This is a genomic window from Parabacteroides sp. CAG:2 (genome assembly GCF_000436315.1).
Lineage (GTDB): Bacteria > Bacteroidota > Bacteroidia > Bacteroidales > Tannerellaceae > Parabacteroides > Parabacteroides distasonis.
In genome coordinates this window covers 1-98,189 of record NZ_FR885254.1, presented here as the reverse complement: position 1 = coordinate 98,189, position 98,189 = coordinate 1, and the positions used below count along the sequence as shown (strand labels likewise).

At 43.9% G+C, this 98,189-nt stretch carries 86 protein-coding genes, 1 tRNA gene and 1 riboswitch; of the genes, 62 read left to right on the top strand and 25 right to left on the bottom strand.

Features of this window, described 5'->3' with window-relative positions; genetic code table 11:
- The 26 genes from rplB to rplQ all read left to right on the top strand — a co-directional run.
- Window positions 1-606: 50S ribosomal protein L2 (rplB, locus tag QVP94_RS01065; RefSeq protein ID WP_288213138.1), on the top strand; the 606-nt coding region annotated here is incomplete at its 5' end.
- Between the two features lie 20 nt (window positions 607-626).
- Window positions 627-896 (top strand): 30S ribosomal protein S19, encoded by a 270-nt coding sequence (gene rpsS / locus QVP94_RS01060; protein WP_005634738.1) that lies wholly within the window; start codon window positions 627-629, stop codon window positions 894-896.
- 52 nt (window positions 897-948) lie between these two features.
- Window positions 949-1,359 (top strand): 50S ribosomal protein L22, encoded by a 411-nt coding sequence (gene rplV / locus QVP94_RS01055; protein ID WP_005853972.1) that lies wholly within the window; start codon window positions 949-951, stop codon window positions 1,357-1,359.
- A 7-nt stretch (window positions 1,360-1,366) separates the two neighbouring features.
- The gene (gene rpsC / locus QVP94_RS01050; protein WP_005853974.1) at window positions 1,367-2,101 is read left to right on the top strand and encodes a 30S ribosomal protein S3; all 735 of its coding nucleotides are present in this window, start codon (window positions 1,367-1,369) and stop codon (window positions 2,099-2,101) included.
- 20 nt (window positions 2,102-2,121) lie between these two features.
- Complete coding sequence (gene rplP / locus QVP94_RS01045; protein ID WP_005853976.1) at window positions 2,122-2,556, top strand: 50S ribosomal protein L16; 435 nt, start codon at window positions 2,122-2,124, stop codon at window positions 2,554-2,556.
- Between the two features lie 5 nt (window positions 2,557-2,561).
- The gene (gene rpmC / locus QVP94_RS01040; RefSeq protein ID WP_005853979.1) at window positions 2,562-2,759 is read left to right on the top strand and encodes a 50S ribosomal protein L29; all 198 of its coding nucleotides are present in this window, start codon (window positions 2,562-2,564) and stop codon (window positions 2,757-2,759) included.
- A gap of 9 nt (window positions 2,760-2,768) precedes the next feature.
- Complete coding sequence (gene rpsQ / locus QVP94_RS01035) at window positions 2,769-3,026, top strand: 30S ribosomal protein S17 (protein ID WP_005853980.1); 258 nt, start codon at window positions 2,769-2,771, stop codon at window positions 3,024-3,026.
- 1 nt (window position 3,027) lies between these two features.
- Window positions 3,028-3,393 carry a 50S ribosomal protein L14 gene (gene rplN / locus QVP94_RS01030; protein WP_005853982.1) on the top strand — a complete coding sequence of 122 codons (366 nt, stop codon included), beginning with the start codon at window positions 3,028-3,030 and terminating at the stop codon, window positions 3,391-3,393.
- Window positions 3,394-3,412: 19 nt separating this feature from the next.
- On the top strand, window positions 3,413-3,733 hold the full coding sequence (gene rplX / locus QVP94_RS01025; RefSeq protein ID WP_005853984.1) for a 50S ribosomal protein L24: 321 nt from the start codon (window positions 3,413-3,415) through the stop codon (window positions 3,731-3,733).
- Complete coding sequence (rplE, locus tag QVP94_RS01020) at window positions 3,733-4,290, top strand: 50S ribosomal protein L5 (RefSeq protein WP_005853986.1); 558 nt, start codon at window positions 3,733-3,735, stop codon at window positions 4,288-4,290. The genes rplX and rplE overlap by 1 nt, the downstream gene beginning before the upstream one ends.
- Window positions 4,291-4,296: 6 nt before the next feature.
- On the top strand, window positions 4,297-4,566 hold the full coding sequence (rpsN, locus tag QVP94_RS01015) for a 30S ribosomal protein S14 (protein WP_005853988.1): 270 nt from the start codon (window positions 4,297-4,299) through the stop codon (window positions 4,564-4,566).
- Between the two features lie 58 nt (window positions 4,567-4,624).
- Entirely contained in the window at window positions 4,625-5,020 is a 396-nt protein-coding gene (gene rpsH, locus QVP94_RS01010; protein ID WP_005634758.1) for a 30S ribosomal protein S8, read from the top strand.
- Between the two features lie 16 nt (window positions 5,021-5,036).
- Window positions 5,037-5,588, top strand: a complete 552-nt coding sequence (rplF, locus tag QVP94_RS01005) for a 50S ribosomal protein L6 (RefSeq protein WP_005853990.1) — start codon at window positions 5,037-5,039, stop codon at window positions 5,586-5,588.
- A 21-nt stretch (window positions 5,589-5,609) separates the two neighbouring features.
- Entirely contained in the window at window positions 5,610-5,954 is a 345-nt protein-coding gene (gene rplR, locus QVP94_RS01000) for a 50S ribosomal protein L18 (RefSeq protein ID WP_005853992.1), read from the top strand.
- On the top strand, window positions 5,954-6,472 hold the full coding sequence (rpsE, locus tag QVP94_RS00995; RefSeq protein WP_008773758.1) for a 30S ribosomal protein S5: 519 nt from the start codon (window positions 5,954-5,956) through the stop codon (window positions 6,470-6,472). Before rplR ends, rpsE begins: the two co-directional genes overlap by 1 nt.
- Before the next feature lie 18 nt (window positions 6,473-6,490).
- On the top strand, window positions 6,491-6,667 hold the full coding sequence (rpmD, locus tag QVP94_RS00990) for a 50S ribosomal protein L30 (protein ID WP_005853996.1): 177 nt from the start codon (window positions 6,491-6,493) through the stop codon (window positions 6,665-6,667).
- Between the two features lie 29 nt (window positions 6,668-6,696).
- A complete protein-coding gene (gene rplO, locus QVP94_RS00985; RefSeq protein ID WP_005853999.1) occupies window positions 6,697-7,143 on the top strand; it encodes a 50S ribosomal protein L15 in 447 nt (148 codons plus the stop codon).
- Window positions 7,144-7,146: 3 nt separating this feature from the next.
- Entirely contained in the window at window positions 7,147-8,487 is a 1,341-nt protein-coding gene (gene secY, locus QVP94_RS00980) for a preprotein translocase subunit SecY (protein ID WP_022191771.1), read from the top strand.
- A gap of 4 nt (window positions 8,488-8,491) precedes the next feature.
- Window positions 8,492-9,277: a type I methionyl aminopeptidase gene (gene map / locus QVP94_RS00975; RefSeq protein WP_005867121.1), complete on the top strand. Its 786-nt coding sequence runs from the start codon at window positions 8,492-8,494 to the stop codon at window positions 9,275-9,277.
- Between the two features lie 10 nt (window positions 9,278-9,287).
- Window positions 9,288-9,506 carry a translation initiation factor IF-1 gene (infA, locus tag QVP94_RS00970; protein WP_005854007.1) on the top strand — a complete coding sequence of 73 codons (219 nt, stop codon included), beginning with the start codon at window positions 9,288-9,290 and terminating at the stop codon, window positions 9,504-9,506.
- Window positions 9,507-9,519: 13 nt separating this feature from the next.
- Entirely contained in the window at window positions 9,520-9,636 is a 117-nt protein-coding gene (ykgO, locus tag QVP94_RS00965; RefSeq protein ID WP_005645768.1) for a type B 50S ribosomal protein L36, read from the top strand.
- 35 nt (window positions 9,637-9,671) lie between these two features.
- A complete protein-coding gene (gene rpsM / locus QVP94_RS00960; RefSeq protein WP_008779937.1) occupies window positions 9,672-10,052 on the top strand; it encodes a 30S ribosomal protein S13 in 381 nt (126 codons plus the stop codon).
- 11 nt (window positions 10,053-10,063) lie between these two features.
- Entirely contained in the window at window positions 10,064-10,453 is a 390-nt protein-coding gene (rpsK, locus tag QVP94_RS00955; protein WP_005634781.1) for a 30S ribosomal protein S11, read from the top strand.
- 123 nt (window positions 10,454-10,576) lie between these two features.
- On the top strand, window positions 10,577-11,182 hold the full coding sequence (rpsD, locus tag QVP94_RS00950; RefSeq protein ID WP_005854012.1) for a 30S ribosomal protein S4: 606 nt from the start codon (window positions 10,577-10,579) through the stop codon (window positions 11,180-11,182).
- A 12-nt stretch (window positions 11,183-11,194) separates the two neighbouring features.
- The gene (locus QVP94_RS00945; RefSeq protein ID WP_005854014.1) at window positions 11,195-12,187 is read left to right on the top strand and encodes a DNA-directed RNA polymerase subunit alpha; all 993 of its coding nucleotides are present in this window, start codon (window positions 11,195-11,197) and stop codon (window positions 12,185-12,187) included.
- A 7-nt stretch (window positions 12,188-12,194) separates the two neighbouring features.
- Window positions 12,195-12,680 (top strand): 50S ribosomal protein L17, encoded by a 486-nt coding sequence (rplQ, locus tag QVP94_RS00940; RefSeq protein WP_005854016.1) that lies wholly within the window; start codon window positions 12,195-12,197, stop codon window positions 12,678-12,680.
- 166 nt (window positions 12,681-12,846) lie between these two features.
- Here rplQ and QVP94_RS00935 read toward each other — a convergent pair whose 3' ends face one another.
- Complete coding sequence (locus tag QVP94_RS00935; protein ID WP_005854018.1) at window positions 12,847-13,329, bottom strand: hypothetical protein; 483 nt, start codon at window positions 13,327-13,329, stop codon at window positions 12,847-12,849.
- A gap of 215 nt (window positions 13,330-13,544) precedes the next feature.
- Here QVP94_RS00935 and eno point away from each other — a divergent pair, with 215 nt between their 5' ends.
- Window positions 13,545-14,828, top strand: coding sequence for a phosphopyruvate hydratase (gene eno / locus QVP94_RS00930; protein WP_005854019.1), 1,284 nt, complete (start codon window positions 13,545-13,547; stop codon window positions 14,826-14,828).
- 132 nt (window positions 14,829-14,960) lie between these two features.
- On the opposite strand, the gene QVP94_RS00925 is transcribed toward eno, so the two are convergent.
- Together QVP94_RS00925 and QVP94_RS00920 are read right to left on the bottom strand one after the other, a co-directional pair.
- Window positions 14,961-15,314 carry a DUF4907 domain-containing protein gene (locus tag QVP94_RS00925; RefSeq protein WP_008779938.1) on the bottom strand — a complete coding sequence of 118 codons (354 nt, stop codon included), beginning with the start codon at window positions 15,312-15,314 and terminating at the stop codon, window positions 14,961-14,963.
- The gene (locus QVP94_RS00920) at window positions 15,301-16,302 is read right to left on the bottom strand and encodes a Kelch repeat-containing protein (RefSeq protein WP_005854023.1); all 1,002 of its coding nucleotides are present in this window, start codon (window positions 16,300-16,302) and stop codon (window positions 15,301-15,303) included. Before QVP94_RS00920 ends, QVP94_RS00925 begins: the two co-directional genes overlap by 14 nt.
- A gap of 271 nt (window positions 16,303-16,573) precedes the next feature.
- On the opposite strand from QVP94_RS00920, the gene QVP94_RS00915 reads away from it, so the two are divergent.
- Complete coding sequence (locus QVP94_RS00915; protein WP_005854025.1) at window positions 16,574-17,890, top strand: DUF4270 family protein; 1,317 nt, start codon at window positions 16,574-16,576, stop codon at window positions 17,888-17,890.
- Entirely contained in the window at window positions 17,877-19,082 is a 1,206-nt protein-coding gene (bamG, locus tag QVP94_RS00910) for a BamG family beta-barrel-assembly machinery protein (RefSeq protein WP_022191769.1), read from the top strand. The genes QVP94_RS00915 and bamG overlap by 14 nt, the downstream gene beginning before the upstream one ends.
- Window positions 19,083-19,171: 89 nt before the next feature.
- Here the strand turns inward: bamG and QVP94_RS00905 are convergent, their stop codons facing one another.
- The 3 genes from QVP94_RS00905 to QVP94_RS00895 form a co-directional block, all read right to left on the bottom strand.
- On the bottom strand, window positions 19,172-19,609 hold the full coding sequence (locus tag QVP94_RS00905; protein ID WP_005854029.1) for a LytR/AlgR family response regulator transcription factor: 438 nt from the start codon (window positions 19,607-19,609) through the stop codon (window positions 19,172-19,174).
- A gap of 123 nt (window positions 19,610-19,732) precedes the next feature.
- A complete protein-coding gene (locus QVP94_RS00900; RefSeq protein ID WP_005854031.1) occupies window positions 19,733-20,494 on the bottom strand; it encodes a LytR/AlgR family response regulator transcription factor in 762 nt (253 codons plus the stop codon).
- Window positions 20,491-21,672, bottom strand: coding sequence for a sensor histidine kinase (locus QVP94_RS00895; protein ID WP_005854033.1), 1,182 nt, complete (start codon window positions 21,670-21,672; stop codon window positions 20,491-20,493). The genes QVP94_RS00900 and QVP94_RS00895 overlap by 4 nt, the downstream gene beginning before the upstream one ends.
- A 117-nt stretch (window positions 21,673-21,789) precedes the next feature.
- Between QVP94_RS00895 and QVP94_RS00890 the strand changes: the two genes are divergently transcribed.
- Both QVP94_RS00890 and QVP94_RS00885 read left to right on the top strand, forming a co-directional pair.
- The gene (locus tag QVP94_RS00890) at window positions 21,790-23,478 is read left to right on the top strand and encodes a helix-turn-helix transcriptional regulator (protein WP_229055208.1); all 1,689 of its coding nucleotides are present in this window, start codon (window positions 21,790-21,792) and stop codon (window positions 23,476-23,478) included.
- Window positions 23,479-23,603: 125 nt separating this feature from the next.
- Complete coding sequence (locus tag QVP94_RS00885) at window positions 23,604-25,673, top strand: porin family protein (RefSeq protein ID WP_022191767.1); 2,070 nt, start codon at window positions 23,604-23,606, stop codon at window positions 25,671-25,673.
- On the opposite strand, the gene QVP94_RS00880 is transcribed toward QVP94_RS00885, so the two are convergent.
- The 4 genes from QVP94_RS00880 to QVP94_RS00865 all read right to left on the bottom strand — a co-directional run bounded on the left by QVP94_RS00880 (window position 25,580) and on the right by QVP94_RS00865 (window position 30,468).
- Window positions 25,580-25,885: a DUF3791 domain-containing protein gene (locus QVP94_RS00880; RefSeq protein ID WP_005854039.1), complete on the bottom strand. Its 306-nt coding sequence runs from the start codon at window positions 25,883-25,885 to the stop codon at window positions 25,580-25,582. The two genes, QVP94_RS00885 and QVP94_RS00880, sit on opposite strands and share 94 nt — an antisense overlap.
- 439 nt (window positions 25,886-26,324) lie before the next feature.
- Window positions 26,325-26,672 carry a 50S ribosomal protein L19 gene (rplS, locus tag QVP94_RS00875; protein WP_005854040.1) on the bottom strand — a complete coding sequence of 116 codons (348 nt, stop codon included), beginning with the start codon at window positions 26,670-26,672 and terminating at the stop codon, window positions 26,325-26,327.
- Window positions 26,673-26,809: 137 nt separating this feature from the next.
- Window positions 26,810-27,826, bottom strand: coding sequence for a DUF4249 domain-containing protein (locus QVP94_RS00870; RefSeq protein ID WP_011966826.1), 1,017 nt, complete (start codon window positions 27,824-27,826; stop codon window positions 26,810-26,812).
- Window positions 27,827-27,831: 5 nt separating this feature from the next.
- Window positions 27,832-30,468, bottom strand: coding sequence for a TonB-dependent receptor domain-containing protein (locus tag QVP94_RS00865; RefSeq protein ID WP_022191766.1), 2,637 nt, complete (start codon window positions 30,466-30,468; stop codon window positions 27,832-27,834).
- Between the two features lie 114 nt (window positions 30,469-30,582).
- Here QVP94_RS00865 and QVP94_RS00860 point away from each other — a divergent pair, with 114 nt between their 5' ends.
- The gene (locus tag QVP94_RS00860) at window positions 30,583-33,582 is read left to right on the top strand and encodes a serine hydrolase domain-containing protein (protein ID WP_022191765.1); all 3,000 of its coding nucleotides are present in this window, start codon (window positions 30,583-30,585) and stop codon (window positions 33,580-33,582) included.
- Window positions 33,583-33,629: 47 nt separating this feature from the next.
- Window positions 33,630-34,658: a pyridoxal phosphate-dependent aminotransferase gene (locus QVP94_RS00855; protein WP_022191764.1), complete on the top strand. Its 1,029-nt coding sequence runs from the start codon at window positions 33,630-33,632 to the stop codon at window positions 34,656-34,658.
- A 34-nt stretch (window positions 34,659-34,692) separates the two neighbouring features.
- On the opposite strand, the gene QVP94_RS00850 is transcribed toward QVP94_RS00855, so the two are convergent.
- Window positions 34,693-35,277, bottom strand: coding sequence for an RNA polymerase sigma-70 factor (locus tag QVP94_RS00850; RefSeq protein WP_008773734.1), 585 nt, complete (start codon window positions 35,275-35,277; stop codon window positions 34,693-34,695).
- A 107-nt stretch (window positions 35,278-35,384) separates the two neighbouring features.
- Here QVP94_RS00850 and QVP94_RS00845 point away from each other — a divergent pair, with 107 nt between their 5' ends.
- From QVP94_RS00845 to QVP94_RS00830, 4 genes are all read left to right on the top strand, one after another.
- Complete coding sequence (locus QVP94_RS00845) at window positions 35,385-36,329, top strand: FecR family protein (RefSeq protein WP_022191762.1); 945 nt, start codon at window positions 35,385-35,387, stop codon at window positions 36,327-36,329.
- Between the two features lie 42 nt (window positions 36,330-36,371).
- Window positions 36,372-39,821 (top strand): TonB-dependent receptor, encoded by a 3,450-nt coding sequence (locus tag QVP94_RS00840; protein ID WP_130882430.1) that lies wholly within the window; start codon window positions 36,372-36,374, stop codon window positions 39,819-39,821.
- An 18-nt stretch (window positions 39,822-39,839) separates the two neighbouring features.
- Window positions 39,840-41,474, top strand: a complete 1,635-nt coding sequence (locus QVP94_RS00835; RefSeq protein WP_022191760.1) for a RagB/SusD family nutrient uptake outer membrane protein — start codon at window positions 39,840-39,842, stop codon at window positions 41,472-41,474.
- A 71-nt stretch (window positions 41,475-41,545) separates the two neighbouring features.
- Window positions 41,546-44,305 carry a glycoside hydrolase domain-containing protein gene (locus QVP94_RS00830; RefSeq protein WP_288213137.1) on the top strand — a complete coding sequence of 920 codons (2,760 nt, stop codon included), beginning with the start codon at window positions 41,546-41,548 and terminating at the stop codon, window positions 44,303-44,305.
- A gap of 104 nt (window positions 44,306-44,409) precedes the next feature.
- On the opposite strand, the gene QVP94_RS00825 is transcribed toward QVP94_RS00830, so the two are convergent.
- Complete coding sequence (locus tag QVP94_RS00825; protein ID WP_005854067.1) at window positions 44,410-44,580, bottom strand: hypothetical protein; 171 nt, start codon at window positions 44,578-44,580, stop codon at window positions 44,410-44,412.
- Between the two features lie 137 nt (window positions 44,581-44,717).
- Here QVP94_RS00825 and QVP94_RS00820 point away from each other — a divergent pair, with 137 nt between their 5' ends.
- Window positions 44,718-45,455 carry a lysophospholipid acyltransferase family protein gene (locus QVP94_RS00820; RefSeq protein ID WP_005854069.1) on the top strand — a complete coding sequence of 246 codons (738 nt, stop codon included), beginning with the start codon at window positions 44,718-44,720 and terminating at the stop codon, window positions 45,453-45,455.
- 9 nt (window positions 45,456-45,464) lie between these two features.
- Here the strand turns inward: QVP94_RS00820 and QVP94_RS00815 are convergent, their stop codons facing one another.
- Window positions 45,465-46,952 (bottom strand): capsule assembly Wzi family protein, encoded by a 1,488-nt coding sequence (locus tag QVP94_RS00815; RefSeq protein ID WP_009017986.1) that lies wholly within the window; start codon window positions 46,950-46,952, stop codon window positions 45,465-45,467.
- Window positions 46,953-47,011: 59 nt separating this feature from the next.
- Window positions 47,012-48,013 carry an alpha/beta hydrolase gene (locus QVP94_RS00810; RefSeq protein WP_022191758.1) on the bottom strand — a complete coding sequence of 334 codons (1,002 nt, stop codon included), beginning with the start codon at window positions 48,011-48,013 and terminating at the stop codon, window positions 47,012-47,014.
- A 222-nt stretch (window positions 48,014-48,235) separates the two neighbouring features.
- Here QVP94_RS00810 and QVP94_RS00805 point away from each other — a divergent pair, with 222 nt between their 5' ends.
- Window positions 48,236-48,997, top strand: a complete 762-nt coding sequence (locus QVP94_RS00805; protein ID WP_022191757.1) for a LytR/AlgR family response regulator transcription factor — start codon at window positions 48,236-48,238, stop codon at window positions 48,995-48,997.
- Window positions 48,998-49,297: 300 nt separating this feature from the next.
- Here the strand turns inward: QVP94_RS00805 and QVP94_RS00800 are convergent, their stop codons facing one another.
- Window positions 49,298-50,437, bottom strand: coding sequence for an AAA family ATPase (locus tag QVP94_RS00800; RefSeq protein ID WP_011966820.1), 1,140 nt, complete (start codon window positions 50,435-50,437; stop codon window positions 49,298-49,300).
- 228 nt (window positions 50,438-50,665) lie between these two features.
- On the opposite strand from QVP94_RS00800, the gene QVP94_RS00795 reads away from it, so the two are divergent.
- The 14 genes from QVP94_RS00795 to QVP94_RS00730 all read left to right on the top strand — a co-directional run bounded on the left by QVP94_RS00795 (window position 50,666) and on the right by QVP94_RS00730 (window position 72,412).
- Window positions 50,666-51,310, top strand: coding sequence for an HD domain-containing protein (locus tag QVP94_RS00795; protein WP_005854080.1), 645 nt, complete (start codon window positions 50,666-50,668; stop codon window positions 51,308-51,310).
- 9 nt (window positions 51,311-51,319) lie between these two features.
- A complete protein-coding gene (locus tag QVP94_RS00790) occupies window positions 51,320-51,913 on the top strand; it encodes an RNA polymerase sigma factor (RefSeq protein ID WP_005854082.1) in 594 nt (197 codons plus the stop codon).
- A gap of 35 nt (window positions 51,914-51,948) precedes the next feature.
- Window positions 51,949-52,938 carry a FecR family protein gene (locus QVP94_RS00785; RefSeq protein WP_005854084.1) on the top strand — a complete coding sequence of 330 codons (990 nt, stop codon included), beginning with the start codon at window positions 51,949-51,951 and terminating at the stop codon, window positions 52,936-52,938.
- A 213-nt stretch (window positions 52,939-53,151) separates the two neighbouring features.
- A complete protein-coding gene (locus QVP94_RS00780) occupies window positions 53,152-56,529 on the top strand; it encodes a TonB-dependent receptor (protein WP_022191756.1) in 3,378 nt (1,125 codons plus the stop codon).
- Window positions 56,530-56,533: 4 nt separating this feature from the next.
- Window positions 56,534-58,093: a RagB/SusD family nutrient uptake outer membrane protein gene (locus QVP94_RS00775; RefSeq protein ID WP_008779962.1), complete on the top strand. Its 1,560-nt coding sequence runs from the start codon at window positions 56,534-56,536 to the stop codon at window positions 58,091-58,093.
- Window positions 58,094-58,116: 23 nt separating this feature from the next.
- Window positions 58,117-59,523: a sulfatase family protein gene (locus QVP94_RS00770; protein WP_022191755.1), complete on the top strand. Its 1,407-nt coding sequence runs from the start codon at window positions 58,117-58,119 to the stop codon at window positions 59,521-59,523.
- Between the two features lie 12 nt (window positions 59,524-59,535).
- The gene (locus QVP94_RS00765) at window positions 59,536-60,915 is read left to right on the top strand and encodes a sulfatase family protein (RefSeq protein WP_005854092.1); all 1,380 of its coding nucleotides are present in this window, start codon (window positions 59,536-59,538) and stop codon (window positions 60,913-60,915) included.
- Between the two features lie 24 nt (window positions 60,916-60,939).
- Window positions 60,940-62,298, top strand: coding sequence for a sulfatase family protein (locus QVP94_RS00760; protein WP_005854094.1), 1,359 nt, complete (start codon window positions 60,940-60,942; stop codon window positions 62,296-62,298).
- A 149-nt stretch (window positions 62,299-62,447) separates the two neighbouring features.
- Window positions 62,448-63,041, top strand: a complete 594-nt coding sequence (locus QVP94_RS00755; protein ID WP_049762389.1) for an RNA polymerase sigma factor — start codon at window positions 62,448-62,450, stop codon at window positions 63,039-63,041.
- A 468-nt stretch (window positions 63,042-63,509) separates the two neighbouring features.
- Complete coding sequence (locus tag QVP94_RS00750) at window positions 63,510-64,589, top strand: FecR family protein (RefSeq protein ID WP_022191753.1); 1,080 nt, start codon at window positions 63,510-63,512, stop codon at window positions 64,587-64,589.
- 150 nt (window positions 64,590-64,739) lie between these two features.
- Window positions 64,740-68,126, top strand: a complete 3,387-nt coding sequence (locus QVP94_RS00745) for a TonB-dependent receptor (protein WP_022191752.1) — start codon at window positions 64,740-64,742, stop codon at window positions 68,124-68,126.
- Between the two features lie 4 nt (window positions 68,127-68,130).
- Window positions 68,131-69,690 (top strand): RagB/SusD family nutrient uptake outer membrane protein, encoded by a 1,560-nt coding sequence (locus QVP94_RS00740; protein WP_022191751.1) that lies wholly within the window; start codon window positions 68,131-68,133, stop codon window positions 69,688-69,690.
- Window positions 69,691-69,728: 38 nt separating this feature from the next.
- Window positions 69,729-71,180: a sulfatase-like hydrolase/transferase gene (locus QVP94_RS00735; protein ID WP_005854102.1), complete on the top strand. Its 1,452-nt coding sequence runs from the start codon at window positions 69,729-69,731 to the stop codon at window positions 71,178-71,180.
- Between the two features lie 188 nt (window positions 71,181-71,368).
- Window positions 71,369-72,412, top strand: a complete 1,044-nt coding sequence (locus tag QVP94_RS00730) for an HU domain-containing protein (protein WP_011966813.1) — start codon at window positions 71,369-71,371, stop codon at window positions 72,410-72,412.
- A 32-nt stretch (window positions 72,413-72,444) separates the two neighbouring features.
- Here QVP94_RS00730 and QVP94_RS00725 read toward each other — a convergent pair whose 3' ends face one another.
- Together QVP94_RS00725 and QVP94_RS00720 are read right to left on the bottom strand one after the other, a co-directional pair.
- Window positions 72,445-72,645 (bottom strand): type II toxin-antitoxin system antitoxin, encoded by a 201-nt coding sequence (locus QVP94_RS00725; RefSeq protein WP_005854106.1) that lies wholly within the window; start codon window positions 72,643-72,645, stop codon window positions 72,445-72,447.
- Between the two features lie 28 nt (window positions 72,646-72,673).
- Window positions 72,674-73,624 carry an SPFH domain-containing protein gene (locus tag QVP94_RS00720; RefSeq protein ID WP_022191750.1) on the bottom strand — a complete coding sequence of 317 codons (951 nt, stop codon included), beginning with the start codon at window positions 73,622-73,624 and terminating at the stop codon, window positions 72,674-72,676.
- A 135-nt stretch (window positions 73,625-73,759) separates the two neighbouring features.
- Between QVP94_RS00720 and QVP94_RS00715 the strand changes: the two genes are divergently transcribed.
- Complete coding sequence (locus QVP94_RS00715) at window positions 73,760-75,763, top strand: tetratricopeptide repeat protein (RefSeq protein WP_022191749.1); 2,004 nt, start codon at window positions 73,760-73,762, stop codon at window positions 75,761-75,763.
- A 60-nt stretch (window positions 75,764-75,823) separates the two neighbouring features.
- Here the strand turns inward: QVP94_RS00715 and QVP94_RS00710 are convergent, their stop codons facing one another.
- On the bottom strand, window positions 75,824-79,114 hold the full coding sequence (locus tag QVP94_RS00710) for a TonB-dependent receptor (RefSeq protein ID WP_008779970.1): 3,291 nt from the start codon (window positions 79,112-79,114) through the stop codon (window positions 75,824-75,826).
- Between the two features lie 436 nt (window positions 79,115-79,550).
- Here QVP94_RS00710 and QVP94_RS00705 point away from each other — a divergent pair, with 436 nt between their 5' ends.
- Window positions 79,551-82,904, top strand: coding sequence for a TonB-dependent receptor (locus QVP94_RS00705; RefSeq protein WP_009275592.1), 3,354 nt, complete (start codon window positions 79,551-79,553; stop codon window positions 82,902-82,904).
- Between the two features lie 79 nt (window positions 82,905-82,983).
- Entirely contained in the window at window positions 82,984-84,189 is a 1,206-nt protein-coding gene (locus tag QVP94_RS00700; RefSeq protein WP_008779972.1) for an alkaline phosphatase family protein, read from the top strand.
- A gap of 85 nt (window positions 84,190-84,274) precedes the next feature.
- Here the strand turns inward: QVP94_RS00700 and QVP94_RS00695 are convergent, their stop codons facing one another.
- The 4 genes from QVP94_RS00695 to QVP94_RS00680 all read right to left on the bottom strand — a co-directional run bounded on the left by QVP94_RS00695 (window position 84,275) and on the right by QVP94_RS00680 (window position 87,230).
- Window positions 84,275-85,123 (bottom strand): sugar phosphate isomerase/epimerase family protein, encoded by an 849-nt coding sequence (locus QVP94_RS00695; RefSeq protein ID WP_011966810.1) that lies wholly within the window; start codon window positions 85,121-85,123, stop codon window positions 84,275-84,277.
- Between the two features lie 104 nt (window positions 85,124-85,227).
- Window positions 85,228-85,443 carry a winged helix-turn-helix domain-containing protein gene (locus QVP94_RS00690; RefSeq protein ID WP_005854120.1) on the bottom strand — a complete coding sequence of 72 codons (216 nt, stop codon included), beginning with the start codon at window positions 85,441-85,443 and terminating at the stop codon, window positions 85,228-85,230.
- 126 nt (window positions 85,444-85,569) lie between these two features.
- A complete protein-coding gene (locus QVP94_RS00685) occupies window positions 85,570-87,063 on the bottom strand; it encodes an NAD-dependent epimerase/dehydratase family protein (protein WP_022191748.1) in 1,494 nt (497 codons plus the stop codon).
- Window positions 87,064-87,158: 95 nt separating this feature from the next.
- A tRNA-Glu gene (locus QVP94_RS00680) sits at window positions 87,159-87,230 on the bottom strand.
- Window positions 87,231-87,501: 271 nt separating this feature from the next.
- On the opposite strand from QVP94_RS00680, the gene mutA reads away from it, so the two are divergent.
- The 6 genes from mutA (at window position 87,502) to QVP94_RS00650 (ending at window position 96,716) form a co-directional block, all read left to right on the top strand.
- Entirely contained in the window at window positions 87,502-89,361 is a 1,860-nt protein-coding gene (gene mutA / locus QVP94_RS00675; RefSeq protein WP_011966808.1) for a methylmalonyl-CoA mutase small subunit, read from the top strand.
- Window positions 89,362-89,373: 12 nt separating this feature from the next.
- Complete coding sequence (gene scpA / locus QVP94_RS00670) at window positions 89,374-91,521, top strand: methylmalonyl-CoA mutase (RefSeq protein WP_005854126.1); 2,148 nt, start codon at window positions 89,374-89,376, stop codon at window positions 91,519-91,521.
- Between the two features lie 129 nt (window positions 91,522-91,650).
- Complete coding sequence (coaW, locus tag QVP94_RS00665) at window positions 91,651-92,505, top strand: type II pantothenate kinase (RefSeq protein ID WP_022191747.1); 855 nt, start codon at window positions 91,651-91,653, stop codon at window positions 92,503-92,505.
- Window positions 92,506-92,524: 19 nt separating this feature from the next.
- A riboswitch (cobalamin riboswitch) is annotated at window positions 92,525-92,727 on the top strand.
- A gap of 292 nt (window positions 92,728-93,019) precedes the next feature.
- Window positions 93,020-93,628: a porin family protein gene (locus tag QVP94_RS00660; RefSeq protein WP_005867222.1), complete on the top strand. Its 609-nt coding sequence runs from the start codon at window positions 93,020-93,022 to the stop codon at window positions 93,626-93,628.
- Between the two features lie 87 nt (window positions 93,629-93,715).
- Window positions 93,716-96,178, top strand: a complete 2,463-nt coding sequence (priA, locus tag QVP94_RS00655; protein WP_022191746.1) for a replication restart helicase PriA — start codon at window positions 93,716-93,718, stop codon at window positions 96,176-96,178.
- A gap of 34 nt (window positions 96,179-96,212) precedes the next feature.
- Window positions 96,213-96,716, top strand: a complete 504-nt coding sequence (locus QVP94_RS00650) for a low molecular weight protein-tyrosine-phosphatase (protein ID WP_370453748.1) — start codon at window positions 96,213-96,215, stop codon at window positions 96,714-96,716.
- Between the two features lie 39 nt (window positions 96,717-96,755).
- Here the strand turns inward: QVP94_RS00650 and QVP94_RS00645 are convergent, their stop codons facing one another.
- From QVP94_RS00645 to QVP94_RS00635, 3 genes are all read right to left on the bottom strand, one after another.
- The gene (locus QVP94_RS00645) at window positions 96,756-97,094 is read right to left on the bottom strand and encodes a type II toxin-antitoxin system RelE/ParE family toxin (protein WP_009275597.1); all 339 of its coding nucleotides are present in this window, start codon (window positions 97,092-97,094) and stop codon (window positions 96,756-96,758) included.
- The gene (locus QVP94_RS00640; protein WP_009275598.1) at window positions 97,084-97,338 is read right to left on the bottom strand and encodes a hypothetical protein; all 255 of its coding nucleotides are present in this window, start codon (window positions 97,336-97,338) and stop codon (window positions 97,084-97,086) included. The genes QVP94_RS00645 and QVP94_RS00640 overlap by 11 nt, the downstream gene beginning before the upstream one ends.
- 296 nt (window positions 97,339-97,634) lie before the next feature.
- The coding region (locus QVP94_RS00635; protein ID WP_288213136.1) for a T9SS type A sorting domain-containing protein at window positions 97,635-98,189 on the bottom strand (555 nt) is incomplete at its 5' end.

The window sequence follows — 98,189 nt, the reverse complement described above, 5'->3', positions numbered from 1 at the left end:
ATTCCTGCGACAGTAAAGTCTATCGAGTATGATCCTAACCGTTCATCTCGTATCGCTTTGTTGTATTATGCGGACGGAGCAAAGAGCTATATCATCGCTCCGAACGGATTGGAAGTTGGCCAAACAGTGGTTTCAGGTAGCGACGCTGCTCCTGAGGTAGGTAATACTTTGCCTATGGCAAATATTCCCGTTGGTACTATTATTCACAATATTGAGCTTCGTCCTGGACAGGGTGCCAAAATGGTACGTTCCGCAGGTGCATTCGCTCAGCTGACTTCAAAGGAAGGCGCTTATGCGATTATTAAGATGCCTTCTGGTGAAACTAGAAAGATTCTTGCGGCTTGTAAGGCTACAATTGGCGCAGTTGGCAATTCAGACCATGCTCTTGAAAAATCAGGTAAGGCCGGTCGCTCTAGATGGTTAGGTCGTCGTCCTCGCAACCGTGGTGTTGTTATGAACCCGGTTGATCACCCAATGGGTGGTGGTGAAGGTCGTTCTTCCGGAGGTCATCCTAGATCCCGTAATGGCTTATATGCTAAGGGCTTGAAGACTAGAGCTCCTAAGAAGCATTCTTCAAAGTATATTATTGAAAGAAGAAAGAAATAATCTGATTAATTAAGTAAACTATGAGTCGTTCGCTAAAAAAAGGCCCGTATATTAATGTAAAGCTTGAGAAGAAAGTTCTGGCAATGAATGAGTCAGGAAAGAAAGCCGTAGTTAAGACATGGGCAAGAGCTTCAATGATTTCGCCTGATTTCGTAGGCCATACTATTGCAGTTCATAATGGAAATAAATTTATTCCTGTTTTCGTAACCGAGAATATGGTAGGCCACAAGTTGGGAGAGTTCTCACCGACACGTACTTTCCGCGGTCACGCCGGTAACAAGAAGAAATAATATCGGTAGTAACAGGAATTCAGGAATCTGAAAATAAAAAGAATCGAATAAAATGGGTGCTAGAAAAAGAATATCAGCTGAAGCAAGAAAAGAAGCCCAAAAGACCATGTATTTCGCGAAGTTGAACAATGTTCCTACCTCTCCTCGTAAGATGCGTTTGGTAGCAGACATGATTCGCGGTATGGAAGTATTCCGTGCGCTTGGTGTTTTGAAGTTTTCTAACAAGGAAGCTGCAGCAAGAGTAGAAAAATTGCTTCGTTCAGCAATCGCAAACTGGGAACAGAAAAATGAACGTAAAGCAGAAGCAGGAGAGTTATGCGTATCTTCAATCAGCGTTGATTGCGCTACTACGTTGAAGAGAATGCGTCCGGCTCCTCAAGGAAGAGGTTACAGAATTCGTAAACGCTCGAACCACGTAACTCTGTTTGTTGATACACTTAGTAAAAACGATAGTCAAAATTAATTTGTAGATGGGACAAAAGGTTAATCCGATTAGTAATCGTTTAGGAATTATCCGTGGTTGGGATTCCAATTGGTATGGCGGTAAGAATTACGGGGATACTTTGCTGGAAGATAGCAAAATCCGTAAATATTTGAATGCCCGTCTTGCAAAAGCTAGTGTATCTCGTATCGTTATTGAACGTACGCTTAAGTTGATCACGATCACTGTTTGTACGTCACGTCCGGGTATCATCATCGGTAAAGGTGGTCAGGAAGTTGATAAGTTGAAGGAAGAGTTGAAGAAGATCACTGATAAAGAAGTGCAGATCAACATCTTCGAGGTGAAGAGACCTGAATTGGACGCTGTTATCGTAGCAAACAACATCGCACGTCAGCTTGAAGGTAAAATCGCATATCGTCGTGCGGTAAAGATGGCTATCGCCTCTACCATGAGAATGGGCGCCGAAGGTATAAAGATTCAAATCTCTGGTCGTTTGAATGGCGCTGAAATGGCTCGTTCGGAAATGTATAAGGAAGGAAGAACTCCGTTGCACACTCTTAGAGCAGATATCGACTATGCTTTGGCTGAGGCCTTGACAAAAGTTGGTTTGCTGGGTGTTAAGGTTTGGATCTGCCGTGGTGAGGTTTATGGCAAGCGCGATCTTGCTCCTTCTTTCACTGCTGCCAAGGAGACAGGCCGTAGAAACGACAATGCCGGTGGCAACAGAGACAAGAACTTCAAGAGAAAAAGAGCTAATCGTTAAACGTTAGAATTTAAGTAGAGATGTTACAACCAAAGAAAACCAAGTTCAGAAGACAGCAGAAAGGTCGCATGAAGGGCGAAGCTCAACGTGGCAACCAGCTGGCCTTCGGTTCTTTTGGAATAAAGTCATTAGAGAATAAATGGATTACCGGTCGTCAGATCGAGGCTGCCCGTATCGCCGTTACACGTTATATGCAACGTCAGGGGCAGGTTTGGGTTCGTATCTTCCCGGATAAGCCAATCACGAAGAAGCCTGCAGAGGTTCGTATGGGTAAAGGTAAAGGTAATCCTGAGGGATTTGTTGCGCCTGTTACTCCGGGTCGTCTGATTTTCGAGATCGAAGGTGTTCCCTTTGATATCGCTAAGGAAGCGTTGCGCCTTGCCGCACAAAAACTTCCGGTTACAACCAAGTTTGTTGTGAGACGTGATTATGACATGCAAAATCAAAATGCGTAATTGTTATGAAGATTGCAGAAATTAGAGAACTAAGCACGAAAGAGTTGCTAGAGAGAGTAGATGCAGAGGTTGCGGCCTATGATCAGAAGAAGATTAACCATAGCATCTCGCCTATGGATAATCCTTCTCAGATTAAACAGCAACGCAGATTGATTGCGCGCATGAAAACAGAATTGCGCCAGAGAGAACTTAACAACAAATAATTGAGCCTGATGGAAACTAGAAATTTAAGAAAAGAAAGAACGGGCGTGGTAACGAGCAACAAGATGGATAAAAGCATCACGGTTGCCATTAAATGGAAGGAAAAACACCCCATTTATGGAAAGTTCGTTAATAAGACGAAGAAATATCATGCTCACGACGAAAATAACGAATGCAACATTGGCGATACCGTAAAGATTATGGAGACTCGTCCTTTGAGCAAGACTAAAAGATGGAGATTAGTTCAAATAATCGAAAGGGCTAAGTAAGATGATACAACAAGAATCAAGACTAGTAGTAGCAGATAACAGTGGAGCTAAGGAAGCTTTGTGTATCCGTGTTTTGGGCGGAACGAGAAAGCGTTATGCCACTGTAGGTGATGTGATCGTAGTAGCAATCAAAAGCGTAATCCCAGCTAGCGACGTTAAGAAGGGTGCTGTTTCTAAGGCTATCATCGTTCGTACTAAGAAAGAGATCCGCCGTCCGGATGGTTCTTATATCCGTTTCGATGATAACGCTTGCGTATTATTGAATGCCGGTGGCGATATCCGTGGTAGCCGTATCTTCGGTCCGGTTGCCAGAGAGCTTCGTGCAACAAACATGAAAATTGTATCACTTGCACCTGAAGTGCTTTAATCTCGTAAAATTTAAAGTAATGAGTAAATTACATATCAAAAAAGGCGATATAGTATTTGTTAATGCCGGCGAGGACAAAGGTAAGACAGGTCGTGTTTTACAGGTACTTGTAAAAGATAATCGTGCGATTGTCGAAGGTATTAATGTGGTATCAAAGCATACCAAGCCTAATGCGAAGAATCCTCAAGGAGGAATCGAAAAGAAGGAAGCTCCTATTCATCTTTCTAACCTTAACGTGGTTGACCCGAAATCTGGTAAAGCTACACGTATCGGCCGTAAGTTGAATGAGAAGGGTGCTTTAGTGCGTTATTCTAAAAAATCAGGGGAGGAAATTAAGTAATGAGCAATACTGCCAGTCTTAAGAAAGAATACCAAGACAGAATTGTTCCTGCCTTAACGAAGGAGTTCGGTTACAAATCCGTGATGCAGGTACCTGTTTTGAAGAAAATCGTGATTAATCAGGGATTAGGTATGGCTACGGCTGACAAGAAGATCATCGATATCGCTATCAGCGAGTTGTCTACGATTACCGGTCAAAAAGCTGTCGCTACCGTATCTAAAAAGGATATCTCTAACTTTAAGTTGCGTAAGAAGATGCCGATCGGTGTGATGGTGACATTACGTCGTGAGCAGATGTACGAGTTCTTGGAGAGACTTGTTCGTGTCGCTCTTCCTCGTATCCGCGACTTCAAGGGAATTGAGAGTAAGTTAGACGGAAGAGGCAATTATACACTCGGTATTCAGGAACAAATCATTTTTCCTGAAATAAATATCGATAATATTACCAAAATATTGGGAATGAATATTACCTTTGTGACCTCTGCGAAAACAGACGAAGAAGGTTATGCTCTTTTGAGAGAATTTGGATTGCCTTTTAAAAACGGAAAAAAAGACTAAGTAGTTATGGCTAAGGAATCAATGAAGGCCCGTGAGGTTAAAAGAGCAAAGCTTGTTGCTAAGTATGCCGCTAAAAGAGCTCAGCTTAAGGCAGAAGGTAACTATGAGGCTTTGCAGGCTTTACCTAAAAATGCTTCTCCTGTACGTTTGCACAACCGTTGCAAGATTACAGGACGTCCGAAAGGGTATGTACGCCAGTTCGGTATTTCTCGTATCCAATTGCGTGAAATGGCATCTAATGGTTTAATCCCGGGTGTAAAGAAAGCAAGTTGGTAAGAGTTTTTTTAGTTTAAATATTGTCCGGGTGGCCGGATCAATTTAATTAATTATTTATATGACAGATCCTATTGCAGATTATTTGACAAGATTGCGTAACGCAATCAAAGCGAAGCACAGAGTTGTTGAGGTGCCGGCGTCAAATTTAAAGAAAGAGATCACTAAGATCCTTTTCGACAAGGGCTACATTCTTAATTTTAAGTTTGTAGAGGATGGTCCTCAAGGTACGATCAAGATCGCCTTGAAGTATGACCTAGTAAACAAAGTTAATGCGATTAAGAAACTTGAGAGAGTTTCTACGCCCGGTTTGCGTAAGTACACTGGTTACAAAGAAATGCCGAGAGTATTGAATGGTTTAGGTATTGCTGTTCTTTCTACTTCTAAAGGTGTGATGACTGACAAAGAGGCCCGCGATCTGAAGATCGGTGGCGAGGTATTATGTTACGTTTATTAATTAGGAGGGAAGAAGAATGTCAAGAATAGGAAAATTACCAATTCATGTACCGGCTGGTGTTACAGTTACAATTAAGGATAATGTAGTAACAGTTAAAGGCCCTAAAGGTGAACTTGTACAGGAAGTGAATCCTGATATTAACGTTACTTTGGAAGACGGAGTTATCCATTTAACAAGACCTACTGATGATAAGAATCATCGTGCGTTACACGGTTTGTATCGTTCTTTGATCAACAACATGGTTGTTGGCTGCTCAGAGGGATATAAGAAGGAGCTTGAGTTAGTAGGTGTTGGTTACCGTGTTTCAAATACAGGTCAGTTATTGGATCTTTCTTTAGGTTATACTCACAATATCTATTTGCAGTTGCCGAAGGAAGTGAAAGTTGAGACGAAGTCTGAGAGAAATAAGAACCCTCTTATTATCCTTGAATCGGCTGACAAACAATTATTAGGTCAGATTTGTGCGAAGATCCGTTCATTCAGAATGCCTGAACCGTATAAAGGTAAGGGTATTAAGTTCGTGGGTGAAGAGATTCGCAGAAAGTCTGGTAAGTCAGCAGGTAAGTAATCTACGTAAACTGAAATTATCATGACAACGAAGCTAGAAAGAAGATTAAAAATAAAAGCAGGCGTACGCGGCAAAATCTCAGGAACTACTGAGCGTCCGCGCCTGACTGTGTTTAGAAGCAACAAGCAAATCTACGCACAGGTGATAGATGATACTACAGGCAAGACTTTAGCCGCTGCTTCATCTTTGAAATTAGATGTTAAGGCTCCGAAAAAGGAGATCGCTGCTAAGGTTGGTGAATTAATCGCTAAAGGCGCTCAGGAAGCTGGCGTTCAGACAGTGGTTTTCGACCGTAATGGTTACCTGTATCACGGGAGAATTAAAGAATTAGCAGATGCTGCACGTAACGGCGGCCTTAAATTTTAATGAAGATGGCAAATAATAGAGTTAAATCGACCAACGACTTAGAGTTGAAGGACAGACTGGTTGCAATCAACCGTGTAACTAAGGTTACAAAAGGTGGACGTACATTCAGTTTTGCTGCTATCGTTGTAGTAGGAAACGAGGATGGTATCGTTGGCTGGGGATTAGGTAAAGCCGGTGAGGTAACGACAGCTATCGCTAAAGGTGTAGAAGCTGCTAAGAAGAACTTGATCAAGGTTCCGGTACACAAAGGTACGATCCCTCACGAACAATTAGCTAAATTCGGTGGTGCTCAAGTGCTGATTAGACCGGCATCTCACGGTACCGGTGTTAAGGCTGGTGGTGCTATGCGTGCCGTATTGGAGAGCGTAGGTATTACAGACGTTTTGGCAAAATCTAAAGGTTCTTCCAACCCTCATAACTTGGTGAAAGCTACTATCGCTGCGCTAGGTGAGTTGAGAAGCCCGTTCGATGTTGCTCAGAACAGAGGTGTTGCTGTTGAAAAAGTATTTAGAGGTTAATTAGGGGGGGATAAGTTTATGGCGACTATTAAAGTAAAGCAAGTTAAAAGTAGAATTAAATGCCCGAAAGACCAAAAGAGAACGCTTGACGCACTAGGGCTGAGAAAGATGAACCAGATTGTAGAGCATGAAGCTAATCCGGCGATCTTAGGTATGGTTGAGAAAGTGAAACATTTGGTTTCTGTAGAAAAGTAATAATTGGTTGAAAAAATAAATTATACGATATGAATTTATCAAATTTAAAACCGGCTGAAGGATCTACCAAGACCAGAAAAAGAATCGGACGTGGTCCGGGTTCAGGATTAGGCGGAACTTCAACAAGAGGTCATAAAGGTGCCAAGTCTAGATCTGGCTACAAGAACAAGATTGGTTTCGAAGGTGGTCAGATGCCTATTCAAAGACGTTTGCCTAAATTCGGTTTCAAGAATATTAACCGTGTAGAATATAAAGCTATTAATATCGATACTTTGCAACAAATGGCAGAGGCTAAGCAATTGACTAAGATTGGTATTAATGAATTGATGGAGGCTGGTTTCATCTCTTCTTCTCAAGTGGTTAAAATTCTTGGTAACGGTAGCTTGACCGCTAAGTTAGAGGTTGAGGCTCACGCTTTCTCTAAGAGCGCAGAGGCAGCTATCCAAGCCGCAGGTGGAACAGTCGTTAAACTCTAAGTCATGAGAGCTGTTGAAACAATCAAGAATATCTGGAAGATTGAGGATCTGAGAAATCGGATCCTCACCACTCTTTTATTGGTGGCTATATACCGTTTTGGTACGTATGTAGTGCTTCCGGGTATCGATCCCAAAGCGTTAACCGCTTTACAGGAGCAGACAAGAGGCGGATTGCTTGCACTGTTGGATATGTTCTCAGGTGGAGCCTTTTCTAACGCATCTATTTTTGCGTTGGGAATCATGCCATATATCTCCGCTTCAATTGTTATGCAGTTGTTAGCCATCGCAGTTCCTTCTTTCCAAAAATTGCAGAGAGAGGGTGAGAGTGGCCGTAGAAAAATCAATCAGTGGACTCGTTACTTGACGATAGCGATCTTGTTATTCCAAGGTCCTACTTACTTGGTGAATTTAAGCGTTCAGCTTAAGGCTGCCGGCGCTGCTTTACCGGGTGGTATTTGGTTCACGATCTCATCTACGATCATCTTGGCTGCGGGAAGTATGTTTATCTTATGGCTAGGTGAAAGAATTACAGATAAAGGTGTTGGAAATGGTATTTCATTTATCATTTTAGTTGGTATTATAGCCCGTCTGCCGCACTCTTTGTTCCAAGAATTCGTTTCTAGAACAAGTGAGAAAACCGGTGGTCTGGTTATGTTCTTATTTGAGATGTTGTTCCTTTTGCTTGTTATCGCTGGTGCGATCTTATTGGTACAAGGTACTCGTAAGGTCCCCGTGCAATATGCGAAAAGAATTATCGGTAATAAACAATATGGTGGTGCGCGTCAGTATATCCCTCTGAAGGTGAATGCCGCTAACGTAATGCCTATCATCTTCGCTCAGGCGATCATGTTTATTCCTATCTCAATTGTAGGTTTCTCTAGTACGGGAGAGCAGAGCGGTTTTTGGACTGCTTTCATGGATAATACGGGATTTTGGTACAACTTCGTGTTTGCGGTGTTGATTATCCTGTTTACGTATTTCTATACGGCTATTACGATCAATCCGACCCAGATGTCAGATGATTTGAAGAGAAACAATGGTTTTATTCCGGGTGTGAAACCGGGTAAGAATACCAAAGACTATCTGGATACCATTATGGACCGTATTACTTTGCCGGGTGCTTTTTTCCTTGCGTTGGTTGCTATCATGCCCGCTTTCGCTAGAATTGCCGGTGTAAGTATGGAGTTCTCCCAATTCTTTGGTGGTACATCTTTGTTGATTTTGGTTGGTGTGGTGTTGGATACATTGCAGCAAGTTGAAAGTCATTTGCTAATGCGTCATTATGACGGTTTGTTGAAGTCAGGAAGAATTAAAGGCCGTACAGGCTCTGTTGCCGCTTATTAATAGAATGATCTATTTAAAGACAGATGAAGAGATTGAGTTGATGCGTGAGGCTAATCAACTGGTAGGTAAGACACTTGGCGAGGTAGCTAAGCATATTGTCCCCGGAGTCTCCACACTTCAACTTGATAAGATTGCGGAAGAGTTCATTAGAGATAATGGTGCTGTTCCGGCTTTTTTGGGATATGGTGGTTTCCCTAATTCAATATGTGCCTCAGTGAATGATCAGGTGGTGCATGGTATTCCTTCTTCTAAGATGATCTTGAAAGAGGGTGACGTGATCTCTGTGGATTGTGGGACGATATTGAATGGTTTTGTCGGTGACTCCGCTTACACTTTCTGTGTAGGTGAGGTTGCGCCGGAAGTGAAGAAATTGTTGAAAGCGACGAAGGATTCACTTTATTTAGGTATCCAATGTGCTGTTGAAGGTCACCGTTTGGGTGATATCAGTAATGCGATTCAGACTTATTGCGAGTCTCAAGGTTACTCTGTCGTAAGAGAGCTGGTGGGACATGGTATAGGTCGGAAAATGCATGAGGAACCGGAAGTGCCTAATTATGGCAGACGTGGATGCGGACCGTTATTGCGTAACGGAATGTGTATCTGCATCGAGCCGATGATCAACATGGGAAGCAAGAACGTTGCATTTGAGAAAGACGGATGGACGGTTCGCACAAAGGACAGAAAGCCTTCTGCTCATTTCGAGCATTGTATCGCTATACGTCCGGATGGTCCCCAGATCTTATCTTCATTTAAGTTTTTAGAGGAAGTTCTAGGAGAAAACGCAATTTAATTGGATTTATATGGCTAAACAATCAGCAATAGAGAAAGATGGAGTAATTGTAGAAGCATTGTCAAACGCGATGTTTCGTGTAGAATTGGAGAACGGACATGAAATTACCGCTCATATCTCAGGAAAGATGCGTATGCATTACATTAAGATCCTTCCGGGGGATAAGGTAAGAGTAGAAATGTCTCCGTATGATCTATCGAAAGGTAGAATTGCTTTTAGATACAAATAAAATTAAACACGATATGAAAGTAAGAGCATCTTTAAAGAAGCGTACACCTGAGTGCAAGATAGTAAGAAGAAAGGGTCGCTTATACGTAATTAACAAGAAAAATCCTAAGTATAAACAACGTCAAGGATAATTTATTATTTTTGCAAAATAATCTAAGTAAGTAATATGGCTATAAGAATAGTTGGTGTAGACTTGCCACAAAATAAAAGAGGAGAAATCGCTTTGACTTATATCTATGGTATTGGTCGTAGCGCTGCAAAATCCGTATTAGATAAGGCTGGGGTTGATCGTGATATCAAAGTTAAGGATTGGACAGACGATCAAGCCGCAAAAGTTCGTGAAGTCATTGGCGCTGAGTACAAGGTTGAAGGTGACCTTCGTTCAGAAGTTCAGTTGAACATCAAGCGTCTGATGGATATTGGTTGCTACAGAGGTGTTCGTCACCGTGTTGGTCTGCCTTTGAGAGGCCAAAGCACAAAGAACAACGCTCGTACTCGTAAGGGTAAGAAGAAAACTGTTGCAAATAAGAAAAAAGCTACTAAATAATAAGAGTTAATATGGCAAAGAAAACAGTCGCAGCAAAGAAGAGAAACGTAAAAGTTGACGCTTACGGTCAAGCTCATATTCATTCTTCTTTTAACAACATTATTGTGTCTTTAGCGAATAGCGAAGGACAAGTAATCAGCTGGTCTTCCGCTGGTAAGATGGGATTCAGAAGCTCTAAGAAGAATACTCCTTATGCAGCTCAGATGGCAGCACAGGATTGCGCTAAAGTAGCTTATGATCTTGGTTTAAGAAAGGTGAAAGTATTCGTTAAGGGTCCGGGTAACGGTCGTGAGTCCGCTATCAGAACGATCCATGGCGCAGGTATCGAGGTAACAGAAATCGTTGATGTTACACCGCTTCCTCATAACGGGTGTCGTCCTCCGAAAAAGAGAAGAGTATAATTAATTATAGTTTCTTAAACATTGAATCCGGAATTGTGAATAGATTGCATATTGACCTTATCCTCTCTGTAATCGCGGCTGCACGGTTCCAGATTCAAACAGAACATTTAAAAAAATAAAAAAATGGCAAGATATACTGGACCAAGAACAAGAATTGCCCGTAAGTTTGGTGAGGCAATATTCGGTGCGGATAAAGTTCTTTCTAAGAAGAACTATCCTCCTGGACAACATGGTAACTCCAGAAAAAGAAAGACTTCTGAATACGGTATCCAGCTTCGTGAGAAGCAAAAAGCAAAATACACTTATGGCGTATTGGAGAAGCAATTTAGAAACTTATTCGAAAAAGCTTCACGCTCTAAAGGTATTACCGGTGAGGTGCTTCTTCAATTGTTAGAAGGCCGTCTTGACAATGTGGTTTATCGTTTGGGTATAGCCCCGACAAGAGCCGCAGCTCGTCAGTTGGTTTCTCATCGTCACATTACAGTAGACGGAAGTGTTGTAAACATTCCTTCTTACTCTGTAAAACCCGGTCAGGTTATTGGTGTTAGAGAAAAATCTAAATCCATGGAGGTTATTGCCGACGCATTGTCAGGTTTCAATCACAGCAAATATCCTTGGATTGAGTGGGATCAGTCCTCAATGAGCGGAAAATTACTGCATCTGCCGGAAAGAGCTGACATTCCTGAAAACATTAAAGAGCAGTTGATCGTAGAATTGTATTCTAAATAATAATTGATTTCCATGGCGATATTAGCATTTCAAAAACCCGATAAAGTATTAATGTTGGAAGCGGACAATTTCTTCGGAAAGTTTGAATTTCGTCCGTTGGAACCCGGCTATGGTATTACAATAGGTAATGCTTTACGTCGTATTCTCCTGTCGTCACTTGAAGGTTTTGCTATTACATCCATTAAGATCGACGGGGTTGACCATGAATTTGGTACAATCCCGGGTGTTATCGAGGATGTGACAAACATTATCTTGAATCTGAAGCAAGTTCGTTTCAAGCATATCGTAGACGACATCGAGAATGAAAAAGTGAGTATTACTGTTTCGGGTTCGGAAGTGTTCAAAGCCGGTGATATTGGTAAGCAACTGACTGGATTCGAGATATTGAATCCTGATTTGGTTATTTGCCGCTTGGATCCGACCGCAAGTTTCCAGATTGAATTGACTATTAATAAAGGTCGCGGTTATGTACCCGCAGATGAGAACAGAGACCCGAACGCAGATATACATGTGATCGCTATCGACTCTATCTTCACTCCGATACGTAACGTAAAATATTCAATCGAGAACTTCCGTGTTGAACAGAAGACGGACTACGAGAAGTTGGTTCTTGAAATAGCCACAGATGGTTCTATTCATCCGAAGGAAGCGTTGAAGGAAGCAGCGAAGATTCTGATTCATCATTTCATGTTGTTCTCAGATGAAAAGATTGCGATCGAGACAGCGGATACTGAAGGCAATGAAGAGTTCGATGAAGAAGTACTTCATATGCGTCAGTTGCTTAAGAGCAAGCTGGCTGATATGGACCTTTCCGTTCGTGCATTGAATTGCTTAAAGGCCGCAGATGTTGAAACACTAGGTGAGTTGGTTAAGTTCAATAAGAATGATTTGTTGAAATTCCGTAACTTCGGTAAAAAGTCGCTCACTGAACTTGATGAACTGCTTGAGAGCTTGAACCTTTCATTCGGTATGGATATCACAAAATATAAATTAGATAAAGAGTAAGTAAACGATGAGACATAATAAGAAATTCAATCATTTAGGTCGTACAAATACTCACCGTGACGCAATGCTTTCGAATATGGCTTGTTCTTTGATCAAGCATAAGAGAATCTTTACTACGACAGCAAAGGCAAAAGCGCTACGTAAGTATGTAGAACCACTTATCACGAAGTCTAAGGAGGATACAACTCACTCTAGACGTGTGGTATTTAGCAATTTGCAAGACAAATTTGCTGTAACAGAGTTGTTCAAGGAAATTGCTCAGAAGATCGGTGATCGTCCGGGTGGTTATACCAGAATTATCAAGACTGGTAACCGTTTAGGTGACAACGCAGCTATGTGCTTTATTGAGTTAGTAGACTATAACGAAAATATGTTGAAGGATACAGCCGCTAAGAAAGCTCCTAAAACAAGACGTTCTCGTAAAAAAGCAACAGCATCGGTTGCAGAAGCTCCTACAGCTGAAGCAGCTAGCGAGGAAAAAGCAGCTGAATAAGCAAGTTTTTTATAATCATATAAGAAAAGCGATTCGTACACACGGATCGCTTTTTTTGTTGAGGTATAGTGCAAATATAGCAGTGTAAAGAAATATGAAGTTTATAATTGTTTTTATTGTATGCTTTGAAGAGCCTCCTGCGCTACCTTATTAGAAGGATCGATCTCTAAGACCTTATTCCAGTATATTTTTGAATTGTCCAGATCTTTTTGAGGTAATAGAAATAGCCCAGATAACGATAGTATTCGGCTAGTTTCACTGCTTTTGAGAGATTCTCTAAAGATGGTTCATATTGCTGAGTCGCATTTAATAAGCGGTCTTGGTATAAATAATCTTGCCAAATGAACTTTCCATTAGGCGTGTTGAAAAATCCAGAGGTTTGTTGTATGCCATTATCATAATCTTTCGTCTCGAAAGCGTTGTACAAATTCAGACGTTGCGGTAAGAAATTATCCGGTTCAGTGGAAAGCCCTTTTGCGATGACTTCTCCATCCTCTTGATCAAAAGAGTATCCGGTATGGTGATTATCATCAATATGATCTTCACAAGAAGAGCACAGGCAAGCTTTATATTCCGGAGGGACAGATGCGGTATCCGCATAAATGAACTCCCCTTTGCCAAACAGCAGGAATAAATCTAGAAGAGTCAATAGTGGTAAGTACCTTTTTCATCTTAGTATGAGTATATTCTTTCATAAACAACAAAAGCTTTTTTTGAAAGGTTTAGGCAAATAGTAAAAATCATCTATTAAAAGATTGAAAAACTCGATAGGCTTCCGCAAACATTCCTTGCTTGGCTATTGTTATATTTGTGAAAAAGAAAAGTAAGACATCATTGAACAACTAATAAAACAAATATAGTAATATGGAAATTGTAAAAGTAGTAGGTAGAGAGATACTTGATTCACGTGGTAACCCGACAGTAGAAGTAGACGTACATTTGGCTTCCGGCGCATTCGGTCGTGCGGCTGTACCTTCTGGCGCCTCTACCGGTGAGAACGAGGCTATCGAGTTACGCGATGGCGATAAGAATCGCTACGGTGGCAAAGGCGTTCTCCGTGCCGTGGATAATGTAAATAAGGTAATCGCTCCCGCCATTTTAGGAATGAGCGCCTTGAATCAAAGAGAGATAGACCATAAGTTGCTGGATTTGGATGGTACAAAGACAAAATCAAATCTAGGAGCTAACGCTATGTTAGGTGTATCGCTTGCCGTAGCGAAGGCAGCGGCTAATTATCTGGATCTGCCTTTATATCGTTATATCGGTGGAACAAATACCTACGTGTTGCCGGTTCCTATGATGAACATTATCAATGGAGGTTCTCACTCCGACGCTCCGATCGCTTTTCAGGAATTCATGATTCGTCCGGTAGGTGCGAAGAGTTTCCGTGAGGGGCTTCGTATGGGCGCAGAGGTTTTCCATGCGTTGAAGAAAGTATTGCACGATCGTGGCTTGAGCACGGCTGTAGGTGATGAGGGCGGTTTCGCTCCGGCATTGGATGGTACGGAAGATGCCTTGAATTCTATTATGGCCGCTATCAAAGCCGCTGGATATGAGCCGGGCAAGGATGTGACGATAGCCATGGATTGCGCTGCTTCCGAGTTTTATCACGATGGTGTGTATGATTATACGAAATTCGAGGGTGAGAAAGGCGCTAAGCGTAACGCCCAGCAACAAGTCGCTTATCTGAGTGAGTTGGTGAACAAATACCCGATTGATTCTATCGAGGATGGTATGGACGAGAATGACTGGGCCGGTTGGCAAATGCTAACCTCCACGCTAGGCGGAAAATGCCAGTTGGTAGGTGATGACCTATTCGTTACAAACGTAGAGTTCTTGAAGAAAGGTATCGAGAAGGGTTGCGCGAACTCCATCTTGATCAAGGTAAACCAGATCGGTACATTGAGCGAGACATTAGACGCTATCGAGATGGCCCACCGTAATGGCTATACATCCGTGACTTCCCACCGTTCCGGTGAGACAGAGGATGCTACGATCGCCGATATCGCCGTAGCTACCAACAGCGGACAAATCAAGACCGGCTCCTTAAGCCGTTCCGATCGTATGGCGAAATACAACCAGTTGCTTCGTATCGAGGAGGAATTGGGTTCCTTGGCTGTTTATGGTTATAAGACTTATAAGAAGTAATTTTCATTATTTGCTTGAGAAATGGGGGAGTTCACCTATCAAGGTGGACTCCCTTTTTCTTTTTAGTGGAAAAAACGAAGCAAACCTACTAATCAATAGCCAGCCTGCTCCAAACATTTAATGATTATAAATCTATTGCCCTAAATAAGAGAGTGAATGTTGTATCTCTTCTCTAGAGACCGAGAAGTTCCTGTTCCCGGCCAATTTATTTAATACGAGTGTGCCTATGTTTTCTGCGCTTTCCTTATCCGGGAACGCAATTACCGTATCAATAGAGGGAATGGTGGGTTGGTAAATCAACACCTTTCCGTTCATCCTAATCTGGTACCCCCAGCCATCCCCCGATTGAAATGTTTGCAACTCCAGTTGCCGCCCGGGAGAAGACCCCATTTCTTCACCCCGGAAAAAAGATAAATAAAACAGTAATACCGGCAGTACCACTAGGCCCGGTACGAACCAAGCCCGTCCTTTCTTAGTATTCATCATCGTCATATTCATTCGGGTGAAATTCCCAAATATCATCAAATTGAGTGGTACCACTTTTGCCGGATACTACGAATCCTTTCTCGCCAGAGGAGAAAGATGCTGTCGCCGTACGGGCAGTTCCCTTGAATTTAGCCACGTTTTCCCATAGATCGGTGGCCGGATAATATTTCCAAGTGTCGCTACGTAGGCTTCCGCTCTCACCGCAAGTCAGATAAGCGGCTCCATCAATCACGAAAGCAACCCCGTTCGTACGTGTGATCGTATAATCATCGTCATAATCCTCGTCCGAGGAATCCGATATATCCCTAAGTTGGGTCCATGATTCCGTGCTGGGATCGAATTTCCAGAAATCGTCTACATATTCGCCGTTATTTTGTCCGCAACATACATAAGCGATTCCATTTATCACGAAGCTGGTAGCGCCCTGACGCTTTGTCCCGCCGATACTGATCGTTTGCGTCCAGCTATTTGCCACCGGATTAAAGGCATAAAAGTCTTTTAGGTAATTCCCGTCGTATCCGCATCCGATATACGCTTTACCGTTTACCCCGAAGGCCACAGCTCCATATCGGCCCGAGCCGGGGAAATCCGCTTTCTGTGCCCACGTATTGGTGGTCGGGTTAAATTCCCAGAAGTCATTCAAGTAATTGGTACCGTCGTATCCGGTTCCCAGATATCCCTTTTCATCTACCGCCATAGCTACGGCCGAATTGCGGGCGGTTCCGGGAAAGTCCGCCTTTTGCGTCCAAGTATCTCGTTCCATATCATATTCCCAACAATCCGATAAACGATTTTTTCCGTCGTTTCCGCAAATCAGATATCCTTTGTTACCGATCGTGAAAGAGGAGGCGTAATTTCGCGCCAATCCGTCCATGTCAGAGACACGGTACCACTTACCGATCAAATCATCGTCATCGTCATCACTGCAAGCGCTGATGATGACAGGAAGAAAAGCGATCAAGAATACAAGAATCCTTTTGTGTATCATTCTAACTACGTATTTTGTTTTTACGGAAGCAAAAGAACGAGGGTTTTACGAGACCCACAAATTAAATCGGTAAACATACGGTTTTTATCGGTGAATAAGCCGGATTGATAGGTTAGGGCCTCGAATGGTTTTGAAATCGGTTTCATCTTCAGTATCGGGCCGTTTACAGAGGAAACCGGTGGGTTCATGGGTTTATCTTGCCGGGTTTTGCACTAAATACGTTCTTTGCCATCGGATTGATAAAAGATTATTTGCTTATTAAATAAGAAGTATGGTTAGAACATTCTTTGCTTTGGGGTGCTTGATGCTCTGTCTGGGACTGTTTTCCTGTTATGACGAGAACGGTACGTATGGCAGCGATCTGGTGGACTCCGCTTTCCGTAACGTTCGTATAGATACCAGCACGGTCGTAGTGACCTCGGTATTGATCGACTCGTTGGAGACATCCGGTAAGAACGTCGCTTTGGTAGGCCGGTACAAACATTCATTATGGGGAGTCGTCTCGTCGCATAGCTTTATCGCTTATGAGAGACCGAGCTATGGGACTGATCCGGACGAGACGGTCGTACTGGACTCGCTAGTCCTGTCTCTCGCTTTCGATGGTCGCTTTGTAGGAGACACGACCCTCCAACAAACCCTCTCGATTTATCAGCTAACGGAGAAGATTGTCTTAAACGATAACGGGTACTTATATAATAATAGCAGTGTCTCTTACGCTCCCGAGGCTTTGGCGGTCTGCTCATTTAAACCGAAGCCGAAGGGCGGGGAGAAACTGGAAGTCCGTCTTCCCGATGCGCTAGGGCAAGACCTCTTGTCCCGTTTTCATGCGCAGGATCAAGCGGTGTCCGAGGATCGCTTTGAGGACTATTTCAAGGGGGTGGCGATCGTGCCGGACTTGGCGGGAAGCGAGTCTCTGCTGACTTTCACGGTAGCCGATTCCTCCGCCGCTTTAGTCCTGCATTATCATTTATCCGATGAGCTTTCCACGGAGAAGGAATTATGGTTCTTCCCGAATACGGATACCCAGTTCAATCATATTGACCATGACCGTAGTGGAACGGATATGGCAGGATATCCGATGAAAGGAGTGGAGATACCTTCGGCCGAGCTTGGTAACCGGGGCGTATTATTCGGAGGCTTGGGTTGGTATACCCGTCTGGAATTCCCGTATTTGAATAATCTGATGCAACAAGGCACGCAAGTGGAGATTGAGAGCGCTTTACTTAAGATTTATCCCGAGCAAGGCACTTATTCGGATTACAATACCTTGCCGGACAGCCTCTACCTATATATCGCCGATGAGAATAATGTGGTGACGGATGCCGTGACCGATTATCTCGGTTCCGAGGTTCAACGAGGTACGCTATCGGAAGACAATACGTTTAACGAGAACACCTATTATTATTTCGACGTGACTCAATTCATGCAAGAGGAGCTAGGTGCCTTTGGCATGTATAAGCATAATCTTCAGTTGGTTTTTAATAGTGATGATTACACCGGCACGTTCAAGAACTTGACGTTTAACGATCAGGGAGGACGTAACCCGGTCACCCTACAACTCATTTATAAGGTCTATGAAAGTTACTAGATACCTTCTTTACCCTTGCCTCTTGATGGCGGCAAGCGCATCCGCGCAGAATACGATGACTTCCTCGCCTTACTCGATGTTTGGACTGGGTGAGATGGCTTCCGGTTTATATGGTCAAAATACCTCGATGGCGGGTGTCACTGTCGGCATGCGGGAAGGGATGCTGATGAATATAGAGAATCCTGCCGGATTGACAGCGTTGGATAGTTGTAAGTTGTTCGCTGAGGCATCTGCCTTCGTGAAGAATGAACGATACCGCTCAGACGGGAGCTCTAGCAGCGCATTCACCGGGAATTTCTCCGCTTTCTCATTGGGAGGGCGTATCATGCGACGGTGGTATATGTCCGTCGGGGTAACTCCTTATAGTTTCGTTGGGTATTATTTTAAGTCCTCGCAAGAGTTGGAAGGATCTCCCGGAACCTTTGTAACCAGTACGTTTTCGGGGACAGGCGGGCTTTCCAAGGCTTTCCTTTCCCAGGGATTTTTATTGACCAAGCATCTATCAGTCGGTATGAATCTTAATTTTATCTTCGGAAATATGACACTGAATGAGATACAAAGTGCGATGACAGTGTCAAGGGAGATGTCCGGCCGCTCTTTTTACGCCGATTTCGGTTTACAATATCATCGTCCGATCGCCCGGGAAACCTTTCTAACGGTCGGCGCCATTTACGGTTATAAGCAACGGATCTCATTGAAAAATACGGTGACGGTGACGGGAAGCAGCACGGAAACCCCCTATAACCAGAAAAGGGTGACACAATATCTACCTCAATATATAGGCATCGGTAGCTCATTGGCGCATAAAAAATGGACGTATGCGTTGGACTATCTATTCCGGCAATACGGGGTATTGAACTCGAGCGATAGCCGGGTAAAGTTCCGGGATTCGCATGAGCTACGCTTGGGCGTATGCTATATCCCGAATGGATTTAGCTCCAGCAGTTATTGGAAACGGATGTCTTATAAAGCGGGTGTTTCTGTTTCCACGCCTTACCTGCGGTTGAAAGGACAATCCGGCGGGGCGTATCGGGTAAGCGTTGGCTTGGGATTACCCGTCCTGAATGGCCGTATCAATACGGCGTTTTATTACGATCGTCTCCAATTGCAAGGGAATGCGTTGCGAAGAGATATCATGGGCTTTACGGTGACCTATACATTAAGCGAGAAGTTCTACCAAGTGAAGCTTTAGTTTTCTGCCTATGAAACTAAAGTTTCTTCACTAGGAAACAAAAGTTTTGTCACGGAGAAACAAAAGTTTCTTCCGCATGAAACTCTTGGTTACTCTTGGAGAGCCAGATTATTCATCAAGGCGGGCAGGTACGAATCGCTGATAGGGATCAGTTCCTCCCCGATACGTATCCGCTTGCGCTCGATATAATTAATGTGGGAGAGGGATACGATGTAAGAACGATGTACCCGGCAAAAACGATTCCTGTCCAGAAACTCCTCGAACCGCTTCAAGCTGACTTGCGTGAGCAGGGGCTTGCCATTGATACGGTGTACCTTTACATAATCGCCGTATCCCTCGAGGAAAAGGATCTCTTCCCGGCGAAGGCGAATGATCTTGCTGCCCTCCCGGACGAAGATGGGGCGTTCTGTTTGCTCCTTGCTCAGCACTTGGTGGACATCGGCCAAAGCCTTGTCCAGTTTCTCGAGATATCCCATGAGCGTGTTCAGGGTCGAGGCGTCTCCGTCGAAAGTGATACATTTCAGCATAGTGTTTTTACCTTTATTTGTTGTACCGCGAAATAACAGGAAAGTTCGGTAAAGAAAGGTTAAGCGCCGATTAGTGGTATAATCGGGTCGGTGAATCGCCTTACGGGAGGGGGTGAAAAGACATTATTCCTCTTCCCTCAGAATCCATTTCTTGAAGATCGGGGTCTTGGTCTTGCTGATGATGATACGTTCGGGAACCGGCAAGGTGAGGTTGACGGACAGGCGGCTCCCGAACCAAAGATCTATATCCTTGATGGCGTTGCGTGAAATGATGAATTGACGGTTGGCCCGGAAGAAAAGCCTCTCGTCCAGTTGCTCTCCCAACGCGTCGAGGGTACGGTCTACGGGATGTTGCTTCCCGTCGGAGGTATAGGCGGTAACCTTCTCGTTGGCCGTATAGAAATAAAGGATCTCCTCAACCGCCAACGGATAGAATTTATCGGCCAGCATGATCAACAGGCTCTTGATCGTGTGGCGACTCTGGATCGTACGGTTCGTTTGCCGGATATGCGCCAGCCTTTCCTCGGTATCGAACAGCCGTAATTTATTCAAGGCCCTTTCCAGCGAGGCCAGCGTGACAGGCTTCAGTAGATAATCGATACTGCTTACTTGAAAAGCCTGTAACGCATACTCATCGTAGGCGGTCGTGAAGACTACTGGGGCATCTATCTCCACCTGCTCGAATATCTTGAACGCCGATCCGTCCGCTAAATGGATATCCATGAAGATGATATCCGGATGAGGCGATGTCCGGAAGAAATCCACGCTCTCCTCGATACTCTCCAACTCGGCGATCACTTCGATCTGAGTAACCGTATTTTGCGCCAAGATCGCCTTTAGGCTATTAACGGCGGTAGTCTCATCTTCTATAATAACTGCTTTCATGAGTGAATGGGTTTATTAAGTAAAGGAAGCGTGACCTTGAAATATTCCTTGCGGTTGGAGATCTGGATGTCCTTTCCGGTAAGCATCCGGTAGCGCCCCCATAGGTTCTTCAATCCGATACCGCTACCTTTGCTATCTTCCGACTTAGGATGTATTTTATTGGATATGATTAGTTTGTCCTCATGGGTGGTATAGATATCGATCTGTAGTGGGTATTGCTTGCTGATAACGTTGTGCTTTACGGCGTTCTCGATCAGGGGGAGTACGCTCAATATCGGCAGATACCAAAGCAAGTAAGGGGTATCCGCTTGGATGGAGAAGAATAGCTTTCCCTCGTAGCGCACGCTTAGCAGATAGGTGTACGCCTTTACGAATTGAAGTTCTTCCGCTAGCGTAACCAGCTCTTTCTTGTTGCTTTGCAAGATATACCGGAAGACGTTGGATAGCTCATCCAGATAAGCCAGCGTCTGTTGTTTCTCTCCGCTCTGTATCAAGGCGTTCAATCCATTTAAGGAGTTGAAGAAGAAATGCGGGTTGATTTGTCCCATCAAGGCGTTATAGGAATTCTGTAACTTCTCGGTCTTCAATTGCTCATATTCCAGTTTCATTTGCTGCTTGCTGCCCAGCAGCCGGATCAGTATGGAGCTTAGCATGACCGTGAGGAAGACGAAAAGATGCTCCGTCATGAAAGAGTTAGGGACCGTGAAAGGATTGGGCGGTACCGGTATGTCCCGATGCTCGGCAGGCCTGATGGTTTGCGTAGCCATCCTGTCCCGGTTGATGCGGATCATGATATCCCGGGTAGCTGGCTGAGGTCCGTCTTCTCCCAGCCATTCTACAACAATGGCCGTGTACAAAACCGGCGACAGATGAAACATGCCGTAGGCGATGCTGATACAAGTTACGCAAACCACCAATACCCTTTTATACTCTTTCCTGCGGAAAAGCTTGTCCCCGAACTTATACATCAAGCTGTTGACAATAAATAAGATGAAGGAGAACACGAAGAACCAGATTAGCAAATAATACATGGTGCGATCCGGAGGCTGGATACCCATGCTCGGGTTTCCGGTCTCGAACTCATATTTACGCATCAGAAGGGCGAAGTTCACGAAAATACTAAGCAAGACGGATATCGTGAAGCCGATCAATAAGTCATTTCTTTTTAATTGTAACATAGATAAACCCTTTGTCTGCTTACAAAGATAGGGCTTCCTTATCCGAGCGGGAAAAGGAATCGACGAAACGGATAAAAATATCGGTGAATCGCCCGGGCTTCCGAAAATAATGTACCTTTGCCGGAAATTAGGATCTCTGTCGCTATGACGAAATGGTTTGCCTACATATTGCTGGCCAGTGTCTGCCTGTTGCTTTCCTGTGGAGGTAAATCCGTACGGGAGAAATTTGCGGAAGCGGACCGGTTGGTAAACGAGAATAACTTAGATAGCGCCGCTTGGCTGCTGGAGGAGCAAATAACGCTTTCCGCTCTTTCGGATAGCGATAAGGCAGAGTATGGACGGAGGCTCGCTTGGCTTCATCTCTTGCAGGGGCGCAGCTTGGTGAACGACTCGCTCATCGACTACTCCGTGGATTATTATAAGGAGCATGCCTCGGAGCCTTTACTTTCCGCTTATTTCGTAAAGGCTATTTACATGGGTGATTCCCGGAAGGGGTTGGAACAAAGACGTGCCTTGTACCGAGAGGCGATAGATTCCGCTTATTCCCGTTCGGATTCGACCTACCTTGTACGTTTTTATGACCGATTGACTTCCTTGAGTTTTGGTGAGGGGTTGTATCGGGAAACGATCGCAGAGTCGAAGGAATGGGAAGCCTCGCCAAAAGCTGGATTTAAGGAGATGGCCTATTATATGGCCGGGTTGAGTTATAGCCGCTTGCGAATGAGGGACTCGGCGGATTATTATCTTCGTTTGGCTGCGGACTCGGCCTTGGCTAAGAATATCGAATGGTATGCCCATCATTTTGCCCGTAATTATGCGGATTTCTTGTATGACTTTAATCCCAAGGCTTCTATCAGCTATTTACGTTTGTTGGAAGAACGATATCCGGAGCGAGAGACCCCGGGATCCTATGTTATGCCTTGGATCAATCTAGGGGAATTGGATTCTGCCCGGAAGTATATCGAGAAGAATACGTTAGGCTTGGAACTTAGTCACAGTGATGATATAGCCTCGCATGCGCTGAATTATGCCTATCAATTTATATTGGGCGTAAAGGAAAATAAACCGGTGGATATTTCCCGGTTAGGGCAATATTGCGATTCTTTGTATACCGTGAAATCCCAAACGGAGAAGGCTGAGCGGGAACGATTGGTCGATCAAAATCGTTTACGCCGAGAAAATCTTCGCTTGGAGATGAGCCGGCAGCGTACGTTCTCTATCTTAGTGATCGTTTCCTTGCTTTCCATATTGGTAGCTGGTGGAGTTTCCTTATATATCCGTAACCGAAGGAACCGTTTGATTGATATGGAGGAGCGTTTGGAAGCCTTGCGTCAGCTCTTGAACGAGTCCAAGCAATCCGTAGCGGAGGAGGAGAAACCCGATAGTGCCTTTTTCCGTAAGGTCTTGTTGCAGCAATTGGGTGTTATCCGCTTGATGGCGACTACTCCCACGCAACAAAATAAGGAATTGCTCCAGCAAATGACTCGTATCACGAATGAGGATGTCCCGGTAGATACGCTTTTGGTATGGGATGACCTGTATCCGATTATCGATGCGGTCTATGATAATTTCCATACGCATCTGGTCCGATTGTCTGATGGGCGTTTGCTGGAAAAAGAGATCCAGCTTTGTTGCTTGCTATGCGCCGGCTTCTCTACCAAGGAAATCAGTGTGGTTACCCAGCAAAGCGTCCGTACGATCTATCAGCGCAAGACGGACATCCGCCATAAGCTGGATATGGATGAGAAAGAGGATATCATCGGCAATATAAGTGCTCAAACGGCAAATATAAACTTTTCTCTCTAAGTCGTTCGCTAATGCTTTGTAAATCAGTATATGAGCGTAATGCCTTGCACTTTAGTTTCTTGCCTGTATAAATCGATTTTAGCTGTTTCCCTCCTTACATTTGTCTCGAATCAAATTTGAATTTTATGAGAAGACAAGTATTATTTGTGGGATTGATTTGCGTTGCCTTTTTGGTAAATGCGCAAGAGGAGAAAACGATCGATTTGGATGAGGTTACCATTCAAGCCTCTTCGATTATAAGGAAGAAAGACCGTCAACTTATATTCCCCTCCAAAGACCAAGTGCGGCGCTCGATGGATGGCTTGGATTTGACAAGGCGGATGTCTTTACCTCGCCTATGGGTAGATCCGAATACGAAAAGTATCTCTATGGCGAATGGAAACGTTCAGTTGCGTATAAATGGCGTGTTGGCTTCTTCCTTAGAAGTCGCCGCCCTCTCGCCGGAGGATATCAAACGGGTGGAATATCACGATAACCCCGGCTTGCGATATGGGGAAGGAATCGATATCGTCTTGGATTATATAACGATCAAGCGGACTTCCGGAGGAAATCTCGGCGTGGATTTAAGCCATCAATTAAACACGTTTTGGATGGCAGATTATATATATGGTAAGTATAACCGGGGACGTTCGGAATTCTCTTTATCCAGCTTTGCGAACGGACACCGGTATAAAGAGGCATGGCAAGACCGGACGGAAATCTTTCATACCCCAGACGGTACCTTCCAGCGAACACAGGAAGGAATCCCCGGGAGGGATTATGAGATGTATTGGACTACGACGGCGAATTATAACTACACGAAGGATGATGATTATTTCTTGAACGCTAAGTTGAACTTTTATTATTACGACTATCCGCATAACTATAGCGACGCCCTTTTAAGAAATAGCGAGAGTATGGCTACGACCCATCTTATCGATAATAATAAATCCTTGAATACCCGTCCCTCGCTCGACTTGTATTATTTCCGGAAATTACCCCGTAAACAATCATTGGCCGTCAATGTCGTGGGAACTTATTCGAATACCGATAGCCGTCATACCTACCGGGAAGAACTGGAAAGTATTCCTTTGACAGATATTTATACGAAAGTAGATGGAAAGCGCTATTCGGTAATCGGAGAGGGTATCTACGAGAAAGAGCTGGAGACCGGCCGAATTTCCGCTGGTTTGAAACATACGCAAGCCTATACGGATAACGTGTATTCCGGCTCCGGTGATTATACGACCCATATGACAGAGTCCGAGTCGTATATGTATGCGCAATACGTAGGAACTTGGAAGAAGTTGGTTTATAATGTGGGTTTGGGTGCCTCCCGTAATTATCTATCGCAAGAAAATGTGGACTCCTACAATCGGTGGTACTTCCGCCCGCAGGTGACGCTTACTTATACTATCAATGAGGTATTATCCGCCCGTTACCGGTATAACCTGCGCAATGTAAACCCATCCTTGTCTGAGTTTAGTAACGTGGAGCAATGGATTGATTCCTTACAGGTTCGTAGAGGTAATCCGGGTCTATCCCCTTTCTTATATCATAACAACGCCGTGGAATTTCATGTGAATACGGCAAAGGTCAAGGCCGGCTTTACTTTCTCTTACCAATACCAGCCCCGCATGGTCATGGAAGAGACCCTGTATGACGCTAGCCGGGGACTTTTTATCCGCACCTACGATAACCAACGGAGTTTCCATCGCTTTACGCCGGAACTCTATTTGAATTATTCACCCTTCGGCGATTATCTGCGCATGAATATCTCCGGAGGCTTGAACCATTTCCAATCGAATGGAAATAGCTATTCGCATACATATACGGATCCCTTCTATGTGATCTCTTTGAATAGCGATGTGAAGAACTTTAATTTTAATCTGTTGATTTATAAGAGAAGCTATAGCTTTTCGGGTGAGACCAGTCGTGAGGCCGATCGTTTTAATAGGTTGGGTATCGGTTATAGGATCGGGAAGGTTCAGTTAAGCGCTTCTTTCTCTACCCAATTTACCTCATCCGCCCGTTACCGGAGTAAGAACCTTTCAGCGATCGCTCCCTATGTGACCGATCAGCGTTTTGGTGATATTTATCCGGGCTTCGAGATCGGATTCTCTTACCACTTAGATTTCGGTCGCAAATACAAATCCGTGGATCGTAAGTTGTATAATTCAGATAATGAATCGGGTATATTGAATAGTCGGAAGTAAGTTACATCTATATTGTCGATTACGTGTTCGCGGCTTTCAGTATGCAATATATTATAATTGGGTAGGATATAGTTCTCTATCATTCCTACCCGTTTCATGCGTGCGAACACCTCTTGGTAAGGCTGCCCCAATTTGCGTGCGGTTCCTTCTATACAAAAGGAAGCGAACGCTAGCTCTATTTCTGTTTGCGATAGTTCGATTTGTTTATCCATTTTTCCATGTCGCTTAGGTGGATTTGCTTCAAATGTACGTAAAAAGCGGCTCATGCGATAAAATCCGTGGATGAAATTATCTATAAATGGGAATTCCGTAGAGGTAGTACTTACTTTACCGATGAAGTATATCTCCTGTGGAACTTGAAGTATATCTCTTATAGGGAAGGGAGTGGTATCTCGTGAAAATGACTTTTGATGAACCCTTGTTTTAGAGCATATCCAAATTATCTGTCAGCGATATTCATTCATGAATCGTGGGCGACTTGGATATATGATTTCTTTCAATGCCCATTCTAAGGTTCTTATAATGCCCATCGTAAGCTCCTTTGAATGGGCATTGTTAGATGCTTACGATAGGCATTGTAAGAAACGATAAACAAAAAGCCATCCGGCATTCCGCTGGATGGCTTTTCGTATGGCAATAGAATCGGAGAGATTAGACTCTCTTTTCTTTGATTCTTGCTTTCTTACCGGTAAGGGCACGCAAGTAGTACAATTTAGCACGACGTACTTTACCGACTTTGTTAACCGTGATGCTTTCGATAAACGGAGATTCGATCGGGAAAATTCTCTCTACACCTACGTTCTCAGACATCTTACGAACTGTGAAACGTTTTTTGTCGCCGTGACCGGAGATACGGATAACAACACCGCGATACTGCTGGATACGCTCTTTGTTACCCTCTTTGATACGGTAAGCTACCGTGATCGTATCACCACTCTTGAATGAAGGAAGTTCCTTCTTCGTAGCGAACGCTTCTTCTGCAATCTTAATTAAATCCATTGTTTATAGCTTTTTAATTGTAATTTATAATGAAACGCAATTTAACGGGCTACATTTCCCGACAGAGATTACGTAAAGCGGGTGCAAAGTAACGAAATAAATATTTGATTCGCAATAGATAGATGCTTTTTTGCTCGCTATTTGATTAAATCTTTTATGTCTACCAAGGATTCAAACCATTGACATCCACCAGCGATTCCCGTTCCTCCTTCCACATTGCTGTAGATTCGGACAGGCTCGGCCAGACCTACATTCGTAAGTCCGCCCATGATACCTTCATTCTTGATGTTTTGTAAAGATAGCAGATATTGGTAATAGGGTTCGGACAGGGAATATAAACGAATATGGCGTTTGGTATAATATTTAGTATCGGACCTAAGTTGTTCTTTTACTTGCAACGTGTATTCCTTCCCGTCGAACAGCTCGTCGGAAAATACCCGTCCCCGCCAATTTACCATCGAAGAGCCGAAAACCTCATCCAAGATACCTTGTTGTTGTGTGAATACGGGATCTACGGAGAAGTCCAACAGGACACCAAGATGGTCGTCATCTCCCCATATCTGTAGAGAATAGTAATTTGATTTACCCGGGGTATCTTGGAAAGTGATTTGATAGATAAGCACATCGTTTTCTTCTATGTAGGAGATATTCCCATCTCCATCGACAAGGGTACCGCCGTTGCCGGTAGCTTCTTTACGGGGAATTATGCGCAGGCCTTTGATTTCTGTCTTGGAAGGAATCTTATCTTCCGCCGAGGCTGTTCCATATTCCGGGGTGGAAGCTACAATCTTTACGGTTTGTCCGGGCTGTGGAACCGTATTCGATATATAAAGCGTATCTGTTACCCATCCACCTCGATCCTCTCCGAGCCAACGAGAAGATTTCCAATAGGAATATTCTTTCCAAGGCATCTCCTCCTTGAAGATCCCGTCTATGTATAATTCCACCTTGGCGTTTCGAATCGTCACGTCCGGCTTGCTCTCTGAGTGAAACCATGTGCGGGATATGCTGGCCATTACGACTGTATCCGGCGAGAAGGCCGAGTTGATCACCATTTTTGGTGTAGTACGATATTCCTCTAGGTCAAACTTCCTGTAGCAGGAGGTTAGGAGCAGGCTGGATAATAAGATTGATAAATAGAATATAGGTTTCATGTTCTTTAGAATTTATAAGTATATGATATAGACGGAATGATCGGTAAGAGCGATAACGTCTCGAAATAATGGCTATAGTTTATCCAAGACCGCTTATGGATAGTTATCGGGTTCATCTGGCAATAAGCGTTATATACGCTGATATTCCAGATACCGAGATGGCCGTTCTTTTTAGGTCGATAAATATTAATCCCCAGATCTAAGCGGTGGTAAGCGGGGAGACGTACGTTATTACGCTCCGTGAAATAGTCCAAGCCTCCTTCCGGTAAGAGCGGAGGGACAGGAGTGAGGCCCAAATCCTCGTAATTCTCGAATGCCACCGTAACCCGGTTTCCGGTCATGAAAGTCCAGCTTCCTGTTAGTTCCAATTTCTCGTTGATCTTCCAGTTTGCGACGATATTCAGCTTATGGCGGTTATCGTATTTCGCGGGGAAACGTTTGCCATTATTAATCTCGTCGAACTGCCGGTCGCTCCACATTAGTCCGTATCCGATCCATCCTGTTATACGCCCCGTCTCTTTCCGGGCGATAAACTCCGCTCCATAGGCCCACCCCTTACCGGCGGCCAGTTTCTCCTCCCAACCGACGAACGAGGGTAAGAAGTTGTAACCATCTTTATAATCCAGTAGGTGATTCATCCATTTATGATAACCTTCCACCGAGAAGGAATAGTCTTTGTGTAAATTGTAATAAGCGCCGACGGATACTTGATCACTCTCCAATGGCTTCAGCTTCTTGCTGACCGGCATCCACATATCGGTAGGGAGACTCATATAACTTTCGCTGATCTGATGTACGTATTGATTCATCCGGGCGTATGAGGCCTTAAGGCTTAGATTCCTCGTGAGCAGGAAGCGTACGGATAAACGAGGGTCTAAGGAGACATATGTCTTCTTTTGTATATTATACATGTTCAGGCGTAATCCGGCGTTAGCCCGGACAATGGGAGATATCGCCCAGTCATCTTCGGCGAAAACAGCCAACTCATTCGCTGAAAGGCGCTCGTCTCCGGTAGTTCGTTTGGTCGGAGACAAATTCTCGGAGGTCTTTTCCTCGATATATTCCGGGCTGAAACGATGGTAAAGATAGTCGGTGCCATAACGGATATGATGTGCCGGGGTAGGAATATAGTCGAAGTTCGCATGGACTCCGAAATCATTGATACCGTTTCGGGTTGAGGTCTCGATAAACCGTGAAGAATAATCTTTGTCACCCTCGGTTCCGTAGTATTGTGAAGTCTCTTGTTTTAGTTTGGATTGATAATGGGAATAAGCCAAGGTGACGGTACCGAACATCTTGTTGTTAAACACATACGACCAGCCGGAAGACAATGCGATGTTACCCCAGCGCATCTTTCCAAAGTCCTTGTTCTCGAAAGGAGTTATATCATCACCTACGGAGAACTCAGAACTTCCTCCTTTTAGGAAATCCTGTCCGAAATAGAAATTAACGTAAGCTTGGCTCCGGTCATTGATATGGTGGTTCACTTTTAGGTTCAGATCCGTAAAAGCATAGCGTGCGCTGAATTTCTCCCCCTTCTTTTTCTGAATTTTATTGTAGATCGCCAAACCCGGTGCGGACAAGGCATCCAGCCAAGAGCGACGGAAGGAGGCGTTGAACGAAGTCCGGTCTTTAATGATCGGCCCTTCGAAATTTAAGTTACAGGAGGTCAATCCCAGCATGGCGCTACCATGGTACTCTTTCATATTGCCATCTTTAGTATGCACATCCACTACGCTGGAAAGCCTTCCCCCATAGCGGGCGGGGAAAGCGGATTTATAAAAATCCACATCTTTCAAAGCCTCGGCATTGAAAGCGGAGAAAAGTCCTCCGAGATGATTGACCAGATACAGTTGGATTCCGTCTATCATATACAGGTTCTCGTCTCCATTCCCCCCACGGACATACATCCCGGCTAATCCTTCCGTTCCGGCTGATACGCCGGGTTGGGTTTGCAGGGCTTTGATCACATCAGCCTCACCGAATAAGGTCGGGATGGTCTTGATCATCTTCCGGGTTATTTTAATCGTTCCCATCTGAGGGGCTTGTATCGGGTTTTGTGTGTCATTACTACCGGTAACGACAACTTCGGCCAATGCCTCACCGCTTTCCAGCAGAATTTCCATCACGGTATCCCGTTCGAGCGGTTGGAATGTATGTGAGAAACGTCCGTATCCGATGTAGGAAGTCTCCAGACGGACTACCCCGACCGGTAAGGTTAGACTGAAGAAACCGTGGTTATTGGTAGCCGTACCCCTTTGTGTGCGAGAGTCATAAACGGAGGCCCCGATTAGATACTCCGTAGTCGCTTTATCCCGTACGAATCCGCTGATGGTTACTGAGCGGGGGCGTTTCTTCAAGATGATGTGGGTACCGTTTATCTGATAAGACAGAGGGAGCTTTAGGAATAGCCGGGTAAGGCATTCCGATATGGATTGGTTATTAGATTTGAATGTAATCCGGGAAATGCCTTTGAGAATAGAAGGATCGTAGGAGAATGTCATGCCTGTTTGATGCTCTATTTTTTTCATGATTTCTTGGATCGGCTCTTGTTTAGCCTCGATACTGAGAGTCGGCGCTTGTCCCCAAGCGCTTGATTGAAAGCCGAAGATAATCAAGATTATGAGTAGTATTAGCTTCATGAAGTACTTCATTTTTTATTACGAGACAGGAAAGATAGTAAAAACCCCTATCACAATTCACGTTACTATTGCGATATTTTCTTATTTTTGGAGAGTAATAATGATAATGTTGTGATGAGACAGATTGGTATCTTGCTTTTGTGTTGTATTTCCCTTTTATCGAGTGGGGCGCAAACAGTCCCGAACCTTTATCGTGAGGTGGATCAGGAAAAGATGAATCATTGGGTTGATTCCGTGTTTGACGCTATGAGTTATGATGAACGGATCGGGCAGTTATTTATGGTTATAGCGAATCCTAAATCCGATAACCGGAATATGCAACGGCTCATGCGTTACGTGAACGAGATCAAGATCGGGGGTATCTTGTTCCATAAAGGGGATCCGGTGACGCAGGCAGAGGTGACCAATCGTTTGCAAAAGGCTTCCCGGATTCCGATGTTGGTCTCTTTGGATGGGGAGTGGGGACTTTCCATGCGATTAAGCGGAACCACCCGTTTCCCGAAAAACATGATGCTAGGCGCTATCGAGGACAATGCCTTGATCGAGGAATATGGAAAAGAGGTGGGACGGCAGTGCCGGGAAATGGGAATTCATATAAATTTCGCTCCGGATATGGACGTGAATAGCAATGTGGATAATCCCGTGATCGGCCTGCGTTCGTTTGGCGAGAATCCGGAGGCTGTGGCGGAGAAAGGTATTGCTTACGCAAGAGGATTGGAAAGTACGGGCATCTTGTCTGTCTCCAAACATTTCCCCGGACATGGAGATACTTCCGAGGACTCGCACGAGACATTACCCGTCGTGCGCCATAACCGGGCCCGCTTGGATAGCGTGGAACTTCTTCCTTTTAAACGTTATATATATGATGGGTTCGCTGGGATAATGACGGGACATCTTTATGTTCCGGCATTGGACAAAAGTCATGAGCCGGCTTCTTTCTCTAAGGCGGTAGTGACGGATCTATTACAGAAAGAACTCGGTTTTCAAGGTCTGTGCTTTACGGATGCTTTAGCGATGAAAGGGGCTTCCACAAAGAAAACGGATAATCCTTCGGTGAAGGCTTTGCTTGCGGGGAATGATATCTTGCTCGCTCCGGCCGCTCCAATCAATGATTTTACGGCCGTGAAAGAGGCTATCGAGGAAGGGGTATTGGATCTGGAAGCGATCGAGGCCAAGTGCTTGAAAATATTAAGGTACAAATATATCGCTGGATTGAATGCCTATAAGCCGGTCGAAACAAAAGGCTTATCGAAACGTTTGAACTCTCCGCATGCGGCATGGATGGCGGCGAAGTTGAATTCGGAGGCTATTACCGTTTTGAAGAATGAGGATACGATCTTACCTCTTAAACAGTTGAATAAGAAAAAGATCGCGGCGCTCTCGATTGGAGACGGGGTTGGTAATGAATTCCAGAAAATGCTGGGCGAATATGATTCGATCGCTTGCTTTAGCATCGGACGGCGTTCTACGGCTGCCCAAGTCCAGCAGGTTTATAATAAATTGCAAAAATACGACGTGATCATTTGTGGCGTACATACGATTCGCATTCCCGAGAGTTTAGCGTTGAGGCAGTTGGCTGCGAAGAAAGAGTTGGTCTATGCTTTCTTTACCTTGCCATATGCTTGTAAGGAATATAAGAAGTCGATCGAGAAGGCGAAGGCGGTCGTGTTGGCTTACGAGGGCACTCCCTTAGCGCAGGAATATGCGGCCCAAGTGATATTCGGTGGTATTGCGGCGAAAGGGAAACTTCCGGTTTCGATTCCGGGATTGTATTATGCGGGTACCGGTGTTTTTACGGAGAAGACTCGTTTGGGGTATCACCAGCCGGAAGAGGTGGGAGCGAATCCGGACCGTCTGGATGTAATTGAGTCGATCGTTAAAGAGGGATTGGATGAGAAGGCTTATCCTGGATGCCAAGTGCTGGTGGCGAAGGACGGCGTGATTATCTATAATAAATCGTTCGGTTATTTTGATTACGAAAGTAGGCAGCCGGTCACGGAGTCATCGGTCTATGACTTGGCCTCGGCGTCGAAGGCGGCGGGAACTTTATTGGCGGTCATGAAAGCGTATGATGAGAAGAAATTCACCTTGAACAATAAGATCTCCGATTTTATACCGGAGTTGAAGGAGTCTAATAAAAAGGATTTATCGATAAAAGAGTTACTATACCATCAATCGGGAGTGACTCCAACTATTAATTTCTATCTGGATGCCATTGATAAGGATAGTTATAAAGGCAGTTTATATAGTTCGGCGAAGAACGCTACGCATCCGGTTCGTTTTGACGCTAAAACGTATGTCCGGAATGATTTTAAATATCTTCCGGATATAGTATCAGATACACGGAAACCCGGATTTACGACTGAGGTAGCCCGTAATTTCTATGTGAGTGATTCCTTTAAAGATACGATCCTTCAAGATATCAAGAAATCCCGTTTGGGTACGAGAGGTAGGTACGTATATAGTTGCGTGAATTTCATTATGCTGAAAATGATGGTGGAAAATCTGATGAAATCTCCGATGGACCAGCTTCTTCGGGATGATTTCTACAGCGGGTTAGGGGCTTGGCATACCACTTATAATCCGTTGAAGCGAATGGATACCTTGCAAATTGTACCTACGGAGCAAGATGGATTTGTCCGCCGTCAATTGCTTCGCGGATATGTGCATGATGAGGCGGCCGCTTTTCAAGGGGGTGTTTCTGGAAACGCCGGATTATTTTCGAACGCGAATGATCTGGCGAAGGTGCTCCAATTGATGCTAAACCAAGGGACTTATGGCGGCGAGCGCTATCTTTCTTTGGAAACCAGCCGTTTGTTTACACAAAGCAAGAGCCCGACTTGCCGTAGAGGGCTAGGATTTGATAAGCCGGTGATTGGTAATCCGAAAGCCTCGCCTTGTGGGGCTTTGGCTCCCGCCTCGGTCTATGGACATACAGGATTTACGGGTACTTGTTTTTGGATAGATCCGGATAACCAGCTTATTTATATATTTTTGAGTAACCGGGTGAATCCTAGCCGGGCAAATAATAAACTGGGATCGCTTGATATACGTACTCGCATACAGGATACGATCTATAAGGCGATTGATAGGAAAAGCCAAAAAGATTCGTAATTTTGTGACAGTTTTAACAGATAAGGTATTAATTAAAAAGCAGGTATATGTTATACGGACACGGTGATGATTTTTATAACGCAAAGAACGAGGTAAAGATAAACTTTAGCTCGAATGTGTGGCACGGAGCTAATTTAGATAAACTGAAGGAACATTTGATCGAGCATTTTGATAAGCTGACTCGTTATCCGGAGCCGGATGCCGCTACCTTGAAAAGATTGTTGGCCCGCCGGTATGAGATCAAGGAGGAGAATATCGTAGTGACGAATGGTTCGATCACCGCTTTTTATTTGTTAGCGCAAGCTTGGCGAGGCGCGAAATCCATGATCGCTATTCCTTCTTTCTCTGAATATGAGGACGCTTGCCGTTTGCATGAGCATGAGATCTCTTTCTTCCCGACATCGGACGATTTATCAGAGTTATCCTTGGAGGGACAGGATTTCTGTTGGATTTGTAATCCGAATAATCCGGATGGAAAGCTGATCCATCGTACGGAGCTTCTCCGTTTGATCTCAGCGAATCCGCAGACTACCTTCATTATAGATCAGGCATACGTGGCTTTTACGACGGAAGACATGCTAAAGCCGAGTGACGTGAAAACGCATAAGAACTTAATCCTTGTCCAGTCTATCTCGAAGGCTTATAATATCCCCGGCTTGCGTATCGGTTATCTGGTCGCTTCTCCGGAGATCGCGGAGAAAGTGAACAAGTATATCATACCTTGGTCGGTAAATGCTATCGCTATCGAGGCAAGTAAATATATCTTGATTCATCCGGCGCAATTTACGTTGCCGATCCGTAAATGGCAGCGTGAGACCGCGGATTTTATTTACCAATTAAGTAAATTGGATGGCTTGGAGGTAATCCCGACCTCTACGACTTTCTTCCTTGTCCGTTTGAAGAAGGGTACAGCCGCTGATTTAAAGCAATTCCTTTTAGATAATTACGGAATCTTGATCCGTGACGCTTCGAATTTCCGGGGCTTGGATGAGACTTATCTACGGCTCTCTACCCAGAAGTCTGATGAGAACCAGATCTTACTTGAAGGGGTGAAGGTTTGGTTGGACCAACGATAAACGACTATGAAGGGGAGGGGGGAACCCCTTCCTGTTAAAAAAGCCAGCCGATAAATAGAGGTAGGTAATCTTTTAGCTCTGTCTTTAGAAGTTCTGTTGCCTTGTTCTTGTATCTTTCCACGGTTCGTATGGATATTTGCATTTCCTCTGCGATTTCTCCATAGCTCTTATTCTCGAAACGATTCTTCTCGAATGCGAGCCGATAGTTCTCCGGTAGCTTGTCAAGGGCTTGTCTTAATAACGTTTGCAGTTCTTCCCATGTGTAGAGTTCCTCACTACTTTCCGCATAGATCGGGATTTGTTCTTGGATGAGCGATTCGTAATATCTTTCATGGTTGCGTTGCAGATAATTTAAGCAGTGATTTCTGGCGCAAGTGACGAGATAGCTACGTGCGGAGGTCTTTACTGAGATACGGCTGCGATTTTCCCAAATAGCGAAAAACACGTCCTGCACGATATCTTCTCTTGTTTCCTTATCTGTGATAAAGCGTTTGGCGTACATACAAAGTGCCGGATAATATAACTCGAATAAGCGGTGGAAGGCGAGCCTATTATCTTCAGTCGTAATTTGTTCTAAAAGTAAATCGACATTAATAGCCTTGGTATGATTTCTTTCCATGATGGGGCAAAGGTATATATTTTTGAAGAGAACAAAATTAAAAAAACTCATTTTCGCTGTCGTGTTTTTCTTTAGAGTGTGTCTCTATAAGTAAAGGAAGAAAATATATGGAAAGAAAGGTAGAACATAAAAGTGTGTCACGTCAGGTAGAGGAAATTAAAGCCTTGTCTGAGGACATATTAGAGTATCGATCGATTGACGTGCAAAAGGCATGGCTACGAATGGAACGTCGGGTAGGGCGGCAAGCTGTCAGACGAACTTTGTCGCTGCTTTTTACTCGTGCGGCAGTTATATTGGTGCTTCCGCTGTTATTTTCTTCGTTACTTTTCTCCTATTTGTATTATGCCACAAGATATGACGAGAAGTCCCAGCCTGTCGTTTATGCTGAGGTTAACTCCCTGCCCGGAACGATTACTCGGTTTGTGTTGCCAGACCAGTCTGTCGTATGGTTGAACTCGGGTAGTAAATTGACCTATCCGTCGGTGTTCGAGGAGAAAGAGCGCAAGGTGTTACTTTCCGGCGAAGGATATTTCGAGGTGGAGGCCGATCCGGAACATCCCTTTTGTGTATCAACTTCCGAAGGTTTACGGGTGGTGGCCTATGGAACAAAATTTAATGTCAATGCCTATGCTGACGAACCTTTTATAGAGGCCGTGTTGGAAAAAGGAAAGATTGACGTGATCCGGAATGATGAACGTATCCGATTGGAGCCGAACAAACAGGCGGTATTGGATAAGGAGAGCGGTACTTTCAGTGTTTCTGCGGCCAACCTGGAGGAGAAAATGGATTGGAAAGGAGGACGGATAGTTTTCCGGAATACTTCTTTGGATAAGGTGTTGAAACGATTGGAGAAACGATATAACGTGGAGATCGTATTGCATAAGAGCGGGAATGCGGAGTATAAATATCGGGCGACCTTCACTACGGAGACTTTGGAACAGATCTTGGATTATTTGAAACAGACTGCTCCTATCGAATGGACATCACGAGAGCCTTCGCAACGTCTGGATTCCTCGTTTGTTCGCCGGAGGATCGATGTTTATCAAAGATAATAGGAAATCTATACTAATATATTGTGTAATCATTAAATCTGTATGCTCATGAGCACATTTCATTTACGTAAGAGAAATCTTGCGCGGTGTTTACCTAATTCGGGCCGTATACTGAAACTTAGTACGGCATTTACATTTTTGACAGCTTTCCAGCTATATGCGGGAACATCTTCTTCGCAAGGAATGACACTTTCCTTGTCGCTGAAGAACGCAACGGTAGAACAAGCGATTGATCGGATCGAACAGGAGACTGGTTATTCTTTCTTGTATTCCAATCATGTCCTAGACACGAACCGTCTTATCAGTTTGAATGCTAGCAATAAGGATATAAATGTGGTCTTGTCACAGGTTTTCGACAATATGGGGGTCGAATACAAGATTGTGGATAGGCAAATCATTTTGTCGCGTAAGGTGGAGTCCGCTCCTGTCGTACAGCAACAAGGCCGTAAGGTACAGGGTGTCGTATTGGATTCGAGTCAAGAACCGATCATTGGTGCGAATGTCTTGGTGAAAGGAACCTCTATTGGTACAATCACGGATATTGATGGTCGTTTCACGTTGGAAGTACCTGATAATGCGGTACTGGTCGTTTCTTATATCGGTTATTTGTCTATGGAGCTGACTCCGGGCTCGAAGACGGATCTGACGATATCTTTGAAAGAGGATTCGCAAAACTTGGACGAGGTTGTAGTGGTAGGTTATGGCGTTTCTCGTAAAAAGGACTTGACGGGTGCGGTTTCGGTCTTGAAGATCGATGACTTGAAAGATACACCGGTATCCAGCGTAGACCAAATGATGCAAGGTAAATTATCTGGCGTGAACGTGATGCCGGATAATATGCCGGGTGGTGGTGTCGCTGTCCGTATCCGTGGTTATAGTACGATTCGTAACAATGACCCTCTTTATATCATTGACGGTATTCCCGTGGATGGGGGAATCAATTTCTTGAATCCGAATGATATAGAGTCCATGCAAGTATTGAAAGATGCTTCCTCTGCTTCTATTTATGGAGCGCGTGCCGCCAATGGTGTTGTTATCATTAATACGAAAAAGGGAAAAGAAGGACAATTCAATGTGAATTTAGATGCGTACTTCGGTGTACAAAAAGCGGCTAAACAATTGAAGATGTTGAATGCGCAGCAATTTGGCGATATGTTGTGGCAAGCGATGAAAAACGACGGAAAGACACCTTCACACGATGTTTATGGAAACGGTGATCAAGCGGTTGTGCCCGAATATCTGGATAAAGATCATAAGATTCCTTCTGATGACGTGGATTGGGTAGATGAGATTTTGCGTGCCGCTATCGTTCAATCCTATAACCTTTCCTTCACGAAAGCCGATAAGAAATCCAATCAATTGTTTTCTTTGGGGTATTATGATCAGCAGGGATTGGTGAAGTTAAGCGATTTCAAGCGTGTGAGCGGTCGCTTTAATTCCGAGTATAAATTGTTCGATGACCATCTTCGTATCGGGGAGAATATTTCTCTTTCTCATTCTTGGGGTACTAGTGTCTCCAATAATGCGGCGTTGGGAGGAACTTTGTATGAGGCCTATAAGTTCCAGTCGATCACACCGGTGAAGAACTTGGAGGATGAATATGCGGGAAATGTCTTTTCGGATATTCCTAACCCGATGGGAAAGTTGCATAGAAATAAGGATAACAAGGATAAGAAGAGCCGCTTGGTGGGTAATTTGTACGCAGAGCTGCACTTGTTTGACGGATTTATGTTCAAGACTTCTTTTGGTGCAGACTATAATAATCTATACAGACGTTCTTTTAGCCCTAAATATGATGAGATCAACGCTTCTGAGAAATTAAGTGGTTTGTCTAACCGGAATGCATGGAACTTCAACTGGGTGTTCACGAATACCTTGAACTATACCAAGACATTTGGCGATCATACGATCAATGCATTGTTGGGTATGGAGTCGTTGAGAAACCGGTATGAGTATTTTACGGCTTCGAGAGATGGTTTCCCTTCGGATGATCCTAACTTCCATTTCTTGGATGCGGGCGATGTAGGAACCCAAAAGAACTCAGGGTCTGCCACGGAGTATAGCATGGTCTCTTATTTCGGCAAGATCGATTACAATTATCACGATCGTTATTTGGTCGCTTTCACTTTGCGTCGGGATGGATCTTCCCGTTTGGGGAATAATAAGTGGGGTAACTTCCCGGCCGCTTCGGTGGGATGGCGTATCAGTAATGAGCCATTCTTTGATGTGGAGGCTATCAATAACTTGAAGCTTCGTGTCGGTTGGGGACAAAATGGTAACTCAGATGTTCCTTCTTACGCAACGATCGATTCCTATAAGAGTAGTTCATCTACCTCGAATTATCCGATTGATGGAAGTCAAAGCTCTGTGGATTTAGGATTTGTGCAGACTCGTAATGGTAACGCTAATTTGAAGTGGGAGACGACCACTCAAACCAATGTTGGCTTGGACTTAGGTTTTTTAAGCGGTGACTTGAATTTGACATTGGACTTCTTTAATAAGGACACCAAGGATTTGTTGTGGCGTAGAGCCTTACCAGCTTCGATCGGAGGAACGAACATGACGGTTTGGGATAACGTCGGAAAGATGAATAACAAGGGTTTTGAGATGGAGGTGAATTATCAGAAACAGATCAATCAAGATTTTGGCTTCTCTGTAGCATATAATTTCTCTATCATCAAGAATAAGATGACAGAGCTGAATGGCGTGGATTATATTGGTCTTTCCAGCAGCGAACTTCATGGACGAAACTTTGACCAAGAGACCTCTCGTTCGGCGGTAGGACAACCGATCGGCTCTTTCTTCGTGTATGAGGCAGATGGCTTGTTTCAAAACGACGCAGAGATCCAAAACTATAAGAATGATAAGGGCGAGCTGTTGCAACCGAACGCTAAACCTGGCGATATCCGCTTTAAGGACTTGAACGGTGATGGAGTAATCAATAGCGAGGATCGTGATTTTGTAGGTAGCCCGCTGCCTGATTGCAGTATGGGTCTAACGCTTGGGTTCAATTATAAGAACTTTGATATAAGTGCGTTCTTCCAAGGGGTATTTGGTAACGAGGTTTATAATTTGACAAATTATTTGGGTGAGTTCTATAATCAAGCTCAGTATAATAAAAACTCTACGATTCTGGATGCTTGGAGACCGGATCATACGAATACGGATATACCACGTGTAACATTGGATGACCCGAATAATAATATCCGGCCTTCTACTTATTATATTCATAACGCTTCCTTCGTTCGTTTGAAGAATTTGAAGATTGGTTATACCTTGCCGGATCGGATCGCATCTAAATTGAAATTGAAACGTACCTATATTTATTTACAAGGACAGAACCTGTTTACGATAACGGGCTATAATGGTATTGATCCGGAGGTGGGTTTACAGAGCTATTCTTCCGAGAACCGAAATTTGGATATGGGTGTTGATCGTGGCGTATACCCGTTGCCAAGGACATTCACCTTAGGAGTTAATGTTAATTTTTAATTGAAAATCTGATGTACGATGAAAAAGATAGTTAGTTTAGTTGTTGCGGCTTTAGTGATGTGCTCTTGTGCCGATTCTTTTCTTTCTGAGGAGCCTGTAGGAGAATTTATGCCCGAGCAGGTAGAAAGTGAGGAAAACATAGAGGGAATCGTGATAGGTGCTTATGCGGTATTGGATGGATATTATGCTTCGGATGCGATCAACTCCGGTTGTTCGAATTGGCAGTTTGGGGATGTCGTATCTGACGATGCCTATAAAGGGGGTGGAGGTACCGGTGACCAAAACCAGATTCACTTGATGGAAATCTTTAATGCCAATCCGACGGGTATCGATTTTGAGGCTCGTTGGGCTGCTCTTTATGAGGGTGTAAAGCGTTGTAATCAAGCGATTCGTTTGTTGAGCAATAGTACGGTAAAGAACAAAGAGCAACGTTTGGCGGAAATGCGTTTCTTGAGAGGACACTATTATTTCAACTTGAAAGTCATCTATAATTTGATCCCTTGGATTGATGAGACGGTGGTTGATCCGAATGAGTATCATACGAAATCGAATATGGAGTTTACGTCCGACCAGCTATGGGAAAAGATTTTGGGGGAATTCTCTGCCGCTTATCAAGTCTTGCCGGAAAGCCAATCAGATTATGGACGTCCTACCAAAATGGCGGCAAAAGCTTATATGGCTAAGGTGTATTTATATCAGTCGAAATGGAAAGAGTGCCTAAGTGCTTGTGATGAGGTGATCCAGTCCGGGAAATATACGCTGTATCCTGATTTTAGGGAAGTGTTCTTGCCGGAGAATGATAACAACTCAGAAATTATTTTTGCGGTTCAGTTATCTATTAACGATGGAGCGTCCAGTAATCAAAACGGAAGTTATGGCGATCGTTTGTTACCGCCGGGAGGTCCTTATCCAACTTATGGATTCTTGCGGCCGACCCAGAATTTGGTAAATGCTTATAAGACGAATGAAAACGGCTTGCCTTATAATGATGGTAAGGATGTGGCGGAAAGCGACTATGTGGATGTTCGTTTGGATCATACCTTGGCTCGGCCAAATATTCCGTTTATGGATGTACAGGTGTATGATTGGACTCCAAGAGAGGCTAGCGTATATGGCCCGTATAGTCCGAAGAAACGTTTGGTATCGTTGAACTCTACCCATTACTCTCCGATATGGCCATATGTGAATGCGTTGAATTTTTACGTGATTCGTTATGCGGATTTGCTGTTGTGGAGAGCTGAGGCCTCTATCGAGACCGGTGATTTGGAGACTGGACGTAAGTATATTAATAAAATTAGGGAGCGTGCAAAGAATACACAGCATGTCAAGCTGTGGGATGATCAGTCGCAAGATGCCGCTAATTATAAGGTGGAGATTTATACCGAGCCATTTAAGTCGAAAAATGAGGCTGTGCAAGCATTGCGTATGGAAAGACGTTTAGAGATGGCTCATGAGGGTATCCGCTTCTTTGATTTAGTGCGTTGGGGTATTGCGGATGAGGTTCTCAATGTGTATTTTGAGAAAGAAAAAACATTCCGTTCCCACTTGCAGAATGCTCGCTTTGTAAAAGGAAAGCATGAGTATTTTCCTATACCTCAATCTGTTATAGATGTTTGTGGTGCTGAGGTAATGAAACAGAATCCGGGTTATTAAAGTTTTATGAATGGTTGAAAGAAAAGGCAGCGCCCGTTTGGGGCTGCCTTTTTTATTATTTTTGTATAGAGATGAAACAATTGAGATTTCTTTTATATCTGTTGAGTTGGGTTGCTTGCTGTGAGCTATCTGCGACTCCCCATAATATCGCTTCTTTGGCGAAAGTCTCTTGCTCTTCTGCGTTAACGCAGGAACAAGGTTGTGAGAATGTAGTGGATCAGGTGATTCGTATTGCAGGAAAAGGAGAGTGGGTCGCTAAAACAAAGTTGGACTTCCGGGGGCGGGTGTATCCCTATCCTTGGATTCAATTGGATTGGGAAGAGCCCATTTATACGAATCAAGTCATGTTATATGATCGGGTAGATAAGGACAGCCATACGGCGGCCGGTACGTTGTTCTTTAGCGATGGAAGCTCAATCACGGTCAACCAGATTCCTAATGATGGAGCACCGAAAGTGGTGACGTTTGAGACTAAAAAAATAGAATGGCTTCGTTTTCAGGCGACAGATGGGGAAGGACGAGATTTAGGTTTGTCTGAGATAGAGGTTTATCCCGCACCGGAATCTTATACAGATTATGTCTCATGGGTTAATCCGTATATCGAGACGGCTAAGGGGCGGTATTTTTTCTTTGTTACAGGAAGCTTGCCTTTTGGAATGATCAGTTCCGCTCCGTTAACCCGTAATATCAATCAGGGAGGAGGAGGTTATAATTATAACTCTACAACGGTATTAGGTTTTCCGCAAATTCATAATTGGATGATTTCTGGCTTGTCTCTGATGCCAGTAAAAGACGAGGTAGATGTCTGTGGGGGGGATAAGGCTTGGCGTTCTTCTTTCTCCCATGAGGGTGAGATCGTTCAACCCGGCTATCATCGTTTATTTTTGGATTCCTACAAGATATGGGTGGAACAGACCGTTACGGATCGAGTGGGGCTTTATCGTCTTACGTATGCGGAAGATGGTTTGGCGAAGGTCTTGGTGAACTTGGGAGGGCATATCGCTACTTCTACTTTGTTGAATGCTCATGTGACTAAAGTGAGTGATATGGAGATCTCCGGATATTTTGATACAGCCGGTCGTGTATGGGGCGGTGTGGATGTTGCGAAAGTGTATTTTGTCGTTCAATTCAATAAGCCAATCGAGGCATTGAATGGTTGGGTGGGCGATAAGAAGGAAATGGGAGTTGGACATTTTACGGGTTCTTCCGAATTAATTACCGTGCCTAAGTCCTCTTTTAAACAATCTCCTTCTTCTGGCGTAGAAGCTTGTTTTGGATCTTTTAAGGCTGGTGATGAGCTGTTGTTGAAGACCGCTATCTCTTATGTGAGTGAGGAAAACGCCCGTGAGAATATAGAGCGGGAATGTAAACATTGGGATTTTGATCAAGTTAAGAGTGCGTCCGAGCGTATTTGGAATGAGTGGTTGGGAAAAATTGATGTGCAAGGTGGTTCTTTTCAGCAAAAGACCAAGTTTTATACCGATTTGTGGCACATATTGTTGGGGCGCCATAAGATAGATGATAGCAATGGCGAGTATCCGGATTATTTGTCCGGAGGAGAACGTATTGGAAAACAAACAAGGATACATACGATTGCTCCTAAATTCCAAGTACGGACTTTGCCTAAAGATAAAACAGGAAAATCAAGGTTTCATATGTATAATTCAGATGCTCTATGGTTGACACAGTGGAATTTAAACACGTTGTGGGGACTGGCGTATCCTTCTGTTCTAGACGAGTTTTCCGCTTCTTTTATCGAATATGACAAGAATGGAGGTCTATTACCTCGTGGGCCGTCCATAGGGTCTTATACTTATATTATGACGGGCTGTCCGGCTACCTCCTTGATTACTTCCGCTTATCAGCGGGGGGTGTTTCATAAATGGTCGCCCAAGGAGGGATATGCGGCTATGAAAAGGAATCATGAGAAAGGTGGTATGCTTGCCTTTGATATGGATAAAGAGTTGGAGTTCTATATTAAACATGGATATTGCCCAGAAGAGGCTGGCTTGACTATTCAATGGGCCTTTGAGGATTGGGCTTTGGGAGAAATGGCGAAAGCTATGGGAAAACTCAAGGATTATAATTATTATAGAAATCGTTCCTTGGGCTGGCCTGCGTCCTGGCATCCGGATTTGAGGTTGATGATGCCTAGAAAAGAAACAGGAGAGTGGGTCCATTTGGATCCTTTGTCCGAGCGTGGGTTTGTACAAGCCAATGCTTGGCAGGCTACTTTTGGATTATCTCATGACATTGAAACATTGGCTCGTTTGATGGGAGGTAATGACAGCTTAGCTACTCAATTGAATTATGTGTTTGAGATGTCGAAAAATGCAAGATTCCTGTCTAGTTATGTTAGTTATGCCAATCAACCCGGTTGCTCGAATGCGCACGTTTTCTCACATGTAGGAAAGCCTTGGCTGACTCAATATTGGGTGCGTCAGGTCGCTAAACAGACCTATGGTGATATTACGCCAGAGCGAGGCTACGGCGAAAATGATGAAGATCAAGGACAGATGGCTGGAATAAGTGCACTGATGGCTATGGGATTATTCAGTTTGGATGGAGGCTCTGCCTATAATCCGATGTATGATATTACAAGCCCTGTTTTCAATGAGATTACGATTCGATTGGATTCTCGGTATTATAAAGGGAACGAGTTTAAGATTAAAGTACATGATAACTCCCCAGAGAATTGTTATATCCAGAAAGCTTCTTTGAACGGAGAGATGTATCATAAATATCAATTGCCGCATACCGTATTTGAGCAAGGTGGCCTTTTGGAATTATGGCTTGGCGATAAACCAAACAAGGAATGGGGAACTCAATAACGATTTGGGCATATCTCTCAATTTGCATGATGATTCAAAAAAAGGATGTGCGTAACAATGAGGCACATCCTTTTTCATTTCCTTTTAAATCTAAGTAGCGTGTATTATTCTACTCGTTTGTTGATTACGATATGACCAAAATAGCCAAGGAGAACCAATCCCAGACCTGTAAGTAGAATACTATTTGTCATACCTCCGGTGAAAAACGGTACAGCCAAAACTGCCGCACCAATAATGAGTACGATCACTCCTAGATTTTTAATTAACTCATTCATGGTTATAGATATTTTATAATTATTTTCTTTTCTACCGCAAATAAAGCAATAATAACCCGATCGTGAAAATATTTTCGGAGAAAAATAATGAAACGATTGAAATTAGCTTCTATATTTGTGTTATAATATAGTTACGTATGGGAAGAATACTTTACATAGTTTATTTGTGGCTGTTTTTTGTACCTGTATTTCTGGTACTGACTATACTTACGGCTGTGACGGTTATCATCGGTTGTCTATTGGGGGGAGAGAAAATCTTCGCTTATTATCCGGGTATGATCTGGTCTCGATTGACTTGCTATCTGGCGCTTTGTCCGGTGACGGTAAAAGGGCGTGAGCATATAGACCGGAAACAATCGTATGTTTTCGTAGCTAATCATCAAGGCGCGTTTGATATTTTCTTGATATATGGTTTCTTAGGCGTTCCCATTAAGTGGGTGATGAAGGCGGGTATCGCTAAGATTCCGTTTGTCGGGGCTGCTTGCCGTGCCGCCGGTTTTATCTTTGTCGATAATTCTACGCCGAAGGCCGCCGCTCGTAGTGTTTTGGAGGCGGAGCGTTGTCTTCGAAACGGGGCTTCCGTGGTTGTTTTTCCGGAAGGTTCGCGTACGTATGACGGGAAAATGATCCGTTTCAAGAAAGGGGCTTATCAAATGGCTCTGGATCAGCATTTGCCTATTATTCCGATCACCTTAAACGGGCCGTTTGATGTCTTGCCGATCGGGTCGTTGAATGTCCATCGTCATCGGATGGAGATGGTGATCCATCCGGCGGTTTCTACCGAGAATATAGACACTTCCCACAAAGGAATGCAAGCGTTCGCTGATCAGACTCAAGAAATCATCGCATCTGCCTTGTGGGAAGAATATAAATAATTTAGGTTATTATTTCCAGCTTTTCAAGATGCCACGTTTCGCTACTTTCAGGCTGAATCCGAAGTTATCGCCGAACATGGAACCGGCATCAGCTGCCAAAGACCCTGTAAATTCCCATCCCGATAAACGGGGATGTTGATAAGAGATATCTAAAAGTCCGGAAGCTCCTCTTTTCTTGCTAAGGAAAGGGGTGGCATGTCTACCCCAACTATTCATCACGGTGACTAATACCCGATAAGATACTTGTGAGGAGATAGCGCCTTCCGCACCGAAATGCCAGTCACGAACACGGTTGTTCTTGAATCCTAATGAACCGTTCTCGTTATACTCCGGACTTGGGATCAGAGGAGAACCTATCGCCCGGTTAAAATAAGAGGCTCCGGTAGTGTATTCTCCGTTGTTATAATAATCATCACCACCGCCACCTACGCCGGGATGTAGGTCGTGATCAAAATCGATGAAGTGGAACTGTCCGCTTTGGTCTCTTGTAACCAGATACTCCACGACCACCTTACGCAACCACGGGAATTTTGGTAAATCCAATTGTCCTCCCCATAATCCGTCGGTATTGTTTACGAATATCATACCGGATTTATCCTCGAAGAAATGTTGGTAATAGGCGGATACTTGCCAGTTAGGTTGTGTAAAAGCCAATTTGAAATCGTAAGAGCCATAATGATTACCCAGTACGTTGATTTGATCGGAGACTGTTGCGTCGCCACCCCCTTCGCTGCCGCAAATAACCCGGATAAGGTCCTTGATGGATTGAGGCTGCTTTCCGATCTTAGGATTGGTTGAGGTTCCTCCCCATTGTGCCCAATGCTGTACTCCGATTACACCGGATAACGGGAAGTCATTGCGTGTATCCTTAATCTGTACAAATAATGATTTATGATGCCATAAAACGTTATCTACATAAGTCTGCTTATTGTTTGTGAAGTTAGCCAGATAATCCTTGTCGAAAGAACGACCGACGGCAAAGTCTCCTTTGACTTGCATCCAGCCTTTCGTTAAAGGAACGACGGTAAATTCCGGAATACTGATGTTCACTTCCGGTATCGGGCGGGCATTGGCGGATTGCACGATATCGCCCGAGCTAAGCCAACGATCCCAAAGTGAATTATAGCGTTCCTTGCTTCCTACACTCAATAGCAAGCATTTGTAACCTAACTCGGCATATATTTGTTGGATAAAGAAATTGCGATGACGAGGAACTGCGGCCACTACGTCTAATCCGGCTCCCCAGCGAAAACCTTTGCCAAAAGTTTGATTATGGAATACTCCCGCATTCAAATATCCGTTATTCGCTTCCAAAGGAACAATTCCGTATCGATTGCTAACCATCCAGAAAGGGGTATTGTCGCCACTAGCTACCGATCCGAATATTTCGGCCTTGTAGGTAGTCGCTTCCGGAGTTGTCTCTTCTTCTTGAGCGAAACTAGCCGTTGCCATCCCCAGACAAGTCAGACCTATAAAAATTGATCGCACTGATTTCATGTATATATAAATGTTTTGTCTGGGCGCAAAGGTAAGGATTTATATGTTTGGTGCAACCATTATTGTTTCTTTAACCACTCGAATATAGTTTGATAGGCATCGTTCCGATAGGGCTTTTGAGATAGGATCAGATCGTGGATGCCGTTTGGAATGGTATCTCTCGTGACTTTGTCTCCTAGTTTCTCCCCGTATTTTTGAATGTCTTGAACATCCAAGACGATGTCGGAGGTCATGTATTCCTCATGCCATGTCTCTGTTTCCGGAAAAGATTTGTTGGAAGACATCACTAGTATCGGACAATCCAGTTTTAACCCTTTTTGTACCGTCTGTTGCGCTTCTTGTATGGCTTTGATCCATCCGGCTTTTTTCGGATGCCCGAATATCATTTTCCAGTTCGTATCAAATTCCCATTCTCCTTTATACTGCTTAAGCAGGCTATAAGCGTAATTCGGATCACCCAAACCTTGTACGGTAAGATTCGGAAATAGCCTCCCGACAAACGCAACGGTTGGCAGTACGACTTTCTCCATTAACCATCCGAAATTCCAATCTAGAAAAGGGCTGTTCAAGATAAGCCCGTCTATCGGTAACTCCCCTTTCTTGCTATTCAAATAATAAGGTGTGATCAACCCGCCCGTAGAATGCGCCATTAATAATATCCGTTCATTACCTTCGGACCGGATGGTGGCTAAAGCGGTATCGATATCAGCGAAATACTCTTTTAGGCTCTTGCAAAAGAACGGGTTTTGATTGGGTAATATCGAACGTCCGTATTTCCGCAAGTCCATCGCATAGAAATTATATCCGTGAGCGTTTACGCTATCCCCTAATTGTTTCTGGAAAAAATAGTCATTATAGCCATGGATATACAGCACGGCCTGTTTTACGCTATCCAGTTGAGGTTTCTTGACCAGTGTGCAAACTACCTTCCCCTCATAATCATCCGGCATCTGGAAGGTACGGCGTAAATAACCATCTCCCAATACATCGGGTACGTATTGGGCATATACCTCGCATAAAATGAAACAGAGGAATATAATAAGATTTATTTTTCGAGACATAAATATATTGTTTCTATTTTATAACTGTATTTGCAAAGATAGGGTTTATCAATCAATGGTAATTAACCAAGATCATAAAATAAAAAATGACAGATAAGCATGAAAAACGATAGGATAAACGTAAATATTGCAACTTATACGTAAAAAGCACTATTTATGGTAAGTCGTTAATTTTTTATCTTAACAATAAATATTTTACTTTGTTGGAAAATGGAAGCGTGTATGGAACCGGAAATAACAGTAATAATCATAGATGATGACCTTGGATCGATTCAAAAATTGCAAAACGATCTATTGGCCTTCTCGGAAATAAGGATATTGGATACAGCGACAACGGCGGAATTGGGCAAGAGGCATATCCTTAAGTATCAACCGGATTTGGTGTTTTTGGATGTGGAACTTCCGGACATGTCTGGCTTTGATTTGCTGGATGATATACGGGATGATATTCTTCCGAACTTGAGAGTCGTTTTCTATACGGTATACGATAAATATATATTGGATGCCCTACGTGCCTCTGCGTTTGATTATTTGTTAAAACCTTATTTAATTGATGAGTTAGCGGCACTCATCGAACGTTTTCATACGACAGAACCTGCGGATGTTGCCTGCATGGAGAGATCTTTGCGGAAAATATTGAATCGGGATAGTCGATTTGCGATCCAAACCGTCTCGGGTCTTTTACTAGTCCGTTGTGAGGAGATATTCCTGTTTCAGTTCTTGGGAGACCAACGTTGCTGGCAGATTGTCTTGACTTCCCGTACTACTCATAAACTAAAAATGAGCACGACAGCGAAAGATTTGTTGTCTATCAATAATACGTTTGTTCAAATAAGCCAAGATTGCATTGTGAACTTGACTTATTTGATGTTCATCGAGAATAAGACCTTACGATGCGAGTTCTATCCCCCCTTCCAAGAGGAGGAGAGGATCGCCTCGCATCGCTATTTTAAACAACTGAGAGAACGGTTGGATATTATTTGATGGTTACTCTTCTTTTCTCCCTAATTTTATCTGTTTTGCAGGGTGTAATAGGCTTCTGAAGTGAATAACTAACGGCTTGTCGAGTGAATAACTAACGGCTATACCTAGCCGCTAGTTAACGGCTTGGGAAGTGAATAACTAATCACTTGAGAAGCCTTTTGCAAGCGATTAAGTATGTTGTCTAAATAATTCATTTTCACCGCATAAGGAATTTACATTTCAAGTCGTAAATTATTTACTTCAGTAACGGATAGTGCCTACTAAGATTTGCTTATTTTCTGACATTTACATACAAGAGAGTCAATATATTCTAGCCATCCAATCCGCAAAAAAGTAGTCATATACCCTATAAAAGCCATCTTCCTGTGTTATCAAATCATTTTTCAACAGAGGTTTGACCGCAGATTGTACAGAACTGGCTGAGGGTAGCTTGTATTTTTTGATAAATGCTGATGACGTGAGACCTTCTGCTCTGCCCTCTTTGGCGATAGCTTGTAAAACAAGTTTTTGTTTGGGAGCAAGATTGGCAAGTAGATCCTTGTAACTACTTTCTTGTGTTAGAATCACATTCTTGCGGGCTATTTCTATCTTATCCATACCACAACGCTCACCTTCTTCGGTCAATGCGAAAAGTTCGTTCATTATCATTTGCACAAACCAAGTATAGCCATCGAACATCCGATAAACTTCTTCTATTACGGATTTGTCAATAAGCTTTCCCCTTTGCTCAAAAAGCCGGTTGGCGAACTCCACATAGATATGAATGGGTATTGGCTCAAGTCCTATACTAATAGCGCTTTGATAAAAAGGCTTGGAAGAGGAATTAAACATATTACTCATCAAATGGCGTTTACTGCCGGAGAAGATAAACATAGTCTGCTTGCATTGTTGAATCTTGGTTCGCAACAACGCTTCTACATTTTTCTCCTCATAGCCGCCAATTTGTTGGAACTCATCGATCGCCACGATACATGGTTTATCTGCGGTCTCTAGATAAGCGAAGATCTCATCAAGTGTTGTTTGTGGTGCTTGAATGTCTCCTAGCCCAATATCAAAACAAGGTTCTCCGGTTACCATATCCAGTTTAAAACCCGCACGCAATGAGGTTATGATTTGAAAGAACCGTTCCGTCCAAACCGTTTTCTTTGGCTTCAATTCGTCATAGATGGCTTTTCCTAATAGATATACGAACTCTGTTAATGAAGTAGTGGCATAAATATCCACAAAGAACGCATGATAATTTTTTTCTATCGATTCTTGATGAAAAAGATGTTGGATCAATCCGGTCTTACCCAAACGGCGTGGAGAAATCAATGCGACATTACGTCCGTTCTCAATCTGTTTAATCAAGAAGCTTGTCTCTCCCTCACGGTCACAAAAATATTTGTCTGATACATATCTACCCACGACAAAAGGATTCATCATTGCGATTGTCTCCATAATATAAATACATTTTATTGCAAATATAATAATTATATCCATAATAAAGAAAGGAAACGGTATGTTTCACTTGCACGTGTGGGAGTCCGTATTAAATAATTTGATATAGAGTGATTTAATTCGATTATTTATATATCTTCGCATTGTAGAAACCGCCGTTTCGGAAACAGCGGTTTCGGAACTGTGTATTATTGCCATGCGTAAAGATTAATCTTTAGTATCGAAAGAATGGAAAAACAATCATTTATCGCTCTAGTAAAGCGTTATTATCCTTGGATCTGCAGTATGGAGAAGGCTGCTTTTCGTATACATGATGATGTGAATCAGAAATATGATCATGTGTTGCCTTATGGATTTCATCTGAAAATGACGGTATCGTATGTCTCTCGCTACGGATATCTGGTAGCTGAGACCGAGGCGGATATACTGATTTTGTATGCCTCTGCTTTTCTGCATGATACGATAGAAGATGCACGGATGACCTATAATGATGTCGTGAAATTCCTGAAAGAGTTCAAGGGGGGAGGCTTTGTCTTGCCAGAAGGCGTGAGACAGCACTTGGAAGACCAAGTTCCGGAAATCGTATACGCCTTAACGAATGAAAAAGGACGAAACCGGGGAGAACGGGCGAATGACCTGTATTATCAAGGAATACGGCAGACTAAATTCGCTTCTTTTATAAAAATGTGTGATCGGCTGGCGAATATCCAATATACGATGATGTTTGTTTTTGCGAACCGGATGTTGGATGTTTACCGTAAAGAGTATCCGGAATTTATCCGATCGATCAGTGAAGGTGCGGTTACACAGGTGCCGGATGCCATGAAGGAGGAAGCGGAACGTCTGTTAAATAGCGAATCGTATATTATATAGTCTCCTCGAATGTCTTTTTTTCAGAAATCCATACGGAGCGATGAAGATCTGCTCACCTCATTGAGGCAGGGGAGCGAGGATGCGTTTACTGTTATTTATGAGCGGTATCATAAATTATTGTATGTGTTGGCCTATAAATATTTGAAAAGTACATATTCTTCGGAAGATGCCGTACAGCAAGTTTTTCTGAAATTGTGGGAGGCACGTTCCCTACTGATGGTGAACGTGAATTTAAGGAACTATCTCTATACAATGCTAAAGAATCACGTATTAAATGAGATCCGGAATAATAATAGCGCCGTAGAGAAAAATTATGAGATCGTACAATCAGCGCCGGAATATGAGGATGAACTGCTTATAAAGATAGAGGAGCAAGATATGATGTCTCATTTTTACCAAGCGATCGATCATTTGCCGGAGCAGAAACGCCAAGTCTGTCTGTATAAGCTGAAAGGGAATCTATCTAATCAAGAAATCGCCGATAAGATGAATATCTCGGTCCCCACGGTAAAAACACATTATGCGCAAGCGATAAAAATACTGCGGGCACATTTCGAGAGACTATTTTTATTTCTTTTATATTTGTGGAACTCATCCTATTGATGGCTTTGCGTGTCAATTGATAAAAGAAAATGAATATGAAAATACCCGATCTATCGATCATAGAGAAAACGCTAAATAATGAGGCTACTTCCGAGGAGTCTTGTGAGGTTGTTCGTTGGTTTAAGACCCCGGAAGGACAGGCATGGCTTGCTGAGCGTATCGATCAGGATGAGAAAACGATTCATATGGGGGAGGAAGAGGCATGGATCGACCATCCGATACCCTCAGCCGTAATGTATCAGAATATTATGCGGCAACTCCGCCGACAAAAAATACGCCGTTTTATAGCGTATGCGGCTGCGGTCTTTATACCGATCGCTTTAATTATAGGACTTTTCATACGCATAAACTCACAAGTGGATTTGTTGGCGGATGATGGCTATGACGAGGTGTACGTACCTAATGGGGAACGCATGCAAGTGCTTTTTCAAGATGGGAGTAAGGTCCATTTGAATTCGGGAAGCCGTATTCGTTATCCGAAAAAATTCGGTCTCTCCGAACGTAAGGTTTATTTGGAAGGAGAGGCTTGGTTCGAGGTCGCCAAGAACAAGAATCGGCCTTTTATCGTGGATCTTTCTTATATGGATATAAAAGTGTTGGGTACTACCTTTGATGTGAAAGCCTATCCGGAGGAAGAAGCTATATTCGTCGCTTTAGAGACAGGATCTATCGAGTTGAAATCAAGATCCTTCAAATCTTATCAATTACGCCCGGGAGAAAAAGCGGTTTATAACAAGGCTTCCGGACGTTGTGAGGTACTCCGTTCCCACGATGTCAAGATGTATTCGGCATGGAGACGTAATGTGCTCGTATTTAAGAGCGCCCCTTTATCGGACGTAATGAAAACATTGGCTCGAACTTATGATATATCCTTTGACGTGAAGGATTCTGCCGCTTTGCGATATACGTATACGATAACGACCGATAGCGTCAATTTGACCACGGTATTAAAAGAATTGGAAAAAATCACGCCTGTACTATTCGAGGAAAAAGGGGGCAAGATAGAAGTCCGGATGAAAAAATAAAAAAATTAGCTATAACGACTCATCCTTTTAGATTTGTCGTGTGTCTATTTGATAGGAGAGCAGGAAACAGAGTGTTAACCTTAAAATAGATATGCGTATGGATTCCTCATAAATAGATAACATAAGAACAGCCGAAAAGCTCCTACCCTTTTCGGCTGCCGATCGTATTAAAAATAAATTTCTAATACCAACTATTAAAATCAATACAAATATATGAAAGAAAAGCAAGAAAGCCCTCGGCGTAGGTGCCTTTTAATATTAATTGAGAAAATACCGAATGCCATGAAGTTAACCTTTCTATTTTTAGTCATATCCTTGCTGAGTTTCACGGCTACCGCCTCGGCTCAGCGGGTTTCTATTGTGCTGGACAATGCGAAAGTGGAGAAAGTTTTAGCTACCATCACCCACCAAACCGGGTTGAGTGTTGCGTATAGCAAACAAATCGTAGATTTGAATCGGAGAGTGAGCGTTAATTTTACGAATGCAGAATTGACAAATGTATTGGATAAAATAACGGAGGGCACGTCATTAAGTTATGAAGTTAAAAATGGAAAGATCTACTTATTTGAAAAACCTATAGCGAATGCGGTCACCCAGCAAGCCAAAAAAATAACGGGTGTTGTTGTCGATTCAAAAGGGGAACCTATCATTGGAGCGAATGTTGTGGAGAAAGGTACTCAAAATGGTACGATAACAGACTTTGATGGTAAATTTATTTTGGAGGTATCGGATAACGCGACACTTCAATTTTCTTATATCGGCTTTATGCCAACAACTGTCGCTATTGCGGGACAGACTTCATTGAATGTACGTTTAAAGGAGGATACACAGGCTTTGGAAGAGGTTGTGGTTGTTGGTTATGGAACCCAGAAGAAGGTGAATTTGACAGGTTCTGTTTCTTCAGTCAAATTTGATGAGGAATTGGCGAACCGTCCGATCACTGATGCTTCTCAAGCACTTTCCGGAAAGGTTTCCGGCGTGTGGATCAGCCAGAATTCGGGTAAGCCGGGAGATGATGGAGCGCAATTGAGAATTCGTGGCTGGGGTACATTGAATAATTCGGACCCGTTGGTGATTATTGACGGAGTAGAAGGGGTATTCAGCCAAGTAAATCCGAGTGACATCGAAAGTATCACAGTCTTGAAGGATGCGGCTAGTGCGGCTATTTACGGATCAAAGGCCGCTAACGGTGTCGTTTTGGTTACGACGAAGATGGGAAAGAATAATGAGAAAACCCAAGTAGAGTTGAACTCTTACGTCGGAATGCAGCAGATCGGACGTCATTTTGATTTAGTGACGAATAGCGCCGAGCATATGACTATGGCGAATCAAGCTTTGGTGAATGGGGGAGAGAACCCTCTTTTCTCGGAAACATTGATCTCTAATTTCGCTAATGGAACAGATCCTTATAAATACCCGAATACGGATTGGTATGACTCTCTTTATCGGAATGCTTTAATAACAGGGCATAATTTATCCATTCGCGGTGGATCGGAGAAACTATCTTCCTTCTTGTCTTTGAACTATTTGAGTCAGGAAGGTATTTTGATGAACTCTAAGGCGGAGCGGTTCGGTATCCGGGCAAATGTGGAGTATAAAGTGAATTCATGGTTGAGAGTTGGCGCTCGTTTGAATTATACTCGTAGGAATTCCCAAGAGCCTTTTGATTTGTTCCGTGTATTCGAACAGCAACAAGGTGCGGCTCCTTTCATCGCTCCATATACCCGGGATGGCCGTTTCGGTTCGGTAGAAGCGATTAAGGATGATGGTACTTTATTGTATACGACTTATCAGCCGGTTATAGACGCTTCGAACGGGGCGACTAAAACATCCAAGGATTATATGGCTGTAAATGCTTTCGCTACCGTAGATTTTACGAAAGACTTGAACTTACAAGTAACATGGGCCTCTAATGGCAATTGGAAAATGGTTGATAAATATAATGAGACCCTTTATGGATATACGGATTCTGGCATAGAGACGATACCGAAAAATTACAATCGTGATGGTATTGTGTTGAGTAGAGAGCAAGTATCGACCATGCGTAATAATTTCCAAGCGACATTAAACTATAGCAAGCGATTTGCGGATAAGCATTATGTTGCCGCTATCCTTGGTACCCAATTGGAGAATTACAGTATAAAGAACGTATTTGCCCGAAGAACCAACCCACCCAAAGAAGGATTAACCCAAGTGGATGCGGGAACGGAAGGTATCAAGGGAGAGGGAAATTTTGAAGGTCTACGCATGGCATCTTATTTTGGTCGATTGAATTATGCCTTTGCGGATAAATATTTATTTGAGATGAATCTCCGTGCCGATGCCTCCTCTCGTTTTAAACGGGGAAATCGCTGGGGTGTTTTTCCAGGCTTCTCTGCAGGATGGCGTTTGAGTGAAGAGGCGTTTATTAAGAACCTGAATCTGTTTTCTAATTTGAAACTACGTGCGTCGTGGGGACAATTAGGCAATCAAACCATTGAAGGATATTGGCCTTATTTAACAGTGATCTCCCAAAATTATGACTTGAGTTATAATTATGGAGGCTCATTGGCTCCGGGTGCTGCCGTAACCGCTTTGGTGGATGAGGATATTACTTGGGAAACTACCTCTTCCTTGGATATTGGCGTGGATTTGGGCTTCTTAGGTAATAAGTTGAATATAGAAGCTGATTACTTCAATAAAAAAACAACCGATATTATCGTTCAATTGCCAATACCAAACGTATTAGGGGATAAGACCGCGCCGTTTGAGAATGTGGGCGAGATGAAAAATAATGGTTTTGAGTTAGTCGTGAATTATGATAATCTTGAGACGAGCAGAGATCGCCTTGGATTTAACGTAGGACTAAACTTTACGTATATCGATAATAAAGTAACGAAATTTCAAGGTGGAAACTCTCCGGACCAGCTTTATTTGATTCGTGAGGGATATCCGTATAAGGCTTTGTATGGCTATAAAGCGGTTGGCATCTATCAATCGGACGAAGAAGCCGCTCAACATATGCATAGCAATGGGCTTAAGCCGGAAATGGGAAATCTGAAATACGAGGATGTTAATAACGATGGAAAATTAGACTATCAAGATAAACAAGTACTTGGTAATACGATTCCTAAAATTACGTATGGACTTACTGCCGGCTTACGCTATAAAGGGTTTGACTTAAATATCTTATTCCAAGGTTTGGGACAGGCGAATGCGTTTACGAAGAGCGGCATGACCCGTATGCAATACGAATGGCTGACTATTTCTGATAAATGGCGGGATGCGTGGAGCCCAGAGAATCCGGACTCAAATATACCGATGCTTCGGTTTGACTCTTCATGGGACACGTATGACTCCTCATTTTGGGTACATCGTATCGATTTCTTGAAATTGAAGAACTTACAATTAGGTTATGCGTTCCCTGAATGGATTACCTCAAAGCTAAAAATGCAACGGTTGTATGTATATGCGAATGCCCAGAACCTGTTTACGATTATGTGGAAAAAAGGGTATGAAGGATATGATCCGGAAAGAAATACGTTTGATTCGGGTACCAATTATTACCCGACTCCGAGAATATTTACATTTGGTATAAATCTTAATTTCTAAAAGTATGAAACAGTTATTAGCATATTGCTTATCAATTATACTATGTGTCTCTTTCACGGGATGTATGGAGAATTATTTGGATTTGTATCCTGAGGATAAGATTACTTCGGCGAGTTTCCCGGAAAATGAATCGGATATCAAACTCCTTTTAAATGGTGTCTATGCTCAATTGAGGGAAAAAGAGGTTTATAATCAAGGCTTGTTTGGCTTTGGCATAACGGATGGAGCTACCCCTAACGCATTTAACTGGGGAACGGATGAGGTTTTTAATAAGTTGGGTGCCGGGCGATTGAGCTCTAGTGACGGAGGAGTCGTAACGTATCGTTGGAAAAGATGTTACGAGATAATCTCCCGGGCAAACTATTTGTTGGCCTGTATGGATTTAGTGGATTTATCGGAAGAAGCGAAAGCCAAATATTCAGGTGAGACTCATTTTCTACGGGGACTGGCTTATTCCGTGCTAGCGGAAACCTATGGTGGGGTACCTATTATATTGACGGACATTTCCACGGAAGAAGCTCGTAGCTTGAAGCGGGCGAGTTTGGAGGAGACTTGGCAACAAGCGCTGGATGATTATGAGGTTGCGATCACCAATCTGGGAGTGGATGCTCCTGAGCCGGGGCGTGCTACCAAGGGGGCGGCTTTAGGTATGAAAATGCGAGCCTACTTATACCAAGGTAAATACAAGGAGGTTCTGTCTTGTGTCGAGCAAATTGATGCGTTGAAGAAATATGGTCTATTCCATAGTTATGAGGGTTTGTTTGATCCGGCTAATGAGAACAATAAGGAAGTATTGTTTGATATCCAATATATTGAAGGCGAGAATTCGCAAGGTTCCTATATTGACCAGTATTGCGGAACGGGTACCGGAAGTTGGACCCGTGGAAGCCGTTATGTCCCTACGGATGATTTGGTAGCGGCTTATGAGACGATCGACGGCTCTCCTGTAGATCCCGAGAATCCTTATGAGAACCGGGATCCTCGTTTAGGTTTCACGGCTGTACTTCCGGGTTCTTATTTCTTGGGCTATCGTTTCCCTAATTACCTGTATCCGGGAGGTGCGTTTAATCATGCCGGTAATCGGTTGAAACATTTAAGTACCCGTAAATATCGGATTCAGGATGAGTCAAAGCTTCCTCCTTCCGGGCAGTCTTATATCAATGATATCATACTGAGATATGCGGATGTCTTATTGTCAAAAGCGGAGGCGATTATTGAGACGAATGGAAATGTAGCGGATGCGATCGCTATCCTCAACCGGATCCGTACGGAAAGGGATGACGTTAAGATCTCTTTGCTGCCGACATCTATGAGCCGTGAGGAGGCTCGTGAGAAAGTGAGACATGAGAGACGGATTGAGTTAGCATTAGAAGGACGTTATTGGTCAGATGTAAAACGTTGGAAAATCGGTAAGGAACTTTACCCTATGATTATTAAGGATCATGAGGGTAGCGTGATCGAGACGAAGTTCCCAAATGGCTATTTGGAATATTACGATTTATTACCGATTCCTGATAGCGAGCGTTCTTTGAATCCGAATTTGGATCAGAATCCGGGTTGGTAATGTGCAACTAAAAGAAAAATGAAATGAAACTTATATCTAACATAATATCGGTATTAGCCTTTTCAGGAGCGGCCGTGGCTACTCAAGCGGCGGAAAGGCCAAATGTGATCATCGTATTTATCGATGATTTCGGATATGGGGATTTAGGTTGTTACGGGAGTACGAAGCATCGTACTCCCCATATCGACCAGATGGCTAAAGAGGGAATACGACTGACCGATTTTTATGTGGGTTCGAGCGTGAGCACACCTTCCAGATCGGCTTTATTGACAGGGTGTTATCCAAGGCGAGTCTCCATGCATGTAAATGCGGACCCTACACCTTTGATGTCCAAAGGGAGGCAAGTGCTATTTCCAGCTTCGCATAAAGGCTTGAATCCCGGTGAGATAACGATCGCCGAGTTGATGAAGGAGCAGGGATATGCGACGGCTTGTATCGGGAAATGGCATCTAGGGGATCAATTGCCATTTCTTCCTACCCGGCAGGGTTTCGACTACTATTATGGTATTCCTTATAGTAACGATATGGATCGTCCGTATTGTCCGTTACCCTTGATGGAACAGGAGGAGGTAATAGTGGCTCCAGTCGGTCATGATTCCTTGACGATTCGTTATACCAATAAGACTGTGGAGTTTATAAAGTCTCATAAGGAATCTCCGTTCTTTATTTACTTGTGCCATAATATGACTCATAATCCGTTAGCGGCTTCTCCCGCTTTCAAGGGAAAGTCTCAGAACGGACTCTATGGAGATGCGACCGAGGAATTGGATTGGTCGATGGGAGTCTTGCTTGAGACTTTAAAGGAGGAAGGATTGGATCAAAATACCTTGGTTATCTTTACTTCCGATAATGGTGCGGATGAACACTTCGGCGGTACGAACCGTCCGTTGAGAGGCCAAAAGGGTACGACGTATGAAGGTGGGTTCAGGGTGCCTTGTATAATGAGATGGCCCGCTAAAATACCGGCGGGACAGGAGACTGATAATCTGGTGACTTCGATGGATTTCTTACCGACATTGGCGCATTATTGCGGTTATGCGGTTCCTTCCGACCGGGTGATAGATGGGCATAATGTGTCTGGAATCTTGGAGGGAGAATCGATGGCATCGCCCACGGAGACTTTCTATTATTACCAGAAACAACAATTACAAGCGGTACGTTGGGGAAACTGGAAGTATCATTTACCTTTGAAGGAACGTATCAAAGGCCCTCACTTCCCGGATACGGAAGTCGGTGAAGCTCGTTTATATAATTTGGCGAATGATTTGTCGGAAACAACCAATGTCATCGATAAACATCCCGAAGTAGTAACGAAGATGAATCAATGGATCGAACAGGTTCGTAGTGATATGGGAGATTGGGGATGTGAAGGCCGGAACCAGCGTCCTGCCGGTATCATAGATGAACCTTTTCCCCGTTTACTTAAATAAAAAGATACGTATATGAAAACACTGAAATCATTGTCTGTTTTAACAGCGGCGGTATTATCGAACAGCTTGAGCTTGAACGCTGCCTCGGATGCGGCCAATAAGCCTAATTTTGTAATCATATTCTGTGACGATATGGGATATGGGGATTTGAGTTGCTATGGGAATCCCACGATCCGCACACCGAATATAGACCGTATGGCTTGTGAAGGAATGAAGCTGACCCAGTTTTATGTGGGGGCCGGAGTTTCTACGCCAAGTCGGGCCGCGTTAATGACCGGACGTTTGCCGGTTCGAAATGGATTATATGGAGATCGGGTAGCCGTACTTTTCCCTAACTCAAAGGCTGGGTTAGGACAAGATGAGGTCACGATCGCCAAGGTTTTACAACAAAGTGGGTATGCGACCGGCTGTGTAGGCAAATGGCATTTAGGAGCGTTCTCTCCCTATTTACCGACGGATCATGGTTTTGATACCTATTTCGGCATACCTTATTCCAATGATATGAGCCCCGTTCAGAATAAAGGCGCGCATGCCCGGAATTTTCCTCCGACTCCATTGATAGTGGATGGTAAGCAAATCGAATCGGAACCGGATCAGGGAGAATTAACCCGTCGCTATACGGAGAAAGCGGTATCGTTCATCAAGGATCATTCAAAGGAACCTTTCTTCCTTTATTTCGCTCATACCTTCCCGCATATCCCATTGTATACGAATGCCCGTTTTGCGGGAACGAGCAAACGAGGCCTGTACGGAGATGTGGTTGAGGAAATAGACTGGAGCGTTGGGGAGGTGTTGAAGGCTCTGCGTGAAAATGGCTTGGACGAGAATACGTTTGTTATTTTTACCAGCGATAACGGCCCTTGGCTGACGGAGCATGAGAATGGTGGTTCCGCAGGTCCGTTGAAGGATGGCAAGGGTACTTGGTGGGAAGGTGGCTTCCGGGTACCGGCCATTTGTTGGATGCCGGGAAAAATCAATCCGGCGATCAACGATGAGATTATGACCTCGATGGATTTATATCCGACTTTCCTCTCGATGGCGGGTATCGAGCAACCGAAAGATCTTGTATTGGATGGCGTGAATCAAACCGGATTATTGTTTGAGGAAAAGCATTCCGCCCGTGATGAGGTTTATTATTGGTGGGGAAGCGAGTTGATGGCGATCCGTAAAGGGGAGTGGAAGTATTATTTTAAGACGATCAAGGACCAATATCTGCGAACCTGTAAGATCGAGACTCCGGCAGAACCCTTGTTGTATAACGTGGAGACAGATATCTCAGAGCGATTCAATCAGGCGGAGAAGCATCCGGAGATCGTGAAATTACTGATCGAGGCCGGTGAGAAACATAAGAAAGGAATGAAGATCAAACCTCCCGTATGTGATATGATGTAATGGGAAATTAAAAACAACAGATAGATGAATAAATATATACTGACAGCGGCTTGCGGATTGGCTTTTTCCGCAGCTTCCGCACAAACAAAGGCTTTGCCGGATAGCCCGAATATCCTGCTGATTTTGGTGGATGATTTGGGATATGGTGATTTGTCCTGTCAAGGAGCCGCCAAGGACATTCAAACTCCACATATCGATAAATTATTAAATGAAGGAGTTCGTTTCACGAATTTCCATGCGAACTGTCCGGTCTCCTCTCCTAGTAGAGCTTCCTTATTAACCGGTCGTTATCCGGATATGGTAGGCGTACCGGGAGTTATTCGTACGCATAAAGAGGATAGCTGGGGGTATCTGTCGGAGGATGCCGTATTATTACCCCAGATGTTGAAGAAAAGAGGCTATCATAATGCGATGGTTGGAAAATGGAATCTAGGATTGGAGTCTCCGAATACCCCTACGGAAAGGGGCTTCGATTTCTACCGGGGATTTTTAGGGGATATGATGGATGATTATTATACCCATCGTCGTTTCGGAAATAATTATATGCGTGAGAACTTGAAAGAGATCGATCCACAAGGACATGCTACAGAGATTTTCTCTGATTGGGCGATCCGTTACCTGTCGGATATGAAGCAAAAGCAAGAGCCTTTCTTCTTGTATCTAGCTTATAATGCCCCACATACCCCGATACAACCTCCTCAGGAATGGCTGGAAAAGGTGAAAAAGCGTGAACCGTCACTTCCTGAGAAGCGTGCTAAGATTGTCGCCTTGATTGAGCATTTGGATTATAACGTCGGACGTGTGTATGAGGCCTTGGAACAGAATGGCCAGTTGGAGAATACGATCATTATATTTACCTCTGATAATGGAGGGCAGGACGATGCGGGTGCGAATAACGGCCCGTTCAGAGGCGCAAAGCAGGATATGTATGAGGGAGGGATCCGGGTAGCCGGAGGTATTTATTGGAAGAACCAGATCCGTCCGGCGGTACGTGATAATTTCGTCATGCTTTCGGATATGTTCCCGACCTTATGCGATCTGACAGCCGTGCCTGTATCACATGAGATCGACGGTATCAGTATCTTGCCTCTTTTACGGGGTGAGGAACAAGATACCGGAGATCGAATGGTGCATTGGGTGCGAAGGGAAGGTAATTCCCGATATGGTGGTAAAGCCTATTACGCATCTCGCTATAAAGATTATAAGATCTTACAAAACACACCTTGGGAACCTATCCAATTCTTCAATCTGAAAGAAGACCCTAAAGAGCAAAACCCGATCGCAGAGCGTTCTTCCGCTGCCTATAAAAACTTGTTCAATGGCTTGATGGAGCATATCCGCCAGACGGGTATGATCCCTTGGCAAAGTAAGCGATATAAGTAACCTTTTCGTATTATTTCAATGAACACGTGTATAATGTATTTTGCGTTATACACGTGTTTTTCTATAAAATCTCTTCTAGCTAATCTGAAAATCGAATGTTTTGTGTATGTTTGCGTCAAATCTGCGGGAGTTATTTCTACATGATCTATATGAAAATATCCGATGAGGGGCTTTGGGAACTGTGTCTGAAGGGAGATATGAGAGCTTTCCGTGAGCTGTATTGCCGATTTTACGCCTTATTGCGCAATTATGGTATCAAGCTACTTCCTGACAAGAGCTTGGTGGAAGATTGCGTACAGGATATTTTTATCAAATTGATTCAAAACCACGAGACTTTATCTCCAACTGTAAATGTCAAAGGTTACTTACTCAAGACTTTAAGGCATAAGTTGTATGATACGATCGAGAAAAACAGGAAGATGGAGGACATCTCTCTTTATGAGGATACTTTCCAAACAGATGAATTATTTTCTCGTATCTCACTGGATACGACGGAAGCGGACGAACGGGTTAAACTCTTAATGAAGGCTTTGACAAAACTTTCCCCCCACCAGAGAGAGATTATTTATCTTTATTATGTAAATGGATTGGGACACGATGAGATTGCGGAGATCTTAGGTATAAATTATCAATCGAGTAAAAATTTATTATCCAGAACGCTTAGTAAGTTAAGAAGGTGGTTTTCCCTGGACGCTTTAATAATGGGGGGCATCCATTATGTTTTATTCCCTATGCTTACATAAGCGAAAATATCTACCATATCTACAACTATGTCTTATATGCCCTATAAATAAGTATATTACATGGTGGTTGTAGATATAAAAATATCTACAATTATCACTCTTGACCTACCATGTTTTAAGGTGAATGGCAAGAAAGCAATTTATCACTTAGGCTTGTGAGTAGGGAATGGAGTCTTTAAGAGTTGTTTCCCTTAGGGAAAACAAAAGTTTCGTACTGAAGAAACTTTTGTTTTACTATAGGTAAACTAAGGTTTAGTGTACGGAAAACTTTTGTTTGATACTAAGAAAAACTGTAAATATCATATTATTAGTGATTTATGTATATTGGAAGGATACCGGGTGTCGATATATAGCGAGTGTGGAAGATCGTGCTTTTCAAAACACAAGAATATGAAAAATTGTGTTTTTTTTCCGCAAAAGTGAGTACCAACATCAAATTGATCCGTAATAAGAATAAAAATGTAACCTGTGAATAAGAAACGAGACATATTTGAAAAAGATTTATTCCGGCAAGCTGGAGAGGATTTATGGCGTAAAATCCGAGAAGTGGAACAATTGGATTCCAAGTTCGCTTTATCCTCATGGCAGAAGGTCGAAGAACGTTTGAAAGCTCCCCGTAAAACCTTTGTTTTACGCATACGCTATCTAGCTTCTTCTGTGGCGGCGGCGGTCGTGTTACTCCTTGCCATAGGATGTTATTTCTGGATGGTGGGGGATGATAAATCCTCCTTGCCATTGGCTTTGTTGGAAGAAAAGAGCATAGACTCTTTGCCGGACGATGAGATTGTGCTGGTGGAAAATGGAAGCTGGGTACAGCTTAAAAATGGGGCTACAATTACGCATGATAATATAGGTAAACCAAGTGTAAAAGACTCTCAGATAAAGAAGAAAGTATTAGCTACTAAGACTGGAAATTTGAATCAAATCATAGTACCGAAGGGCAAGCGGGCAAATATTATATTTTCAGATGGTACCCAGATATATGTAAATGCCGATACCCGTGTGATTTATCCGGCCGTGTTTGCTAAAGATAAACGAGAGATCTTAGTTACGGGAGAAGCCTATTTGGATGTTACCCCAGATTCTTCCCGCCCTTTTATCGTAAAGACAAATGCGTTTAATGTAAAGGTACTCGGTACCCAATTTAATGTTTGCGTCTATGGAGATGAGCCGAAGGCTTCCGTTGTATTAGTCGAAGGCCGGGTGGAGGTAGAGAATGATAAGCATGTTAAAGAGGTGCTAGCTCCTAACCAGATGATAGAGTTGGGAAATAAAGGGGTATCTATTAAGGAAGTGGATGTGTTTGAGTATATCTGTTGGAAAGATAATCTGATGCAAGTGAACGATCGTAAGGTTGGGGATGTCTTAAATAAATTAGCCCGATACTATGGGCGTACGATTGTGTTTGATAAAGAGATCGCGGAAATACCTCTTTCCGGTAAACTTGATTTGCGAGGAAGTTTGGAAGATGTTGTTGAGATTATTTGTCAATCTCTATTCTTGCGACAAGAGACGGATAAAGAGAATAATATAATCATATTAAAATAGATTGCCTATGTAAAAGAACTATTTGGTGAAAAGACTTTGTGTTAAAAAGAAAAATTGACAAAAAGAACCGGAAGATACCGTCATATCCACCGGTTCAAAGACTTCGTTTAATCAATTAATTATGTATTAAAGAAAAAACATTACAAATGTATGAAAAAAAAAGATGATTTCTGTAGAGAATCGAATCATTTTCTCAAAAGTGTTTGTTTAGCCTTATGCTTGATCAGTTCTGGAGGCTCTGCGGTGTACGCCGCTACCTTGCAGACGGAACAAACCACGTTGACAGTCCGTATGAATAATTGTACCATAAAGGATGTATTTGACCACATTGAGAAAAATAGTGAGTTTGTTTTTGTTTATCATGGCGCTAATATCAACTTGCATCGCAGGGTAAATTTGGACGTACGGGATAAGTCCGTTGAGGTTATATTGGAAAGGTTATTTAAAGGAACGGATGTTGAATATATTATCAACAACCGACAAATTATCGTACGAAGGAACGAGAAAAAAGAAAACTCGTCCCTTTCTATTCAGCAAGCTAAAAAAATCACGGTCACTGGTATTGTGAAAGATACTCATGGGGAACCTCTCATTGGTGTAAATGTACTGGTGAAGGGGAGTAGAACGGGTACGATTACGGATATGGACGGACATTTTTTATTAAATGAGGTAAGTCCGAATGCGATGGTCTCTATTTCTTATATAGGGTATAAGACAGAAGAAATAGCCTTGAATAATCGTTCTAGCCTAACGATTACACTGACAGAGGATAGTGAACAACTGGATGAGGTTGTCGTTGTTGGCTATGGTACTCAGAAGAAAGTGAATTTGACAGGATCTGTTTCTTCCGTGAAGTTTGATGAGGAATTGGCAAACCGGCCTATAACGGATGCCTCACAAGCCCTTTCTGGTAAAGTGTCGGGTGTATGGATCAGTCAAAATTCGGGAAAGCCGGGGGATGATGGCGCTCAGTTAAGAATCCGGGGTTGGGGTACGCTGAATAACTCGGATCCGTTGGTAATTATTGATGGAGTAGAAGGCGTTTTTAGTCAGATCAATCCAAGCGATATTGAGAGTATCACCGTGTTGAAGGATGCGGCTAGCGCAGCTATCTATGGATCGAAAGCAGCGAATGGAGTCGTTTTGGTAACGACGAAGATGGGTAAAAATAATGAGAAGACGCATGTGGAATTGAACTCATATGTAGGTGTACAACAGTTGGGGCGGAGATTTGATCTGGTGACAAATAGTGCGGAGTTAATGACCATGGCAAACCAAGCCTTGGCTAATGGTGGCGAGAGTCCTTTATATCCCGAGTCCTTGATCTCTGATTTCAAGAATGGCACGGATCCTTATAAATACCCGAATACGGATTGGTACGAACACGTTTATCGGAATGCTCTAATTACAGGCCATAATTTATCAATTCGAGGTGGTTCGGAAAAATTATCTTCTTTTTTGTCCTTAAATTATTTGAAGCAAGAGGGTATTATTACGAATACAGATGCGGAGAGATTCGGTATGCGGGCTAATCTGGAATATAAGGTTAATTCGTGGTTGAAAGTTGGCGCTCGTTTAAATTATATACGCCGGAATTCTCAAGAACCGTTTGATTTATCGCGTGTATTCTTTATACAATCGGGAGCAGCCCCTTTTATCGCTCCTTATACGAGAGATGGACGTTTTGGTTCGGTTGAGGCGATTGCGCAGGATGGAACTTTATTGTATGATAACAGGAACCCGTTAATTGATGCTTCCAATGGCGCTACCAAAACGACTTTGGATTATATGTCGTTAAATGCGTTCGCTACTGTTGACTTTACGAAGGACTTGAATTTGCAAGTCACTTGGGCCTCTAATGGCAATTGGAAAATGGTCGATAAATATAATGAGACCCTTTATGGATACACGGATTCCGGTATAGAGACAATGACTATAAATTATAACCGGGATGGCTTGGAGATGAGTAGAGAGCAAATATCTACTATGCGTAATAACTTTCATGCGACCTTGAACTATAGCAAGAAGTTTGTGGAAAAACATTCGGTCGCAGGAATCTTGGGTGCTCAATTAGAAAATTATAATATTAAGAACGTATATGCACGTAGGACGGATCCAGCTAAAGACGGATTAACCCAAGTGGATGCGGGAACGAATGGCATTCAGGGCAAGGGTAATATGCAAGGATTACGTATGGCTTCTTACTTCGGTCGTCTAAATTATGCTTTCGCTGATAAATATTTATTCGAGATGAATCTTCGTGCGGATGCCTCCTCCCGTTTCAAACGAGGTAATCGATGGGGTGTTTTTCCCGGTTTCTCAGCTGGTTGGCGGTTGAGTGAGGAAAGCTTCATTAAGAATGTGAATATTTTTTCTAACATGAAATTGCGAGCTTCTTGGGGACAATTGGGTAACCAGATGATCGAGGGGTATTGGCCTTATTTAACTGTTATCAATCAGAATTATAATTTAAGTTATAATTATGGAGGTTCCTTGGCTCCGGGTGCGGCTGTAACAGCCTTGGTTGATGAGGATATTACTTGGGAAACAACTTCTTCTCTAGATATTGGTCTGGATCTGGGCTTCTTAAACAATAAATTAAGCATTGAAGCGGACTATTTCAATAAAAAGACTACCGATATTATTGTTCAATTACCAATCTCCAATATCTTAGGTGATAAGACAGCGCCTTTCGAGAATGTTGGGGAGATGAAAAATAACGGTTTTGAATTGGTTGCGAATTATGATAATTTGGAAGCCAGTAGGGATCGATTGGGATTTAATGTAGGATTTAATTTTACTTACATAAATAATGAAGTAACAAAGTTCCAAGGTGGTAATTCTCCGGATCAACTGTATTTGATCCGTGAGGGATATCCTTACAAAGCGTTGTATGGTTATAAAGCGATTGGCATTTACCAATCGGATGAAGAAGCGGTAGAGCATATGCATAATAATGGCTATAAGCCTGCCATGGGTAATTTGAAGTATGAGGATGTAAATAATGATGGAAAATTGGACTATCAAGATAAGCAAGTATTAGGAAATACGATTCCGAAGATCACTTATGGTATTTCTGCAGGGCTGCGTTATAAGGGATTTGATCTGAGCCTCTTGTTTCAGGGTTTAGGAAAGGCGAATGTCTTTACTCAAAATGAAATGACTCGCTTAGGATATGAGTATATGCGAATCGCGGGCTTTTGGAGAGACGCATGGACACCGGAGAATTCAGGTTCTAGTATCCCTATGCTTCGATATGACTCTACTTGGGATCGATACGACTCCTCATTTTGGGTACATCGGATTGACTTCTTGAAATTGAAGAACTTACAATTGGGTTATGCATTTCCGGAAAGGATTACGTCAAAGTTGAAAATGCAACGGCTTTATGTATACGCTAATGCTCAGAATTTATTTACGGTTATGTGGAAAAAAGGCTATGAGGGATACGATCCGGAAAGAAATACGTTTGATGCGGGAGGTTCTCCGTATCCGACACCGAGAATATTCACATTGGGTTTAAATCTTAATTTCTAAAGCTATGAAACGTTTAATAATATATTGTTTGTCGTTTTTGTTATTGATCTCTTTTGGTGGTTGTATGGAGAATTATCTGGATTTGTATCCGGAGGATAAAATCACGGCCGCTAACTTTCCGGAAAAAGAATCGGATATTAAGTTACTGTTAGATGGAACGTATGCTTGTCTAAGGGAGACCGCTGTCATAGATCAAGGTTTGTTTGGGTTTGGAATGACAGATTGTGCGACTCCCAATGCATATAATTGGGGAACTGTCGAGGTTTTCAATAAATTGGGAGCCGGACGTTTGAGCTCTAGTGATGGCGGTGTCGTTACTTTTCGTTGGAAAAGATGTTATGAAATGATCTCTAGGGCTAATTATTTATTGGCTTGTTTAGAAAAAATAGAATTAGCGGGGGAGGCGAAAAAGTTGTATGTTGGCGAGGCTCATTTCTTGAGGGGATTGGCTTATTCGGTACTTGCGGAAACTTATGGGGGTGTTCCTGTCGTACTTTCAGAAATCTCAACATCGGAGGCTCGTAACCTAAAGCGTTCCAGTCGAGAAGATACATGGCAACAGGCGTTGGATGATTATGATGTCGCCATCGCTAATTTAGGTGCGGATGCTCCGGAGAAAGGACGTGCTACGAAAGGCGCTGCCTTGGGTATGAAAATGCGTGCGTATTTATATCAAGGTAAGTATAAGGCGGTTTTGGAATGTGTAGATCAGATTGATGCTCTGAAGAAATATGGCTTGTTTCATAGTTATGCGACATTGTTCGATCTGGCTAATGAAGGAAATAAGGAGGTTCTATTTGATATCCAATATATAGAGGGTGAAAATTCACAGGGTACTTTTCTGGATCAATACTGCGGAACGGGAACCGGTAGTTGGACACGTGGTAGTCGCTATGTTCCTACAGATGATTTGGTGGCGGCTTATGAGACCGTGGATGGGAGCCCTATTGATCCGGAAAATCCTTATGAGAACCGTGATCCTCGTTTAGCGTTCACGGTTGTGCTTCCGGGCTCTTATATTTTAGGACATCGTTTCCCTAGTTATTTGTATCCGGGGGGAGCTTTTAATCATGCGGGTAATCGATTGAAACATTTGAGTACTCGTAAGTACCGGATTCAGAACGAGGCGGATTTACCTCCCGCCGGCCAGTCTTATATCAACGATATTATCTTGCGATATGCGGATGTGCTATTGTCGAAAGCGGAAGCGATTATTGAATCTGGTGGAAATGTTTCGGAGGCGATCGTTATATTAAACCGGATCCGTACGGAACGAGATGACGTGAAAATTTCCCCATTGCCTTTGTCCTTATCTCGGGATGAGGCCCGTGAGAAACTAAGGCATGAAAGAAGAATAGAATTGGCGTTGGAAGGTCGTTATTGGTCGGATGTGAAGCGTTGGAAAATAGGAAAGGAGCTTTATCCGATGATTATAAAGGATCATGAAGGAAGCGTGATTGAGACAAAATTCCCGAACGGCTATTTGGAATACTATGATTTATTACCTATTCCTGATAGTGAGCGCTCTTTGAATCCAAATTTAGAGCAAAATCCGGGTTGGTGATTTAGAGAATATATTTATTAGAATTTAGATTATATAAAATGAATTATAAAGAGATCTTTGTTGCGGTTAATAGTGCCGCATTGATGTTGTCAACCGTAAGTTGTGGCGCAAAAGAGGAAGCTGTTCCTAAGCCGAATATCATAATTTTATTAGCGGATGATTTGGGATATAATGATGTCTCTTGTTATCGAAATGAGAATTTTCCGCAGCAGTCGGATAGCTTTCCTACTTCCCAAACTCCGAATTTGGACTTATTGGCCCGGCAAGGTATTCGCTTTACGAATTTTTATTGTGGTGCGGCTGTTAGCTCTCCATCTCGTGCGGCTCTAATGACCGGTCGGAATTGTACTCGTACAGGGGTTTATAATTATCTGGAGCAAAACTCACCGATGCATTTGAGAGATAGTGAGGTTACTATAGCAGAAGTACTGAAACAAGCAGATTATGCGACGGGGCATTTTGGAAAGTGGCATTTAAGTTCGGGACGTCCGGATCAACCTTATCCCAATGATCAAGGTTTTGATTATAGTTTTTATGCCTTGAATAATTCAGTCCCGTCTCATCATAATCCCACGAACTTTTTCCGGAATGGAGAACCGCAAGGTGAGATCGAAGGTTATTCCTGTGATATTGTGGTAACGGAAGCACTCCAATGGCTAGACAAGAATAAACAGGAACCTTTCTTCTTAAATGTTTGGTTCAATGAGCCTCATTTTCCAATGGCGGCCCCGGAGGAGTTGAAGAAAAGGCATGCTATTAATCCTGAGTATTATGGGTGTATCGAAAATATGGATATAGCGATTGGTAAATTAATGAATTATCTAAAAGAACAGAATCTGGAAGATAATACGATTGTCATATTTGCTTCTGATAATGGTTCTCAGTGGGATTATTCTAATTTGCCATTTCGGGGAGAGAAACATTTTAATTATGAGGGAGGATTGCGAGTTCCATGTATTGTTAGATGGAATAAACATGTACCAACCGGTGTGATTAGTGAGTTTAACGGTTGTTTCACGGATATATTACCAACGTTAGCGTCTTTAGCGGATGCTCCGGTTCCTACAGATCGTGTTATTGATGGTATGGATATTTCTCCGGTGTTTTTGGGGAAAGCTGAAACGTTGGAAAGAGAAAACCCTTTGTTCTTTTTCCGGTATATTCATGATCCTATTTGTATGATACGTGAAGGCGACTGGTGTCTACTGGGATACGATGAGCCTCTACCATGGGCTTTTAGTTTGGATGAATTAGCGCTTGGTAAAGTGAAGCCTTGGTATTTGACAAAAGAACATATGGAGTTCGCCAAGAAGGTGTTTCCAAAATATTTTGAGTTATATAATTTGAGAGATGATCGTGAGGAACGAATAGATGTGGCAGATAAACATCCTGAAATTGTAGCGAGACTGAAATCAAAGATGTTGAAACTTAAGCAGGAAGTTGTAGCTGAAGGTGGAGATTGGTTTGCGGAAGACGTGGATGAAAGATGACAAAGTTGCTTGCGTGTCAAATGATATGAGAAAATAAGTCCTAATAACTTGTTTAAAATTCATAGTTATGATTTTCTTGAGACATAGTTATGTTTTGAGTATTTCATAACTATGTTTTTCCGGGTCATTTCAAAGGAAAAAAGTGCTCTTTTTTTGTTATTTCTATAAAGATATTTACCTTTGTCTCTATGTTAAGGATAATAACACATATTGAACGCTTATTGCTGACGCATGATTGTGTGATCTTGCCGAAGTTTGGTGGTTTCGTGCTGCAAATCTTGCCGGCGACGTATGAGGAAGAGGAACATTCGTTTCGGCCGATGCGTAAAGAGGTTATGTTCAATGTAACGCTACAGCATACAGACGGCTTGCTTTCCGAGTCGTATATGCAGACGTATGGCGTTGATTACCGGAAAGCTCAATTGATGCTGGAAGAGGATATCGAGGCTTTGAATGTTTCTTTGGAACAAGACAAGCGGATAACATTGGGGCGAATCGGGACTTTCTCTATAGGAGAGGAAGGGCAGACCATTTTTACGCCGGGCGATTCTGGGGTATTTAATGCGGATTCGTATGGTTTATCATCGTTTCATTTTCCGGTTTTGCGATCGTTGGAGGAAGAGCGGGAAGAGGTTGCCTTACTTACGGGTAAGAAAAAGAAAGATGTGTTCTATATCCCGGTTAGTCGTAAGTTGATCCGGGTTGTTGCGGCGTCAGCTGCTGCTGTCGCATTATTCTTTGTGGTTTCGACTCCGGTGAAAGAAGTAAACCTGTCCGCTTATACAGCTAGTTTTGTTCCTACGGAGATGATAAATTATAGGTTTGAGGAACCGATTTCTCAGCTGGAGGAAATTCAAGTATCCCAAGAGGACGAGATGGTAGCGGAGGTAACTCCCAAAATAGAAGCGACTAAGGAGACAGAGATTGCCAAAGCGGCTTCTGCTCCTGAGGTAAAGAAAGAGCTTGTTGCTCCCGCTCCGAAAGTGAAATCCGTGGCACCAAAGAAGATGTATCATATCGTGATAGCGAGTTTCCCGACAGAGGAGCAGGCGAATGAGTATATATCCGGTGTAGACCGTGCGCAATGTAAAAATGTAAGCAAGGTGGTTCGTGATGGTAAATATCGTATTTATGCGGATAAGTTTAATAACCGGGCGGATGCCGAGAGCTACATGGCGACACTTCGAAAAATAGAAAAGTATAAAGATGCTTGGCTGTTCATTAGCCGTTAATAAAAAAGCCTGATCTTTCGATCAGGCTTTTTTTATGACTTGTCGTCGTTTTGTGGCCGGGGCAGTCTTTTCTTCTTCAACCGTCCTGCCTTTCGTAAGGCTTGGTCCAGAATGTACTGGATTTGGCCATTGGTGCTGCGAAATTCGTCCGCAGCCCAAGCTTCGATAGCTTCCATCATATCAGCGTCCACCCGCAGGATGAAGCTTTTGACAGTATTATCTTTTTTGGCCATATACTAGTATTAATATTAAATTCTTACATTAATGATGTAGAGTCCCGGTATTTACGACAGGTTGCGCTGCCTCGTCAGCACAAAGGACAACCAACAGATTACTGACCATTGCGGCCTTTCGTTCCTCATCCAGTTCCACAATATTGTCTTTATCCAGTTTGTTCAAGGCGAGTTGAACCATGCTAACCGCTCCTTCCACGATCCGTTCTCTGGCGGCGATAATTGCTTCCGCTTGCTGGCGGCGTAACATGACTCCGGCGATCTCGGAAGCATACGCTAAGTAATTGATACGGGCTTCCAATACCTCAATACCTGCTATCGCCAGACGGCTGTTTAATTCCTCCTCCAGCTTTTGAGCGACCTCCCCGTCATCGGACCGTAAGGTCACGGGATCTTTGCTCTCGTTATAATCATAGGCATACATGCCAGCGATCTTACGGATGGCGGCATCACTTTGTATCTGCACGAAATTCTCATAATTCTGCATTCGTTGGGATAATTCAGAGGATTCTCCCATTGATATGAATGATTTATTCGAAGAGATACTAATGGACGAAGAATCGATGTCGAACATCGCTCTATAAGTATCCTTGACTTTCCATACCATCACGGCCCCGATCATAACCGGATTACCGACCTTATCGTTAACCTTGATAGGAGGGACATCTAAGTTACGGGCACGTAACGTGATTTTCTTTTTGCTGTAAAGTGGATTGACCCAGAAAAATCCGTTATCAGTAATTGTCCCTTTATATTTTCCGAAAAAGAGCATTACTCGGGCATTGTTGGGCTCGATTTCCATGAATCCCAATAAACAAACCACTAACAGGCAGAGTCCGACGATGCCGGTGATTACGCTCCAAGTCCCGTTGGTGCCTGCGATTAAATAGCAGCGGAGACCCGATAGAGCCAATAGGAGAAAAAGAGCAATAAACCCCGAGATTCTCAGTCCGTTGAATGTCTTTTCGGTTGCTTTCATGATGATTTGTTTTTGATATTAATTTGATATCACAAAATAAGTGATTTTTATGGAGACTGCCAAATATTTTGAGGGATATTATTAGAGTGATCTGTAAATATTTTCATAGCTTTGTCTCATCTAAAAATTATATACTTGGACTTTCAGTTAGACACGAACAATAAGGAGTTTCAGGATGCCTTGCAACTGATCACCCACACTCGCCAGTCTGTTTTCCTGACAGGGAAAGCAGGGACCGGCAAGTCTACTTTTTTGAAGTATATTTGCAATCATACGAAGAAAAAGTATGTGGTGCTGGCTCCTACCGGAATAGCGGCCATAAATGCGGGCGGCGTTACCTTGCATTCCTTTTTCAAGCTCCCTTTTCGGCCGATGTTGCCGGATGATCCGGATTTAAGTTTGTCTCATGGTCGTATCTTTGAGTTTTTTAAGTATCCGAAGGAGAAACGGAAAATTATCGCGGAGGTCGATTTGATCATCATTGACGAGATATCGATGGTGAGGGCGGATATTATTGATTGTGTAGATCGTATCTTGAGGGTCTATTCCGGTAATATGCGATTGCCTTTTGGCGGAAAGCAGCTATTGTTCGTGGGAGATGTCTTCCAGTTGGAACCGGTTGTTCCGTCGGATCAAAAAGAGATATTGAGTTTGTTCTATGCGAGCCCTTTCTTTTTCTCGGCTCGTGTGTTCAAGGACATTAATTTAGTGCCGATCGAGTTGCAAAAAGTGTATCGCCAGACCGATTCTGTTTTTATCAATATATTGGATCGGATTCGTAATAATGCCGCTAGAAAACAGGAGTTGGATACGTTGAACGGTCGTTATTTTCCGTCTTTCGAGCCTCAGAATGAGGATATGTATATCACGTTGGCCACTCGCCGGGATCAGGTTGATTTTATCAATGAGAAGAAGTTGGCCGAGCTTCCCGGAGAAGAGTACGTCTCCGTGGGAAAGATCGAGGGGGATTTTCCAGAATCCTCACTACCTACCCAGCTGAATTTATCCATCAAGGAACAGGCGCAGGTTATTTTTATCGATAATGATTATGAGCGTCGTTGGGTGAACGGGACGATCGGTATGGTATCGGGTATCGATGAGAATGGAAATGTTTATGTCTTGCTGGAGAGCGGTGTAGAACATTTGGTCGAACCTACCTCATGGCGAAATTATAAATACAAATATAACGAGAAAGAGAAACGGATCGAGGAAGAGATTGTCGGTACGTTCGAACAATTGCCGATTCGTTTGGCTTGGGCGATCACGGTGCATAAGAGTCAAGGCTTGACTTTTAGCCGGGTGGTAGTTGATTTGACCGGAGGGGTATTTGCCGGGGGACAAACCTATGTGGCGTTGAGTCGTTGTACTTCATTGGAAGGATTGGTGCTAAAAAGCAAGATCTCTTCCCGGGATATCTTTATCCGGAAAGAGATCGTAGAATTCAGCCAAATATTCAATAACCAAGCATTAATAGAGAAAAGTATCAAAGAGAGCGAGGCGGAATTGCAATATGGTCGGGCGGCTCAGGGTTTTCGGCAGGGTAATATGAAAGCGGCGGTCGAGGCTTTTGCCGCCGCCGTATCTAAACGGAATGAATTGGATAATCCGATGGTACAACGGCTGCTTCGTTTGAAATTGCAAGCCTTGAATAGTCAAAAGGCACAGATTAAGGCTCTGAGGGAAGAATTGCATTCGCTTCGTGAGACCCAGAAAGAGTATGCACATGAATATTACTTGATGGGTAACGAGTGCATAACGAAGGCCCATGACGCGAATGCCGCTATTCGTTGTTTTGATAAAGCCTTGAATTTGAATCCGAATTATGTGGAAGCTTGGGTACGCAAAGGGGTTACTTTATTGGATATAGGTGAGGACTACGACGCTCAGGTTTGTTTAAACAAAGCGGTAAAATTAAGTCCGAAATCTTTTAAGGCCCGCTATAACCGTGGAAAATGCCTATTGAAGCTCAAATATTACGATGAAGCTATTCTGGATTTCCAGCAGGCGGTAAGTATCAAACCTAAACATGCGGCTTCCCACGAATATCTGGCGGAGGGTTTCCGGGCGATCGGAGAGGACGAATTAGCCCAGCGGCATCAAGATATAGCGGATGCCTTGCGAGGGGGAGAGGATATATGATGAAATAGAAAAGGCGAGAAAATTTATTTCCCGCCTTTTTTATGGAGTTATATCTCTTGATTAATTAAAGATGTAACGGATACCAACCTGCATTTTCCAGCATTCAGTATAGATACGGTTATAAGAATAAGTCTCAGTCGGATATTCACCATTGATCTTATACATGGAGAAAATTGGAGTCTTGTTATCATCCATGCCTTCATATTTCAAGATACGGCAACCGTTGGAAGAAGATGCGTTCTTCATTACACCCCATTTCGAGTTGATCATATTACCGATATTCATGAAATCAAGGCTCAATTGGAAATGATGTTCGGTTTTACCTGCCTTGAATGAGAAATCTTCCGTGATACGAAGGTCGAAACGATGTACCCAAGGTGCACGTGCGGCATAAGCCTCAGCGTATTCTCCCTTGTGATTCTTTAAATAAGAATCTTGGTCTACGAAGTTCCAGAAAGCGGTTCTATCTGCTTCATTCTTGAATTTGATTTCACTATCATCTTTCGGGATATACATCATATCATTATTGATACCGTCACCATTCATATCATTTGTATAAGCGAAGCTATATCCGGAAGCGGAATAACCGGAATAGAACAGATTTAAGCTTGTTTTTCTGAGCAGACCTTTATGGCGGAAGGGCAGATTATAATTGACCGCTGCGATTACCTTGTCGGGCACTACATACCGTGAACGTTGTACGGTCGCGAAATTCGGTCCGTCTATCGTTAACATTCCCTGCCATGTAGATACAGGGTCGCTACCCGGAAGACCGGAAATTTCTTTGGATTCCGTGTGCGTATAAGCCAACATCATGTTCAAATCCTCTACGGGTTGAGCGTTAATCGTAACATTGGCGGTATAACCATGTCCTTTGGATGTGTTAGTTAATACAACCGCATTCTTACCGGATACATACGTATAATCAGATGGATAAATCAAACGGTTATCCGCTCCGTTAAAATGTTCCCAATTTGACGGGTCCTTGATGTTGATATTCTCAAGGGTTACGGCATTGATGTTCTTGTTATAGATGAACTCGCCGGTTACGGATAATGGGAAGGAAGTAGGGAGCTGATAATCTACAGCCAAGGAGGTTTTCCATATTTGTGGCATCTTGAAGTTGTCCTTTACGCCAGAGATCTTAGAACCGGCAACCGGATTCTCTATCGTGGTAGGAAGGCCGAATTTCTTGATCGCATCATCTACATTCGTAATCATGCCGCCAGCCAATTGATCCAGACGGGAATCATGACTTACCGCAATTCCATTCTCATATTTTGTGCCGAATACTACGGCATTTTGTACCATATTCGAGTTTGTCGGCATATTCGTAAAGAATACCAAGGGTAAACGTCCGGTAAATATACCTGTACCACCACGTACTTTTAAGGAATTATCCTTGAACACATCCCAAACGAAACCTACACGAGGGGATATTTGCATTCTAGACTTAGGCCATTTGCCGGTGTCGATATGTTTGCCTCCGAAATCAAGATCGTAGATTGCGTCGTTTCTTTGAAGATCGCTATTGTCGAAAATTAAATCATCGAAACGTATACCATAAGTTAACTTCACGTTCGGGCGAATGTTCCACTCATCCTGTGCGTAGAATCCGATCTGGTTAAAAGTAACCTGAGCTTTCGGGTCGGAAACACCGTTGTAACCGTATGTCCATGCGAACGTTTCAGGAGCGGCACCGTTCAAGAAATCATCTAAGCTGCTGTAACGATAATATCCCGTGCCGTTGCGCATATAAGCATTGCTAGCAAGTTGGTGCTCGAAACTGATACCAGCTGTGATCTTATGGTCGCCGGCAAAGTAAGTGAAGTTATCGATAACACTTGTGATCTTGTTCTTCACGCCGTTGTTGTAAGTAAATAATTCATATCCGGCACTCATATAAGGCTCCATAATTTGGTTACCTTCCGCATCTTTACCTGCCAAGATATCAATGAAGGGGAAAGGGGAAGAGTTGGTTCCGCGCATATCCTCGATATCCGTATAAGTGAAAAGTAACTGATTGGAAATCTTATCAGAGAAGCGACTGTTCAAATCAGCGGATACGGAAGACACTTTATTGTCTTGGGAATACATGCTGTTAGCAAAAGACATGGATTGGTAACCTACACGGCTTGTATTATACAGACGAGAGCCGGAACCACCATCCATAGAGTTAGCGTTAGGAGCGTTCCATGCGGTATTCTTTGTATAGTTGTACCGTACGCTCAATTTATGGCCATTCGTGATATTCCAGTCGATACGACCTAGCAATTTCAAATTCTTTTCGTCTGCGGGGAAGTTCGTGGCTGATCCTGTATCATAACCATATTTATCTCTTAAGAAATCGGATACCTTTTGCATGTCGGAGAGTGTAGTGCGAGATATGTAGTTATTCTCGTCCGGTTGCTCTCCTTCAGTACGAGCTCTCCATTTGATCACTTGTTGCGGTTGTTTTTCCACTTCTACATTGGCGAAGAAGAATAATTTATTCTTGATGATCGGACCGCCGAACGTAGCTCCGTAAATCGTTTTGGATTCCTTAGCACGTGCGCCCAAGTCTTCTCCATCGATTGAGTTTCCTCGCATATTCTGGTTCTGGAAGTAAGTGTAAGCGGAACCTTTGAATGTGTTTGTACCGGATTTGGTGATAGCGTTGATACCGCCACCAATGAAGTTTGTCTGGCGGACATCGAACGGGGCGATTACCACTTGTACTTCCTCGATAGCGTCCATAGAGATCGGGTTACCGCCTCCGGGAAGATTATCCGAAAGGCCGAAGTTGTTATTAAAGTTCGCTCCATCTACCGTAAAGTTCGTGGAACGGCCATCGCCACCGGCAAAACTCATGTCGGAGGCATAAGGAGAAAGGCGTGCGATATCGGAGATACTACGGTTAATGGTGGGTAAAGAGGTGATCTGTGACGAGGAGATATTGGTTGTCGCACCCGTCTTTTCCGTATTGAACTTCGTTTTCGCCGCTGTGATTACGATCTCGTCCAAGGTCTCGGAAGATTCTTTCAACTTAACATTCAAGTTGTAGTTCTCTCCCAATTGCAGGGTAATGCCGGAATAAACGGCAGATTGATAACCAACGTAAGAGATCGTAACTTTGTATGGACCTCCTGTACGCATACCTTGTAAGGAAAAGCGTCCGTCAACGTTTGTGATCGTACCATAATTTGTCCCAGAAGGTTCGTGAACCGCCAAAACGGTCGCACCAATAACGGGTTCATCTTGAAACATAACTGTTCCACTCATACTGGCTGTTGTTACCTGCGCTTGTGTCGGGATGACAAACAAGAAACTCAGTACAGCTAAAAGGAATAGCGTCTGTAAATGTCTGCTCATAATTTAAAATAGTTAATGTAATAAAAACTTTCGCAAAGTTATGGGTTATTTTTTAATATCATTGTATGTTTCTTATTTAATACTTGTTTCATATTCATGAAGTTGCTGTGACGGGGCGGAATTGAGTAATGTCCTTATTCGGAGATGGATGGCTTGTATTGGCAAAACAAGAGGGTTCTTTATGAAATTTTTAATTTGATGATTCTTAACTAACATTCCCTGTTGGGCGGTGATTTAAAAGAATTATAGACGCTTTTCCTGCATATTGTTGGATTATGGATGTGGTTGGTTGAAAATAATAATCTGGAGATCTGTGTGAGGAATGTTAATGCTATGAATATTATATATAGTTTGTGACAAAAAGAGATATCTAATCCCTATCTTTGCGGCGATATACAAAAATGTTATAATTATTTTAAATATAAATACTTCTTGTATGAGGAAAACTTATCTACTTTTAACGTTACTTTTGTTGTGCGTGGGAATATCCATACATGCTCAGGTGACGACGGCGAGTATGAGTGGTAAAGTCACGGATACATCATCGGAAGCGATGATCGGAGTGAATATCAAGGCTACGCATACGCCAACGGGTACCGAATACTACACGATTACCCAGCCGAATGGTTCTTATTCTTTTAACAACCTTCGTATCGGAGGCCCTTATGTGGTAGAGTTCTCTTATATTGGATACAATACGGAGAGCCGGACAGGAATAAACTTGGTTTTGGGTGAGGATCTGAAACTGAATGTAGTAATGCGGGAAGATACCCAAGCTCTCGACGAGGTAGTCGTGGTTGCGGATAAGAACCCCATTATTTCAGGAAGTCGTACAGGTGCGCAGGAAATCATCACTCGTGAGAAGATGGATAAGCTGCCTACGATTAACCGTTCTTTGGATGATTTCGTGAAATTAACCCCGATGAGTAGCGGTAAGAATTTTGGCGGTGTCTCTTACCGTTTTAATAATGTAACGGTGGACGGTGCCTCCTTTAATAACTCGTTTGGTCTGGCTTCTGCTCTTGGAGCTTCCGGTACGGAACCGATTTCTTTGGAGGCGCTCGAGCAGGTACAGGTGATGATCGCTCCTTTTGATGTTCGAAATGGAGGATTCACGGGTGCGGGTATTAACTCCGTAACGAAATCCGGTTCGAATGAGTTTCATGCTTCTGTATATATGTACACGAAGAGTCCGTCTATGATGGGATATCGTGTGAAGGATGAGACGATTGGTGTTTCAGAGTTCTCTAATCACCAATACGGTATCAGTTTATCCGGTCCGATCATTAAGAATAAGTTATTCTTCTTCATCAATGGTGAGATGGATCGTCAGGAGGAACCGATTTCTTATACGACCGCTAATTCTGCGGCGGATGCGACAGTCTTGCAGGGTTTATCTGATTTCTTAGGTGATGAGCTTGGGTATAATCCGGGTAAATTCGACGTGAATAAGACAAATACTCAAGCGGATCGAATCACGGCTCGTTTAGACTGGAATATCAACTCAAATAATGTGTTGAGCTTAAAATATTATTATTTGAAATCGTTTAATACGAATAACCCTTCTACTTCCGGTGCGCCGAATAACGGACGTGGACCGAATGCGTTCGCTATTCCGTTCTCTTCTTCTTTCTACCGGACGAATAATAACTTCAATATTTGGATGGCTGACTTGAATACGACCATTAATGACCGTATGTCTAATTATTTGAAGATCGGTTATTCCCGTTTGCGTGATTATCGCGATATGGATGGTGGTTACTTCCCGCAAGTGGATATCTTGGATGGTGATAACAATGCTTATACGACTTTCGGAACCGAGGCAAACTCCTATAATAACCAGTTGAACAGTGATATCTGGCAGATACAGGATAACTTCTTGATGAATTTTGGCAAACATCAGATTACGGTTGGAACGCAAAGTGACTATCGCGCCTTTAAGAATGGTTTCGCTCAAAACTATCCGGGTTCTTGGGTATTTAACTCTGTCGATGATTTTAAGTTCAACGTATTGGCTACAAAACAATACATGGCCGCTCATAACGGAAGTGTACAAGGATTTGATATCCGTGAGTTTAATCCGAAAGATTTTGGATTTGGTTCCAATGTGACAGGTATTACGAATTCTTCTTCTACGGGGTACCAGTACTATGCGCAAAGATATTCGATGACGGATGATTTTCCATTCGCCGAGATAAATGTATTCCAGTTAGGTTTGTATGCCCAAGATAAGTGGACGGTAAGTGATAAATTGAACTTGACGTTAGGTTTACGTATTGATGTTCCGTTCTTTATGACTGATTTGCAGTCGAATGATAAAGTCGCCGCCGAGACCTATCGGGATGGCATCAAGATCGATGTTTCTAAATATCCGAACGCCAAACCTCAGTTCTCTCCTCGATTCGGTTTTAACTACAAACCGTTTGACGATGAGAATGGAAGTTTGCAGATCCGTGGTGGTACGGGACTCTTCACGGGTACTCCACCTTATGTATGGATCAGTAATCAAGCCGGCAACAATGGCGTTTTGTTTGGTGACTTGAATGTCCGGGCGGTAAAGGACAAGAATGACAATATCATTAGCGATGGCAGACCTTCGCTAGGTTTTACCGGAAATATGGATACTTATAAACCGGCTGAAGGTAGCGCTACCCGTTCGGATATAGCGATTACGGATCCGGACTTTAAATATCCGAGCTTATGGAAAAGTAATATCGCTGCCGATTATAAGTTTGGTGATGGCTGGGTAGCTACCGTAGAGTTGCTGTATTCAAAAGACATTAACGCTATTTATCATGACAATATCGGATTGTATCGGACCGAGCAATTTGTAAATGACGGTGGAGCGGGTAACGCACGTCCATATTATAATGGCTATTATAGCGATAGGGAAGGAAATCAAAAGGCCGCAAATCATGTCGTGATGCTGCGTAATACCAGCAAAGGACATTCGCTTTATACGACCTTCCAGTTGCAGAAAAACTTTGTTGATGGAATCTTGAAGGGATTGTATTTGAATGGATCTTACTCTTTCGGGCAGTCTAGAGGTGTAACAGACGGAACATCGTCTGTGGCGACTTCCGCTTGGAAGTACCGTGCGGCCTTGGACGGAAATGCGGAAGAAGTAGGTTATACGGCAGGTTCTTTTGATGGTCGTTTGTTATTGTCCGCTTCTTATACGGCTAACTGGAGTAAATATGCGGCAACAAGTTTTGGTTTGATCTATCAGCGTTATCGTCCGTTCCGTTATTCTTATTGTTATAATGGTGACGCAAATGGCGATTCTCAGTTCTCCAATGACTTGATGTATATCCCCGCGAATTTTGACGAGGTAAAAGATCATTTGTTACCGGGCGATTTCGATAGCCAAGAAGATGCATGGAAAGCGATGAATGCCTTTATCGAGCAAGATCCTTATTTGAGCAAACATAGAGGTGAGTATGCCGAACGTAACGGTGCTGTCGCTCCGTTTGCGAATCAGTTGGATTTGAGTGTTTCTCATGATATAAAGATTTACCAGAAGAATGGTCGTTCACATACCTTGCGCTTTAGTTTCAATATCGCCAACTTCTTGAATTTGTTGAATCGTAACTGGGGTGTGGTACAAACAACCGTTTTGGGTAATCAGCAATATCAGTTCTTGACGATCCCGAAAGGACAAGGCCCGAGTGCGGCGAACAACTATACGTTGAAGTATACGATGGCGAAAGATTTGGACGAAACCTTCAAGGATAATTTGAACGATGTGTCTCGTTGGCAAATGCAATTCGGTATCAAGTATATCTTCTAAAAAAAATCTTTCATTAGATAAAATTTAATAATTAGAAGAGGTTCACTATCTTTGTGGACCTCTTTTTTAATTTAATGATATGTGGAATAATCGTATTGAGTTCTTACTCGTTAGTTTCTTTTGTATTTGTTCATTGGCTTTTACCGGTTGCCAAACGAAAAAACAATCGGATCGTTATGTCGTAGTTTTATCAATGGACGGTTTCCGCTCTGATTATCCCTCACGTGCTCATACTCCGACGTTGGATTCTTTGGCGAATGTAGGGGTTCGCTCCACGTTTCGCCCATGTTATCCCAGCGTGACTTTCCCGAATCATTATAGCATGGCTACCGGATTGCATCCGGATCACCATGGTTTGGTAAATAATTTCTTTTATGACGCGGAGCTTGATAGCTCATACCGTATGGGAAACCTGGATCCGCGATTTTATGGTGGAGAACCTATTTGGAATACGGCGGAACGCCAAGGGGTTCGTACCGCTTCCTTCTATTGGGTCGGTAGCGAGGTGCCTTTGGCGAGTGGCCAGCCTTCAATATGGAAGCCGTTTGATAAATCGGTTTCTTTTTCAGATCGTGCTGATTCCGTGATCTCTTGGCTGAAGTTGCCGGAAGATATACGTCCTCATTTGATTATGTGGTATATGGAAGAGCCGGATGCGATAGGTCATTCCGCTACCCCGGATTCCTCGGCAACCTTGGATGTGGTAGAGAACTTGGATAAAGTCTTGAATCATTTCTTCACGGAAGCCCGTAAGCTGGATATTTTCGATAAGATCGATTTTATCGTTCTCTCGGATCATGGAATGGCCACCTATTATCCCGAGAGATATGTGAACTTGAATGATTATCTACCCCGGGATAGTTTCGATTATGTCTTTGATGGCGTTCCTACATTATTATATCCGAAAAAAACCTATGTGGATACTGCCTATGCGATTTTACAGAAAGTGCCGAATATAACCGTATGGAAGAAAAACGAGATCCCAGAGAAATTGGTTTACGGAAAGAATCCTCGAGTTAGTGATCTGGTTGTTTCTCCACATATTGGAACGTATGTGCAATTCCGCGAGAAATCATCTCCCCGTTATGCGGCGACACATGGTTACGATAATTTTACACCGGAGATGGAGGCTATATTCTATGCGGCAGGTCCCTCGTTCAAGAAACACGTAGAGGTTCCGCAAATGGCGAACGTGAACCTCTATTTGATGATCGCACGCTTATTGAATATACAGCCCGCCCCGAATGATGGAGATAGCGCTGTCGTTCAGCGGTTATTTAAATGATAGGACTTCGCGCTACTTTCTAAATGGAGATTTACTGCACGGGCCTTGCAGTACTACTGTAAAGCCGGTTGCAGTAATTGATGCCTTATTGATGTTCGCATGTCATCTTACGCATGAAAGCGAGACTGCCTTTAGCTAGCTCATCTGCGTTGTATTTAGATGGACGCCAAAGAGATACGGCTACCGCCATGCCGGGAACGGAATTGGAGAAATTCTCCAGAACTAAGTTTCCATTGAAATCGATTTCTTGTAGTCCCCGGAACAAATCATCCCAGCGTACGTTTCCTTCACCCAGCATTCCCCGGTCGCTTTCAGTCATGTGAATATGGCGAAGTCGGCTGCCTGCGGCGATAACCGGTTCATAGAAACTAGTCTCTTCTATATTCATATGGAAAGTATCCAGATGCAAAGATAAATTCGGAGCGTCTACGCATTTGATAAAGCGCAAGACTTCCTCCGCGGAGGTACACATATAGCTTTCATAGCGATTGATCGGCTCTATACCGATCGTGATTCCGGATCGGCCGGCGTATTCGGCAACCTCCGCCCATACCTCACAAAGCGTATTCTCTTCTTCCCGTGTTCGCTGTTTGCCGGAGAAGACCCCGATGCCGGAATGTAAGACCCCTCCCAAGTAATCAACCTCCAGTTCGCTCGCTTTATCCAGCGCCGCCTTGATCAGGCGAGTCGCTTCCTTGGGATAAAAAGGAATATGCGCTTCTTGGGGAAGGTTGAGAGAACAAGTCGCCTTCAATCCGTGTTGTTTCAATTGTCGCTTTACGGTTGGAGCGTCGAACTCCATGGAAGGAGGCAATAAGATTTCCAGTAAATCAAAACCGGCGGCAGATGCTTGCTGGATGGCGAAAAGACCGCCTTCTGGTGTCCACATAGGTGGTATCCAAGAAAGGATGGAAGCTCCGAAAGTAGGATTCATAATCGTATTGTTTTTATTCGTTAGGGTTACAAAGTAAGTACTTTTTTGAAGATTTCATTGCGAAGAAAGTGAAATCCTTCGCAATGAAATATCATAAATGTCATTTAAAAATAAAAGTTGGTACCCGGACAGAAGATAGGGTGGCTGCTGGTGTTATCAATTTCAATCTTATTTTCTCTAGCGAGCCAACCGATAGCGGACCATAGATCCGCATCTGTTAGAGCGGATTTTGCTCTCAACGCCTCAAAACTCCAATGTTGGCCATCTGAAAGCAAATTCCAGATAGCTCCTGCATTTAATCCGATCGATCCTTTTGTCATGATAAAATCTGTTTTTATGTTTATGGTATATAGTGCTTATATTGTTATAACAGATAATATCCGGTAAAAGTATGTTGCGTTGAGATAAATAATCTAAAAAACAAAAATCTCTTGATGCGTTGAATTTTATTCCTTGAAGTCAGCGAATATGGATTCATCGTATACATTGTGTTCCTTTTTATCGTGGAATGGATACCATACTTGGGCAAAGAACGGATTTCCTTTAGCGATCTCGTCGTAATTCCAAGGGAGCGGTAAACATTCCGGGCACCAATGGCCTCCTAATAATACTAATGTGGGAGAGGCCTTAAAACGGTGACCGAATTGGCATTCCCAATCGAGCGGAGTCGATAAGTCTCCTTTTGTCATGGCCGGGGACAAGCATTTTCCTCCCCTGAATTCTGCGGCTTTACGCATATCCTCGATATCCCATTCCGACTTCGGTTTACTTTCATCATAACCATGATCCAGAAAGACGGGTGTTTCGGAGGGGCGTTTTGTCCGGATCTTATCCCAACCCGGGATTGCTTGCCAATCCTCATACGAGCCAAAATAGGCGGATATACGATCTTGGTGTCTGTTCTTGATCCAGTTACGGGTTCCCAGTCCCGGCTTTTTAGCGATGGCTCCCATACCCAGTTTTATGAAGATAGGAGGGACGATCTTTGCTAGGTGGAAATACCAAGGGACTTGGCTGGCCATCCATTTAAAATAATCGTCGCAAGTTTGGTTACTGCGGAAATGCAGATATCCTTCTAATAGATCTGAATCGGTATACCATTGTCCGTGGAAATTACGGATAGCGAACCAGTTCGGTTCGAATATTTTCTCCGGGGCGGGACAGCCGATCGCTTTTAACAATTTACTCTCAAACTCATAATTCGTCAGGCGGAAAGATGGGCCGCTACTAATGTTGTAGAAACGGTTCCAAAACTCATCCGGCACCTCTTCCTCGCATACATTCGCTAGTAAGCGACCGGAATCCTTGGCGGTAGCCCATTCCAGCACGCCGTCTAGCGGTACGTGGAATGTGATTGGGTCCGAACCCTTGAATAATAATTCGGGGCATAAGATACCGGTTTGGCGAAGGCACGCCCAATGTTTAATACCCGACTCCACGAAAATACGTTCGGCTATTGTCTTTGAGATGGCATAATGATCATAGACACTTATATTGATCGGATCTCCCGTACGTCCCCAATGAACCGGTGCGTTACGGTGGCCGGTTTGCGCCACGGAGCCGATATAGACTACCTTGATCTGATCTGCGTTCGGTTGCGCTTTTACGGCATCCACGATGTGTTGAGCGGCGGTCGTGTTTACTTTCAAGGTCTTTTTAGGGAAATAATCCGCCGCCGGCGAAACCATTCCACCTACGTGTAATACGTAGTCCGCCCCCGTTACTCCATTTAAGACATCTTGATAACTCGTCAAGTCTCCCCAAACGATACGGATCCCTTCCATAGCCTCATAGGTGGCCAACTTCTCTTTATTGATTTTGCTCGGACGAGCCAAGAGTGTTATATTAAAACGATCTAGCCGTTTGGACAACTCGACCAATCCGGCATGGCCCATCGTCCCGGTGGCTCCGGTCAGAAAGACGGTCTTTTTACTTTTCATGATATAATTTAAGTGTATAATAAAAATCTTAGGATACTATCGGGTAGCGAAGGTATATAAAAAAAAGCTCCCAACCAATAGGTTGAGAGCTTTTGTAGTGGATACGAGAATCGAACTCGTATTACATGCGTGAGAGGCATGTGTCCTAACCGTTAGACGAATCCACCATTTAGATGTCATTGTTTTTGTTTGACGATGCAAAGGTAGATATATTTTTTAATTCTGCAATAGTTGGACTGAGTTTTTTTGAAGAAAAAGTGTGTTTTTTATCAAAATGCCAAGAAAACGGGGAGAATACCACTAAAAGGCGTTAAAAGTAGTTGCGATTTCATTGTTTTTTCATTGTCGGTACTGTTTATTTATTCTACCTTTGCCATCTGTAATTGAACAAAATAGTATTGAACATTACTAATACCAGTTTAATAAACAACTAATATTATGGCAGAACTTAAAGAAAAACTTTTCTCAGAATTCGCACCTGTGTCTACTGAAGAGTGGATGGCGAAGATAACGGCCGACCTGAAAGGGGTACCGTTTGAGAAAAAGCTTGTTTGGAAGACAGGCGAAGGATTTAATGTAAATCCTTTCTATCGTGCAGAAGACATCGAGGGTTTAAAGACTACAGAGTCTCTTCCCGGTGAATTCCCTTATGTTCGTGGAACGAAGAAAGACAACGATTGGAAGGTACGCCAGAACATTGAAGTTTGCTGCTTCAAGGGTGCTAACGAGAAAGCACTAGACCTTTTGACGAAAGGTGTTACTTCTCTTGGGTTCATCATCAAAGGTGATGAGGTGAACGAGGAGAACATAGCTACTTTATTAGAGGGTATTTGTCCGGCTTCCGTAGAATTGAACTTCAACACTTGCAACTGCAAAGCGGAGAAGTTGATCGGTATCTTGGCTGACTACTTCAAAGGCAAGGGTGTCGACGCAGAGAAGTGCTACGGTTCTGTAAACTATGACGCTTTCAAGAAACCTTTAGTAAAAGGTAAAGAAAACAGTGAGTGGGTAGAAGGTGCCGCAGCTGTGCTCAAAGCTGGACAGGCTTTGCCTAACTACCGTGTATTGGCTGTAAATGCGTTCCTTTTCAACAATGCTGGCGCTTACATTTCTCAGGAATTAGGTTACGCCTTGGCTTGGGGTAACGAATTGATGGCAAAACTAACCGAGGCTGGTTTCACCGCTGACGAGGTTGCCAAGAAGATCAAATTCAATTTTGGTATCAGCTCTAACTACTTCATGGAAATCGCTAAGTTCCGTGCGGCTCGTTGGTTGTGGGCCGAGATCGTAGCCGCTTATAAGCCGGCCTGCGAATGCGCTTGCAAGATGGTTGCTCACGCACAGACTTCAGAGTGGAACATGACGGTTTACGATGCTCACGTAAACTTGCTTCGTTCTCAAACTGAGGCTATGTCTGCCGCTCTTGCTGGCGTAGACTCTATCACGGTTCGCCCGTTTGATAAGATTTACCAGACTCCGGACGATTTCTCCGAGCGTATCGCACGTAACCAACAATTATTATTGAAGGAAGAGTGCCACTTGGATAAGGTCGTTGACCCGTCTGCCGGTTCTTATTATGTAGAGGTATTGACGAATTCCTTGGCCGATGTCGCTTGGAAGTTGTTCTTGGAGGTTGAGGAAAAAGGAGGATTCTCCGTTGCCGTGAACGCAGGTGAGATCCAAAATGCCGTTAACGCTTCGAATGTAGTTCGTAAGAAAGCGGTTGCTACCCGTCGTGAGATCCTGTTGGGTTCTAACCAGTATCCTAACTTCACGGAAGTAGCTGCCGATAAGATTCAGGAAAAAGGTTCTTGCTGTTGTGGCGGTGGTCATTGCGGCGAGGCAACGATCCCGGCTCTTGATTTCTCTCGCGGCGCTTCCGAATTCGAGGCTTTGCGTATGGCGACAGAGAAGAGTGGCAAGACTCCGAAGGTATTCATGTTGACGATCGGTAACTTGGCGATGCGTTTGGCTCGTTCACAGTTCTCCGCTAACTTCTTCGCTTGTGCCGGATATAAGATAATTGATAACTTAGGCTTCGATACGGTTGAGGCTGGTGTTGAGGCTGCAGTCAAGGCGGGTGCTGAGATAGTGGTTCTTTGCTCTAGTGATGACGAGTATGCTGAATTCGCTCCTGCTGCTTACAAGGCTTTGGCCGGACGTGCCGAATTCGTTGTAGCCGGAGCTCCTGCTTGCGCGGACGACTTGAAGGCTCAAGGTATCGACCAGTTCGTAAATGTAAAGAGCAATGTGCTTGAGACATTGAAAGCATTCAACGCTAAATTAGGAATCGCTTAAGTATAAACAATTATGAGACCAAATTTTAAAAACATAGATATAAAGAATGCCGGATTCGCAGCTACAAACGCTGCCGAATGGGCAAAAGCCAATGGTATCGAGCCCAATTGGAAAACACCCGAGCATATCGAGGTGAAACCTGTATATACAAAAGAAGACTTGGAGGGTATGGAGCACTTGAACTATGCTTCCGGTCTGCCTCCTTATCTACGTGGCCCGTACAGCGGTATGTACGCTATGCGTCCTTGGACAATCCGTCAGTACGCGGGTTTCTCTACCGCTGAGGAGTCTAACGCTTTCTATCGCCGTAACTTGGCTTCCGGTCAGAAAGGTTTGTCCGTTGCGTTCGACCTTCCGACTCACCGTGGTTACGATGCCGACAACGAACGTGTGGTTGGTGATGTAGGTAAAGCGGGTGTATCTATCTGTTCCTTGGAGAACATGAAAGTGTTGTTCGATGGTATTCCTTTGAACAAGATGTCTGTTTCCATGACCATGAATGGTGGTGTGCTTCCGGTATTGGCATTCTATATCAACGCAGGTTTGGAGCAAGGTGCTAAGTTGGAGGAAATGGCCGGTACGATCCAGAACGATATATTGAAAGAGTTCATGGTACGTAATACCTATATTTACCCGCCTGAGTTCTCCATGAAGATTATCGCTGATATCTTCGAGTATACCTCTCAGAAGATGCCGAAGTTCAACTCTATCTCTATCTCCGGTTATCATATGCAGGAGGCTGGTGCTACGGCTGATATCGAGATGGCTTATACGTTGTGCGACGGTATGGAATATCTTCGTGCCGGTATCAACGCCGGTATCGATGTGGATGCGTTCGCTCCCCGTTTGTCATTCTTCTGGGCTATCGGTGTAAATCACTTCATGGAGATCGCCAAGATGCGTGCGGCTCGTATGTTGTGGGCGAAGATCGTGAAGAGCTTCGGCGCTAAGAACCCGAAATCATTGGCATTGCGTACACATAGCCAGACTTCCGGTTGGTCATTGACCGAGCAAGATCCGTTCAATAACGTAGGACGTACTTGTATCGAGGCTATGGCCGCTACATTAGGACATACACAATCTTTGCATACGAACGCATTGGATGAGGCGATCGCTTTGCCGACCGATTTCTCCGCTCGTATCGCTCGTAATACACAGATTTACATTCAGGAAGAGACTAAGATCTGTAAGGAAATCGACCCGTGGGCTGGTTCTTACTATGTAGAGTCTTTGACGAATGAATTGGTACATAAAGGTTGGGCGTTGATCCAAGAGATCGAGAGCATGGGTGGTATGGCGAAAGCCATCGAGACAGGTCTTCCTAAGATGCGTATCGAGGAAGCGGCCGCTCGTACACAGGCTCGTATCGACTCAGGTGTTCAGACCATCGTTGGTGTTAACAAATATCGTTTGCCGAAGGAAGATCCGATCGATATCCTAGAGATCGATAATACAGCCGTACGTAACGAGCAGATCGCCGCTTTGAAGGAGTTGCGTGCTAACCGTGACGAAGCCGCTGTTCAAAAAGCTTTGGCTGATATCACGGAGTGCGTGAAGACGAAGAAGGGCAACTTATTAGAGTTGGCTGTTAAGGCTGCCGGCTTGCGTGCGTCATTGGGAGAGATCTCCGATGCTTGCGAGGTGGTTGTAGGTCGTTATAAAGCAATCATTAGAACTATTTCAGGCGTGTATTCATCAGAAACTAAGAAAGACGCAGACTTCCAGAAAGCTTGCGAGCTTTGCGAGCAATTCGCTAAGAAAGAAGGCCGTCAGCCTCGTATCATGATCGCTAAGATGGGTCAGGACGGACACGACCGTGGCGCTAAGGTTGTCGCTACTGGTTATGCGGACTGTGGTTTCGACGTAGATATGGGACCGTTGTTCCAGACTCCGGCCGAGGCTGCCCGTCAAGCTGTGGAGAACGACGTTCACGTAATGGGCGTTTCTTCTTTGGCCGCTGGTCATAAGACGTTGGTTCCGCAGGTTATCGAGGAGTTGAAGAAACTAGGTCGTGAGGACATCATCGTTATTGCTGGAGGTGTAATCCCGGCTCAAGACTATGATTTCTTGTATAAGGCTGGCGTTGCCGCTATCTTTGGCCCGGGTACTTCCGTATCGAAGGCAGCTTGCCAGATCCTTGAGATCTTGTTAGGCGAATAAATGGAGTTTAGACCTTACGGTTTTTAAATAAAGAGAGGCTGGACAATTGATTTTGTCCGGCCTTTTTTAGTATTATATGCGGGTTTATGTACTTTTGTAGCGATTATTCAATTAAAAAGGGAAAGAATCATGGGAATCGTTATAGGTATAGATGTGGGAGGTAGCACGACCAAGATCGTCGGCGTGGAGGATAAGAAGATCAAGAACCCGATGTTCGTGAAAGCTACCGATCCGGTAACCTCTTTATTCGGGGCCTTCGGTAAATATATTTATGATAATAACATCTCGCTCTCGAATATAGAGAAAGTGATCTTGACGGGTGTAGGTAGCGCCTATATCGATCAACCTTTATATGGCTTACCAACCGCGAAGACGGATGAGTTCCTCGCAAATGGGCTAGGGGCGCAGTATAATACGGGACTGGATAGCCTGTTGGTGGTCAGCATGGGAACGGGTACCTCTTTTGTCAAGGTACAAGGCTCCACGGTCGAGCATATCGGGGGATTGGGTATCGGTGGCGGAACCATCCTCGGCTTGTCTAAGCTATTATTGAAAACGCATGACTTTCACCAAATAGCGTCTTTGGCTGAGCATGGTTCCCTGAATGATATCGACTTGCATATCCGGGATATTACGCCACATCCGCTACCCGGCCTGCCGCTGGACGTGACAGCCTCTATTTTCGGAAAAGCGGACGCGAACGCTAAGGTTGAGGATATCGCTCTCGGTATCGTTCATATGGTCTTGCAGACCATCGGGCAAGGAGCTGTTTTCGCCTCGTTAAATGGCGATATCAAGAATATCGTATTGATCGGTAACTTGACTCGCTTGCCACAATGCCCGGATATTTTCCCCCGTCTGGAGGAGATGTGCGATGTCCATTTCAAGATACCGGAGTATGCCGAGTATCGCACGGCTATCGGGGCGGCTTTATGCTATATCAGGAACCGGGAATATAAGGATATTTTTTGTGGAAAGTGTTAGGCTACATCAAAACTTTATGTATCTTTGCTACATGCTTTGTTCCCTTTCGGCAATCGCCGGATAGGGATTAAAAGGGAATCGGGTGAGAATCCCGGACAGTCCCGCTGCTGTAAGCTTCATAAACGGGTTGAGCAATACTGTTGCCACTGTTCATTCAAGTGAATGGGAAGGCGCTTAAGACCGGAAGTAAGTCAGAAGACCTGCAAGGCGTGTATATTTTCGACGGCTTCGAGGAAAGGCCGGAAGAGAACGCAAGAACCGTATCCGGTTTTTACTATTCTTTATCCAAGGTTTTCTTATCAAGTCGTCTCATGGTTTCGGATAATTATTTTGCCATAATAATTAGGGAAAGAAGCATGAATCTGACCGACGGGATGAGCTCCGTGTGTAAGATGCATGCTTTCTTTGCGTTTAAAGGACTGGGGTATTCCGTGAACACTCTATAGAGAATATTTGTTTATTATTAGAAAAGTGCGTTTATTTGCAACGAGTAATTAACAAAAGAAGTATGAATATGAAGAAAATTGTGGGACTTGTTATGGTTGCCTTGCTAGCGTTGATGGCGCTTCCGGCGAACGCTCAGCTTAAATTCGGTATCAAGGGAGGTGTGAATATATCGTCTGTTCATTTCAACTCGGACGTGTTGAAAGCGGATAACGTCACCGGCTTCCAAGTGGGTCCGATGATCGAGACGACCTTACCGTTGGTGGGTGTCGGGATCGATGCGGCAGTGTTGTATTCGCAAAAGGGTTTGGAAACGACCTCGGCTGGCGGGGTGAAGACTTCGATGAAGACGGATTATATCGATGTTCCGGTCAACTTGAAATGGAAATTCGGCTTACCGATCGTCAAGGCGTATCTGGCAGCCGGTCCGTATATCGGTTTCCGTGTAGGCGGTGATAAGTTTTGGGATATCCCGGGTTCCGTAGCGGATCAGGTGAAGGCGAAGAATTTCAGCGCAGGTCTTAACTTCGGTGCCGGCGTGGAACTGATCAGTCACTTGCAGGTGGGTTTCAATTATGGTCTGGGACTGACTGATAACTATAGTATTGAGAAGGTGAACCTCTCCGACGGTGCCGGAAAGAACCGTGGATGGTCTATCACGGCAGCGATCTTGTTCTAAATAGGTGAAAATAAAATGAGAGAGGCTGGGCTTTAGAAGTCCGGCCTTTTTTGTTATTTTTGGGCTCGTAATGAAACACCTGTTTGAATGAAATACGCGGACGTCATACTTCCCCTTCCTTTGGAGAATAGCTATACCTATCGGATACCCGAAGATCTGAAAAGCGCCGTGACTCCCGGTTGCCGGGTGATCGTGCATTTCGGGAAGAAACGATATTATACGGCCATCGTCATGGAGGTACACGACCGGGAACCGGTATCCGATTTTGAGACGAAGGAGATCTACGCTTTGCTGGATGCCACGCCGGTGCTCCGCCGTCCGCAACTCCGTTTCTGGAAATGGATATCTTCTTATTATATATGTAAGCTGGGCGACGTGTATAAGGCGGCCTTGCCTTCCGGCTTAAAGTTGGAAAGCGAGACGGCGGTTACTTATAATGAGGATTTCGAGGCCACCGCCCCCTTGCGCCCGAACGAGCAAGCGGTACTGGATGCTTTTAGCGGGGTTTTGAAATTGACGATCTCGGAGTTGGAGAAGAAGACCGGTCTTCGAAATGTTGTCCCGATCGTCTCTTCCTTGATGGTGAAAGGGGCGGTTGAGGTGAGCGAGGAGCTAAAGCGAGGATTCGTTCCCAAGACACAGGCGTTTATCCGTTTGGCCGAGGCTTACCGGGATGAGACGAAATTACAGGCGGTGTTCGAGGATTTGAAACGAGCGAAGAAGCAAGAGCTTCTGCTGGTCAGCTTCTTGGATTTAAGCCATACCTTGAATCCCGCTTTATCGAAGGAGCTTTCCAAGAAAGAGCTATTGGAACGCAGTGGTTATACCTCTGCGGTATTGGAGGGTCTGCTGAAACGGGGTATCTTGGAGAGTTACGAGAAAGAGGTGGGTCGTTTGCAAGTATCCGTCTGCCGCTTGCAAGAGCCGAATCCGCTCAGTCCGGCGCAAGAGAAAGCCTATGGAGAGATCCATGAGACTTTCAAGACGAAGGAGGTCTGCCTGCTTCATGGCGTGACTTCCAGTGGTAAGACCGAGATATACGTCCGTTTGATCCATGAGGTCTTGCGGCTGGGGCGGCAGGTTTTATATATGTTGCCGGAGATCGCTATCACGACCCAGATCACGGAACGGCTGGCGAAATTATTCGGGGATAAGCTATTGGTCTACCACTCTAAGTTCTCGGATAACGAGCGGGTGGAAGTTTGGAATAAGCTATTGCATAACGACGAGCCTATGCTGGTATTGGGGGTCCGTTCGTCCCTCTTCCTTCCGTTTAAGGACTTGGGCTTGATTATCGTGGACGAGGAGCATGAGAATACGTATAAGCAGCAGGACCCGGCACCCCGTTACCATGCCCGTAACGCTGCCATCGTCTTGGCGGGTATGCACGGCGGTAAGACCTTATTGGGTTCGGCCACCCCCTCCATCGATTCTTATTTCAACGCTACGGCGGGGAAATACGGTCTGGTTGAGTTATCTACCCGCTACGGTGATTGCTTGATGCCGGAGATTATTACGGTGGACGTGAAGGAGCTAAAGCGCAAGAAGATCATGAAAGATACCCTTTTCTCCCCTCTGTTGGTGGAGAAGGTGCGGGAGGCCCTATCCCGGGGCGAGCAGGCGATCCTATTCCAGAACCGCCGGGGATTCGCCCCGATGATCGAGTGCCGAGGGTGCGGGTGGGTGCCTCGTTGCGTGAATTGCGACGTTAGCCTTACCTACCACAAGGCGCATAATCAGCTGGTTTGCCATTATTGCGGTTATACCTACCGCTTGCCGCAGGTATGTCCCGAGTGTAAGGGGACGGAGTTCAAGATGCAAGGCTTCGGTACGGAGAAGGTAGAGGAGGAGATCGCTGGGCAATTCCCAGCGGCGAAGGTGGAGCGGCTGGATTTCGATACGGCCCGTACCCGCACGGCTTACGAGCGGATCATCTCGGATTTCGAGAAGGGGAAGACACAAATCTTGATTGGTACCCAGATGTTGTCGAAGGGATTGGATTTCGGGAATGTCAGCGTGGTCGGAATCCTGAGTGCCGATAGCCTGATGAATTTCCCTGACTTCCGGGCGCACGAGCGGGCTTATCAATTGATGGTACAGGTTAGCGGACGTGCCGGACGACGGGATAAGCGGGGTACGGTGATCTTGCAGACTACTCAGCCGGAGCATCCTTTGATCCGTATGGTGCAGCATTTTGCTTATAAGGAAATGGTGAGCTTGCAATTGAGCGAGCGTAGTATGTTCCGTTACCCGCCTTACTACCGTTTGATCGTCTTGATCCTTCGGAGTCGGAATGAGGAGGCTTTGCAGGAAATGTCTGCTTTATACGCCGAGAAACTTCGTGCTCGTTTAGGTGAGCGGGTGTTGGGACCGGTTACGCCGCCTATCACCCGGGTACAGACGCTTCATATCAAGAAGATCGTCTTGAAGATCGAGATATCCGCCGGGATCGCTCCGCTTCGTGAGATATTGGAGGGTATTCATACTGAGATGCAAGGATATGTACCGTTTAAGCAGTTGCTGGTTCATTATGATGTGGACCCGGCTTGAGAATTGAAAATGGAGAATTGAAAATTGAAAATTAATGGAAAGGAGCTTAGGGATGAGGGAGGAAAAGATACGGTTGTTGTTTGTGTGTTTGGGGAATATATGTCGCTCTCCGTCAGCGGAGGCGGTAATGAAGAAGTTGGTGAAGGATGCGGGATTGGGAGATCGGATCGAGATCGATTCCGCCGGGATCACCGGGTATCATGAGGGAGACCGGGCGGATTCACGGATGCGGGCGCATGCGGCCCGTAGGGGATATTCGTTGGATTCGATCTCCCGTCCGGTACGTCAGTGGGACTTTCATGACTTCGATTTGATTATCGGCATGGACGACCAAAATATAACGGACTTGAAACGGATGGCTCCCGATCTGGAATCCGTCGCTAAGATACATCAGATGACTGAGTTCTCCCGGAATAAGTTGTACGATCACGTCCCGGATCCTTATTATAGCGGTGCCGAAGGTTTCGAGTTGGTCTTGGATCTATTGGAAGATGCTTGCGCCGGGTTGTTGGAATATTGTAAAGACCATTTGTCTTAAGTTCGGGGCGAAGCCGGATCAGTAAAGAGGTTGTTACGGCTATCGTTCAACTTCTTTTACTAACCATTTGATTTCGTTATCGGTAATACTTTCACTCTCTTCCTTATCATAAATATAAATGAGGTTGATAATCCCTTCGGTATCATTAACGGTATAGGTATAGGTGATGACTCGTGCGCCATGACTTTTTCCTTTGTTTTTACTGCCTATAGCCATACGGATCTTACGGATGCCACAGCCTAAATCAATTCCTGCGGAAGGGTTGCTGCTTAGCTCATTTTGTAACGCTTGAAGGTCTTGTTTTAGCGAATGATATTTCTTTGCCAATCGCTTCAGCTCTTTCAGAAAGTGCTTTTGCGGTATGATTCTATAATTCATCTATGACCTCCTGCAATGTTTTTTGATATGTGCCGTTTTTACGAGACTCTTTTACGTCGATTAAGCCTTGCCGGATTCCGGCAAGCACCTCTTCCTTACTAATATATTCAGTCTCTTCAGTCTGTGCTTCCTTTTGCTGCGCAAGACGGCGGATGGCTTCTACGGCTTTACGCATCAAGGTCTCATCTTCGGCGATGATACTGAGTTGGCGGAATAATTCTGCGTTGAGTTCTAATGCTGTCATATTTTTATCCTTCTTTTGTCTCTGGTTTTCAATGGCAAATATACGAAATAGAATCAGTTAGACAATGCTTCGGTAGTTTATTCTTGTGACTGTCTTTATTCTATTCCCGTCCCGGATCCTTATTATAGCGGCGCCGAAGGCTTCGAGCTGGTCTTGGACTTATCTATCGTAAGGTTGCTAGAATGCCCATTGTAAGATGCTTATAACTGCGATTATAAGAACCTAACAATGGGCATTCTAATAACCTCTTTTTGTGAGAGCGGCGATGACAGCCGCTCTCACTCGTGAAACCTTGCCTATCGGATTATCACTTTCTTCGTTATCTCATTGGATAGGCGGACGATATAGATACCGCTAGCCAAGCCATCTACACGACTGTCTCCGGCGGGAAGCCGTACCGTGCGGACTACGTTTCCGGTGAGGGCGATCACCTGCGCTGTCACGGAGACCGGCGTACGGATCAGCAAGGCACCGCTCTCGGCACGGATCAAGGTAGCGTTTTCCACTTGCTCGATACCGGTCGTGGTATTTCTCACGATACCGGTGATCGCTACGGTCAGGTTGGCGGAGATATCGGCGATCGTGTACTTGCCGTTTGCGTCGGAGGTGAGGACGTTACCGTTCACGGTCACTACAGGGACGGACTGGTCGTAGTCTGCGTCCAAGGTGAGGGTGAAGGAGAAACCGTCGCCTTCGGTAACCGTATGCGCTCCGGCTGCCGGGGTGGTGGAGGCTCCTGCCAAGGCGGGGAGGGTTACGGTATAGGTTGTGGGCTGTGGCGTGGGGGGCGTTACGGGAGGAACGTAAGGCGTTACGGCAGCCGGGGCCGTGGCGAACGTCGTGCTCGTGGT

Bases quoted from the DNA above. Each gene is read 5' to 3' on its own strand.
- rpsS (WP_005634738.1), top strand. From the start codon at position 627: ATGAGTCGTTCGCTAAAAAAAGGCCCGTATATTAATGTAAAGCTTGAG.
- rplV (WP_005853972.1), top strand. From the start codon at position 949: ATGGGTGCTAGAAAAAGAATATCAGCTGAAGCAAGAAAAGAAGCCCAA.
- rpsC (WP_005853974.1), top strand. From the start codon at position 1,367: ATGGGACAAAAGGTTAATCCGATTAGTAATCGTTTAGGAATTATCCGT.
- rplP (WP_005853976.1), top strand. From the start codon at position 2,122: ATGTTACAACCAAAGAAAACCAAGTTCAGAAGACAGCAGAAAGGTCGC.
- rpmC (WP_005853979.1), top strand. From the start codon at position 2,562: ATGAAGATTGCAGAAATTAGAGAACTAAGCACGAAAGAGTTGCTAGAG.
- rpsQ (WP_005853980.1), top strand. From the start codon at position 2,769: ATGGAAACTAGAAATTTAAGAAAAGAAAGAACGGGCGTGGTAACGAGC.
- rplN (WP_005853982.1), top strand. From the start codon at position 3,028: ATGATACAACAAGAATCAAGACTAGTAGTAGCAGATAACAGTGGAGCT.
- rplX (WP_005853984.1), top strand. From the start codon at position 3,413: ATGAGTAAATTACATATCAAAAAAGGCGATATAGTATTTGTTAATGCC.
- rplE (WP_005853986.1), top strand. From the start codon at position 3,733: ATGAGCAATACTGCCAGTCTTAAGAAAGAATACCAAGACAGAATTGTT.
- rpsN (WP_005853988.1), top strand. From the start codon at position 4,297: ATGGCTAAGGAATCAATGAAGGCCCGTGAGGTTAAAAGAGCAAAGCTT.
- rpsH (WP_005634758.1), top strand. From the start codon at position 4,625: ATGACAGATCCTATTGCAGATTATTTGACAAGATTGCGTAACGCAATC.
- rplF (WP_005853990.1), top strand. From the start codon at position 5,037: ATGTCAAGAATAGGAAAATTACCAATTCATGTACCGGCTGGTGTTACA.
- rplR (WP_005853992.1), top strand. From the start codon at position 5,610: ATGACAACGAAGCTAGAAAGAAGATTAAAAATAAAAGCAGGCGTACGC.
- rpsE (WP_008773758.1), top strand. From the start codon at position 5,954: ATGAAGATGGCAAATAATAGAGTTAAATCGACCAACGACTTAGAGTTG.
- rpmD (WP_005853996.1), top strand. From the start codon at position 6,491: ATGGCGACTATTAAAGTAAAGCAAGTTAAAAGTAGAATTAAATGCCCG.
- rplO (WP_005853999.1), top strand. From the start codon at position 6,697: ATGAATTTATCAAATTTAAAACCGGCTGAAGGATCTACCAAGACCAGA.
- secY (WP_022191771.1), top strand. From the start codon at position 7,147: ATGAGAGCTGTTGAAACAATCAAGAATATCTGGAAGATTGAGGATCTG.
- map (WP_005867121.1), top strand. From the start codon at position 8,492: ATGATCTATTTAAAGACAGATGAAGAGATTGAGTTGATGCGTGAGGCT.
- infA (WP_005854007.1), top strand. From the start codon at position 9,288: ATGGCTAAACAATCAGCAATAGAGAAAGATGGAGTAATTGTAGAAGCA.
- ykgO (WP_005645768.1), top strand. From the start codon at position 9,520: ATGAAAGTAAGAGCATCTTTAAAGAAGCGTACACCTGAGTGCAAGATA.
- rpsM (WP_008779937.1), top strand. From the start codon at position 9,672: ATGGCTATAAGAATAGTTGGTGTAGACTTGCCACAAAATAAAAGAGGA.
- rpsK (WP_005634781.1), top strand. From the start codon at position 10,064: ATGGCAAAGAAAACAGTCGCAGCAAAGAAGAGAAACGTAAAAGTTGAC.
- rpsD (WP_005854012.1), top strand. From the start codon at position 10,577: ATGGCAAGATATACTGGACCAAGAACAAGAATTGCCCGTAAGTTTGGT.
- QVP94_RS00945 (WP_005854014.1), top strand. From the start codon at position 11,195: ATGGCGATATTAGCATTTCAAAAACCCGATAAAGTATTAATGTTGGAA.
- rplQ (WP_005854016.1), top strand. From the start codon at position 12,195: ATGAGACATAATAAGAAATTCAATCATTTAGGTCGTACAAATACTCAC.
- eno (WP_005854019.1), top strand. From the start codon at position 13,545: ATGGAAATTGTAAAAGTAGTAGGTAGAGAGATACTTGATTCACGTGGT.
- QVP94_RS00925 (WP_008779938.1), bottom strand. From the start codon at position 15,314: ATGATGAATACTAAGAAAGGACGGGCTTGGTTCGTACCGGGCCTAGTG.
- QVP94_RS00920 (WP_005854023.1), bottom strand. From the start codon at position 16,302: ATGATACACAAAAGGATTCTTGTATTCTTGATCGCTTTTCTTCCTGTC.
- QVP94_RS00915 (WP_005854025.1), top strand. From the start codon at position 16,574: ATGGTTAGAACATTCTTTGCTTTGGGGTGCTTGATGCTCTGTCTGGGA.
- bamG (WP_022191769.1), top strand. From the start codon at position 17,877: ATGAAAGTTACTAGATACCTTCTTTACCCTTGCCTCTTGATGGCGGCA.
- QVP94_RS00905 (WP_005854029.1), bottom strand. From the start codon at position 19,609: ATGCTGAAATGTATCACTTTCGACGGAGACGCCTCGACCCTGAACACG.
- QVP94_RS00900 (WP_005854031.1), bottom strand. From the start codon at position 20,494: ATGAAAGCAGTTATTATAGAAGATGAGACTACCGCCGTTAATAGCCTA.
- QVP94_RS00895 (WP_005854033.1), bottom strand. From the start codon at position 21,672: ATGTTACAATTAAAAAGAAATGACTTATTGATCGGCTTCACGATATCC.
- QVP94_RS00885 (WP_022191767.1), top strand. From the start codon at position 23,604: ATGAGAAGACAAGTATTATTTGTGGGATTGATTTGCGTTGCCTTTTTG.
- QVP94_RS00880 (WP_005854039.1), bottom strand. From the start codon at position 25,885: ATGGATAAACAAATCGAACTATCGCAAACAGAAATAGAGCTAGCGTTC.
- rplS (WP_005854040.1), bottom strand. From the start codon at position 26,672: ATGGATTTAATTAAGATTGCAGAAGAAGCGTTCGCTACGAAGAAGGAA.
- QVP94_RS00870 (WP_011966826.1), bottom strand. From the start codon at position 27,826: ATGAAACCTATATTCTATTTATCAATCTTATTATCCAGCCTGCTCCTA.
- QVP94_RS00865 (WP_022191766.1), bottom strand. From the start codon at position 30,468: ATGAAGCTAATACTACTCATAATCTTGATTATCTTCGGCTTTCAATCA.
- QVP94_RS00860 (WP_022191765.1), top strand. From the start codon at position 30,583: ATGAGACAGATTGGTATCTTGCTTTTGTGTTGTATTTCCCTTTTATCG.
- QVP94_RS00855 (WP_022191764.1), top strand. From the start codon at position 33,630: ATGTTATACGGACACGGTGATGATTTTTATAACGCAAAGAACGAGGTA.
- QVP94_RS00850 (WP_008773734.1), bottom strand. From the start codon at position 35,277: ATGGAAAGAAATCATACCAAGGCTATTAATGTCGATTTACTTTTAGAA.
- QVP94_RS00845 (WP_022191762.1), top strand. From the start codon at position 35,385: ATGGAAAGAAAGGTAGAACATAAAAGTGTGTCACGTCAGGTAGAGGAA.
- QVP94_RS00840 (WP_130882430.1), top strand. From the start codon at position 36,372: ATGCTCATGAGCACATTTCATTTACGTAAGAGAAATCTTGCGCGGTGT.
- QVP94_RS00835 (WP_022191760.1), top strand. From the start codon at position 39,840: ATGAAAAAGATAGTTAGTTTAGTTGTTGCGGCTTTAGTGATGTGCTCT.
- QVP94_RS00830 (WP_288213137.1), top strand. From the start codon at position 41,546: ATGAAACAATTGAGATTTCTTTTATATCTGTTGAGTTGGGTTGCTTGC.
- QVP94_RS00825 (WP_005854067.1), bottom strand. From the start codon at position 44,580: ATGAATGAGTTAATTAAAAATCTAGGAGTGATCGTACTCATTATTGGT.
- QVP94_RS00820 (WP_005854069.1), top strand. From the start codon at position 44,718: ATGGGAAGAATACTTTACATAGTTTATTTGTGGCTGTTTTTTGTACCT.
- QVP94_RS00815 (WP_009017986.1), bottom strand. From the start codon at position 46,952: ATGAAATCAGTGCGATCAATTTTTATAGGTCTGACTTGTCTGGGGATG.
- QVP94_RS00810 (WP_022191758.1), bottom strand. From the start codon at position 48,013: ATGTCTCGAAAAATAAATCTTATTATATTCCTCTGTTTCATTTTATGC.
- QVP94_RS00805 (WP_022191757.1), top strand. From the start codon at position 48,236: ATGGAACCGGAAATAACAGTAATAATCATAGATGATGACCTTGGATCG.
- QVP94_RS00800 (WP_011966820.1), bottom strand. From the start codon at position 50,437: ATGGAGACAATCGCAATGATGAATCCTTTTGTCGTGGGTAGATATGTA.
- QVP94_RS00795 (WP_005854080.1), top strand. From the start codon at position 50,666: ATGGAAAAACAATCATTTATCGCTCTAGTAAAGCGTTATTATCCTTGG.
- QVP94_RS00790 (WP_005854082.1), top strand. From the start codon at position 51,320: ATGTCTTTTTTTCAGAAATCCATACGGAGCGATGAAGATCTGCTCACC.
- QVP94_RS00785 (WP_005854084.1), top strand. From the start codon at position 51,949: ATGAAAATACCCGATCTATCGATCATAGAGAAAACGCTAAATAATGAG.
- QVP94_RS00780 (WP_022191756.1), top strand. From the start codon at position 53,152: ATGAAAGAAAAGCAAGAAAGCCCTCGGCGTAGGTGCCTTTTAATATTA.
- QVP94_RS00775 (WP_008779962.1), top strand. From the start codon at position 56,534: ATGAAACAGTTATTAGCATATTGCTTATCAATTATACTATGTGTCTCT.
- QVP94_RS00770 (WP_022191755.1), top strand. From the start codon at position 58,117: ATGAAACTTATATCTAACATAATATCGGTATTAGCCTTTTCAGGAGCG.
- QVP94_RS00765 (WP_005854092.1), top strand. From the start codon at position 59,536: ATGAAAACACTGAAATCATTGTCTGTTTTAACAGCGGCGGTATTATCG.
- QVP94_RS00760 (WP_005854094.1), top strand. From the start codon at position 60,940: ATGAATAAATATATACTGACAGCGGCTTGCGGATTGGCTTTTTCCGCA.
- QVP94_RS00755 (WP_049762389.1), top strand. From the start codon at position 62,448: ATGAAAATATCCGATGAGGGGCTTTGGGAACTGTGTCTGAAGGGAGAT.
- QVP94_RS00745 (WP_022191752.1), top strand. From the start codon at position 64,740: ATGAAAAAAAAAGATGATTTCTGTAGAGAATCGAATCATTTTCTCAAA.
- QVP94_RS00740 (WP_022191751.1), top strand. From the start codon at position 68,131: ATGAAACGTTTAATAATATATTGTTTGTCGTTTTTGTTATTGATCTCT.
- QVP94_RS00735 (WP_005854102.1), top strand. From the start codon at position 69,729: ATGAATTATAAAGAGATCTTTGTTGCGGTTAATAGTGCCGCATTGATG.
- QVP94_RS00730 (WP_011966813.1), top strand. From the start codon at position 71,369: ATGTTAAGGATAATAACACATATTGAACGCTTATTGCTGACGCATGAT.
- QVP94_RS00725 (WP_005854106.1), bottom strand. From the start codon at position 72,645: ATGGCCAAAAAAGATAATACTGTCAAAAGCTTCATCCTGCGGGTGGAC.
- QVP94_RS00720 (WP_022191750.1), bottom strand. From the start codon at position 73,624: ATGAAAGCAACCGAAAAGACATTCAACGGACTGAGAATCTCGGGGTTT.
- QVP94_RS00710 (WP_008779970.1), bottom strand. From the start codon at position 79,114: ATGAGCAGACATTTACAGACGCTATTCCTTTTAGCTGTACTGAGTTTC.
- QVP94_RS00705 (WP_009275592.1), top strand. From the start codon at position 79,551: ATGAGGAAAACTTATCTACTTTTAACGTTACTTTTGTTGTGCGTGGGA.
- QVP94_RS00700 (WP_008779972.1), top strand. From the start codon at position 82,984: ATGTGGAATAATCGTATTGAGTTCTTACTCGTTAGTTTCTTTTGTATT.
- QVP94_RS00695 (WP_011966810.1), bottom strand. From the start codon at position 85,123: ATGAATCCTACTTTCGGAGCTTCCATCCTTTCTTGGATACCACCTATG.
- QVP94_RS00690 (WP_005854120.1), bottom strand. From the start codon at position 85,443: ATGACAAAAGGATCGATCGGATTAAATGCAGGAGCTATCTGGAATTTG.
- QVP94_RS00685 (WP_022191748.1), bottom strand. From the start codon at position 87,063: ATGAAAAGTAAAAAGACCGTCTTTCTGACCGGAGCCACCGGGACGATG.
- mutA (WP_011966808.1), top strand. From the start codon at position 87,502: ATGGCAGAACTTAAAGAAAAACTTTTCTCAGAATTCGCACCTGTGTCT.
- scpA (WP_005854126.1), top strand. From the start codon at position 89,374: ATGAGACCAAATTTTAAAAACATAGATATAAAGAATGCCGGATTCGCA.
- coaW (WP_022191747.1), top strand. From the start codon at position 91,651: ATGGGAATCGTTATAGGTATAGATGTGGGAGGTAGCACGACCAAGATC.
- QVP94_RS00660 (WP_005867222.1), top strand. From the start codon at position 93,020: ATGAAGAAAATTGTGGGACTTGTTATGGTTGCCTTGCTAGCGTTGATG.
- priA (WP_022191746.1), top strand. From the start codon at position 93,716: ATGAAATACGCGGACGTCATACTTCCCCTTCCTTTGGAGAATAGCTAT.
- QVP94_RS00650 (WP_370453748.1), top strand. From the start codon at position 96,213: ATGGAAAGGAGCTTAGGGATGAGGGAGGAAAAGATACGGTTGTTGTTT.
- QVP94_RS00645 (WP_009275597.1), bottom strand. From the start codon at position 97,094: ATGAATTATAGAATCATACCGCAAAAGCACTTTCTGAAAGAGCTGAAG.
- QVP94_RS00640 (WP_009275598.1), bottom strand. From the start codon at position 97,338: ATGACAGCATTAGAACTCAACGCAGAATTATTCCGCCAACTCAGTATC.